General features: G+C 70.8%; 109 protein-coding genes and 1 tRNA gene (2 of these 110 only partly in view). 63 read left to right on the top strand and 47 right to left on the bottom strand.

The genetic code is table 11. From position 1 onward, the window contains the following. Positions 1-796 carry the beginning of a sensor domain-containing diguanylate cyclase gene (locus GON04_RS12270; RefSeq protein ID WP_181654015.1) on the bottom strand. 1,001 nt of this gene lie to the left of the window's left edge, so the window shows 796 of its 1,797 coding nt (coding positions 1-796); its start codon is at positions 794-796; the stop codon falls past the left edge of the window. A gap of 31 nt (positions 797-827) precedes the next feature. On the opposite strand from GON04_RS12270, the gene ychF reads away from it, so the two are divergent. Then, complete coding sequence (gene ychF, locus GON04_RS12265; protein WP_157398130.1) at positions 828-1,922, top strand: redox-regulated ATPase YchF; 1,095 nt, start codon at positions 828-830, stop codon at positions 1,920-1,922. Between the two features lie 39 nt (positions 1,923-1,961). Here ychF and GON04_RS12260 read toward each other — a convergent pair whose 3' ends face one another. Beyond that, positions 1,962-2,453, bottom strand: a complete 492-nt coding sequence (locus GON04_RS12260) for a YqaA family protein (RefSeq protein ID WP_157398129.1) — start codon at positions 2,451-2,453, stop codon at positions 1,962-1,964. Positions 2,454-2,583: 130 nt separating this feature from the next. On the opposite strand from GON04_RS12260, the gene dusB reads away from it, so the two are divergent. The 3 genes from dusB to purH all read left to right on the top strand — a co-directional run bounded on the left by dusB (position 2,584) and on the right by purH (position 5,529). Further along, positions 2,584-3,627 (top strand): tRNA dihydrouridine synthase DusB, encoded by a 1,044-nt coding sequence (dusB, locus tag GON04_RS12255; protein ID WP_157398128.1) that lies wholly within the window; start codon positions 2,584-2,586, stop codon positions 3,625-3,627. Continuing rightward, entirely contained in the window at positions 3,624-3,863 is a 240-nt protein-coding gene (locus GON04_RS12250; protein WP_157398127.1) for a Fis family transcriptional regulator, read from the top strand. Before dusB ends, GON04_RS12250 begins: the two co-directional genes overlap by 4 nt. 73 nt (positions 3,864-3,936) lie before the next feature. Further along, positions 3,937-5,529, top strand: coding sequence for a bifunctional phosphoribosylaminoimidazolecarboxamide formyltransferase/IMP cyclohydrolase (purH, locus tag GON04_RS12245; RefSeq protein WP_157398126.1), 1,593 nt, complete (start codon positions 3,937-3,939; stop codon positions 5,527-5,529). A gap of 62 nt (positions 5,530-5,591) precedes the next feature. Here the strand turns inward: purH and hemL are convergent, their stop codons facing one another. Then, on the bottom strand, positions 5,592-6,899 hold the full coding sequence (gene hemL / locus GON04_RS12240) for a glutamate-1-semialdehyde 2,1-aminomutase (RefSeq protein WP_157398125.1): 1,308 nt from the start codon (positions 6,897-6,899) through the stop codon (positions 5,592-5,594). After that, positions 6,883-7,815 carry a bifunctional hydroxymethylpyrimidine kinase/phosphomethylpyrimidine kinase gene (gene thiD / locus GON04_RS12235; protein WP_157398124.1) on the bottom strand — a complete coding sequence of 311 codons (933 nt, stop codon included), beginning with the start codon at positions 7,813-7,815 and terminating at the stop codon, positions 6,883-6,885. Before thiD ends, hemL begins: the two co-directional genes overlap by 17 nt. 113 nt (positions 7,816-7,928) lie before the next feature. On the opposite strand from thiD, the gene GON04_RS12230 reads away from it, so the two are divergent. The 6 genes from GON04_RS12230 (at position 7,929) to GON04_RS12205 (ending at position 17,927) form a co-directional block, all read left to right on the top strand. Then, entirely contained in the window at positions 7,929-8,081 is a 153-nt protein-coding gene (locus GON04_RS12230) for a rubredoxin (RefSeq protein WP_157398508.1), read from the top strand. A gap of 79 nt (positions 8,082-8,160) precedes the next feature. Continuing rightward, positions 8,161-8,571, top strand: a complete 411-nt coding sequence (locus GON04_RS12225) for a response regulator (protein WP_181654013.1) — start codon at positions 8,161-8,163, stop codon at positions 8,569-8,571. 2 nt (positions 8,572-8,573) lie between these two features. Beyond that, on the top strand, positions 8,574-8,939 hold the full coding sequence (locus tag GON04_RS12220) for a response regulator transcription factor (protein ID WP_157398123.1): 366 nt from the start codon (positions 8,574-8,576) through the stop codon (positions 8,937-8,939). A gap of 19 nt (positions 8,940-8,958) precedes the next feature. Continuing rightward, positions 8,959-9,489 (top strand): chemotaxis protein CheW, encoded by a 531-nt coding sequence (locus GON04_RS12215; RefSeq protein WP_157398122.1) that lies wholly within the window; start codon positions 8,959-8,961, stop codon positions 9,487-9,489. A gap of 25 nt (positions 9,490-9,514) precedes the next feature. After that, positions 9,515-11,782, top strand: coding sequence for a methyl-accepting chemotaxis protein (locus GON04_RS12210; RefSeq protein WP_157398121.1), 2,268 nt, complete (start codon positions 9,515-9,517; stop codon positions 11,780-11,782). Between the two features lie 31 nt (positions 11,783-11,813). Continuing rightward, the gene (locus GON04_RS12205) at positions 11,814-17,927 is read left to right on the top strand and encodes a hybrid sensor histidine kinase/response regulator (protein ID WP_157398120.1); all 6,114 of its coding nucleotides are present in this window, start codon (positions 11,814-11,816) and stop codon (positions 17,925-17,927) included. 19 nt (positions 17,928-17,946) lie between these two features. Here the strand turns inward: GON04_RS12205 and GON04_RS12200 are convergent, their stop codons facing one another. Further along, on the bottom strand, positions 17,947-19,443 hold the full coding sequence (locus GON04_RS12200) for a cryptochrome/photolyase family protein (RefSeq protein ID WP_157398119.1): 1,497 nt from the start codon (positions 19,441-19,443) through the stop codon (positions 17,947-17,949). A gap of 21 nt (positions 19,444-19,464) precedes the next feature. Between GON04_RS12200 and GON04_RS12195 the strand changes: the two genes are divergently transcribed. Genes GON04_RS12195 through GON04_RS12170 form a run of 6 tightly spaced genes read left to right on the top strand, consistent with a single transcriptional unit; the run spans position 19,465 to position 23,990 of the window. Next, positions 19,465-20,070: a YqgE/AlgH family protein gene (locus GON04_RS12195; protein ID WP_157398118.1), complete on the top strand. Its 606-nt coding sequence runs from the start codon at positions 19,465-19,467 to the stop codon at positions 20,068-20,070. Continuing rightward, positions 20,067-20,483, top strand: a complete 417-nt coding sequence (gene ruvX / locus GON04_RS12190) for a Holliday junction resolvase RuvX (protein ID WP_157398117.1) — start codon at positions 20,067-20,069, stop codon at positions 20,481-20,483. The genes GON04_RS12195 and ruvX overlap by 4 nt, the downstream gene beginning before the upstream one ends. Further along, the gene (pyrR, locus tag GON04_RS12185; protein ID WP_157398116.1) at positions 20,480-20,974 is read left to right on the top strand and encodes a bifunctional pyr operon transcriptional regulator/uracil phosphoribosyltransferase PyrR; all 495 of its coding nucleotides are present in this window, start codon (positions 20,480-20,482) and stop codon (positions 20,972-20,974) included. The genes ruvX and pyrR overlap by 4 nt, the downstream gene beginning before the upstream one ends. A gap of 3 nt (positions 20,975-20,977) precedes the next feature. Further along, the gene (locus GON04_RS12180) at positions 20,978-21,940 is read left to right on the top strand and encodes an aspartate carbamoyltransferase catalytic subunit (RefSeq protein WP_157398115.1); all 963 of its coding nucleotides are present in this window, start codon (positions 20,978-20,980) and stop codon (positions 21,938-21,940) included. 3 nt (positions 21,941-21,943) lie between these two features. Continuing rightward, a complete protein-coding gene (locus GON04_RS12175; RefSeq protein ID WP_157398114.1) occupies positions 21,944-23,251 on the top strand; it encodes a dihydroorotase in 1,308 nt (435 codons plus the stop codon). A gap of 4 nt (positions 23,252-23,255) precedes the next feature. After that, complete coding sequence (locus tag GON04_RS12170; protein WP_157398113.1) at positions 23,256-23,990, top strand: lysophospholipid acyltransferase family protein; 735 nt, start codon at positions 23,256-23,258, stop codon at positions 23,988-23,990. Here the strand turns inward: GON04_RS12170 and GON04_RS12165 are convergent. Next, the gene (locus GON04_RS12165) at positions 23,984-25,081 is read right to left on the bottom strand and encodes an ABC transporter ATP-binding protein (RefSeq protein WP_157398112.1); all 1,098 of its coding nucleotides are present in this window, start codon (positions 25,079-25,081) and stop codon (positions 23,984-23,986) included. The two genes, GON04_RS12170 and GON04_RS12165, sit on opposite strands and share 7 nt — an antisense overlap. 122 nt (positions 25,082-25,203) lie before the next feature. Here GON04_RS12165 and GON04_RS12160 point away from each other — a divergent pair, with 122 nt between their 5' ends. Beyond that, positions 25,204-26,805: an ABC transporter permease gene (locus GON04_RS12160; protein WP_157398111.1), complete on the top strand. Its 1,602-nt coding sequence runs from the start codon at positions 25,204-25,206 to the stop codon at positions 26,803-26,805. Positions 26,806-26,838: 33 nt separating this feature from the next. Here GON04_RS12160 and GON04_RS12155 read toward each other — a convergent pair whose 3' ends face one another. The 3 genes from GON04_RS12155 to GON04_RS12150 all read right to left on the bottom strand — a co-directional run bounded on the left by GON04_RS12155 (position 26,839) and on the right by GON04_RS12150 (position 28,907). Then, positions 26,839-27,072 (bottom strand): hypothetical protein, encoded by a 234-nt coding sequence (locus tag GON04_RS12155; RefSeq protein ID WP_157398110.1) that lies wholly within the window; start codon positions 27,070-27,072, stop codon positions 26,839-26,841. 322 nt (positions 27,073-27,394) lie between these two features. Then, complete coding sequence (locus tag GON04_RS26575) at positions 27,395-27,583, bottom strand: hypothetical protein (protein WP_181654012.1); 189 nt, start codon at positions 27,581-27,583, stop codon at positions 27,395-27,397. 163 nt (positions 27,584-27,746) lie between these two features. Further along, complete coding sequence (locus tag GON04_RS12150; RefSeq protein ID WP_157398109.1) at positions 27,747-28,907, bottom strand: ATP-grasp domain-containing protein; 1,161 nt, start codon at positions 28,905-28,907, stop codon at positions 27,747-27,749. A gap of 175 nt (positions 28,908-29,082) precedes the next feature. Here GON04_RS12150 and GON04_RS12145 point away from each other — a divergent pair, with 175 nt between their 5' ends. From GON04_RS12145 to GON04_RS12100, 10 genes are all read left to right on the top strand, one after another. Continuing rightward, a complete protein-coding gene (locus tag GON04_RS12145) occupies positions 29,083-31,752 on the top strand; it encodes a winged helix-turn-helix domain-containing protein (RefSeq protein WP_338050943.1) in 2,670 nt (889 codons plus the stop codon). Between the two features lie 148 nt (positions 31,753-31,900). Next, on the top strand, positions 31,901-32,749 hold the full coding sequence (locus tag GON04_RS12140; protein WP_181654048.1) for a TauD/TfdA family dioxygenase: 849 nt from the start codon (positions 31,901-31,903) through the stop codon (positions 32,747-32,749). A gap of 37 nt (positions 32,750-32,786) precedes the next feature. Further along, positions 32,787-33,845 carry a beta-keto acid cleavage family enzyme gene (locus tag GON04_RS12135; protein WP_157398106.1) on the top strand — a complete coding sequence of 353 codons (1,059 nt, stop codon included), beginning with the start codon at positions 32,787-32,789 and terminating at the stop codon, positions 33,843-33,845. 103 nt (positions 33,846-33,948) lie between these two features. Then, positions 33,949-34,530, top strand: a complete 582-nt coding sequence (locus tag GON04_RS12130; protein ID WP_157398105.1) for an RBBP9/YdeN family alpha/beta hydrolase — start codon at positions 33,949-33,951, stop codon at positions 34,528-34,530. A 26-nt stretch (positions 34,531-34,556) separates the two neighbouring features. Next, positions 34,557-35,528 carry a quinone oxidoreductase family protein gene (locus GON04_RS12125; RefSeq protein ID WP_157398104.1) on the top strand — a complete coding sequence of 324 codons (972 nt, stop codon included), beginning with the start codon at positions 34,557-34,559 and terminating at the stop codon, positions 35,526-35,528. Then, positions 35,525-36,838, top strand: a complete 1,314-nt coding sequence (locus GON04_RS12120; RefSeq protein WP_157398103.1) for an MFS transporter — start codon at positions 35,525-35,527, stop codon at positions 36,836-36,838. Before GON04_RS12125 ends, GON04_RS12120 begins: the two co-directional genes overlap by 4 nt. Before the next feature lie 16 nt (positions 36,839-36,854). Further along, complete coding sequence (locus tag GON04_RS12115; protein ID WP_157398102.1) at positions 36,855-38,483, top strand: 3-(methylthio)propionyl-CoA ligase; 1,629 nt, start codon at positions 36,855-36,857, stop codon at positions 38,481-38,483. 1 nt (position 38,484) lies between these two features. After that, positions 38,485-39,498, top strand: coding sequence for a YeiH family protein (locus GON04_RS12110; protein ID WP_157398101.1), 1,014 nt, complete (start codon positions 38,485-38,487; stop codon positions 39,496-39,498). A 26-nt stretch (positions 39,499-39,524) separates the two neighbouring features. Beyond that, on the top strand, positions 39,525-40,505 hold the full coding sequence (locus tag GON04_RS12105; RefSeq protein WP_157398100.1) for a Bug family tripartite tricarboxylate transporter substrate binding protein: 981 nt from the start codon (positions 39,525-39,527) through the stop codon (positions 40,503-40,505). Positions 40,506-40,623: 118 nt separating this feature from the next. After that, a complete protein-coding gene (locus GON04_RS12100) occupies positions 40,624-41,649 on the top strand; it encodes a uroporphyrinogen decarboxylase family protein (RefSeq protein WP_157398099.1) in 1,026 nt (341 codons plus the stop codon). Positions 41,650-41,665: 16 nt separating this feature from the next. On the opposite strand, the gene GON04_RS12095 is transcribed toward GON04_RS12100, so the two are convergent. Then, a complete protein-coding gene (locus GON04_RS12095; RefSeq protein ID WP_157398098.1) occupies positions 41,666-42,685 on the bottom strand; it encodes a LysR substrate-binding domain-containing protein in 1,020 nt (339 codons plus the stop codon). Positions 42,686-42,781: 96 nt separating this feature from the next. Between GON04_RS12095 and GON04_RS12090 the strand changes: the two genes are divergently transcribed. From GON04_RS12090 to GON04_RS12075, 4 genes are all read left to right on the top strand, one after another. After that, positions 42,782-44,110: a D-serine ammonia-lyase gene (locus GON04_RS12090; protein ID WP_157398097.1), complete on the top strand. Its 1,329-nt coding sequence runs from the start codon at positions 42,782-42,784 to the stop codon at positions 44,108-44,110. Between the two features lie 29 nt (positions 44,111-44,139). Next, positions 44,140-45,108, top strand: a complete 969-nt coding sequence (locus GON04_RS12085; RefSeq protein ID WP_157398096.1) for a Bug family tripartite tricarboxylate transporter substrate binding protein — start codon at positions 44,140-44,142, stop codon at positions 45,106-45,108. A gap of 2 nt (positions 45,109-45,110) precedes the next feature. Next, positions 45,111-46,052 (top strand): arginase family protein, encoded by a 942-nt coding sequence (locus GON04_RS12080; protein ID WP_157398095.1) that lies wholly within the window; start codon positions 45,111-45,113, stop codon positions 46,050-46,052. Positions 46,053-46,451: 399 nt separating this feature from the next. After that, positions 46,452-47,738, top strand: coding sequence for an NHL repeat-containing protein (locus GON04_RS12075; RefSeq protein WP_157398094.1), 1,287 nt, complete (start codon positions 46,452-46,454; stop codon positions 47,736-47,738). A 42-nt stretch (positions 47,739-47,780) separates the two neighbouring features. Here GON04_RS12075 and GON04_RS12070 read toward each other — a convergent pair whose 3' ends face one another. The 4 genes from GON04_RS12070 to GON04_RS12055 are packed head-to-tail and all read right to left on the bottom strand — an operon-like array spanning position 47,781 to position 51,751. Then, on the bottom strand, positions 47,781-48,626 hold the full coding sequence (locus GON04_RS12070; RefSeq protein ID WP_232532980.1) for an amidohydrolase family protein: 846 nt from the start codon (positions 48,624-48,626) through the stop codon (positions 47,781-47,783). 14 nt (positions 48,627-48,640) lie between these two features. Next, a complete protein-coding gene (locus tag GON04_RS12065) occupies positions 48,641-49,702 on the bottom strand; it encodes an isocitrate/isopropylmalate dehydrogenase family protein (protein ID WP_157398093.1) in 1,062 nt (353 codons plus the stop codon). A gap of 34 nt (positions 49,703-49,736) precedes the next feature. Beyond that, positions 49,737-50,720, bottom strand: coding sequence for a Bug family tripartite tricarboxylate transporter substrate binding protein (locus GON04_RS12060; RefSeq protein WP_157398092.1), 984 nt, complete (start codon positions 50,718-50,720; stop codon positions 49,737-49,739). Positions 50,721-50,767: 47 nt separating this feature from the next. Beyond that, on the bottom strand, positions 50,768-51,751 hold the full coding sequence (locus tag GON04_RS12055; RefSeq protein WP_157398091.1) for a tripartite tricarboxylate transporter substrate binding protein: 984 nt from the start codon (positions 51,749-51,751) through the stop codon (positions 50,768-50,770). 84 nt (positions 51,752-51,835) lie between these two features. On the opposite strand from GON04_RS12055, the gene GON04_RS12050 reads away from it, so the two are divergent. Together GON04_RS12050 and GON04_RS12045 are read left to right on the top strand one after the other, a co-directional pair. Continuing rightward, positions 51,836-52,756 (top strand): LysR family transcriptional regulator, encoded by a 921-nt coding sequence (locus GON04_RS12050; RefSeq protein WP_157398090.1) that lies wholly within the window; start codon positions 51,836-51,838, stop codon positions 52,754-52,756. A gap of 35 nt (positions 52,757-52,791) precedes the next feature. Continuing rightward, positions 52,792-53,640, top strand: a complete 849-nt coding sequence (locus tag GON04_RS12045; protein WP_157398089.1) for a GNAT family N-acetyltransferase — start codon at positions 52,792-52,794, stop codon at positions 53,638-53,640. 6 nt (positions 53,641-53,646) lie between these two features. Here the strand turns inward: GON04_RS12045 and GON04_RS12040 are convergent, their stop codons facing one another. Genes GON04_RS12040 through GON04_RS12025 form a run of 4 tightly spaced genes read right to left on the bottom strand, consistent with a single transcriptional unit; the run spans position 53,647 to position 56,191 of the window. Further along, the gene (locus GON04_RS12040; protein WP_157398088.1) at positions 53,647-54,129 is read right to left on the bottom strand and encodes an SgcJ/EcaC family oxidoreductase; all 483 of its coding nucleotides are present in this window, start codon (positions 54,127-54,129) and stop codon (positions 53,647-53,649) included. A 53-nt stretch (positions 54,130-54,182) separates the two neighbouring features. Next, complete coding sequence (locus tag GON04_RS12035; RefSeq protein WP_157398087.1) at positions 54,183-54,494, bottom strand: hypothetical protein; 312 nt, start codon at positions 54,492-54,494, stop codon at positions 54,183-54,185. Between the two features lie 4 nt (positions 54,495-54,498). Beyond that, positions 54,499-55,407 carry an SDR family oxidoreductase gene (locus tag GON04_RS12030; protein WP_157398086.1) on the bottom strand — a complete coding sequence of 303 codons (909 nt, stop codon included), beginning with the start codon at positions 55,405-55,407 and terminating at the stop codon, positions 54,499-54,501. Positions 55,408-55,450: 43 nt separating this feature from the next. After that, positions 55,451-56,191: an SDR family oxidoreductase gene (locus GON04_RS12025; RefSeq protein ID WP_157398085.1), complete on the bottom strand. Its 741-nt coding sequence runs from the start codon at positions 56,189-56,191 to the stop codon at positions 55,451-55,453. A 126-nt stretch (positions 56,192-56,317) separates the two neighbouring features. Between GON04_RS12025 and GON04_RS12020 the strand changes: the two genes are divergently transcribed. Further along, positions 56,318-57,226 carry a LysR family transcriptional regulator gene (locus tag GON04_RS12020; protein ID WP_157398084.1) on the top strand — a complete coding sequence of 303 codons (909 nt, stop codon included), beginning with the start codon at positions 56,318-56,320 and terminating at the stop codon, positions 57,224-57,226. A 31-nt stretch (positions 57,227-57,257) separates the two neighbouring features. Here the strand turns inward: GON04_RS12020 and GON04_RS12015 are convergent, their stop codons facing one another. The 4 genes from GON04_RS12015 to GON04_RS12000 are packed head-to-tail and all read right to left on the bottom strand — an operon-like array spanning position 57,258 to position 63,764. Beyond that, positions 57,258-59,684: an efflux RND transporter permease subunit gene (locus GON04_RS12015; protein ID WP_157398083.1), complete on the bottom strand. Its 2,427-nt coding sequence runs from the start codon at positions 59,682-59,684 to the stop codon at positions 57,258-57,260. Positions 59,685-59,709: 25 nt separating this feature from the next. Then, positions 59,710-60,681 (bottom strand): WD40/YVTN/BNR-like repeat-containing protein, encoded by a 972-nt coding sequence (locus GON04_RS12010; RefSeq protein WP_157398082.1) that lies wholly within the window; start codon positions 60,679-60,681, stop codon positions 59,710-59,712. Between the two features lie 25 nt (positions 60,682-60,706). Beyond that, positions 60,707-62,056, bottom strand: a complete 1,350-nt coding sequence (locus GON04_RS12005) for a DUF1329 domain-containing protein (RefSeq protein WP_157398081.1) — start codon at positions 62,054-62,056, stop codon at positions 60,707-60,709. Positions 62,057-62,069: 13 nt separating this feature from the next. Then, positions 62,070-63,764 carry a DUF1302 domain-containing protein gene (locus tag GON04_RS12000; protein WP_338050942.1) on the bottom strand — a complete coding sequence of 565 codons (1,695 nt, stop codon included), beginning with the start codon at positions 63,762-63,764 and terminating at the stop codon, positions 62,070-62,072. 500 nt (positions 63,765-64,264) lie between these two features. Between GON04_RS12000 and GON04_RS11995 the strand changes: the two genes are divergently transcribed. Both GON04_RS11995 and GON04_RS11990 read left to right on the top strand, forming a co-directional pair. Continuing rightward, a complete protein-coding gene (locus GON04_RS11995; RefSeq protein ID WP_181654011.1) occupies positions 64,265-64,648 on the top strand; it encodes a hypothetical protein in 384 nt (127 codons plus the stop codon). 12 nt (positions 64,649-64,660) lie between these two features. Next, positions 64,661-64,888 carry a YMGG-like glycine zipper-containing protein gene (locus GON04_RS11990; RefSeq protein WP_157398080.1) on the top strand — a complete coding sequence of 76 codons (228 nt, stop codon included), beginning with the start codon at positions 64,661-64,663 and terminating at the stop codon, positions 64,886-64,888. A 114-nt stretch (positions 64,889-65,002) separates the two neighbouring features. On the opposite strand, the gene GON04_RS11985 is transcribed toward GON04_RS11990, so the two are convergent. The 5 genes from GON04_RS11985 to GON04_RS11965 all read right to left on the bottom strand — a co-directional run bounded on the left by GON04_RS11985 (position 65,003) and on the right by GON04_RS11965 (position 69,778). Next, positions 65,003-65,962, bottom strand: coding sequence for a Bug family tripartite tricarboxylate transporter substrate binding protein (locus GON04_RS11985; protein ID WP_157398079.1), 960 nt, complete (start codon positions 65,960-65,962; stop codon positions 65,003-65,005). 97 nt (positions 65,963-66,059) lie between these two features. Then, positions 66,060-67,070, bottom strand: a complete 1,011-nt coding sequence (locus GON04_RS11980) for a 2Fe-2S iron-sulfur cluster-binding protein (protein ID WP_157398078.1) — start codon at positions 67,068-67,070, stop codon at positions 66,060-66,062. Next, positions 67,067-67,546, bottom strand: coding sequence for a GlcG/HbpS family heme-binding protein (locus GON04_RS11975; RefSeq protein WP_157398077.1), 480 nt, complete (start codon positions 67,544-67,546; stop codon positions 67,067-67,069). Before GON04_RS11975 ends, GON04_RS11980 begins: the two co-directional genes overlap by 4 nt. A gap of 31 nt (positions 67,547-67,577) precedes the next feature. Further along, positions 67,578-69,026 carry an aldehyde dehydrogenase family protein gene (locus GON04_RS11970; protein WP_157398076.1) on the bottom strand — a complete coding sequence of 483 codons (1,449 nt, stop codon included), beginning with the start codon at positions 69,024-69,026 and terminating at the stop codon, positions 67,578-67,580. Continuing rightward, positions 69,023-69,778 (bottom strand): iron-containing redox enzyme family protein, encoded by a 756-nt coding sequence (locus GON04_RS11965; RefSeq protein ID WP_157398075.1) that lies wholly within the window; start codon positions 69,776-69,778, stop codon positions 69,023-69,025. Before GON04_RS11965 ends, GON04_RS11970 begins: the two co-directional genes overlap by 4 nt. Before the next feature lie 168 nt (positions 69,779-69,946). Between GON04_RS11965 and GON04_RS11960 the strand changes: the two genes are divergently transcribed. From GON04_RS11960 to GON04_RS11945, 4 genes are read left to right on the top strand one after another with little or no spacing between them, the layout of a single operon-like run. Next, complete coding sequence (locus GON04_RS11960; RefSeq protein WP_157398074.1) at positions 69,947-70,249, top strand: 2Fe-2S iron-sulfur cluster-binding protein; 303 nt, start codon at positions 69,947-69,949, stop codon at positions 70,247-70,249. Positions 70,250-70,263: 14 nt separating this feature from the next. Further along, positions 70,264-70,872, top strand: coding sequence for a 2Fe-2S iron-sulfur cluster-binding protein (locus GON04_RS27255; RefSeq protein WP_370530045.1), 609 nt, complete (start codon positions 70,264-70,266; stop codon positions 70,870-70,872). Then, positions 70,869-71,633, top strand: a complete 765-nt coding sequence (locus tag GON04_RS11950) for a sulfite exporter TauE/SafE family protein (protein ID WP_338050940.1) — start codon at positions 70,869-70,871, stop codon at positions 71,631-71,633. The genes GON04_RS27255 and GON04_RS11950 overlap by 4 nt, the downstream gene beginning before the upstream one ends. Before the next feature lie 11 nt (positions 71,634-71,644). Further along, complete coding sequence (locus GON04_RS11945; protein WP_157398073.1) at positions 71,645-72,559, top strand: ornithine cyclodeaminase family protein; 915 nt, start codon at positions 71,645-71,647, stop codon at positions 72,557-72,559. A gap of 94 nt (positions 72,560-72,653) precedes the next feature. Here GON04_RS11945 and GON04_RS11940 read toward each other — a convergent pair whose 3' ends face one another. The 6 genes from GON04_RS11940 to GON04_RS11915 form a co-directional block, all read right to left on the bottom strand. Further along, entirely contained in the window at positions 72,654-73,358 is a 705-nt protein-coding gene (locus tag GON04_RS11940; protein ID WP_370530044.1) for a GntR family transcriptional regulator, read from the bottom strand. A 271-nt stretch (positions 73,359-73,629) separates the two neighbouring features. Next, positions 73,630-73,704: transfer RNA gene (locus tag GON04_RS11935), tRNA-Arg, on the bottom strand. 132 nt (positions 73,705-73,836) lie between these two features. After that, the gene (locus GON04_RS11930; protein WP_157398072.1) at positions 73,837-75,027 is read right to left on the bottom strand and encodes a vWA domain-containing protein; all 1,191 of its coding nucleotides are present in this window, start codon (positions 75,025-75,027) and stop codon (positions 73,837-73,839) included. A 15-nt stretch (positions 75,028-75,042) separates the two neighbouring features. Continuing rightward, positions 75,043-75,636 (bottom strand): GNAT family N-acetyltransferase, encoded by a 594-nt coding sequence (locus GON04_RS11925; RefSeq protein WP_157398071.1) that lies wholly within the window; start codon positions 75,634-75,636, stop codon positions 75,043-75,045. Positions 75,637-75,639: 3 nt separating this feature from the next. Then, positions 75,640-75,855 (bottom strand): hypothetical protein, encoded by a 216-nt coding sequence (locus tag GON04_RS11920; RefSeq protein ID WP_157398070.1) that lies wholly within the window; start codon positions 75,853-75,855, stop codon positions 75,640-75,642. A gap of 7 nt (positions 75,856-75,862) precedes the next feature. Next, positions 75,863-76,705, bottom strand: a complete 843-nt coding sequence (locus GON04_RS11915) for an AAA family ATPase (RefSeq protein ID WP_157398069.1) — start codon at positions 76,703-76,705, stop codon at positions 75,863-75,865. A gap of 89 nt (positions 76,706-76,794) precedes the next feature. On the opposite strand from GON04_RS11915, the gene GON04_RS11910 reads away from it, so the two are divergent. Further along, complete coding sequence (locus tag GON04_RS11910) at positions 76,795-77,532, top strand: c-type cytochrome (protein ID WP_157398068.1); 738 nt, start codon at positions 76,795-76,797, stop codon at positions 77,530-77,532. A gap of 62 nt (positions 77,533-77,594) precedes the next feature. On the opposite strand, the gene GON04_RS11905 is transcribed toward GON04_RS11910, so the two are convergent. After that, positions 77,595-78,029, bottom strand: coding sequence for a DUF1841 family protein (locus GON04_RS11905; RefSeq protein ID WP_157398067.1), 435 nt, complete (start codon positions 78,027-78,029; stop codon positions 77,595-77,597). Positions 78,030-78,060: 31 nt separating this feature from the next. Next, positions 78,061-79,812 carry an IlvD/Edd family dehydratase gene (locus tag GON04_RS11900; RefSeq protein WP_157398066.1) on the bottom strand — a complete coding sequence of 584 codons (1,752 nt, stop codon included), beginning with the start codon at positions 79,810-79,812 and terminating at the stop codon, positions 78,061-78,063. Positions 79,813-79,963: 151 nt separating this feature from the next. Between GON04_RS11900 and GON04_RS11895 the strand changes: the two genes are divergently transcribed. The 5 genes from GON04_RS11895 to GON04_RS11875 all read left to right on the top strand — a co-directional run bounded on the left by GON04_RS11895 (position 79,964) and on the right by GON04_RS11875 (position 85,122). Beyond that, positions 79,964-80,917, top strand: coding sequence for a TAXI family TRAP transporter solute-binding subunit (locus GON04_RS11895; protein WP_181654010.1), 954 nt, complete (start codon positions 79,964-79,966; stop codon positions 80,915-80,917). 7 nt (positions 80,918-80,924) lie between these two features. After that, positions 80,925-82,961 (top strand): TRAP transporter permease, encoded by a 2,037-nt coding sequence (locus GON04_RS11890; protein ID WP_157398065.1) that lies wholly within the window; start codon positions 80,925-80,927, stop codon positions 82,959-82,961. 16 nt (positions 82,962-82,977) lie between these two features. Continuing rightward, entirely contained in the window at positions 82,978-83,913 is a 936-nt protein-coding gene (locus GON04_RS11885) for a dihydrodipicolinate synthase family protein (RefSeq protein WP_181654009.1), read from the top strand. A 29-nt stretch (positions 83,914-83,942) separates the two neighbouring features. Then, positions 83,943-84,662, top strand: a complete 720-nt coding sequence (locus GON04_RS11880; RefSeq protein ID WP_198349260.1) for a ribonuclease activity regulator RraA — start codon at positions 83,943-83,945, stop codon at positions 84,660-84,662. Between the two features lie 70 nt (positions 84,663-84,732). Next, a complete protein-coding gene (locus tag GON04_RS11875) occupies positions 84,733-85,122 on the top strand; it encodes an OsmC family protein (RefSeq protein WP_157398064.1) in 390 nt (129 codons plus the stop codon). Here GON04_RS11875 and GON04_RS11870 read toward each other — a convergent pair. Then, positions 85,119-85,907, bottom strand: a complete 789-nt coding sequence (locus tag GON04_RS11870) for an IclR family transcriptional regulator domain-containing protein (protein ID WP_157398063.1) — start codon at positions 85,905-85,907, stop codon at positions 85,119-85,121. The two genes, GON04_RS11875 and GON04_RS11870, sit on opposite strands and share 4 nt — an antisense overlap. A 99-nt stretch (positions 85,908-86,006) precedes the next feature. On the opposite strand from GON04_RS11870, the gene GON04_RS11865 reads away from it, so the two are divergent. The 7 genes from GON04_RS11865 to GON04_RS11835 all read left to right on the top strand — a co-directional run bounded on the left by GON04_RS11865 (position 86,007) and on the right by GON04_RS11835 (position 92,636). Further along, entirely contained in the window at positions 86,007-86,708 is a 702-nt protein-coding gene (locus GON04_RS11865) for a 3-oxoacid CoA-transferase subunit A (RefSeq protein ID WP_157398062.1), read from the top strand. Between the two features lie 10 nt (positions 86,709-86,718). Beyond that, complete coding sequence (locus GON04_RS11860; RefSeq protein ID WP_157398061.1) at positions 86,719-87,363, top strand: 3-oxoacid CoA-transferase subunit B; 645 nt, start codon at positions 86,719-86,721, stop codon at positions 87,361-87,363. A 15-nt stretch (positions 87,364-87,378) separates the two neighbouring features. Then, a complete protein-coding gene (gene pcaF / locus GON04_RS11855; protein WP_157398060.1) occupies positions 87,379-88,584 on the top strand; it encodes a 3-oxoadipyl-CoA thiolase in 1,206 nt (401 codons plus the stop codon). A 149-nt stretch (positions 88,585-88,733) separates the two neighbouring features. Continuing rightward, a complete protein-coding gene (locus GON04_RS11850) occupies positions 88,734-89,657 on the top strand; it encodes an NAD(P)-dependent oxidoreductase (RefSeq protein WP_157398059.1) in 924 nt (307 codons plus the stop codon). A 95-nt stretch (positions 89,658-89,752) separates the two neighbouring features. Beyond that, positions 89,753-90,709 (top strand): tripartite tricarboxylate transporter substrate binding protein, encoded by a 957-nt coding sequence (locus GON04_RS11845; RefSeq protein WP_157398058.1) that lies wholly within the window; start codon positions 89,753-89,755, stop codon positions 90,707-90,709. Further along, positions 90,709-91,581: an NAD(P)-dependent oxidoreductase gene (locus GON04_RS11840; RefSeq protein ID WP_157398057.1), complete on the top strand. Its 873-nt coding sequence runs from the start codon at positions 90,709-90,711 to the stop codon at positions 91,579-91,581. The genes GON04_RS11845 and GON04_RS11840 overlap by 1 nt, the downstream gene beginning before the upstream one ends. After that, a complete protein-coding gene (locus GON04_RS11835; protein WP_157398056.1) occupies positions 91,578-92,636 on the top strand; it encodes a maleylacetate reductase in 1,059 nt (352 codons plus the stop codon). The genes GON04_RS11840 and GON04_RS11835 overlap by 4 nt, the downstream gene beginning before the upstream one ends. Positions 92,637-92,767: 131 nt before the next feature. On the opposite strand, the gene GON04_RS11830 is transcribed toward GON04_RS11835, so the two are convergent. From GON04_RS11830 to GON04_RS11810, 5 genes are read right to left on the bottom strand one after another with little or no spacing between them, the layout of a single operon-like run. Continuing rightward, on the bottom strand, positions 92,768-93,466 hold the full coding sequence (locus GON04_RS11830) for a substrate-binding domain-containing protein (RefSeq protein WP_181654008.1): 699 nt from the start codon (positions 93,464-93,466) through the stop codon (positions 92,768-92,770). Between the two features lie 28 nt (positions 93,467-93,494). Next, complete coding sequence (locus tag GON04_RS11825; RefSeq protein WP_157398055.1) at positions 93,495-95,630, bottom strand: xanthine dehydrogenase family protein molybdopterin-binding subunit; 2,136 nt, start codon at positions 95,628-95,630, stop codon at positions 93,495-93,497. Next, a complete protein-coding gene (locus GON04_RS27180) occupies positions 95,627-96,088 on the bottom strand; it encodes a 2Fe-2S iron-sulfur cluster-binding protein (protein WP_181654007.1) in 462 nt (153 codons plus the stop codon). The genes GON04_RS11825 and GON04_RS27180 overlap by 4 nt, the downstream gene beginning before the upstream one ends. Before the next feature lie 4 nt (positions 96,089-96,092). Continuing rightward, positions 96,093-97,061: a tripartite tricarboxylate transporter substrate binding protein gene (locus GON04_RS11815; RefSeq protein WP_157398054.1), complete on the bottom strand. Its 969-nt coding sequence runs from the start codon at positions 97,059-97,061 to the stop codon at positions 96,093-96,095. Positions 97,062-97,085: 24 nt separating this feature from the next. Then, the gene (locus tag GON04_RS11810) at positions 97,086-97,958 is read right to left on the bottom strand and encodes a fumarylacetoacetate hydrolase family protein (RefSeq protein ID WP_157398053.1); all 873 of its coding nucleotides are present in this window, start codon (positions 97,956-97,958) and stop codon (positions 97,086-97,088) included. Positions 97,959-98,122: 164 nt separating this feature from the next. Here GON04_RS11810 and GON04_RS11805 point away from each other — a divergent pair, with 164 nt between their 5' ends. The 3 genes from GON04_RS11805 (at position 98,123) to GON04_RS11795 (ending at position 100,374) form a co-directional block, all read left to right on the top strand. Beyond that, positions 98,123-98,794 carry a FadR/GntR family transcriptional regulator gene (locus GON04_RS11805; protein WP_157398052.1) on the top strand — a complete coding sequence of 224 codons (672 nt, stop codon included), beginning with the start codon at positions 98,123-98,125 and terminating at the stop codon, positions 98,792-98,794. Between the two features lie 133 nt (positions 98,795-98,927). Further along, positions 98,928-99,656 carry an alpha/beta fold hydrolase gene (locus tag GON04_RS11800; protein ID WP_157398051.1) on the top strand — a complete coding sequence of 243 codons (729 nt, stop codon included), beginning with the start codon at positions 98,928-98,930 and terminating at the stop codon, positions 99,654-99,656. Between the two features lie 106 nt (positions 99,657-99,762). Further along, complete coding sequence (locus GON04_RS11795) at positions 99,763-100,374, top strand: hypothetical protein (protein ID WP_338050939.1); 612 nt, start codon at positions 99,763-99,765, stop codon at positions 100,372-100,374. Positions 100,375-100,445: 71 nt separating this feature from the next. Here the strand turns inward: GON04_RS11795 and GON04_RS11790 are convergent, their stop codons facing one another. Beyond that, entirely contained in the window at positions 100,446-101,129 is a 684-nt protein-coding gene (locus GON04_RS11790) for a winged helix-turn-helix transcriptional regulator (RefSeq protein ID WP_157398050.1), read from the bottom strand. Positions 101,130-101,256: 127 nt separating this feature from the next. On the opposite strand from GON04_RS11790, the gene GON04_RS11785 reads away from it, so the two are divergent. Beyond that, entirely contained in the window at positions 101,257-102,138 is an 882-nt protein-coding gene (locus tag GON04_RS11785; protein ID WP_157398049.1) for a class I SAM-dependent methyltransferase, read from the top strand. 124 nt (positions 102,139-102,262) lie between these two features. On the opposite strand, the gene GON04_RS11780 is transcribed toward GON04_RS11785, so the two are convergent. Beyond that, entirely contained in the window at positions 102,263-103,318 is a 1,056-nt protein-coding gene (locus GON04_RS11780; RefSeq protein ID WP_157398048.1) for a hypothetical protein, read from the bottom strand. Positions 103,319-103,517: 199 nt separating this feature from the next. Next, positions 103,518-104,672, bottom strand: coding sequence for a methyltransferase (locus tag GON04_RS11775; RefSeq protein WP_157398047.1), 1,155 nt, complete (start codon positions 104,670-104,672; stop codon positions 103,518-103,520). A gap of 18 nt (positions 104,673-104,690) precedes the next feature. On the opposite strand from GON04_RS11775, the gene GON04_RS11770 reads away from it, so the two are divergent. Next, positions 104,691-104,978: a ketopantoate reductase C-terminal domain-containing protein gene (locus GON04_RS11770; RefSeq protein WP_338050938.1), complete on the top strand. Its 288-nt coding sequence runs from the start codon at positions 104,691-104,693 to the stop codon at positions 104,976-104,978. Here the strand turns inward: GON04_RS11770 and GON04_RS11765 are convergent. After that, positions 104,951-105,415: a YybH family protein gene (locus GON04_RS11765; RefSeq protein WP_157398046.1), complete on the bottom strand. Its 465-nt coding sequence runs from the start codon at positions 105,413-105,415 to the stop codon at positions 104,951-104,953. The genes GON04_RS11770 and GON04_RS11765 overlap by 28 nt on opposite strands. Before the next feature lie 122 nt (positions 105,416-105,537). On the opposite strand from GON04_RS11765, the gene GON04_RS11760 reads away from it, so the two are divergent. The 4 genes from GON04_RS11760 (at position 105,538) to GON04_RS11745 (ending at position 107,630) form a co-directional block, all read left to right on the top strand. Continuing rightward, a complete protein-coding gene (locus GON04_RS11760; RefSeq protein ID WP_157398045.1) occupies positions 105,538-106,602 on the top strand; it encodes a LysR family transcriptional regulator in 1,065 nt (354 codons plus the stop codon). Between the two features lie 189 nt (positions 106,603-106,791). Then, entirely contained in the window at positions 106,792-106,989 is a 198-nt protein-coding gene (locus tag GON04_RS11755) for a CsbD family protein (protein WP_157398044.1), read from the top strand. A gap of 69 nt (positions 106,990-107,058) precedes the next feature. Continuing rightward, entirely contained in the window at positions 107,059-107,292 is a 234-nt protein-coding gene (locus tag GON04_RS11750; protein ID WP_198349258.1) for a hypothetical protein, read from the top strand. Beyond that, positions 107,289-107,630 (top strand): hypothetical protein, encoded by a 342-nt coding sequence (locus GON04_RS11745; RefSeq protein ID WP_157398042.1) that lies wholly within the window; start codon positions 107,289-107,291, stop codon positions 107,628-107,630. The genes GON04_RS11750 and GON04_RS11745 overlap by 4 nt, the downstream gene beginning before the upstream one ends. Positions 107,631-107,684: 54 nt before the next feature. On the opposite strand, the gene GON04_RS11740 is transcribed toward GON04_RS11745, so the two are convergent. Beyond that, positions 107,685-108,167, bottom strand: coding sequence for a GreA/GreB family elongation factor (locus tag GON04_RS11740; RefSeq protein WP_157398041.1), 483 nt, complete (start codon positions 108,165-108,167; stop codon positions 107,685-107,687). 223 nt (positions 108,168-108,390) lie between these two features. On the opposite strand from GON04_RS11740, the gene GON04_RS11735 reads away from it, so the two are divergent. Further along, complete coding sequence (locus tag GON04_RS11735; RefSeq protein ID WP_157398040.1) at positions 108,391-108,774, top strand: nuclear transport factor 2 family protein; 384 nt, start codon at positions 108,391-108,393, stop codon at positions 108,772-108,774. A 63-nt stretch (positions 108,775-108,837) separates the two neighbouring features. On the opposite strand, the gene GON04_RS11730 is transcribed toward GON04_RS11735, so the two are convergent. Beyond that, positions 108,838-109,254, bottom strand: partial view of an aminotransferase-like domain-containing protein gene (locus tag GON04_RS11730; protein WP_157398494.1) — the final stretch only. Its footprint extends 999 nt past the window's final position; the window shows 417 of its 1,416 coding nt (coding positions 1,000-1,416); the start codon falls outside the window, past its right edge; the stop codon is at positions 108,838-108,840.

Genomic DNA, 109,254 nt, shown 5'->3' with positions numbered 1-109,254 from the left:
GCATGGAGAGGCAACCCGGCGCGGCGTCGGCCAGCAGGCCGGACCAGGGCCACAGGAGGTGGGCGGCGACGCCGGTGTACGCCATCAGGCTGAGCGTGCTCAGGGCCGCGTAGAGCGCGTACCAGCCGTACACCTTGTCGCTGAAGGCCCAGCTCTGGGCCAGGCAGGCGGCGATCAGCAGCAGCAGCGCGCCGTAGGCGGCGCCCAGCCCGAGGTATTCGAGTTGCAGCTGGTGGGTGTGGGCGCTGTCGCTGGCCAGCCGCAGCGGCACGGCGGTGGGGATGGCGCTGCGCAGCTGGAGATAGACCTCGCGCGCCTGGCCGGCCGGCAGCTCGAGCCGGAACGCCGGGTAGCGGCCGGCCTCGGGCCAGCGCTCGACGGCGAGGGTGTCGCCGGCGCTCAGGCCCTTCCAGCGGCCGCGCTCGTCGCGCTGCCAGGCGGTGGCCTGGTCGACCAGCGGGTTGGGCACGACCACCAGCCAGTGCAGCCGTTCGCCCTCGGCCCGCTGCAGGCGCAGGCGCAACCACAGCGCGGAACCGGGGCCGAGCGGGTAGATCGCGTCGGCCACCGTCGGGGCGAAGCGGTCGGGGCCCTGCGCCACTTCGTCGACCAGGGCCATGCCGGTGGGGTCGAGCCAGGCCTGCGCCAGGGCGTCGGCCCGCAGCAGGCCGAGGCCGTCACTGAGCAGGACGGGGGCATCGCGCGCCGGCGCGGCGGCCAGCGCGGCGGTGCAGAGCCAGGCGGCGAGCAGGACGAGGAGCGACCGCAGCGCCAGGGCGGCGCGGGGGCTTGGCATACACTGCGGCGCTTGTCTGTCTGGAACTGCCATGAGCTTGAAGTGCGGCATCGTGGGCCTGCCCAACGTGGGCAAGTCGACCCTGTTCAATGCCCTCACCAAGGCGGGAATCGCCGCCGAGAACTATCCCTTCTGCACCATCGAGCCGAACGTCGGCATCGTCGAACTGCCTGACCCGCGGCTCGCCCAGCTGGCCGGCATCGTCAAGCCGGAGCGCATCGTACCGGCCATCGTCGAGTTCGTCGACATTGCCGGGCTGGTGGCCGGCGCGAGCAAGGGCGAGGGGCTGGGCAACCAGTTCCTGGCCCACATCCGCGAGACCGACGCCATCGTCAACGTGGTGCGCTGTTTCGAGGACCCGAACGTCATCCACGTGTCGGGCAAGGTCGACCCGGTGTCCGACATCGAGGTGATCCAGACCGAGCTGTGCCTGGCCGACCTGGGCACGGTGGACAAGAGCCTGGCGCGCTACACCAAGGCCGCCAAGTCCGGCAACGACAAGGAGGCGGCCAAGCTGGTCGCGGTCCTGACCAAGGTGCAGGCCACGCTGAACGAGGGCAGGCCGGTGCGCACGCTGTCGTTCTCGGACGAGGAGCAGGCGCTGCTCAAGCCGCTGTTCCTGATCACGGCCAAGCCGGCCATGTTCGTGGCCAACGTCGACGAGGGCGGGTTCACCGACAACCCGCTGCTCGACCGGCTGCAGGCCTACGCCGATGCGCAGAAGGCGCCGGTGGTGGCCATCTGCGCCAAGATGGAAGCCGAGATGGCCGACATGAGCGACGAGGACAAGCAGATGTTCCTCGCCGAGATCGGCCAGGAGGAGCCGGGGCTCAACCGCCTGATCCGCGCCGCCTTCAAGCTGCTGGGGCTGCAGACCTACTTCACGGCCGGCGAGAAGGAAGTGCGCGCCTGGACCGTGCGCATCGGCGCCACCGCGCCGCAGGCCGCCGGTGTCATCCACACCGACTTCGAGCGCGGCTTCATCCGGGCCCAGACCATCGGCTTCGAGGACTACGTGCAGTACAAGGGCGAGCAGGGCGCCAAGGACGCCGGCCGCATGCGCAGCGAGGGCAAGGAGTACGTCGTCAAGGATGGCGACGTGATGAACTTCCTGTTCAACGTCTGACGCGGCGGCGCAGCGCGGCCACCGCAAGGGTGGCCGCCTTCAGCCGCCCAGTCCCGGCAGCCCGCCGGGGAAGACCCACATCAGCGCGCCGGTCATGGTGATGTAGCGGGCGAACTTGCCCACCAGCATGTAGGCGGTGCAGGGCCAGAACGGCATGCGCAGCCAGCCGGCCACCGCGCACAGCGGGTCGCCCACCACCGGCAGCCAGGCCAGCAGGCAGGCCTTGGGGCCCAGCCGCTCCAGCCACTCGATCGCCTTCAGGTGCGAACGCGAATGGCCCCACTTGTCCACCACCTGGTGGGCGCCGTAGCCGAGCCACCAGTCGAGCATGCCGCCCAGCGTGTTGCCCACCGTCGCCACCAGCACGGCGGGCCAGAACAGGTCGGGGTTGAGCTTGATCAGGCCGAACAGGGCCGGCTCCGATCCCATCGGCAGCAGCGTGGCCGAAATGAACGAGACGATGAAGAGCGTCGACAGCCCGAAGCGGGGAAGTGCCAGCAACGCCAGCATGGAGTCGAGCCACTCTTGCATGCGCGCGCATGTTACGGCAGTCAAGTGCCGAAAACCTGTAGGTGCGTACGCAGTCACCGCCCGGCGGCCGCGTCAGGCGGCGCGCATACAATCGTGCCTCATTTTTCAGCAGCGACGCCCGCCTTCCCCCATGCACATCGGCCCGTACGTCCTGGCGAACAACCTGTTCGCCGCGCCGATGGCAGGCGTCACCGACCGGCCGTTCCGCCAGTTGTGCCGCCAGCTGGGGGCCGGCTACGCGGTCAGTGAGATGGTGACGTCGCGGCGCGACCTGTGGAACTCGCTGAAGACCTCGCGCCGCGCCAACCACGAGGGTGAACCGGGGCCGGTGGCGGTGCAGATCGCCGGCACCGACGCGGCCATGATGGCCGAGGCCGCCGCCTACAACATCGACCGCGGCGCCCAGATCATCGACATCAACATGGGCTGCCCGGCCAAGAAGGTGTGCAACAAGTGGGCCGGCTCCGCGCTGATGCAGGACGAGCCGCTGGCGCTCGCCATCGCGCAGGCCGTGGTCGCCGCCTGCGAGCCGCGCGGCGTGCCGGTCACGCTCAAGATGCGCACCGGCTGGGACGCCCACAACCGCAATGCCGTGCGGCTGGCGCGGGCGTTCGAGGCCGCGGGCGTGCGCATGCTGACCGTGCACGGCCGCACGCGCGAGCAGGGCTACAAGGGCTGCGCCGAGTACGACACGGTGGCCGCCGTCAAGGACGCGGTGCGCATCCCGGTGGTCGCCAACGGCGACATCGATTCGCCGCGCAAGGCGCGCGCGGTACTGGCCGCCACCGGCTGCGACGCCGTCATGATCGGCCGGGCGGCACAGGGGCGGCCCTGGATCTTCCGCGAGGTCGCCCACCACCTGGCCACCGGCGAGGACCTGGCGCCGCCGCTGGTGGCCGAAGTCCGCCGCCTGCTGCTGGCGCACCTCGAGGACCACTACGCCCTGTACGGCGAATTCACCGGCGTGCGCAGCGCGCGCAAGCACATCGGCTGGTACGTGCGCGGCCTGCCCGGCGGCGAGGACTTCCGCAACCGCATGAACGCGCTCGAGGACCCCGCCGTGCAATGGCGCGCGGTGGGCGAGTTCTTCGACCGCCTGGCCGCCCTGCATGGCGACCGCCTGCCGGTGACCGCACCACACGACCAAGAAGCGACCGAAGAACAAGACGCATGAGCAAGAAGCAGATCGAGGAGTGCGTACGCAACAGCCTGGAAGGGTATTTCCGGGACCTGCGCGGGACCGAGCCGGACGGCATGTACGAGATGCTGGTCAAGGTGGTCGAGAAGCCGCTGCTAGAGGTGGTCATGGCCAGGGCCGACCAGAACCAGTCGCGCGCCGCCGAATGGCTGGGCCTGAACCGCAACACCCTGCGCAAGAAGCTCGTCGAGCACAAACTCCTGAAAGGTTGAGCCTGCGGTGGGGGCGTGACCTGAACCGCCACCCATCGCCGCCCGCCGCTCAACGCCAATGTCGAACCTCCCCATGAACGCACTCCTTTCCGTCTCGGACAAGACCGGACTCCTCGAGTTCGCCCGCGGCCTGCACGCGCTGGGCATCCGCCTGATCTCCACCGGCGGCACCGCCAGGCTGCTGGCCGACGCCGGCCTGCCGGTGACCGAGGTGGCCGAGGTCACCGGCTTTCCCGAAATGCTCGACGGCCGCGTCAAGACCCTGCATCCCAAGGTGCACGGCGGCCTGCTCGCGCGGCGTGACCTGCCCGAGCACCGGGCGGCGCTGCAGGCCCACGGCATCGACACCATCGACCTGCTGGTGGTCAACCTGTACCCGTTCGAAGCCACGGTCGCCAAGGCCGGCTGCACGCTCGAGGACGCGATCGAGAACATCGACATCGGCGGCCCGGCCATGGTCCGCAGCGCGGCCAAGAACTGGAAGGACGTGGGCGTGCTGACCGACGCCGCGCAGTACGAGGCCGTGCTGGCCGAGCTGCGCTCGTCCGGCCAGCTGTCGGATGCGACCCGCTTCGGCCTCGCGGTGGCGGCGTTCAACCGCATCAGCAACTACGACGCCGCCATCAGCGACTACCTGTCCAGCCTGCAGGGCGCGCCCGGCGCGGAGCCGGGGACGGCGACCCGCTCGCCCTTCCCCGGCCAGGCCAACGGCCGCTTCGTCAAGCTGCAGGAGCTGCGCTACGGCGAGAACCCGCACCAGCAGGCGGCGTTCTACCGCGACCTGTACCCGGCGCCCGGCTCGCTGGTCACCGCCGTGCAGCTGCAGGGCAAGGAGCTCTCGTACAACAACATCGCCGACGCCGATGCGGCCTGGGAATGCGTCAAGAGCTTCGACGCGCCGGCCTGCGTCATCGTCAAGCACGCCAATCCCTGCGGCGTGGCGCTCGGCGCGCAGCCGCTGGAGGCCTACGAGAAGGCGTTCAAGACCGACCCCACCTCCGCCTTCGGCGGCATCATCGCCTTCAACCGGCCGCTGGACGGCGCCGCGGCGCAGGCGGTGTCCAAGCAGTTCGTCGAGGTGCTGATGGCGCCCGGCTTCTCGCCCGAGGCGCTGGCGGTGTTCCAGGCCAAGGCCAACGTGCGCCTGCTGCAGATCGCGCTGCCGCCGGGCGGCCGCAGCGACTGGGACAACGGCCGCAACCTGATGGACGTCAAGCGGGTGGGCTCGGGGCTGCTGATGCAGACCGCCGACAACCGCGAGATGACGCTGGCCGAACTGAAGGTCGTGACGAAGAAGGCGCCGACGCCGGCGCAGCTGCAGGACCTGCTGTTCGCCTGGAAGGTCGCCAAGTACGTCAAGTCCAATGCCATCGTGTTCTGCAGGGACGGCATGACGATCGGGGTCGGCGCCGGCCAGATGAGCCGCATCGACTCGGCCCGCATCGCCAGCATCAAGGCCGGCAACGCCGGGCTGTCGATGGCCGGCACGGTGGTGGCGAGCGACGCCTTCTTCCCGTTCCGCGACGGGCTGGACGTGGTGATCGACGCCGGCGCGACCTGCGTCGCGCAGCCCGGCGGCAGCATGCGCGACGCCGAGGTGATCGGCGCGGCCGACGAACGCGGCATCGCGATGGTGTTCACCGGCGTGCGCCACTTCCGCCACTGAACGGAGCGCGCATAACGACAAAGGGCGCCGCGGCGCCCTTTTGTCCGGGTGCGCGAAGGCGGTCAGGCCAGGGTGGCGAACACCTCGCGGGCCGCGGCCACGGTGTCGGCGATGTCCTGCTCGCTGTGCGCGGCCGAGACGAAGCCGGCTTCGTACAGCGCCGGCGCGATGTAGACGCCGCGGTCCAGGAGGCCGTGGAAGAGGGCATTGAAGCGTGCGCCCTCGGTCTGCATCACCTGCCCGTAGTTGCGCGGCAGTTGCGGCAGCAGGAAGAAGCCGAACATGCCGCCCTCGCTGTCGGCGCAGAAGGGGATGCCCTCCGCCTTCGCCGCACCGGCCAGGCCGTCGACGAGCGAGCGGGTCCTGGCGGCCAGGGCTTCGTAGAACCCGGGCTTGGTGACCTCGCGCAACGTGGCCAGTCCGCAGGCGGTGGCGACCGGGTTGCCGGACAGCGTGCCGGCCTGGTAGACCGGCCCCAGGGGAGCCAGCTGCTCCATGATGGCGCGCGGGCCGCCGAAGGCCGCCAGCGGCATGCCGCCGCCGATGACCTTGCCCAGGACGGTGAGGTCGGGGCGGAAGCCCGGGATCTGCGCCGCGTAGTGCGCCTGCGCGCCACCGAGGCCGACCCGGAACCCGGTCATCACCTCGTCGAACGCGAGCAGCGCCCCGTGCTGCGTGCACAGCTCGCGGCAGCGCCGGATGAACGCGGTGTCGGCGCGCACGAAGTTCATGTTGCCGGCGATGGCCTCGATCATCAGGCAGGCGATGTCGGGGCCGTGCAGCGCGAAGGCTTCCTCGAGCTGCGGCAGGTTGTTGTATTCCAGCACCAGGGTGTGCTGCACGACTTCCGGCGGCACGCCGGCACTGGTGGGGTTGCCGAACGTGGCCAGGCCGGAGCCGGCCTTGACCAGCAGGGCGTCGGCGTGGCCGTGGTAGCAGCCCTCGAACTTCACCAGCTTGCTGCGGCCGGTGGCGCCGCGCGCCAGCCGGATGACGCTCATCGCCGCCTCGGTGCCGGAGCTGACCAGCCGCACCATCTCCAGCCCGGGCAGGACGGCGGCGATGGCTTCGGCCAGTTCGATCTCGCGTTCGGTGGGCGCGCCGAACGAGAAGCCTTCGCGCACGGCCCGCTGCACCGCCTCGACGACGGCCGGGTGGCCGTGGCCCAGGATCATCGGGCCCCAGGAGCCGATGTAGTCGATGTGGCGGCGGCCGTCGGCGTCCCAGAAATAGGCGCCCTCGGCGCGCTGCACGAAGCGTGGCGTGCCGCCGACGGCGCGGAAGGCGCGCACCGGCGAATTGACGCCGCCGGGGATGATGCGGCGCGCGCGGTCGAACAGTTGCTGGTTGCGGTCAGTGCTTGGTGTCATGCGCGGGCATGTCCAGGACTTGCAGGGCCTGGGCTTCTTCGTCGGTGAGGTCGCCCGGTTCGCCCTCGGGCTGGGCCCAGAACAGGCGGTCGGGCACCACGTTGCCCATGCCGGGCCGGAAGCCGGCGTCCAGGCACCGGTCCAGGTAGGCCAGGGCCTCGGTGGCGGCCGCGGCCAGGTCGCTGCCGCTGGCCACCAGCGCCGCCAGGGCCGCCGACAGGGTGTCGCCGGCGCCGGAGAACACCGCTTCGAAGCGCTCGAACTTCTCGCTGCCCAGCACCGACTGTGGCGTGGCAAGCACGTTGTCGATGAATTGGTCCGGCAACGGGATGCCCGTCACGAGCGTGTACGCGACCCCCACTTCGGAGGCCGCCTTGGCGATGTCGCGCGCGGTGGGGCTGCGGTCGCTGCTCCAGTCGGGCAGCAGCCAGCGCCACAGCGTGCTGTGGTTGCCCACCAGCACCGTGGTCTGCGGCAGCATCAGTTCGCGGAAGGCATCGAGGTACAGGTCGATCTGCGATTCGTCCCACCAGGCCAGGTTGGGCATGTAGGCGATGACGGGGACGTCGGCGTAGTCGGCGGCGATGCCGGCGACGACGCTCACCGCCTCGGGGCTGCCGAGGAAGCCCACCTTGAACACCTGCACCGGCGTGTCCTCGAGGATGGTGCGGGACTGCTCGGCGACGGCCTCCTCGTCGAACGGGAAGTGGTCGAGGATCTCGGCCGTGTCGCGGGCGTACGCGCCGGTGACCACCGGCAGTGCGTGCGCACCCACCGAGGCGATGGCAGTGACGTCCGCCGCGAGCCCGCCGGCACCGCTCGGGTCGCTGGCGTTGAACACCATCACGCACGCGGGACTGTCGTCGGCGCTGTCCTGCGTGACGTCAGCGGTGGTGATGGGGGAAGGGTTGGTCATTGGCCTGAATCATCCAGGCATCGGCACTGTGCAAAACCGCCGCAAGTGCCCTCGATACAATCGTTGCATTCTATTCGAAGGCCCTTTAAGCTGTGACTGAAGCGAAAACCTGGATGTGTCTGATCTGCGGCTGGATCTACGACGAAGCCGCCGGTGCCCCCGACCATGGCATCGCCCCCGGCACGCCGTGGGACCAGGTGCCAATGAACTGGACCTGCCCTGAATGCGGAGCCCGCAAGGAGGACTTCGAGATGGTGCAGATCTGAGGGAGAAGGGCCACTTCGTTTCGGGTCTTCCGGACGACGATGCAAGCCCCGGGTAGTTACAAATGAGGAGCAGCGTCAAGTGAGCACGAACGGGTTCAAGGTGCTGGTGATCGACGACAGCAACACGATCCGGCGGAGTGCGGAAATCTTCCTGAAGCAGGGCGGCCACGAGGTCATGCTGGCCGAGGATGGCTTCGACGCGCTGGCCAAGATCAACGACTACCAGCCCAATCTGATCTTCTGCGACATCCTGATGCCGCGCCTGGACGGTTACCAGACCTGCGCCATCATCAAGCGCAACGCCAGGTTCGCCGCCACCCCCGTGGTCATGCTGTCGTCCAAGGACGGCGTGTTCGACAAGGCGCGCGGCCGCATGGTCGGCTCGCAGGACTACCTTACCAAGCCTTTCACCAAGGACCAGCTGTTGCAGACGGTGCAGCAGTTCGGCGCCGCCGGCGCGGCCAACGCGGCGCCTTCAAATCAGGAGTGAGAATGCCGATCCAGAAAGTGCTCGTCGTGGACGATTCCAAGACCGAGCTGATGTTCATGACGGACCTGCTGCAAAAGAGCGGCTTCACCGTCAAGACCGCCGAGAACGCCGAGGATGCGTTCCGCCGCCTCGCGGAGGACAAGCCGCACCTGATCCTGATGGACGTGGTCATGCCCGGCCAGAACGGGTTCCAGCTCACGCGCGCCATCACCCGCGATCCGCTGTATGCCGACGTGCCCATCATCATGTGCACGAGCAAGAACCAGGAAACCGACCGCGTGTGGGGCATGCGCCAGGGCGCGCGCGACTACATCACCAAGCCGGTCGACGCCGACGAACTGATGGCGAAGATCAAGGCCCTGGGCTGACCCGGTCGCCGGCACGACCATGGCCAATCGCGAAGCCCTGCGCGAACTCCAGAGCCGGCTGGCAACCCGGATGCAGGCCGCGCGGGCCGAGGGGGTGCAGTCTTCCTGGCTGGCCGTCGAGGCCGCCGGCTCCCGTTACCTGTTTCCGCTCGCCCAGTCCGGCGAGATCTTCCCGTTCGCCCCGCCCCAGCAGGTCCCCTACACGCAGCCGTGGTTCCTGGGCGTCGCGAACCTGCGCGGCGGCCTGTACGGCATCGTCGACCTGGGCAGCTACGCCAGCGGCCGCGCGCCCGCGCCGCGCACCGAGATCGGCCGCGCCGAGGCGCGCCTGGTGGCGCTGAACGCCGGCCTCGAGGTCAACTGCGCGCTCCTCATCGATCGTCTCGCCGGCCTGCGCAACCCCGACGCCTTCGTGTCCGGGGAGGCGCCGTCGGCCGATGCACCCGCTTGGTTCGGCAGCGGCTACACCGACGCCAGCGGCGCCTTCTGGCAGGAGATCAACCTGCAGGCGCTGTCGCAACAACCCCAATTCCTGAGCATCAGCGCTTGAAGCGTTCCCGGAAGGCACTGCACCCATGTCCGTCGTCGACCACCTGAAGAAACTGTTCCCGCGCAAGTCCTCCGATGCCGAAACGACCGGGCAGCTGAGCCTGGCCGACGGCTCCGTCGACCCCATGGGCATGGCGCCCATGGAGCCCGGCACCACCGGCCGCGCGCCGCTGGAGGGCGAGGACAGCATCGATCCGGTCGAGGCCGTCGAGGGCGTCACGCCGGGCGAGCTGGTCTCGGTGCCGCTGCTCGGGCGTCGCACCATCGCCAGCCACCAGCGCATCTTGTTCGGTCTGCTGGCCTTCTCGCTGGCCGGCCTCGGCACGGTGGCCGTGGTGGCCGTGCGGCAGGCCGACAAGGTCGCCCAGCAGGTGAAGAACACCGGCGACTCGCTGATGCAGTCGCAGCGCCTGGCCAAGTCGGTGTCGCAGGCGCTGGTCGGCAGCCCGCAGGCCTTCCCCGACGTGCGCGACAGCTCGCAGGTGCTGGCCCGTTCGGTGCGCGGCCTGAAGGACGGCGACGAGTCGATGCGCCTCGACCCGGTCGTGGTGGAGTTCCAGGGCGACGTCGAGAAGATCCTGCCGCTCATGCAGCGCGCGGAGAAGAACGCCGCCACCGTGATGCAGCAGCAGAAGATCCTGACCCAGGTGGGCGCCGCGCTGCGCACCATCAACCGCCAGTCGTCCGACCTGCTCGAGATCGCCGAGACCGTGTCGTCGCTGAAACTGCAGCAGAACGCCTCGCCGGCCGAGATTTCCGCCTCCGGCCAGCTCGTGATGCTGACCCAGCGGATCGGCAAGTCGGCGAACGAATTCCTGACCGTCGAAGGCGTGAGCCCCGAGGCCGTGTTCCTGCTCGGCAAGGACCTGAACTCGTTCAAGGAAATCGCCCAGGGCCTGCTCGAGGGCAGCCCCGAGCTGCGGCTGGCCGGCTCCAAGGACCCGCAGACGCGCGAGCGCCTGACGGCCCTGCTGAAGGCTTACGAAGAGACCCGCAGCCAGGCCGGCGCCATCCTGGGCAACCTGCAGGGCCTGGTGTCCGCCCGCGAGGCGCAGGCATCCATCATTGCCGACAGCGAACCGATGCGCCGCTCGCTCGAGGAGCTGCAGGGCAAGCTGTCGTCCGAGACCGGCCTGAGCGCCCTGTCCTTCATCACCCTGGCCCTGGCCGCCGTCTTCGCCATCGCCTGTTCGATCGGCCTGGCCTACGTGCAGCTGCAGGACAGCCGCAAGCGCCAGGAAGTCGCCGAGCAGCAGCGGCTGGAAGCCGAGCGCCAGGAGCAGGAAGCCAAGCGCGTCAACGACGCCAACCAGGCCGCCATTCTTCGCCTCATGAACGAACTGCAGACGGTGGCCGAAGGCGACCTGACGCAGGAAGCCACCGTGACCGAGGACATCACCGGCGCCATCGCCGACTCGGTGAACTACACGGTGGAGGAACTGCGCCAGCTGGTGGGCAACGTGCAGAACACGGCCACCAAGGTGGCGCAGACGACGGCCCAGGTGGAAAGCACGTCCACCGAGCTGCTGGCCGCCTCCACCGAGCAGCTGCGCGAGATCCGCGAGACCGGCCAGTCGGTGCTCGACATGGCGTCGCGAATCAACGCCGTGTCCGGCCAGGCGCAGGAATCGGCCCAGGTGGCGCGCCAGTCGCTGCAGGCTGCCGAGTCGGGCCTGGCGGCGGTGCAGAACGCCATCGGCGGCATGAACTCCATCCGCGACCAGATCCAGGACACTTCCAAGCGCATCAAGCGGCTGGGCGAGTCCTCGCAGGAGATCGGCGAAATCACCGAACTGATCTCGGACATCACGGAACAGACCAACGTGCTGGCCCTGAACGCCGCCATCCAGGCCGCGTCGGCCGGTGAAGCGGGCCGCGGCTTCTCGGTCGTGGCCGAGGAAGTGCAGCGGCTGGCCGAGCGCTCGGCCGACGCCACGCGCCAGATCTCGGCGCTGGTGAAGGCCATTCAGACCGACACCCAGGACGCCGTGGCCGCCATGGAGCGCTCCACCCAGGGCGTGGTCGAGGGCGCCAAGCTGTCCGACAACGCCGGCACCGCGCTGACCGAGATCGACCAGGTGTCGCGCCGCCTCGCCGAGCTGATCGAGCAGATCTCGTCGACCGCCGCCAAGGAAGCCGAATCGGCCAACGTGGTGGCCGGCAACATCCAGCACATCTTCGCCGTGACCGAACAGACCGGCGAGGGCACGCGCTCCACCGCCCAGCAGGTGCGCGAACTCTCGCGCATGGCCGAAGAACTGCGCCAGTCGGTCTCGCGCTTCAAGATCGCCTGAGCGGCGAGCGGCCCAACGCCAGCCACAGCCCATGCAAGCCAACGACACCGATCTCGACCTGGCGACCAACGACCTCGGGCCGCTGGCCTGGGTGCTGGACGAACTGCGCAAGTCGCTCGATTCCGCAACCGCCGCCCTGCGCCGGTTCGTGCGGGATGCGGGGCTGGCGCGCGGCTCCGACATGGCCTCGGTCGATGCCGGCCAGCTGCGCATTGCGCGCCAGCAACTGCACCAGGCCGTCGGCGCCCTCGAGATGGTGGGCCTGGCCGCCCCGGCGCATGTGCTGCGCTCGATGGAAGCGGCGGCGCAGAAGTTCGTCGAGCGTCCCGAGCTGTGCAGCGAGGCGGCCGCCGCCAAGGTCGAGAAGGCCGGCTTCGCGCTGACCGAATACCTCGAGGGCCTGCTGCTCGGCAAGCCCACCTCCTCGGTCGCGCTGTTCCCGCAGTACCGCGACGTGCAGGAGCTGGCCGGCAGCGACCGCATCCACCCGGCCGACCTGTGGCCGTACGACTGGCGCTGGGTCGAGCCCGAGACCCCGGCCGTTCCCCAGACCCTGATCTACGACCCGGCCGTGCGCTCCCGCATGGACCAGGCCGTGCTGCGCATCGTCAAGTCGGCCGATGCCGCCGCGGCGCGCGACGTCGTCGACTGCAGCCTGGGCCTGGCCGCTGGCCAGGCTGCGCGCCAGCCGCGCATCTTCTGGAAGCTGTGCGCCGGCTACTTCGAGGCGGTGGCGGGCAACCTGCTGCCGGTCGACGTCTACGTCAAGCGGGCTGCCTCGCGCGTGCTGCTGCAGTACGCCACGCTGGCCAAGGGCGAGCAGGGCGTGTCCGATCGCCTGGCCCAGGACCTGCTCTTCTTCTGTTCGCAGGCGGTGCCGGCCAAGCCGGTCGACGCACCGTCGCTGGCCAGCGTGCGCGCGGCCTACGGGCTGGGGCGCTACAAGCCGGTCGACTACCAGACCCCGCAGTTCGGCCGCTTCGATCCGGTGCTGCTCACGCAGGCGCGTAAGCGCATCGCGGCCGCCAAGGACACCTGGTCCGCACTGTCCGGCGGCGACGGCACCAAGCTGCGCCCGGTCGCCGAGCAGTTCCACCTGATCAGCGAGTCGCTCACCAAGCTGCACCCCGCCAGTGCGCCGCTGGCGCAGGCGCTGAGCGCCACCGTCGACGGTGTGGTGCGTGCCGGCCAGCCCCCGCGCACCGAGGTCGCGATGGAAGTGGCCACCGCCGTGCTGTACCTGGAAGCCGCCTTCCAGGACCTGGACCCCAGCGACTCGCAGCTGGCCGTGCGCACCGCGCGCCTCGCCGAGCGCCTGGACCAGGTGCGCCACGGCGGGCAGGCGCAGGCGCTCGAGTCGTGGATGGAGGAGCTGTACCGTCGCGTCAGCGACCGCCAGACCATGGGCAGCGTGGTCAGCGAGCTGCGCGGCACGCTGGGCGAGCTCGAGAAGGTGCTCGACGCCTTCTTCCGCAACCCCAGCGAGAAGGCGCCGCTGCAGAACGCGCCCACCCACCTGCTGCAGATGCGCGGCGTGCTGTCGGTGCTCGGCCTCGACCAGGCCGCCCAGGCCGTGGTGCGCATGCGCGAGACCGTCGAGGCCATCCTGCTGGCCGAGCCGCAGGACGGGCAGGCCGGCACCGCCGCCTCGTCCGAGAAGCTGGGCAACAACCTGGGCGCGCTCGGTTTCCTGATCGACATGCTCAACTACCAGCCGACGCTGGCCAAGAAGCTGTTCGTCTACGACGACGCCCGAGGCGAGTTGCGTCCGCTGATGGGCCGCATGACCCCGGTGGCGTCGGCGGCCGATGCCGCGGGCGCGCTCGGCGAGGCCAGGGGCTCCGACGCCGGCGCGCCAGCCGCCACGCATGCCATTCCTGCCGTCGCCCCGGCCCCGGCCCCGGGCGTGATGGCCGCGGCGCAACCGGCCGCACCCGTGCAGGTGGCCCCGAGCGCGGTCGTGCCCCCATCGCAGCCCGCGGCGGCGCTGCCGGTTTCCGCGCCCGTGGTCATCGAGGAACCACCCGACGCCGAGCTGCTGGAGATCTTCCTCGAGGAAGCGCGCGAGGTGGTCGGCAACGGCCTGGCCGCGCTCGAGACGCTGGCTTCCAATCCCGCCGACGTGGCGGAGCTCACCACCTTGCGGCGGGCGTTCCACACGCTCAAGGGCAGTTCGCGCATGGTCGGCCTGAACGAGTTCGGCGAAGCCGGCTGGTCGATGGAGCAGGTGCTCAATACCTGGCTGGCCGACCAGAGACCGGCCAGCGACAAGCTGTGCACCCTGGCCACCGAGGCCCTGCGCGCCTTCGGGCGCTGGGTCGACGACATCGCCGCGCGCAACAACGCCGCCTGGAAGGCGGGCATGTTCCGCGTCGCGGCCGATGCGCTGCGCAACGACGACCGGCTGCTGCCGATCGGCCTGCCCGACGCAGCCGCCGCGCCGCAGCCCGAGCTGCCGAGTGCAGCCGCGGGGGCACCGGAAGTCGCACCGGTCCCCGCGCTGTCGCTGCCGGACTTCGCAGCCGACATTCCCGCCTTCGCCGCCGCGCCGGTGGCGCCCGCACTGCCGAGCGAGCCGCCGGCCCTGTCGCAGGCCGAGCCGGCGGCCGAGCTGCCGGCGTTCTCCCTCGACCTGCCCGAGGTGACGGTCCCCGCCATCGACTCCGCGGTGGCGCCGCTGGACGCTCCGGCGACCCAGCTCGACTTCATGCCCATCGACGAGGTGATCGAGGCGCCGGAGGTCTCCGAAGTCCCGCTCGAGGACTTCGACCTGAGCCTGTTCACGAGCCCGGCCCCGGCTGCCTCGCCGACTGTGTCCGCCCTTGCCGTGCCCGATGTCCCGGCCGTGCCCGATGCGTCGGCCGATGCGGCGGCCGACGAAGGGCTGGACTTCCATGCCACCCATGTCATCCGGGGCGAGCCCGTGGTGCCGGTGGAAATGCCGGTCGCCGAGCTGCCGGCTGCGCAGGACTTCGTCGTCGACCTCGACTTCGTCGCCGAGCCGCCGGTGGTGGCCGACCTGGCGGCGGCCCCGCCCGTGATCAGCGGCATCGATTTCGACAGCCTCGATGCCATCGCGCAACCGGCGCAGCCACAGCCGGCCACGCCGGCCGACGTGACCATCGAGGCCCCCGCAGCCATCCAGCTCCCCGCGGCCATCGAGTCCATCCCGGCGATCGAGGAGCACGCCGCGGCCGCGCCGCCGGTCGACGACCAGACCAAGGTCATCGGCGGCCTGCGCATCGGCATCCCGCTCTACAACGTCTACCTGAACGAGGCCGACGAATGGTCGCGACGCCTGGCCACCGAGATCGGTGAGTGGGCCATGGAGCTGGGCCGCCCGGTCCCCGATTCGGTGGTGGGCCTGGCCCATGCGCTGGCGGGCAGTTCGGCGACGGTCGGCTTCCAGGCGCTGTCCGAGGTTGCCCGCACGCTCGAGAGCTCGCTGCAGCACGCCCAGACCCTGGCCTACGGCACGCCTCAGCACGGCCAGGCCTTCGTGAACGCGGCGGAGGAAATCCGGCGCCTGCTGCACCAGTTCGCTGCCGGCTTCCTGAAGGACGCCGACCAGGCCGTGGTGCGGGCGCTGCACGCAGCCGACCAGCTGGTGCTGCCCAAGCGCCCCGAACTGCGCGATTCCGGTCCCGGCGACCTGGCCGCGACCGAGCTGGCCGCGCCGGTGCGCGGCGCTGCCGCCACCCAATTCGTCGCCTTCGATTCCCTGCCGGTACCGTCGGCCGCGCAGGCCGTCACCGCCGCCGGCGAGGTCGCCGAGGGCGAGGAGGACATCGACGCCGTCGATGCGCTCGACCCCGACCTGTTCTCGATCTTTGAGGAAGAAGCGGCCGAACTCATGCCGCTGCTGGGCGGCGCGCTGCGCCTGTGGGCGTCCAAGGGCGATGCCCAGGCGCGCGACGGCGTGCTGCGCGCCCTGCACACGCTCAAGGGCAGCGCCCGGCTGGCCGGTGCGCTGCGCATGGGCGAGCTGGCCCACCGCATGGAGTCGGCGGTCGAGGGGCTGCCGCCCGAGAGCCACGGCGCTGCGCTCGATCCGCTGCTGCAGCGCTTCGACACCCTGCAGGCCAACTTCGACCGCCTGCGCGCCGGCACCGAAGCCGCTGGCGCCAATCCCACGCTTGCCGCCCCGCTGGAGGCAGCGCCCACCAGCGCGGCGCCGCTGGCCGGACCGGCACCCGAGCCCTCCACGCCCGCCCCGGCCGTGCCGCGCAGCGCACTCCCGGTGCCGGTGGCCAGCCAGCTGGTGGTGCCGCGCGCGGCTTCCAACCAGGCGGTGCGGGTGCGCTCGCAACTGCTCGACCGGCTGATGAACCAGGCCGGCGAGGTCATGATCACCCGCTCGCGGCTGGAGAACGAGCTGCGCAACCTGCGCGGCTCGCTGAACGACCTGACTGGCAACCTCGACCGTCTGCGCAGCCAGCTGCGCGACATCGAGCTGCAGGCCGAGTCGCAGATGCAGTCGCGCCTGGCCCAGGCCAAGGAAGCGGCGGCCGGCTTCGATCCGCTCGAGTTCGACCGCTTCACCCGGGTGCAGGAACTGACCCGCATGATGGCCGAGTCGGTCAACGACGTCGCCACCGTGCAGCGCAACCTGCAGCGCACGGTGGAAGCCACCGAGGACGACCTGATCGCGCAGGCGCGCCAGACACGCGAGCTGCAGCGCGACCTGCTGCGCACGCGGATGGTCGAGTTCGAAAGCATCTCCGATCGCCTCTACCGCGTGGTGCGGCTGGCCTCCAAGGAGAGCGCCCGCCAGGTGAAGCTCGACATCACCGGCGGCAGCATCGAAATGGACCGGGGCGTGCTCGACCGCATGACCGGCGCCTTCGAGCACCTGCTGCGCAACTGCGTGGCGCACGGCATCGAGGAACCGGCGGTCCGCGCCGCCGCCGGCAAGGACCCCACCGGCACCATCCTGATCCACGTCCAGCAGGAGGGCAACGACGTCGCCGTGGAATTCCGCGACGACGGCGCCGGCCTGAACCTGGCGCGCATCCGCGACAAGGCGCTGCAGCAGGGCCTGATCACGGCCGACCAGCCGCTGACCGACGCCGACGCCGCCAACCTGATCTTCATGCCGGGCTTCTCGACCGCGGCGCAGGTCACCGAACTGGCCGGCCGGGGCATTGGCATGGACGTGGTGCGCTCGGAGATCAACGCACTCGGCGGCCGCATCGAGACCAGCACCCAGGCCGGTCGCGGCACCAGCTTCAAGCTGGTGCTGCCGCTCACCACCGCGGTGACCCAGGTCGTGATGATTCGCAGCGGCACGCTGGCCCTGGGCGTGCCGGCCAACCTGGTCGAGACCGTGCGCCGGGCCCCGGCGCGCGAGGTCGAGATCGCCTACAACAGCGGCAGCTACGGGTTCGACGGCGAGCAGCTGCCGTTCTTCTGGTCGGGCGCGCTGCTGCAGTCGTCGCCGCGCAGCACCGAACCGCAGGGCAAGACGCTGCCCGTCATCGTGTTCCGCAGCGCCGCCCAGCGCGTCGCCCTGCACGTCGACGAAGTGCTGGGCAACCAGGAAGTGGTGGTCAAGAACCTCGGCCCGCAGCTGGCCCGCCTGCCCGGCCTGGCCGGCATGACGGTGCTGGCCTCGGGCGCGGTGGTCCTGATCTACAACCCGGTGGCGCTGGCCGCCGTGTACGGCGAGCAGGCCCGCCTGCTCAGCGCCGACCGGGCCCAGCCCGAGCAGCTGGCCAGCAGCGCCGGCGTGCCGGCCGCGGAGGCGCCGGCGGTGGCCCCGCAGATCCCGCTGGTGCTGGTGGTCGACGACTCCATCACCGTGCGCCGGGTCACACAGCGGCTGCTGCAGCGCGAGGGCTACCGCGTCGCGCTGGCGGCCGACGGCCTGCAGGCGCTGGAGCGGCTGGCCGAGGAACGTCCGGCGGTGGTGCTGTCCGACATCGAGATGCCGCGCATGGACGGCTTCGACCTGGCGCGCAACATCCGCGCCGACGCCCGCTGGGCCGCGTTGCCGATCGTCATGATCACCTCGCGCATCGCCGAGAAGCACCGCGAGCACGCGCGCGAACTGGGCGTCAACCACTACCTGGGCAAGCCGTACGCCGAAGAGGAACTGCTGAGCCTCGTCAGGCACTACAGCGTGCCGGCCAAGGCGCCCGCCTGATCCCGCCCCTGGCCGGCGCTCAGGCGAGCGCCGGGCCGGCCTGCTTCACCACCGCATAGCGCTGCAGCGTGCGCGCACGGGCCGCGTCGTGGTCGACGACGGGCCGCGGGTAGTCGCGTCCGAGCACGACGCCGGCGGTCTCCAGGTCCGCCGGCGTGGCCGTCCACGGCTGGTGCAGTGCCGCCGCCGGCAGCTGGCGCAGGGCCGGCAACCAGCGCCGGATGAAGGCGCCGTCGGGGTCGAACCGGCGGCTCTGCGTCACCGGGTGGAAGATGCGGAACCAGGGCTGGGCGTCGCAACCGGACGAGCTGGCCCATTGCCAGCCGCCGTTGTTGGCCGCCAGGTCGTAGTCGAGCAGCTGGCGCGCGAAGTAGCGTTCACCCCAGCGCCAGTCCACGCCCAGGTCCTTGCTCAGGAAGCTGGCAGTCACCATGCGCAGCCGGTTGTGCATCCAGCCGGTCTGGTTCAGCTGCTGCATCGCAGCGTCCACCAGCGGGTAGCCGGTGCGGCCCTCGCACCAGGCGGCAAACAGGGCCTGCGCGGGCCGGCCCCGTTCCCAGGCGATGGCGTCGTAGGCGGGCCGGAAGCTGCGGCCTGTGCCGTCGGCGGCCACCACGTGCGGGAAGTTGGCCAGGACCTGGACGAAGAAGTCGCGCCAGATCAGCTCGGACAACCAGGTGGCCGCGCCTGCGTCGCCCGTGGCCGCCCGCGCATGGGCCAGCCGCGCCAGGGCCCGCACCGACAGGGTCCCGAAGCGCAGCTGGACGCTCAGCCCGCTGGTCCCGTCCAGGGCCGGGTAGTCGCGCGTGGCCTGGTAGCGGTCGATGCGCCGATCGAACGCCTGCAGCTGCCGGGCCGCGCCCTGCGCCCCGACCGGGACGGCCAGCGACGCCAGGTCGGTCGGCTCAAATCCCAGCTCGGCCAGCGTGGGCACGGCGCGCGCCCAGGCCGCCGGTCGCGCCGCCAGGGCACCGGCGTGCTGCTCCACCGGATGGCCGCGCAGGTCGTCCGCATCGACCTTGGCCAGCCAGGCGTTCTTGTACGGCGTGAACACCGAGTAGGGCCGTCCGGCCTGGGTCAGCAGTTCCTGGCGGTCGAAGACCACCTGGTCCTTGCTGTCGTGGCAGGCGATGCCGGCATCGACCAGCGCCGCGCGTACCTGGGCATCGCGCGCGATCGCCGCCGGCTCGTAGTCGCGGTTGAAGAACACGGCCTGGGCCCCGAGCGCGCTGGCCAGCCGCGGGATCTCCCGGGTGGCTGTGCCGTGCACGGTGACGAGGCCGGCGGCCGGCTGGCCGGCCAGCGACCGCAAGGTCTTGTCCAGCTCGACCAGGCAGCCGCGGATGAACTCGACACGCCGGTCCTGCCGCGGCAGGCCGGCCAGGATGTCGGTGTCGAAGACGAAGGCGCAGTGCACCTGGTGGCAGCTGCGCAACGCGTGGGACAGGGCCGCATGGTCCTGGGCACGCAGGTCCCGGCGTAACCACACCAGGCCCACTGGATAGGGCTTTTCCATGCGCTCCGGTAAAATTCGATCATGCCCGCCGATGCCTCACCCATCAACCTGACGCATCACTTCCTGATCGCGATGCCGGGCCTGGAAGACGAATCCTTCGCCCGCAGCGTCATCTACCTGTGCGAGCACAGCGCCCGCGGCGCCCTCGGCCTGGTGATCAACAAGCCGAGCGACATCAAGCTCAAGAGCCTGTTCGAGAAGGTCGACCTGCCCCTGGAACGCGATGACCTCGCGGGCACGCCGGTGTTCCACGGCGGCCCGGTCCAGACCGAACGCGGCTTCGTGCTGCACGAGGCGGTGGTCGCCTCCGGCGCCGAGGCGGGTGCCGACGAATCGGTGTATGCCTCCACCATGACCATCCCCGGCGGCCTGGAGATGACCACCTCCAAGGACGTCCTGGAGGCCCTCTCCACCGGCGCCGGCCCGCGCAAGGTGCTGGTGTCGCTGGGTTACTCCGCCTGGGGCGAGGGCCAACTCGAATCGGAGCTGGCCGAGAACAGCTGGCTCACCGTCGGCGCCGACCCGGCCGTCATCTTCGACACGCCGGTCGAACAGCGCTACGACAAGGCGCTGGCCCTGCTGGGCCTGCAGGCCTGGATGCTGTCGCCCGACGCCGGTCACGCATGAGCGGCGAGCGCTCCGACATTCCCCGCCACCACACCAGCTTTCTCGCTTTCGATTTCGGGGCCAAGCGCACCGGGGTCGCCAGCGGCAACCGGTTGCTGCGCAGCGCGACGCCGCAGCCCACCATCCGTGCCGAGGCCAGCGAGGCGCGGCTGCAGGCCGCCGAGGAACGCGTGCGCCAGTGGCAGCCCGACGCGCTGGTGGTGGGCGTGCCGTTCCATCCCGACGGCGCCAGCCATGACAATACCGCCCGGGCACGCCGCTTCGGCCGCCAGCTCGGCGCGCGCGTCAAGCTGCCGGTGTACGAGGTCGACGAGCGTTACAGCACCACCGAGGCGCTGGCCGAGGGGGCGCGCGACGCCGACGCGGCTGCCGCCTGCATCATCCTGGAACAGTTCTTGAGGAGTCTTGAATGAGCGACTTGCGGCTGGACGCCGAGGCGCTGTACCGCGAGCTGCTGCGCGGCGTGCCGGCCTTGCGCGGCAGCGACGGCCGGCTGGTGGGCATCACCTCGGGTGGCGCCTGGCTCGCCCAGCGCCTGCAGAAGGACCTGGGCCTGGACGGCGACGCCGGCGTCATCTCCTCGGCCATGCACCGCGACGACTTCGCGCAGCGCGGCCTGGCCGCCTCGAGCGCGCAGACGGTGCTGCCGTTCGACGTCGACGGCGCCCACATCGTGCTGCTCGACGACGTGCTCTACACCGGCCGCACCATCCGCGCCGTGCTCAACGAGCTGTTCGACTTCGGCCGCCCGGCCAGCGTCAAGCTGGCGGTGCTGGTCGACCGGGGCGGGCGCGAACTGCCGGTGCAGGCCGAGTTCGCCGCCGCCCGGGTCGCCCTGCCCGACACGCAGTCGCTGCAGCTCGCGCGCGATGACGACGGCCGCTTCAGCTTCCAGGTGAACTGACCCATGCTCTCCAGGCGCAATCCCCAGTTGAACAAGAACGGCGAGCTGATCCACCTGTTGTCGGTGGAAGGCCTGCCGCGCGACATCGTCACCCACATCCTCGACACCGCCAGCCGCTTCGTCGGCGTGAGCGACCGCGAGGTCAAGAAGGTCCCTCTGCTGCGCGGCAAGAGCGTGTTCAACCTGTTCTTCGAGAACAGCACCCGCACCCGCACCACCTTCGAGATCGCGGCCACGCGCCTGTCGGCCGACGTCATCAACCTCGACATCGCGCGCTCCTCGGCCAGCAAGGGCGAGTCGCTGCTGGACACCATCGCCAACCTGTCGGCGATGGCCGCCGACCTGTTCGTCGTGCGCCACAGCGAGTCGGGCGCGCCCTACCTGATCGCCCAGCACGTCGCGCCGCACGTGCACGTGATCAACGCCGGCGACGGCCGCCATGCGCACCCCACGCAGGGGCTGCTCGACATGTACACGATCCGCCACTACAAGAAGGACTTCGCCAACCTCACAGTGGCGATCGTCGGCGACGTGCTGCATTCGCGGGTGGCGCGCTCGGACATCCACGCCCTCACCACGCTCGGCTGCGCCGAGGTGCGCGTGGTCGGCCCCAAGACCCTGGTGCCGGCCGACCTGGCGCAGATGGGCGTGCGGGTGTGCCACACGCTGGAGGAGGGCATCCGCGGCTGCGACGTGGTCATCATGCTGCGGCTGCAGAACGAGCGCATGAGCGGTGCGCTGCTGCCGTCCTCGCAGGAGTTCTTCAAGAGTTTCGGGCTGACGCCGGACAAGCTGCAGCTGGCCAAGCCGGACGCCATCGTGATGCACCCCGGTCCCATCAACCGCGGCGTGGAGATCGATTCCGCCGTGGTCGACGGCAAGCAGAGCGTCATCCTGCCGCAGGTCACCTTCGGCATCGCGGTGCGCATGGCGGTGATGAGCATCGTCGCCGGCAACGAGGCATAGGGCATGAAGATCCTGATCAAGAACGGCCGCGTCATCGATCCGGCATCGGGCCGCGACGCCATCGCCGACGTCGCGCTGGCCGCCGGCCGCATCGTGTCGATCGGCGGCACGCCGGCCGGCTTCAACCCGGCGCGCACGCTCGACGCCGCCGGCTGCGTGGTCGCGCCCGGCCTGGTCGACCTGGCGGCGCGCCTGCGCGAGCCGGGCCACGAGCACGAGGGCATGCTGGAGTCCGAGATGCGCGCGGCCATCGCCGGCGGCGTCACCAGCCTGGTGTGCCCGCCCGACACCGACCCGGTGCTCGACGAGCCCGGCCTGGTCGAGATGCTGAAGATGCGCGCCGAGAAGCTGCACCAGGCCCGCGTGTTCCCGCTCGGCGCCCTCACGCGCGGCCTCGCCGGCGAGGTGCTGACCGAGATGGCCGAACTCACCGAGGCCGGCTGCATCGGCTTCTCGCAGGCCGAGGTGAGCCTGGCCAACACGCAGGTGCTGATGCGCGCCATGCAGTACGCCGCCACCTACGGCTACACGGTCTGGCTGCGGCCGCAGGAACTGCACCTGGGCAAGGGCGTGGCGGCCAGCGGCCCGCTCGCCACCCGGCTGGGCCTGGCCGGCGTGCCGGTGATCGCCGAGACCATCGCGCTGCACACCATCCTGGAGCTGGCCGGCTCCACCGGCGCGCGCGTGCACCTGTGCCGCCTGAGCAGCGCGGCCGGCATCGAACTGGTGCGGCGCGCCAAGGACCAGGGGCTGCCGGTCAGCTGCGACGTCAGCATCAACTCGCTGCACCTGACCGACACCGACATCGGCTACTTCGACAGCCGCATGCGGCTGGTGCCGCCGCTGCGCCAGCAGCGCGACCGCGATGCGCTGCGCGAGGGCCTGGCCGACGGCACGGTCGATGCCCTGGTGTCCGACCACACCCCGGTCGACGAGGACGCCAAGACGCTGCCGTTCGCCGAGGCCGAACCCGGCGCCAGCGGGCTGGAGCTGCTGCTGTCGCTGGCGCTCAAGTGGGGCCAGGAGAGCGGCTGCGGCCTGCCGCGCGCGCTCGCCGTGGTCACCAGCGAGCCGGCGCGCGTGCTCGGCTCCGCGCTCGGCACCCTGCAGGCCAGCTGCGGCCAGCTGGCCGAGGGCGGGGTGGCCGACCTGTGCGTGTTCGACCCCCAGGCCTACTGGACGGTCGAGCCCGGCGCGCTGCGCAGCCAGGGCCAGCACACGCCGTTCTCCGGCTACGAGCTGCCCGGCCGGGTGCGCTGGACGGTCGTCGGCGGCCAGGTCGTCTGGGACGACGGTCCCGGCCCCGCCTGAGCGGATGCGGCCGTTGCGGGCCATCTGGCGGCTGCTGCGGGCCCTGCTGCACGCGCTGGCCGGCTGGTTCACCATCGTCGCGGTGTTCCCGCGCCTGGACCCGCAGGCCCGCAGCGAGCGGGTGCAGGCCTGGGCGCGCCGCATGCTGCAGGTGCTGGGCATCGGGCTGCAGGTGCACGGCCAGCCGCCGCTGCACGGGCCGCTGCTGCTGGTGGCCAACCACATCTCCTGGCTCGACATCCTGGTGATGCACGCGGCCCGGCATTGCCGCTTCGTGTCCAAGTCGGAAGTGCGCCACTGGCCGCTGATCGGCACCCTGGCCACCGGTGGCGGCACCCTGTACATCGAGCGCGCCTCGCGGCGCGACGCGATGCGGGTGGTGCACCAGATGGCCGCCAGCCTGCAGTCGGGCGACATCGTGGCGGTGTTCCCGGAGGGCACCACCAGCGACGGCATCGACCTGCTGCCGTTCCACGCCAACCTGATCCAGGCGGCGGTCGCGGTCGGCGCGCCGGTGCAGCCGGTCGGCCTGCAGTTCATCGACGACCGCAGCGGCCAGCGCAGCCTGACGCCGGCCTACATCGGCGACGACACGCTGGTGGGATCGCTCTGGCGCACCCTGGGCGGCCCGTCCTTCACGGCCGTCGTCCGCTACGGCAGCACCCAGCACGCGGCCGGCCGCGACCGGCGCACGTGGGCGGCCGACCTGCGCCGGGCGGTGCAGGAACTGCGTCAGTAGGGCGCCATCGGCGGCGCCGACGCGCCGGCGCCGCGCGCGAAGGTGACCACGTGGTCCACCTCCGGCCGGATGCCGATCCACTCGCCGACCTTGTGGTCGTGGTGGCTGGGCACGTGGGCCAGCACCGTCTCGCCGGTGGCCAGCCGCAGCGTGTAGAGGAACTCCGAGCCGCGGAAGGCCTTGCGCACGATCTGCGCCTTCACCGGCGCGGCGTCGTCGTGGACGATGTCGTCGGCGCGCAGCAGCACCTCGCAGTGGCCGCCCTCGAAGGCCGCGGGCAGCGGGCAGTTGGAAACGTCGGCCAGCGCGCCCAGCGGCGTGTCCACCACCACCTGGCCGTCCTGCTCGCGCAGCTGGGCGGGCGTGAACACGCCGTGGCCGATGAAATCGGCGACGAAGCGCGTGGCCGGCCGGTGGTAGAGCGTGTACGCGTCGTCCCACTGGTGCAGCCGGCCCTGGTGCATGACGCCGATGGTGTCGCCGATCGCGAACGCCTCGAGCTGGTCGTGGGTGACGAACAGCGCCGTCGCCTGGGCCGCCTTGAGGATGCCGCGCACCTCGTGGGCGAGGCGCTCGCGCAGGTCGACGTCCAGGCTGGAGAACGGCTCGTCCAGCAGCAGCAGCCGCGGCCGCGGCGCCAGCGCGCGCGCCAGGGCGATGCGTTGCTGCTGGCCACCCGACAGTTCGTGCGGCATCCGCGCCTCCGTTCCCGGCAGGCCGACCAGCGCCAGCACCTCGGCCACGCGGTCCGCCCGCTCGTGGCGCGCCAGCTTGCCCAGCCCGAAGGCGACGTTGCGGCCCACGTCCAGGTGCGGGAACAGGGCGTAGTCCTGGAACACCATGCCGATGCGGCGCGACTCCGGCGCCAGGTGGATGTCGGCGCTCTCGACCACCTCGCCGGACAGGCGGACCTGGCCCGCGCTGGCCCGCTCGAGGCCGGCGATCGCGCGCAGCAGCGTGGTCTTGCCGCAGCCCGAAGGCCCGATCAGCACGCCGATCGCGCCGGCCGGCAGGCCGAACGAGACGCCGTCCACCGCCGCCCGCGGCTGTCCGCGGTACCTGACCCCCAGGGCATCGACGTCCACATGCATGCACCCATTCTAGATGCGTACAATTCTCATTTGCGTTGGATGCCCGATCCGGCGCGGTCTTTCCGGGCCACTGGCGGCCCGACCTCGGTTCCACGCTTGGCCACTTCCCCTTGCACCCCGTGATGCGCCGGCTCCAGGACGCCCTGCTGCTGGCCCTCGCCGTGGTCATCGTGCTGCCGGTGGCGGCCGTGCTGGCTTCCTGGCTGCAATGGGACGCCCGCAGCGCCGGGATCCTGCGCGAGATGGCCGCGACGGTGCTGCCGGCCTATGCCCTCACCAGCCTGGGCCTGTGCCTGGCGGTGGCGGCCGGGGTGGCGCTGGTGGGCACGGCCTGCGCGGCCGCCGTGACGCTGTTCGACTTCCCGGGCCGCCGCCTCTTCGAGTGGGCGCTGCTGCTGCCGCTGGCGGTGCCGGCCTACGTCGTCGCCTACGCCTACACCGACTTCCTGCAGTTCAGCGGACCGCTGCAGTCGTGGCTGCGCGCCGCGCTCGGCGCCGAGGGCCGCATGTTCCCCGAGGTGCGCAACGCCGGCGGCGCCGCCGTGGTGTTCGTCGCCACCCTCTATCCCTACGTCTACCTGCTGGCGCGGGCCGCGCTGGGCGACCGCGCCGTGCACCTGATGGAGGCCGCGCGGCTGCTCGGCGCGCCGCTGCGCGAGCGCCTGCTGCGCGTGGCCATCCCGCTGGCGCGGCCGGCGGTGGCGGCTGGCGTGGCGCTGGCGCTGATGGAGACGCTGGCCGACTTCGGCGTGGCCAGCTACTTCGGCATCCAGACCTTCAGCGCCGGCATCTACAAGGCCTGGCTGGCGATGGACGACCGCATCGCGGCGGCGCAGCTGGCGACGCTGCTGCTGGCCGTGGTGACCGGGCTGCTGCTGCTGGAGCACCGGGCCCAGCAGCGGCTGCGGTTCTCGGTCGCCCGGCAGGGGCCGGCCGGTTCGGCCGAGGCCCAGCTCATCGTGCTCGCGGGAGGCCGGGCCGCCGCGGCCGTCGCGGTGTGCGCGCTGCCGATCCTGCTCGGATTCGTGTTGCCGGTGCTGTTCATGCTGCGGCCGCTGCTGGCCGACTGGGCCGTCCTGCCCTGGCGCCGCTTCCTCGACTGGACCCTCCACAGCGTGCGCCTGGGCGCGATCAGCGCCGTGCTCGGGGTGGTGATCGCGCTGCTGCTGGCGGCGGCCCTGCGGCGCGGCGCCGACCTGCTGACGCGGGTGGTGGTGCGGCTGGCGGGGCTGGGCTACGCGGTGCCGGGCGCGGTGATCGTCGTCGGCCTGCTGCTGCCGGTCGGCTGGGTGCAGCAGGCGGCGCCGCAATCGACCACCGTGTTCTGGGTCACCGGGACCGTGCTCGGGGTCGTGTGGGCCTACCTGGTGCGCTTCATGGCGGTGGCGCTGCAGGCGGTGCAGAGCGGCTACGCGCGCATCCCGGCCAGCCTGGACGACTCGGCGCGCATGCTGGGCGCCGGCCGCCTGCGGCTGCTGTCCGGCGTGCACTGGCCGCTGCTGCGGCGCTCGGTGGCCGCCGCCGGCCTTCTGGTGTTTGTCGACGTCATGAAGGAGCTGCCGGCGACGCTGCTGCTGCGCCCCTTCAACACCGACACGCTGGCGGTCGTCGCGTACAACTTCGCGCGCGACGAACGCCTGGGCGAGGCGGCCCTGCCGTCGCTCGCCTTGGTGCTGGTGGGGTTGCTGCCGGTGATCCTCCTGAGCCGCACGCTGCGGCGCTGACGCGCGCCGCAGCGTGCGGGCCGGCCCGGCGCTTCAGGCCTCGTCGCCGAACTCCGGGCGCTGCCCGCTCTGCTTGCGGAACACCACCTCGCCGGTGGCAACGTGGACGACGCGGATTTCCTGGCCGTCCGGCCGCGTGGTGCTCTTGGCTGCCACGGCGACCGCCAGCGCGCGGTCGCGGACGAAGTACTGCTGGGAACCGGAGCCGGGCAGCCAGCGGCTCGCGATCGGGTGGCTGCTTTCGATGCGGTAAGTCGAATGGGGCACTGAGTCGCCTCTCTTGCGTATTGCTTGCTTATCGTGGACGCACCACGCAGGTTCGACCGGTTGCGGAGGACGGCGGGCGGCTCCTGCTGCCCCCGTGCGCTTGGTCTCTGCGTCGAGCGTGAGGACAGCCTAGCGGAGTGGTCGCGAGTGTCTGTAGGACGCCGCCGCATGGGCCACAACGCAGCGGTAAAGGCGCGAACACGGGCGTCGCGCACGACTGGCGCGCTGGCGCGCGCGCAAGAAAATCCCCCCTGCGCGGACGGTGTTCAGCGCGCGTGTTCAGCGCGTGGATTGACGCGCCGGATTCAGCGACGCGCGGGGATCAGCGGGGAGTGGGCGCCGCCGGCTCGCCCTGGGTCACGACGACGTCCTTGCTGGCGACGAAGCGCCGCTCGCAGTGTCGGCAACTCCAGTGACGCAGTCGCGGCAACAGCAGCCGCATCCACGCGGGGCGACGTTCGCGGACGAATTCCGGGGTGGCGCAATCACACGGCTTGAAACGCAAAACCATGGGCGCGGTTTGTAACACCGCCGGCCTGATCGCACCCTGACCGAATTGACAGGGTGGACGCGGCACATGGCCATTGCATGACAGGCCGCTGTCCGCTCCGCTGCCTGCGTTCTTGAAGGAACCAGACGGCGCTGCCGATGCAACGCCACGACATCGGGGACGATTAGGAGATGGCCTCCCGCGCCTGCTCGGAGCCGACACGGCCTGCACTGCGCCGCAGCGGCGCCGCCAGCCGCCGCAGCACGCGCCGTGCGAGCGCCGGCAGGGTGGCGCCGAACAGCACCAGTGCATAGGGGTCGAGCACGCTGCTGCGCAGCAGCCGTCCGCGCTCGCCGCGGTCGGCGAGCAGTGCGCGCCACTCGGCCGGCCGCAGCAGCGGATGCCGGGTGCTGGTGCTGCCGGTGCCGAGAAAGCGTGTCGGCGCCGGCGGGCCGGGGCGCGCGGCCTCCAGCCCTTCGCGCAGGAAGTTCAGGCCGCAGGCCGCGGGTGCCAGCAGCGAGGCCCAGTAGCGCGGGTTCGATTCGATCAGGAAGATGCGCCCCGTGCCCTGCTCGATGCGCGCATCGATGTTCATCGGGCCGCTGTAGTGCGTCGCCGCGCACAGCCGGCCGGCCAGCGCCTCCAGGGCGGCATGGCGGCCGAACTGCATCTGGTGGCCGCGCACCCGGTGCACGGTGGCCGCGCGCAGCCGGCCATCGACCGCGAACAGGTCGACGTCGACGTCGCAGCCCGGCACGTAGCGCTGCACGACGACGGCGCCGGCCGGATAGCCGCCGTCGTCCAGCACCCCGCGCTGCAACTCCTCGGCATGGCGCACCACCACCACGCCCAGCGATCCCGAGCCGCGCACGGGCTTGACGACGAAGGGCACGCCGAGCGCGTCGGCCAGGGCGTCGAACACCAACTGCTCCTTGCCCGCGAACGCCAGCGCCTCGGGCACGGCCAGATCCTGCTCTTCGCAGAAGCGCTGGAAGCGGCTCTTGTCGTCCAGCAGCTCGATCAGCTCCGGGTCGGCATGCGGGATGGTCGGCAGCGGCACCCGCGAGCGCACGCGGTGCAGCAGGCTGGTGGCCTGGCAGTCGCACGGGACCAGCACGGCCTGGGGGAACTCGCACGCCAGCTCGAGCAGCCGGTCGGTCACGGCGCGCTGGTCCTGCAGGTCGACCAGCACGTGCCGGCTGCACGAGGTCGACCAGCGCAGGCGGCGCGTGGCCCGGTCGCCGACCACGATGCGCCGCCGGATCCCGCCGGCGCGCGCGGCCTGCAGCGCAGGCAGGAGCAGGCGGCGCTGGTGCCCGATGAGGATGACGGTGCTGGCGTCCATGGCGTTCATGCTGAGGCAGCCAGCCGGGCCGTCGAGGACTGACTAGTCCGAACAGGGGAGGGTGGCCCGACCGGCGGCAGCGCCACCGTGGCCACGGCCGCGCTGGGCAGGCGACGTGCGGATGGGCCGATGGTCCAGCCCGGCGTACCATGCACGCCAGTCTCGCCGTCCCGCCGTGTCCACCGTCCATCCCGCCGTCACCAGCGACCTGCTGCTGAAGGTCACGCCGCCGCGTGTCCCGCGCGACGCCCTCGTGCGCGAGGCGGTGGCGGGCGCGACGGTGCCGCCCGCGCACGCCGTCGTGCTGGTGCAGGCGGCGGCCGGCTTCGGCAAGACGCTGCTGCTGGCGCAGTGGCGGCGCGACCACCTGGCGCAGGGCGCGGCCGTCGCCTGGCTGCTGGCGCAGCCGCAGGACGAACCGGCGCGCCTGGTCCAGGCGCTGGCCCTGGCGGTGCGGGTCGGCGCCGGCCGCCCCACCTTCGGCCACGCGCTGCTGCAGGGCGACGGCGCGATGGGGCTGGAGGGTGTGACCGGCTGGCTGGCCGAGGTGGCGCAGAGCGCGCTCCAGCTGGTGCTGATCGTCGACGAGGCCGACCGGCTGTCGGCTGCCTCGCGCGAGGCGCTGGCCTACCTGCTGCGCAACGCGCCGCCCAACCTGCGCTGCATCGTCGCGGCCCGCACCGACTGCCACCTCGGCCTCGACGACCTGGTGGCCTATGGCGACTGTCTCCAGGTCGGGACGGCGCAGCTGCGCTTTTCGCTCGACGAGGCCATCCATCTGGCGCGCAACCGCTTCGGCGAGGCGATCGACCGCGACGCCGTCGCCCGGTTGCACGAACTGGCCGACGGCTGGCCGCTGGGCGTGCAGCTGGCGCTCTCGGTCAGTGCCAGCACCGGTGCGCGCGAGCTGCCGCGGCTGGCGCTGCAGGGCGCGGCGTTGCGCACCCAGCTGCTCGACTTCCTGCTGGGCAACCTGGCGCCGGCCGACCTGGACTTCCTCACCCGCATCTCGGTGGCCGAGCCCCTGCATCCCGCCCTGTGCGCCGCGCTGCTGCCCGGCAGCGACGCGGCGCAGCGGCTGCAGCGCTTGGTGCGCGATACCCCGGTGTTCGTCGCCGCCGAGCACTCCGAGTGGCTGCGGCTGCATGCGCTGGCCTGCGAGGCCCTGCGCGAGCGGCTGGCCGCCTTGCCCGAGGACGAACAGCAGGCCCTGCACGCGCGCGCAGCCGACTGGATGGCCGAGCACGGCCTGCTGGACGCGGCGGCCGGCCATGCACTGGCCGCCGGCCAGCAGCAGAAGGCCTATGCGCTGGCCGAGCGCAGCCTGTACGAGATGCTCATGACGCGCGGCCGCCAGGGCGCCGTGCTGGAGTGGCTGGACCGATTGCCGGCCCAGGAGCTGGATCGGCGGCCGCGGCTGCTGCTGGCCGCCGCCTGGTCGCTCGCCCTCAGCGAGCGCCACGACGAGGCGCAGCGGCTGGTCACGCGCATCCTCGCCCAGCCGAGCGTGGACGATTCGCTGCGCTGCGAGTGCGCGCTGATCCTGGGCGGCGCTGCCGTGTTCGCCGACGACCCGGATCGCTTCGCCGAGCTGCACGATCCCTGGGCCGCGGCACCGCCGTTGCACGATCCGCTGCTGCTGCAGGTGCACGCCAACCGCACCGCCTTCCGGGCCCTGCTGGATGGCGAACCGGCGCTGGCCCGGCTGCGCCAGCAGCAGGCACCGCTGGCCCCCGGGGACCGGCCCGCCTACCTGTCGCGTTGGGGCGACTTCATCATCGGCCTGACCTATCTCTGGGAAGGCCAGGTGCTGCTGGCCGAGCAGCTCCTGCGGCCGAGCCTGGCGGCGGCGGAAGCCGACCTGGGGCGGCGCAGCAGCTTCGCCTCCATGTTCGCCTCGCTGCTCGCGGCCGCCGTCTGGGAACGCGACCAGCCGGAGGAAGCGGCGGCGCTGCTGGCCAACCGGCTCGACGTGCTGGAGCGCAGTTCCCTGCCCGAGAGTGCGCTGCTGGGCTACCGCACCATGGCGCGCATCGCCATCGCGGCCGACAGCGAGAGCCGCGCGCTCGACCTGCTGGGCGCCATGGACGCGGTGGGCATTGCCCGCAAGCTGCCGCGCCTGCGCGTGGCCAGCCTGGCCGACCAGGTGCGGCTGCATGCGCGGCGCTTCCGCACCGAGACCTGCCGCGACCTGTGCCGGCAGATGGACGAGCTGCTGGCGCAGCCCGACATGCCCACCGGCCAGCTGTGGCAGCGCAGTGTCCAGCCGCTGCGCCTGCTGGCGCGCGGCTACGCCGCCATCGCGGCGCAGGACTGGCGCGCGGCCGTCCAATGCCTGGCCGAGGTGGAAGCCGTGGCGCTCAAGACGCGCCAGGGCCGGGTCCGCATCGAGGCCCTGGCGCTGCGCGCCTGGGCGCTGGACCGCTGCGGCGAGAAGGCCCAGCCGCTGCTGCAGGAGACGCTGGGGCTGGCCCGGGCCAGCGGGCTGCAGCGCGTGTTCGCCGATGCCCATCCGGGGCTGGCCAAGTGGCTGAGCGATTCGGCCGCCGCCGTGGCGGCGCGGCCGGTCGCCGCCACCTCAGAGACCGCGCCGGTCGCACCGGCAACCCGGGCGCAGCCACGCGCCCTGCCCAGCATGGCACTGACGCCCAAGGAGCGTGAGGTGCTGGAGTTGCTGGCACGCAGCCTGTCCAACAAGGAGATCGGGCTGGCCATGCAGGTGGGCGAAGAGACCATCAAGTGGCACATGAAGAACCTGTTCGCCAAGCTCGACGCGGGCACGCGAAAACAGGTGGTCTCGCGGGCCCGCATCCTGGGTCTGCTGGCCGACGCCCCCACCGTCTGAGGGGGCTGCCCCCCTCTGCGATGGGGGGCGCCCGGGACCTCCCGGTCCTTAGTCTTCATGCATCCAAGGAGATGCCATGCTCACCACGTCCGAGACCACCCGCCCCGCCGCTCCTGCGGTGCTTCCCACGGGCACACTGTCGCGCTCCATCCGCGTCGAACCGCTGACCTGCGCCATCGGCGCCGAGCTCAGCAACATCAACCTGGGCGTCGCCTCGCGCGACCCGGCGCTGGTGGCCGAGATCCGGGCCCTCCTGCTCAAGCACAAGGTCCTGTTCTTCCGCGACCAGGACATCACCCGCGCCGAGCATGTCGCCTTCGCCCGCCACTTCGGCGAGCTGGAGGACCACCCGGTGGCCGGCAGCGATCCGGAGAACCCCGGCCTGGTGCGCATCTACAAGTCGCCCGACCAGCCCAACGACCGCTACGAGAACGCCTGGCACACCGATGCCACATGGCGCGACAAGCCGCCGTTCGGCTGCGTGCTGCGCTGCGTCGAGTGCCCGCCGGTGGGCGGCGACACGATGTGGGCCAACATGGTGCTGGCCTACGAGAAGCTGCCCGAGACCGTGAAGCAGCAGATCGAGGGCCTGCGCGCCCGCCACAGCATCGAGGCCAGCTTCGGCGCCGCCATGCCGGCCGACAAGCGCCTGGCGCTGCACGCCCAGTTCCCGGATGCCGAGCACCCGGTGGTGCGCACGCACCCCGAGACCGGCGAGAAGATCCTGTTCGTGAATGCGTTCACCACGCACTTCACCAACTTCCACACCACCGCCAACGTGCGCGTCGGCCAGGACTACTCGCACGGCGGCAGCGACCTGCTGCGCTACCTGGTGAGCCAGGCCTTCATCCCCGAGTACCAGGTGCGCTTCCGCTGGAAGCCCAACTCCATGGCCATGTGGGACAACCGGTCCACGCAGCACTACGCCGTCATGGACTACCCGCCCTGCCACCGCAAGATGGAACGCGCCGGAATCATCGGCGACGCCACCTTCTGATCCGCTTCTATCTCGTCACACATCGCAAGGACACGCCATGAACTTCCTCGACGGCTCGCTCTTCCCCGAGAACCAGGACAAGCTGGTCATCACCGCCGCGCCCTACGGCCCCGAATGGATTCCTTCCGACTTCCCGGAGGACATCCCGGTGTCGATGGAGGCCCAGATCCAGAAGGCGGTGGACTGCTACAACGCCGGCGCCACCGTGCTGCACCTGCACGTGCGCGAGCTGGACGGCAAGGGCTCCAAGCGCCTGTCCAAGTTCAACGAGCTGATCGCCGGCGTGCGCAAGGCGGTCCCCGACATGATCATCCAGGTCGGCGGGTCGATCTCCTTCGCACCCGAGTCCGACGGCGCCGCCGCCAAGTGGCTGTCGGACGACACGCGCCACATGCTGGCCGAGCTGGAGCCGCAGCCGGACCAGGTGACGGTCACGGTGAACACCTCGCAGATGAACGTCGTCGAGCAGATGGACGTCGAGGACATCGCCGGCACCTCGCTGGCCGAGCCCGATGGCTTCCGCGCCTACTCGAACATGGTCGTGCCCTCGACGCCGAGCTTCTTCGAGGAGCACATCCGCCGCCTCAACAAGGCGAAGATCCAGAGCGCCTTCCAGTTCTACAACATCAACAGCTTCGAGACCGTCGAGCGCCTGATCCGCCGCGGCATCTACAAGGGCCCGCTGGTGTGCAACTGGGTCGCCATCGGCGGCGGCATGGACCAGCCGACGGTCTACAGCCTGGCGAACTTCCTGCGTGCCATCCCCGACGGCACCATGCTGACGGTGGAGAGCAGCATGCGCAACGTGCTGCCGATCAACATGATGGGCCTGGCCATGGGCCTGCACGTGCGCTGCGGCATCGAGGACAACCTCTGGAACCAGTCGCGCACCGAGAAGATGTCCACCGTCAAGCAGATCGAGCAGCTGGTGCGCATCTCGCGCGAGTTCGGCCGCGAGGTCGCGACCGGCAAGGAAGCGCGCCAGATCTGCAAGATCGGCGTCTTCTACGACACCGTCGAAGAGACCCTGGCCGCCAACGGCTTCGCGCCCAACGCCAAGGGCCGCCAGCAGGGCTTCCTGCGCAAGGCCGCCTGACGACGCGCGCCGAACCGACCACCCGTCCTAACACCTTCCTCGCCATGGCCGGCGCCAGCGCGCCGGTCATGGCGCTGGCGGACCGGAACGGGAACGTCCTGCAATGAACACAACCATCCAACCCACGGTGCTCCTGGTGCCAGGCCTGCGCGACCATGTCGAGCAGCACTGGCAGACGCTGCTCGCGGCCGACCTGCCGCGGGCGGTCACCATCGCGCCCATGGGGCGCGCCAACCTGGACTGCCGCGCGCGCGTCGAGGCGATCGAGCAGGCCGCCAACAGCATCCGCGGGCCGCTGGTGATCGTGGCGCACAGCGCCGGCTGCCTGATGGTCGTGCACTGGGCGCAGCGCACGCGCCGTGCCGTGGCCGGCGCCCTGCTGGCCGCGCCGCCGGACTTCGAGCGCCCGATGCCCGAGGGCTATCCCGCCATCGAGGAGCTGGCCGCCAACGGCTGGCTGCCGGTGCCGCGCACGCGGCTGCCGTTCCGCAGCATCGTCGGCGCCAGCCGCAACGACCCGCTCGCCTCGTACGCCTGCGCCAGCGCGCTGGCGCAGGACTGGGGCAGCGAGCTGGTCGACCTCGGCGAGGTCGGCCACCTGAACCCATCGTCCGGTTTCGGCCCCTGGCCGCCGGCCCACGACTACATCGAGCAGCTCGCGGCAGCGGCCCCGATGCGCGCCTGACGCTGCCGCACAAGGAGACAGACACCATGGCAAAAGCCATCCGCATCCACCAGATCGGTGGGCCCGAAGTCCTGCGCCTCGAGGACGCCGAGGTCGGCGAGCCCGGCCCCGGGCAGGCCCGCGTGCGCCACAGCCACATCGCGGTCAACTTCATCGACATCTACTTCCGCACCGGCCAGTACCCGCTGCCGCTGCCCAGCGGCCTGGGCTCGGACGCCGTCGGCGTGGTCGAGGCGGTCGGACCCGGCGTCACCGAAGTGAAGCCGGGCGACCGCGTGGGCTACCTGCTCGGTCCGCAGGGCGCGTATGCCGATGTGCGCGTGATGCCGGCTGCCGTGCTGATCCCGCTGCCCGACGCGGTCAGCGACGCCACCGCCTCGACGCTGATGATGAAGGGCATGACGGCGCAGTACCTGTTCCGCCAGGTCTTCCCGCTCAAGGGCGGCGAGACCATCCTGTACCACGCCGCCGCCGGCGGCGTCGGCCTGATCGCCTGCCAGTGGGCCAGGGCGCTGGGCGTGCGCATGATCGGCACCGTCAGCAGCGACGAGAAGGCCGCAGTCGCGCGGGCCAACGGCTGCGCCGAGGTGATCGTCACCACGCGCGAGGACATCGCCAAGCGGGTGCGCGAACTCACCGACGGCAAGGGCGTGCCGGTGGTCTACGACTCGGTCGGCAAGGACACGCTGGCCGCCTCGCTCGACAGCCTGCAGCCGCGCGGCACGCTGGTGAGCAACGGCACCAGCTCCGGCCCGGTGGTGATCGACACCATGCAGCTGGCCGTCAAGGGATCGCTGTACGTCACGCGGCCGGCCATGGTGCACTACGCGACCCCGCGCCCGCACATGCTGGCGATGGCCAAGGAACTGTTCGACCTGGTCGCCGCGGGCAAGATCCGCAGCGAGCCCAGCCGCACCTATCCGCTGGCCGACGCCGCCGAGGCGCACCGCGCCATCGAATCGCGCCGCACCACCGGCGCCACGGTGCTGCTGCCATGAGCGTCGACCTGACTGCCGACACGGCCCGCCCGGTGGCCGCGGACAGCTACCTGTTCACCCGGGGAGCGGCCTGGTTCGCCTACGCGATGACGATGGGCCTGATGGTGGTCGACTACATCGACCGCCAGGTGATCGTCTCGCTGTTCCCGCACCTGAAGCAGGCCTGGGGCCTGACCGACACCCAGCTGGGCGCGCTGGTCTCGGTGGTCTCGATCACCGTCGCGGTCGGCGCGCTGCCGATCGCGCTGATCGCCGACCGCGGCAGCCGCGTGCGCAGCATCGTCACCATGGCCACGGTGTGGAGCGTGGCGACGATCTCGTGCATGTTCACGCGCGGCTACGGCCAGCTGCTGGCGGCGCGCGCCGCCGTCGGGCTGGGCGAGGCCGGCTACGGCTCGGTCGGGGCGGCGCTGATCTCCAGCCACTTCCCCGCCCGCATGCGCGGCGCGCTGCTGGCCGGCTTTTTCGCCGCAGCCTCGTTCGGTTCGGTCCTGGGCGTCATGCTCGGCGGCCTGATCGCCGCCCGCTGGGGCTGGCAGGCCGCCTTCGGCGTGGTCGGCATCCCGGGGCTGGTGCTGGCGCTGGCCTACATCAAGGTGCGCGACTACCGCACCGTGGCCCTCACGGCCTCCCTGGACCGCGCCACCTCCAGCCCGGGCGGCGTGCTGCGCCACGTCGCCGGCGCCCTCGGCCGCTCGCCCACGCTCCTGTTCGTGTGCCTGGGTGCCGCGGCCCAGCTGGTGGTGGTGTCGTCCGTCTGGTCCTGGCTGCCCAGCTTCCTGAACCGCGTGCACGGCGTCGCACCCGACCAGGCCGGCGTGCGCGCCGCCCTCGTGGTGCTGTGCGGTGCGATCGGCTCGATCGCCTGGGGCGCCCTGGTCGACCGCGCCGGCCTGCGCCGTCCGCGCAACAAGCTGGTGGCGCTGGCCGCGCTGTGCCTGCTGTCGCTGGCGGTGCTGGCGCTGGCCTTCGGGCTGCCGCTGGTCGGCTGGGCGCTGACGCCGTCGATGCAGTTCGGCCTGATCGCCGCCGGCGGCTTCGTCATGACCTGCTCGGTCGGCCCGGTCTCGGCCGTGGTCATCGACGTCATCCACCCCGGCGTGCGCGCCACCGGCTCGTCCGTGCTGGCGCTGTTCCAGAACCTGTTCGGTCTGGCGGTCGGACCGCTGATCGCCGGCGCGCTATCGGACGTCTGGGGCCTGCCCCTGGCGCTCGCGGCCATGCCGCTGTTCTCCATCCTCGCCGCGGCCGCGTTCCTGCGTGCCGGCCGCACCTATGAAGCCGACGCGGCCCGTGCCGCCCGCCCCTGATCTCCCGGAGTCCACCATGAACGCTTCCATGATGCAGCAGCCGCTGCTGATCTCGTCCCTCCTGACCCACGCCGAACGCCACCACGGCGACCAGGAAGTGGTGTCGCGCCGCGTCGAAGGCGACATCCACCGCTGCACCTACCGCGAACTGGCGCAGCGCTCGCGCCGCATGGCCAACGCCCTGGCCAGCCTGGGCGTGCGCTTCGGCAACCGCGTGGCCACGCTGGCCTGGAACGGCTACCGCCACATGGAGCTGTACTACGCCGTCTCCGGCTCGGGCGCCGTGCTGCACACGCTGAATCCGCGCCTGCACCCCGACCAGGTGGTGTGGATCGCCGACCACGCCGAGGACCAGGTGCTGTTCTTCGACCTGAGCTTCCTGCCGCTGGTGGAAGCCGTCGCCGGCCGGGTCTCGACCATCAAGACCTTCGTGCTGATGACCGACCGCAGCCGGATGCCGGCCAGCACCACCATCCCGGGCCTGCTGTGCTACGAGGACCTGGTGGAGTCGGGCGCCGACCGCTTCGACTGGCCCGAGTTCGACGAGAACACGGCCAGCTCGCTGTGCTACACCTCCGGCACCACGGGCAACCCCAAGGGCGCGCTCTACAGCCACCGCTCCACGGTCCTGCACACGCTCGCCAGCGCGCTGCCCGACGCGCTGTGCTGGTCGGCACGCGACGTCATCCTGCCGGTGGTGCCGATGTTCCACGTCAACGCCTGGGGCCTGCCGTACGCGGCCTGCATGGTCGGCGCCAAGCTGGTGTTCCCGGGCCCGTTCCTGGACGGCAAGAGCCTGCACGACCTGTTCGAGGCCGAGGGCGTGACGGTGTCGGCCGGCGTGCCGACCGTCTGGCAGGGCCTGCTGGCCCACGTCGAGGCCAACAACCTGAAGTTCCGCACCATGCGCCGCACCATCATCGGCGGCTCGGCCTGCCCGCCGGCCATGATGCGCGCCTTCCAGGAGCGCTACGACGTGCAGGTGCTGCACGCCTGGGGCATGACCGAGCTGAGCCCGCTGGGCACGGCCTGCGTGCTCAAGAAGCACCAGCTGGAGCTGCCGGTCGAGGAGCGCCTGGTGCTGCAGGCCAAGCAGGGCCGCGCCGTGTACGGCGTCGACATGAAGATCGTCGACGACGAGGGCCGCGACCTGCCGCACGACGGCAAGGCCTCCGGCGAGCTGCTGGTGCGCGGTCCCTGGGTGATCCGCTCGTACTTCAAGGGCGAGGGCGGCGACCCGCTGGTCAACGGCTGGTTCCCCACCGGCGACGTGGCCACCATCGACGGCGACGGCTTCATGCAGATCACCGACCGCAGCAAGGACGTGATCAAGTCCGGCGGCGAGTGGATCGGCTCGATCGACCTGGAGAACATCGCGATGGCCCACCCGGCCGTGGCCATGGCCGCCTGCATCGCCGCCCACCACCCGAAGTGGGACGAGCGTCCGCTGCTGGTGGTCGTGAAGAAGCCCGGCAGCGAGCTCACGCGGCACGAGATGCTGCAGTTCTTCGACGGCAAGATCGCCAAGTGGTGGACGCCGGACGACGTGGTCTTCGTCGAGTCGATCCCGCTGGGCGCGACCGGCAAGATGCAGAAGAACAAGCTGCGCGACCAGTTCCGCGAGCACACCCTGCCGACGGCCTGAGATGCAGCTCGTCGCCCGCGTCTCCTCGGCCCCGGACCGCCTGCGCGTCCTGGCGCCCGGCCTGCTGGCCTGCGGCGTCGTGGGCGCCGCCTCCGCCTTCCTGTCGGAGCATTACGGCGCGCCCGTGATGCTGTTCGCCCTGCTGCTGGGCATGGCGATGAACTTCCTGTCCGGCGACGGCCCCTGCCGTCCCGGCATCGAGTTCTGCGCCCGCCAGGTGCTGCGCATCGGCATCGCGCTGCTCGGCCTGCGCATCACCATCGCCCAGGTGGTGGCGCTGGGCTGGGGCCCGGTGGTGCTGGTGATCGCCTGCGTGGTGCTGACCATCGTCGTGTCCATGCTGGCCGCGCGCCTGCTGGGCTTCAACACGCTGTTCGGCCTGCTCTCCGGCGGCGCCACGGCGATCTGCGGCGCCTCCGCCGCGCTCGCCCTGTCGGCGGCGCTGCCTTCGCATCCGCAGAAGGACAAGGCGACGCTGTTCACCGTCATCGTGGTGTCGGCGCTGTCGACCGTCGCCATGGTGCTGTACCCGATGCTGACCCAGGCGCTGGGCTACGACCCCGCCCTGGCCGGCCAGTTCCTGGGCGCCACCATCCACGACGTGGCGCAGGTCGTCGGGGCCGGCTACAGCATCTCGACCGAAGCCGGTGACGTGGCGACGCTGGTCAAGCTGATGCGCGTGGCGATGCTGCTGCCGGTGATCCTGTTCGCCTCGCTGCTGACGCGGCGCAGCGGGCAGGACCAGGGCGGCGAGCGTCCGCCCCTGCTGCCCTGGTTCGCCGTGGCCTTCGCCCTGCTCGTGATGCTCAACAGCACGGGCTGGGTGCCGAAGGTCGTGCAGTCCGCCGGCAACGACGTGTCGCGCTGGTTCCTGGTGGCGGCGATCGCCGGCATCGGGATGAAGACCCACCTGAAGGAGCTCGCCACCGTCGGGCTCAAGCCGGTGGTGCTGATGGTCGGCGAGACCCTGTTCCTCGCCGTGCTGGCCCTGGCGCTGCTGCGCTGGCTGGCGTGAAGAAAACAACCACGAAGGAGATTGTCATGAGCGCTTTCCCGATCTCGCGCCGCCAGCTGCTGGTGGCCGCCAGCGGCGCCGTCGCCGCCCCTCTCGCGTTCGCGCAGACCTGGCCCACGCGTCCCGTGCGGCTGGTGGTCGCCGGCCCCGCCGGCGGCAGCGCCGACCTGGTGGCACGGCTGGTGTCCGAGCCCCTGTCCAAGGAGCTGGGCCAGCCCGTCATCGTCGACAACCGCCCCGGTGCCGCCGGCGCCATCGCGGTCGGCGAGCTGCTGCAGGCCCAGCGCGACGGCCACACGCTGCTGGTGGGCGTGAACTCGCTGGTCAGCGAGATCCCGCACATCGTCAAGCTGCGCTGGGACATGTTCAAGGAAGTCCGCCCGCTGGCCGAACTGGCGCGCGGCGGCCTGGTGCTGGTGGGCCACCCGTCGGCTCCGGGCAAGGACCTGAAGGAGCTGGTCGCCTATGCCAAGGCCAACCCCGGCAAGCTGAACTACGCCTCCTACAGCCCGGGCACGTTGTCGCACGTGCTCGGCCTGCAGCTGAACCAGGCCGCCGGCATCCAGCTGGTGCACGTGGGCTACAAGGGGTCGACGCCGGCCCTGGCCGACGTGATGGGCAACCACGTGCCGCTGATGTTCGACGGCCTGGCGACCTCGCTGCCGCTGCTCAAGGGCGGCAAGATCAAGGCCTATGCGGTGAGCTCGCCGCAGCGCGCGCCGCAGCTGCCGGACGTGCCGACCTTCCGCGAGGCGGGCTACCCGCAGCTCGACGCGCTGGGCTGGATGGGCCTGTGGTCCACGCCCGACGCGCCGGCGGCGGCGCAGCAGCGGGTGCGCGAGGCCACGCTCAAGGTGCTGTCGGACGCCGGCGTGCGCACGCGCATGCTGGACACCGGCTTCGAGGCCGGCTCGCCGCGCACGACCGAGGAGATGGCCAAGGTCCTGAAGACCGACTACGACCGCGTGGGCGGCGTGCTGCAGTCGATCAACTTCAAGCCGGAGTGAGCGGGCGCGGGGCGGCGCCCCGCACCGGCCTGCCGGGGCATCCGGGATTCCACCGGCGGCCGGCGCCGCCGGGGTCGATACATTGGGTGTCCCGCATCCGCCCGGAAGGACCCCGCCCATGCTGTTTCCCACCACCATCGTCGGCAGCTTCCCGCAGCCCGACTGGCTGATCGACCGCGCCAAGCTGGCCGGCCGCTTCCCGCCGCGCGTGCGCGCCAAGGAGCTGTGGCGGCTGCAGGAGCCCTGGCTGGCGCAGGCCCAGGACGACGCCACACTGCTGGCGATCCGCGCCCAGGAAGAGGCCGGGCTGGACATCGTGTCGGACGGCGAGATCCGGCGCGAGAGCTACTCGAACCGCTTCGCCACCGCGCTGGACGGTGTCGACCTCGACAACCCCGGCACCGGCCTGGACCGCTCCGGCCATCCGAACCCGGTGCCGCGCATCGTCGGGAAGATCCGCCGCCGCCATGCGGTCGAGGTGGAGGACCTGAAGTTCCTCAAGCGCCACACGACGCGCCGCACCAAGATCACGGTGCCCGGCCCGTTCACCATGCTGCAGCAGGCGCAGAACGACTTCTACAAGACCGAGGAAGAGGCGGCGATGGACTACGCCGACGCGGTCAACGCCGAGATCAAGGACCTGTTCGCTGCCGGCGCCGACGTGGTGCAGATCGACGAACCCTACATGCAGGCGCGGCCCGAGAAGGCCCGCCAGTACGGCCTGGCGGCGCTCAATCGCGCGCTGGAGGGCGTGCAGGGCACGACCGCCGTGCACATCTGCTTCGGCTACGCCGCCGTGATCCACGTGCGACCGAGCGGCTACTCGTTCCTGCCCGAGCTGGCCGGCTGCCGCTGCAAGCAGATCTCGATCGAGACGGCGCAGTCCAACCTGGACACCAGCGTGCTGGAGCAGCTGGCGGGCAAGCAGGTGATGGTGGGCTGCCTCGACCTGTCGGACATGAACGTCGAGACGCCCGAGGTGGTGGCCGGCCGCATCCGCAAGGCGCTGCGCCACATCGCGCCCGAGCAGGTGATCCTGGCGCCCGACTGCGGCATGAAGTACCTGCCGCGCGAGGTGGCCCAGGGCAAGCTGGCGGCCATGGTGGCCGCCGCGCAGCAGCTGCGGCGCGAGCACGGCGGCTGAAGCGCGGTAGCGGCGCTCAGGGCCGCGACGCGCTGCGCCGCACGGCCCTGGACGAGGCCGCCGGGGCACGCCGGGCCGCTCCATCGGCGGGGACGGCGGCAGCCGCGCCCCAGCGCGCCTGCCGCTCGCGCACGAAATCCTCGGCCCTGGCCCGCAGCCAGGCCTCGACCCGCACGACCGGGCCCGACGGCTCCTGCGCCGCGACGAAGAAGTACGACGCCTCGGACTGCACCGGCCGCCCGAACAGTTCCACCAGGCGGCCGCTGCGCAGGTCGTCCAGCACCAGCGCCGTGCGGCCGAGCGCCACGCCCTGGCCGGCCGCGGCGGCCTCCAGGGACAGCAGCGACAGGTTGAACCGCGGGCCGCTGTCCAGGCGGTCCAGGGTGACCCCCGTGGCGGCCAGCCAGCCGTTCCATTCCGTGAACTCGCCCGCGCCGTCCCAAGGGCTGGCGTCGTGCAGCAGCCACTCGGGCCGCAGGTCGGCGGGTGAGCGCAGCTGCGGGTGCGCCGCCAGGAAGGCGGGGCTGGCCACCGGCACCAGCCATTCGTCGAGCAGCTTGCGGGCGTACAGGCCGTCGTAGGCGCCCAGGTCGAAGCGCAGCGCGGCGTCCAGTTCGTCGCGCGCCATGCGGGGCTGGTCGATGGCGTGGAACTCGCCGCGCACCGCGAGGTGGACACCCGGGTGCAGGCGGAAGAAGTCGCTCAGCCGCGGCGTCAGCCATTTCATCGCGAACGAGGGCGAGCAGCTCAGGGCCACCGGCCGCCCGTCCGGGCGGCGCAGCTGCGCGAGGGCGGACTCGACGCCGTGGAACGCCTCGTGGACGGCCTGCTGCAGCCGCAGGCCGTCCGGGCTCAGGTCCATCGCCCGGCCGCCGCGCACGAGCAGGGTGCGGTCCAGCGCGCGCTCCAGCTGCTTGACCTGCTGGCTCACCGCGCCCTGCGAGATGCACAGCTCGGCGGCGGCGCGGGAAATGCTGCGGTGGCGGCCCGCCGCCTCGAAGCAGCGCAGCCAGGCGAGCATCGATGCGGTCAGCATGAATGTTCACTGAAACTAATGGAAGGATCACTATAAACCGTTTGTCTGCAGTGAAGTGGCCACCCAGAATCAGCGCAAGCCTTCACTGAGACTTCGATGCCAGCTCCTTCTTCCCCACCCCGGGACGCCGCCGGCGCCCTGGCCCTGCTGCGGCGTGCGCAGCCCCAGCTGTGGACGTCGCCCGTGCGGTCGGCGCAGGCGGAAGCGGCGGCCGGGGTGGACCCGGACCTCACCGGCGCCGCCGCCGCGCGCTTCGAGCGCTTCCGTCCGCTGGTCGCCAGCCTGTTTCCGGAACTGGCGGCGCAGGGCGGCCGCATCCGCTCCGCGCTGCGCCAGGCACCGCGCCTGCAGGAGGCCCTGGGCATCGAGCAGGGGCAGGTCTGGATCAAGTGCGACCACGCGCTGCCCGTGGCCGGCTCGATCAAGGCGCGCGGCGGCTTCCACGAAGTGTTCGAGCTGGCCGAGCGCATCGCCGCCGGCGCCGGCACGCCGGTGCACGAAGACGCGAGCGCGCTGGCGACGCCGGCCCTGCGGGCGCTGTTCGGCGAGCACGAGATCGCCGTCGGCTCCACCGGCAACCTCGGCATGGCCATCGGGGTGATGGCCGCCGCCCTCGGCTTCCGCGCCGTGGTGCACATGTCCGCCGATGCCAAGGCCTGGAAGAAGGCGCGGCTGCGGGCACGCGGCGTCACCGTGGTCGAACATGCGGGCGACTACGCCGATGCCGTGGCGGCCGGGCGTCGGCATGCCGCCGGCCAGCCGCACCGCCACTTCATCGACGACGAGAACTCCGCCTCGCTGTTCGCCGGCTACAGCACGGCCGGCGCGGAACTGCAGGAGCAGCTCGCCCAGGCCGGCGTGGCGGTCGACGCGCGCCATCCCCTGTTCGTCTACCTGCCCTGCGGCGTGGGCGGTGCGCCCGCCGGCATCACGCACGGGCTGGCCGGCCGCTTCGGCCCCTTCGTGCATTGCGTCTTCGCCGAGCCGGTCCAGAGTCCCTGCGTGCTGCTGGCGCTGCTGACCGGCATGGACCCACCGGTCTACGACTACGGCCTGAGCAACCGGACCGAAGCCGACGGGCTCGCCGTGCCGCGCGCCTCCCGCTTCGCGGTCGAGGCGGTGCGCCACCTGGTGGCGGGCGTGTGCTCGGTGCGCGACGAGGACCTGCTGCGCGACCTGTTCCTGCTCGAGACGGCGGAGGGCATCCGCGTGGAGCCCTCGGCCGCCGCCGGCATCGGGGCGCTGCGCGCGCTCTGCCGCACCGACCAGGCCCGGGCCTACCTGCAGCACCACGGCCTGGCGGACCACCTGCACCGGGCGACCCACGTCGTCTGGACCACGGGCGGGCTGCTGCTGCCCGAGCCCGAGTACCTGGCCTTCCACCACCGCGGCGCCGAACTGGCCACGGTGGCCGACCCGACCTGACAGCAAACCGATTCGAAGGAGATCTTGAAATGATGCGAAGGACCTTGTTGCGCGCCGTGGCGGCGCTGACGCTCCCGCTGCTCGGCGCCGTGGCCCAGGCGCAGTGGGCGCCCGCCAAGCCGATCACGCTGGTCGTCCCCTATCCGGCCGGCGGCAGTTCCGACGTGCTGGCGCGCGTGCTCGGCAAGAGCATGGGCGACGTCCTGAAGACGCCCGTGGTGGTGGACAACCGCCCCGGTGCCGGGACCTACATCGGGACCAGCTTCGTGCAGCACGCGCCCGCCGACGGCACCACGCTGTACGTGGTCGACGTGCCCTTCGCGGTGCTGCCCTGGGTGCTGTCCAGCGCCCGCTACGACCCGGTCAAGGACTTCACGCCGGTGGGCCTGGTGGGCACGGCGGCCCAGGTCTTCTGGGGCCGCGCCGGCCAGGGCCAGACGCTGCCGGGGCTCATCGCCCGCGCCAAGGCGCAGCCGGGGAAGGTCGCGCTCGGCACCGCCGGGCCGGGCACCAGCGTGCACCTCCTCGTGGAGATGCTGCAGCAGCACACCGGCACCACCACGGTGGTCAGCCACTACCGCGGCTCCGCGCCCATGTTCGTCGACATCGCCAACGGCACCGTCGAGGGCGGCTTCTCCACCTACGCCTCCGCCAAGCCCCTGCTGGACGCGGGCAAGATCGCTCCGCTCGCGGTCACCTCGGCCCAGCGGCAGGCCGCCATGCCCACCGTGCCGACGGTGACCGAGCTGGGCCTGGCCCCGCTGGCGCTGGAACACTGGTGGGGCGTGGTCGGCCCGGCCGGGCTGCCGCGCCCGGTGGTCGAGAAGCTGAACGCCGCGCTGCAGACCGCCCTGGCCGATCCGGCCAACCGCGCCAAGCTGGTCGCCCTGGGCGTCGATCCGGCGGGCGGCGCCCCGGAACAGTTCGGCCAGCTCGTCGCCTCCGAGGTGAAGGTCTGGTCCAAGGTGGCCCGCGATGCCAACGTGAAGATGGAGTGACCATGGCCGACCATCCCTACTCCCCCGGCGAGGGCCTGCTGGGCCCGCAGACCTTCATGGGCCTGCCGTTCGCGCCCGATGCCCAGGGCGCCCGCGCCTTCGTCTGCGGCGTCCCGTTCGACTGCGGCACGCACCCGACCCGCGTCGGCGCCCGCCAGGGCCCGGCCCACGTGCGGCGCCATTCGACCACCGTGCGCCCGTTCCATCCCGAGCGCGGCGACACCGACTGGCGCCAGGCGCTGGGCGCGGTGGACGTCGGCGACATCGCCGTCGTGCCGTCGCAGATCGAGGTGTCGTTCGCGGCGATCGAGCGCGTCATGACGCGGCTGCAGGAGGCGCCGGGCGCGGTGCCGTTCACCATCGGCGGCGACGGCAGCGTGAGCCTGCCGCTGATGCGTGCCGCCGCTGCGCGCCATCCCGGCCTGGTGGCGCTGCACTTCGACGCCCACACCGACTGCATGGCGCCACCGGCCCCTGGCCTGCACAACACCGGAACCCAGTTCTGGTACGCGGCGACCGAAGGCCGCATCGACCCGGCCCGGTCGTGGCACATCGGCATGCGCGGCACCCTGGCCGTTGCGGGGTCCTTCACCACGCCCCAGGAACTGGGCTTCCGGATGCTGCCGCTGGCGCAGCTGCTCGAACGCGGCCTGCGCGCGGCGATGGCCGAAGTCCGGGCCAGCGTCGGCGATGCACCGGTCTACCTGTGCTGGGACATGGACGTCATCGACCCGGCCTTCGCCCCCGGCGTCGCGGCGCCCAGCTGGGGTGGGCTGAGCGCGCGCGAGGCGCTGGAGCTGCTGCAGTTGCTGCAGGGCCTGAACATCGTGCACGTCGACATCAACACGGTCAGCCCGCCGCACGATCCGACCGGCGCGGCCGGCTCGCTGGCGGCGCAGCTGCTGTACGAGGCGATGGGCCTGCTGCACGCGCGGCGCAGCTGACGCGGCGGGACTGGGTCCGCCCCGGGCTCTGGCGCCCCGGAAGGCCGACAAGGCCGCCCGGGTCGTGCACCGGCCCGTGGGGCAGATGCCCCGCTCGGCCAGTGAAATCCCCCGGTAGCTCCCGGCGTCGTCCCCCGTGTGGACACCACGCAGCGGCGGTGCGCGTCGCTCCCGGCACGATGGGCTGGCCGCCCGCAACTGGCACGCGATATGCCAAGCACCGGCGGCGATGCACTCCCTGCGACTCTTCGGCCGTCCGGGCACCGGCCGCACCGCCACGCATCGGCCTCGCCGGGCCGAAGCCGATTCCGGAGGTACCCCATGGATATTGCAAGTGCCCTTCACGGGGGAGCCGGGCGGGCCCTGCGGTCCGCGCGGCAAGCAGGTTCCGCGCTTCTCGTGGCGGCGTTGCTGGGCGGCGCCGCCCATGCCCAGACGCTCCGGTCGCAGACGACCTGGGGCGGCCAGGGCTCGGACACCGCCCAGGGCGTGGCGGTTGCCGGTGACGGCAGCTCCTACATGGTCGGCCTGTCCGACAGCTTCACGTTCGACGTCTTCGGCACTCCGCGTCCGGCCATCTCGCTGGTGAAGTTCTCGGCCAGCGGCGCCGTCGTCTGGCAGAGGCTGTGGGAGGGCGAGACGCAGCCGGGCGGACTGCGCGGGCCCTCGGTGGCGCTCACCGCCGACCAGGGCTCCGTGTACGTCTCCGGCATCACGAACACCAACGGCGGCGACGCGGTGCTGCTGAAGTTCGATGCGGCCACCGGCGGCCTGCTGTGGCAGCGCACCTGGGGCGGGCCCGGGCGGGAGGAGAGCGAAGCCGTGGCCACCGACACGCAAGGGAATGCCTACATCACGGGCACCCAGGACAACTTCGACTCCAACGGCGTGAACATGTTCGTCGTGAAGTTCAGCGCGGCCGGCGCCGTCACGTGGCAGAAGGCGACCAACGGTGCGACCGGGTCGGCGGTGGCGGTCGCGCCCGACGGGCAGGTCTATGCCGCCGGCAGCAGGGCACGCGCCGGCGGGCTGGCCGAGTTCGACCTGCTGGCCCTCAAGCTCACCAGCGCCGGGGCCCTGGTCTGGGACCGGACCTATTCCGCCGGGCAGGTGGTGGACGCGCGCGGCGGCATGACAGTGGGCAGCGATGGCGGCCCGATCCTTGCGGGCGCGATCCAGGCCGGCAAGCGGGTGGTCGGCATCTCCGCGCTGGTGGTGCGGCTCGGCGCCGACGGGGCCCTGCTGTTCGACAGCCAGTGGGGCGGCAAGAACGGTACCTCGGCCGGCGGCGTCGGGCTGGCGCCCGATGGCTCCATCCATGTCGCGGGGCAGGGCAGTCTCACCGATGGCGCCAATGACGCGTTCGTGGTCCACGTGAGCACCGACGGCCGGGGCCTGGACGCCACCACCTGGGGCGGTTCGGGCTTCGACAGCGGGCATGGGGTCGGTGTCGCAGCGGACGGGACGGTCGTGCTGGCCGCCAGCACCACCACGGGGCCGCCGTATGCGCTGCTCGATGCCTCGCGCAAGGTGTCCGCCGTGCGCGGCACCGTGGCCGCGGCCGGTGCCCTCCTGGTCGACGCGACCGGCAGTGCGGCCGCCTCCGCCGCGGCCGTGATCATCCCGGATGGACGCACGGCCTACGCCGGCAATTTCGAGCAGGCGCTGGTGCGGTTCATCCGCTGAGCGTCACGGGCCCGCACGGTGGTGTGCCGGGCCGGGCCCGCGTCAGAAGCCGTAGAGGGCCGCCGGATTGCGCGCCAGCACCTGCTCGCGCACGGACTCGCCCGGCAGCCAGCGCTGCAGCGAGGCGGCCAGCGCCGCCGGCGGGATCTCCCGGTAGCGGCTGATCTCGTGCGCGGCCTTGCCGGGCTCGCGGTCGGTGTGCGGCCAGTCGCTGCCCCACAGCACGCGCTGCGGCGCCGCCGCCAGGAAGGCGCCGGCCCAGGCCGCCACGGCGGCGTCGTCGCCGGCCGTGATGCGGTAGGGGGCCGACAGCTTCACCCAGGCATTGCCCGAGCGCAGCAGCTGCAGGAGCGCCTGCGCCACCGGATCGCCGACCGGCGTTGCGGCCGGCAGCATGGCGAAGTGGTCCAGGACCACCGGCACCGGGAGCCGCGCCAGAAACGGTGCCAGCGCCGCGATGGTCGCCGGCGCCGCATACACCTGCAGGTGCCAGCCCAGCGGACCGATGCGGTCGGCCCAGCGCAGCAGGCTGTCCTGCAGGGCGTCCGGCGCCCGGATGCCGGCGCTCTCGACATTGACGCGCAGCCCGCGCACGCCGCGCGCGTGCAGGTCCGCCAGCTCGGTGGCCGTGCACTGCGCGTCGACCACCGCGATGCCGCGACCGCGTCCCTGCAGCCGCTCCAGGCTGTCCAGCAGGCAGCGGTTGTCGGTGCCGTAGAAGCTGGGCTGGACGAGGACGACGCGCTCCAGCCCATTGCGCTCCAGGTGCTCCAGCAGCGCCGCGTGCGGCGCCGGCCCGGGCGTGTAGTGGCGCTCGGCCACCATCGGGTAGGCGACGCGGTCGCCGACCACATGGGTGTGGCAGTCGCACGCCCCGGACGGCAGCATGGGCCGGCCTCCGGTCACGCGGCGAGCAGGCGCTGCACGAAGGCGCGGCCGGTCGCGGCCGTCCCCAGCTTGCCGCCCACGTCGCGCGTCGCCTCGCCGGCGGCGATGGCGGCCACCACGGCATCGTCGATCGCCCGCGCCGCGGCCGTGAAGGCCGGCAGCCCCTTGCGCTGGCCGTGCCAGCCCAGCAGCTGCGCGGCCGACAGCACCAGCGAGAACGGGTTGGCCACGTCCTGGCCGGCGATGTCGGGCGCCGAGCCATGCTGGGCCTGGCCCATGGCGTGGTCGTCGCCGGCGTTGAGCGAGCCGCCCAGTCCCAGGCTGCCCGAGAGTTCGGCCGTGAGGTCCGACAGGATGTCGCCGAACATGTTGGTGGTGACGATCACGTCGAAGCGCTGCGGCGCGCGCACCACGTGGGCCATCATGGCGTCGACGATGAAGTCGTCGACCCGCACCTCGGGGAACTCGCGCCCGACCGCATGGCACATCTCGATGAACATGCCGTCGCCGATCTTGAGCACGTTGGCCTTGTGGACGATGGTCACGTGCTTGTCGCGCGTCATGGCCAGCCGGAAGGCGGCGCGGGCGATGCGCTCGCAGCACAGGCGGGTGATGCGGCGCAGCGAGACCACCACGTCGGGCGTGATCAGCATCTCGCTGCCGCCCGAGGCGATGTTGCGGTCGGCGTAGAAGCCCTCGGTGTTCTCGCGCACCACCACCAGGTCGAAGTCGCCCAGCCGGTTGGCCAGGCCCGGGTAGGTGCGCGCCGGGCGGATGTTGGCGTACAGGTCCAGCTCCTTGCGGAAGAACTTGGACGGGTTGATCTCGCCGCGCGCCTCGTCCTTGAAGTCGTAGGTGGCGGTGGGGCCGAGCATCAGGCCGTCGGCGGCCCTGACCTTCGCGAGCAGCGCGGGCGTGACGGTGGCGCCGTGGCGGCGCAGGCTGTCGTGGCCGGTGATGTCGTGGTCCAGCTCGAGGCCGAGCGCGAAGCGCTTCGATGCCGCCTGCAGGACATCGACGGTCACGGCCATGGTTTCGGGGCCGATGCCGTCGCCGGGAAGTACAACGATTTTCATGGAAGGGTCTGGGGGAGGTCGGGAGGGGAGGCGGTTACTCGATGTGGGCGCTGGTCAGCTTCACCAGCTGGGCGTACTTGTCGGCCTCGGCACGCACGAAGGCGTCGACGCGGGCCGCCGGCATCGGGTCGACCGAACTGCCCTCGGCCTCGAAGCGCGCCCGCAGGTCGGGCTCGGCCAGCACCTTGGTGATCTCCGCGTTCAGGCGGTTGACGATGGCGTCGGGGGTCTCGCGCGGCGCGAAGTAGCCGCCCCACAGGCTGAAGTCGAAGCCGGGCACCGCCACCTCGGCGACGGTCGGCACGTTGGGCAGCGCCGCCAGCCGGCGCGGCGACGACACGGCCAGCGCCTTGACCTTGCCGCCCTTGATGTGGCTGACGATGGCCGACGCGCTGGAGAAGAAGAACTGCACCTGGCCGCCGATCAGGTCGGTGATCGCCTGGCCGGCGCCCTTGTAGGGCACGTGGACCATCTCGGTTTTGGTGCCGATGGCCAGCGCGGCCGCCGCCAGGTGACCCGGCGTCGCCGTCCCGGACGAGGCGTAGGAGATGCTGCCCGGCTTGCTGCGCGCGAGCTTGAGCAGCTCCTCCAGCGAGTTGTACGGCGCGCTGGCGGGCGCGGCCATCACCAGCGGCGCGTTGCCGACCATGGCGATGGCCCGGAAGTCGGCCAGGCTGTCGTAGCCCGGCGTCTTCATGGCCGAGCGGTTCACCGCCATCTCGCCGGTCTGGCCCAGCATCAGCGTGTAGCCGTCGGGCCGCGCCTTGGCCACCAGGCGCGCGCCGAGCGCGCCGCTGGCACCGGGCTTGTTGTCCACGATCATGGGCTGGCCCAGCACGCGCGCCAGCCGGTCGCCGACCAGGCGCGCGAACACGTCGCCCTGGCCGCCGGGCGCGTAGGGCACCACCACCGTGATGGGCCTGCTGGGGTAATCGTTCTGGGCGAACGCGCGGGCCAGGGGGCCGGCGGCCGCGAGGGTGGCGCCGGCCTGCAGGAAGCGGCGGCGGGAGGGGGTCATGAGATGCATCGTCGGGACAGGAAAAAAGGAATCGGTGGCGGCCGCGCTCAGCGCAGCTGCATGGCGGGGTTGCTGGCGACGCTACGCCACAGGGCCAGCTCCTTGGCCAGCGCCTGGCCGAACGCCGCCGGCGTCAGGCGCAGCGGATCGGCACCTTCGTGGACCAGCCGCCCCTTGACGGGGTCGGCCGCCGCGGCGTCGTTGACGGCGCGGTTGAGCGTCTCGACCACGGCCGGCGGCGTGCCGGCCGGTGCCAGGATGCCCCACCAGGTGCTGACGTCGAAGCCGGGCACGCCCGCCTCGGCCATCGTCGGCACGTCCGGGAACAGCGCCGAGCGGCGCGCGCTGGTCACGGCCAGCACCGGCAGCTTGCTGTCGCGCACGTGCGGCAGGATGGTCGGCACGGTGGCGAAGAACAGGTCGATGCGGCCGGCCAGCAGTTCGACCGTGGCCGGGCCGCTGCCCTTGAACGGCACGTGCGTCAGGGCCAGCCCGCTCTTCTGGCGGAACATCTCGCCGGCCAGGTGGTTGATGCTGCCCTCGCCGGCCGAGCAGTAGTTCAGGCCGTCCGGGCGGGCCTTGCCCGCCGCGACGAGCTGGGCCAGGGTGGTGGCGCCCAGCTGGCGCGAGGCGACCACCAGCAGCGGGCCGCGGCCGATCATGGCCACCGGGGCGAAGTCCTTCACCGGGTCGTAGGGCAGCTTGGGGCTGACGGCCGCGTTGGTGGCGAAGGTCGAGGTGGCGAACAGCAGCACGTGGCCGTCGGCCTTGGCCTTGGCGACCACGTCGGCGCCCAGCGCGCCGCCGGCACCGCCGCGGTTGTCGACCACGACCGGCTGGCCGAGCCGCTCCGACAGGGTCTTGGCCAGGTCGCGCGCGATGCTGTCGGTGCCGCCGCCGGGGGCGAACGGCACCACCAGCGTGAGCGGACGGTTCGGGAACGCCGGCTGTGCCGACGCGAGGGGGGCGATGGCGCCCAGGGCGGCCGTGGCCGCCAGCGCGGCCAGCAGGCGGCGCACGGTGAACTGCATGGTGGTGTCTCCTGGGCGCCGATGATCCAGGCTGGCGTTGCCCCTGTAAATTGCAAAGATTCTGGCAATTGATACGGCATACGCATGAATTTCGATCTGGACGACCTGTGCGCCTTCGTCGCCGTCGCCGACCGGGGCAGCTTCCGGGCCGCGGCCACGGCCCTGCACCTGTCGCAGCCGGCCCTGTCGCGCCGGGTCGAGAAGCTGGAGGGCGCGCTCGGCTTCCGGCTGTTCGAGCGCACCACCCGCAAGGTCGAGCTCAACGCCCTGGGTCGCAGCTTCATGCCCAAGGCGCGCCACGTGCTGCACGAACTCGAGAGCGCGCTGCTGGGCATGACGGACCTGTCGGACCGCCTGCGCGGCCAGGTGACGGTGGCCTGCGTGCCGTCGGCGGTCGGCAGCTTCGTGGCCAACGCGCTGACCGTGTTTCACCGGCAATACCCGGGCATCCAGGTGCGGCTGGTCGACGACAGCGCCACCGAGATCCTGCTGGCGGTGGCGCGGGCCGAGGCCGACTTCGGCATCAGCTACCTGGGCACGCAGGAGCCCGACCTCGAGTTCCAGCCGCTGGTGCAGGAGGACTTCGTGCTGGCCTGCCTGCCCACCCATCCGCTGGCGCGCCAGCCGTCGGTGCGCTGGGCCGACCTCGCGCAGCACGAATGCGTGATGCTGGCGCCGGGCAGCGGCAACCGGATGCTGATCGACCAGGCGCTGGCGTCGCTGCCGGCGCGCCCGGCCTGGAGCTGCGAGGTGCGCCACGTGCCGGCCCTGGTCAGCCTGGTCGAGGCCGGCATCGGCGTCGGCCCGGTGCCGCGCTTCGCGATCGCGCAGGGCAGCCAGGGCCGGCTGGCCAGCGTGCCGCTGGTGGAGCCGACGGTCGTGCGCACCATGGGCACCATCAAGCGCCGCGGGCGGCCGCTGCCGGCGGCGGCGCAGGCCTTCCATGCGTTGCTGCTGGGGCAGGCCCGTCCGGCCGGGCCGGAGCCGGCAGCCGCTGCGCGGTGATGGCGCGGCGCGCGCCCCCGTCCTAGCATCGCGCCATGGCTGCCGGCTACGTCACCCGGACGATGCGCCCCGACGAGGTTGCGCTGGCGATCGAGTGGGCGGCGCAGGAGGGCTGGAACCCGGGCCTGCACGATGCGCAGACCTTCCTCGCGGCCGACCCGCAGGGGTTCTTCGTCGGCACGCTGGATGGCGAGCCGGTGGCGTCGGTCTCGGTGGTGCGCTACGAGCCGGGCTTCGCCTTCCTCGGCCTGTACATCGTGCGGCCCGGGTGGCGCGGGCGCGGCCTGGGCTGGGCGCTGTGGCAGCACGGGATGGCGTCCGCGGCCGGGCGGCTGGTCGGGCTGGACGGCGTGGTCGCGCAGCAGGCCAACTACCGCCGCTCGGGTTTCGAGCTGGCCTGGCGCAACGTGCGCTACGAGGGCCGCGGCGGCGGCGCCGCGCCGGCCGACGCACGGCTGGTCGACCTGGCCGGGGTGCCGTTCGAGGCCGTCCGTGCCTGCGACGCCGCCTGCTTCCCGGCCGAGCGTTCGGCCTTCCTGCGGGCCTGGCTGGCCCAGCCCGATGCGGCGGCGCGCGGCTGGATCGAGGACGGCCGGCTGCAAGGCTACGGCGTCGTGCGCCGCTGCCGCAGCGGCTGGAAGATCGGCCCCCTGGTCGCCGGAAGCGAAGCCGTCGCCGAGGCGCTGTTCCTGGCGCTGTGCGCCCCGGCCGGCGCGGCCGAACCGGTCTACCTCGATGTGCCCGAACCCCACGCGGCCGCGGTGGCACTGGCGCGCCGTCACGGGATGCAGGTGGTGTTCGAGACCGCCCGCATGTACACGGGCCGTGCGCCCGCCGTCCCCCTGGACAGCCTGTACGGCGTCACCACGTTCGAGCTGGGCTGAGGCGGCTCACTTCTCCGGCATGGCCGACGAGTGGTGGCTGGTGATCAGCCACTGGCTGCCGTCCCACTTGTAGGTGTAGGTGTAGCGCGCCTTCACCACTGCGCCGGTGCGGGCGAAGGTGAAGGTGTACAGGCCGGCATCCACGGCGGTGTTGCAGCCGATCTCGATGCTGCGCGAGTCGATGCGGCCGGACGGCCGGTCCTCCAGGAAGTGGACGAAGTAGTCCTGCTTCTGCGCCGGGTTCAGGCGCGGCGTGTTGGACACGGTGGGCAGCAGCACCGACTTCTCGGCGTAGTTCGCCACCACCCGGCGCGGGTCGCCGGTCTGCAGCGACTGGTTCCAGCGGTCGAACAGGGCCGCCACCTCGGCTTCGCTGCTGGGTTTGCAGGTCTCGGTGCGGGCCGACGACGCGGACCCCGGCAGGTTCGCGGCGCAGCCCGCGAGCAGGGCTCCCGCGGCCAACAGCGCGGATACGGCAGTTGTCTTCATGGCGGCTCCTTGTTGTGGGGGCCACGGACTGTACGGGCGGGGTGTCAGTAGGGTCACACCGAGACGTAACCGGATGATCGCCGGATGCCAACGCATCCGCTGGCGAGGGCCGTCCGCAGGGCCAGCCCGAGGGCGGTCGGCAGGCCGACGATGAGCAGGCCGATGGGCAGCTCGTCCAGCAGCGGGTAGCCGGCCCGGGTCACGCCCACCCACCCGTTGAACACCGCGGCGCCGCACCACAGCGCCAGCCAGGCGAGGAAGGCCGCCCGCGCCGCGCCCGGCAACGCCGGCTCGAACAGGCGGCCCAGGATGGCGCTGCCGGCCAGCAGGCACAGGCCTGCCAGCAGGAACCAGGCGGTGCGCATCGCGTCAGCCGCGCGCGGACGTCGCCACCGCCAGCAGGTCGGACAGGCCGACCCGCCGCAGCATCTCGGCGCGCAGCCGGTCCAGCACGCCGAAGCCCACGTCCGCGCCGTCCTGCGCCGGGTCGATGTGGACCCGGAACGGGCGCCGGCCGTGCGGCCGGTCGACCACGTCGACGATGGCCTGCGCCACCAGGGACGCATCGGCGTCGGCCGGCACGATGGCGTCGAAGGCCTGCTGCACCTGCGCGCCGAAGCCCGCATAGGGGCCCGCCTCGTAGGCGGCCACGACGGCCTGGTCGCCCGGGGCGGCCGCATGGGCGAAGTGGTTGGTGCCCGAGGTGAAGGCGCCCGGCACCACGATGGAGGTCTCGATGCCCCAGCGCGAGAGCTCGCGCGCGTACTGCACCGCGATGGCATCCATCGCCGCCTTGGCGCCGAAGTAGGGGGCCAGGTAGGGCGGCGTGCCGCCGGCCGAGCTGGAGCTGGAGACCCACACCAGCAGGCCCTCGCGGCGCGCCCGCATGTGCGGCAGCACGGCGCGGTTCACGCGCTGCGTGCCCACCACGTTGACGTCGTACAGCTGCAGGTACTGCTCGGGCGTGAAGGCTTCGGCCGGGCCGAACACCATGTGGCCGGCGTTGTGCAGCACGGCGTCGATGCGGCCGGCCTCGGCGGCGATGCGCGCCACCGCGCGGTCGACCGATTCCTGCGACTGCACGTCGAGGTCGACCACGCGCAGGTCGACGCCGGCCTCGCTGGCGTGCTGCAGCAGCGACTGCGCGTGGGCGGCGTTGCGCCGGGCGACGTCGCGCATGGAGGCGTACACGGTGTGGCCGGCCTGCGCCAGCGCCTGGGCGGTCAGGCGTCCGAAGCCGCTGGAAGCGCCGGTGACGAGGATGACTTTCTGGCTCATGGGAATCTCCTGGTGGGGTCGAAGGCGGAGGCGGGACGGGTGCTCAGACGATGCCGCCGTTGGCGCGCAGCACCTGGCCGTTCACCCAGGCGCCGTCGGGGCCGGCGAGGAAGGACACGACGTTGGCGATGTCGCCCGGCTGGCCCAGGCGCTCCAGCGGCGCCAGGCGGCTGAGCTGGTCGATCACCGCCTGCGGCTTGCCGTCCAGGAACAGCGCGGTGGCCGTGGGGCCGGGCGCGACCGCATTGACGGTGACGTTGCGGCCGCGCAGTTCCTTGGCCAGCACGTGCGTCATCGCCTCGATGCCGGCCTTGGTCGCCGCGTACACGCCGTAGGTGGGCTGGTACAGGCCGACGACGCTGGACGACAGGTTGACGATGCGGCCGCCCGGGCGCAGCCGACGGGCGGCCTCGCGCATGGTGTGGATGCTGCCCTTGAGGTTGATGGCCAGCTGGCTGTCGACCAGCGCGTCGTCGGAGTCGGCCAGGGTGGCCAGCCGCATGATGCCGGCGTTGTTCACCAGCACGTCCACGCCGCCGAGCGCCGCTTCCGCGGCGTCGAACAGGCGCCGCACGGCCTGCGGGTCGCTCACGTCGGCGCGGGCGCTCAGCGCCTTGCCGCCGGCCTGCTCGATCCGGCCCGCCAGGGCATCCGCTTCGGCGGCGTTGCCGGCGTAGTTGATGACGACCGCGAAGCCGTCCGCCGCGAGGCGGGTGGCGATGGCGGCACCGATGCCGCGCGACGCCCCGGTCACCACGGCCACTTTCTGCTCGACCTTGCTCATCTCTGATCTCCTGGTTGATGTCGCCAAACCGCTTGGCGATGGCGAAACTTTGCCTGTTGGTCGCCAAAAGATAATCACGCCAAGATCGACATCACTGTTCAATCGCAACGAACAATCGGAGGTGCCATGGACCGTCTCGAGGCCATGCGGGTGTTCAGCCGGGTGGTGGAGCGGCGCAGCTTCACGCTGGCGTCGCAGGACACGGGCGTGCCGCGTTCCACCGTCACCACGGTGGTCCGCGAGCTGGAGACGCGGCTGGGGACCCGGCTGCTGCAACGCACCACGCGCACGGTGCGGCCGACGCTGGACGGCGAGGCCTACTACCGGCGCTGCCTCGCCATCCTGGACGACGTGGAGGATGCGGAAGGGGCGTTCAAGGGCGCCGAGCCGCGCGGGCTGCTGCGCATCGAGGTTCAGGGCACGCTGGCGCGCCACTTCCTGCTGCCCGGCCTGCCGGACTTCCTGGCGCGCTATCCGGGCATCGCGCTGTCGATGAGCGAGAGCGACCGCTGGATCGATCCGGTGCAGGAGGGGGTGGACTGCGTGCTGCGCTGGGGCCAGCTGCCCGACAGCGAGCTGGTGGCACGGCGTGTCGCCGTGCTGCAGCGACTGACCTGCGCGACACCCGGCTACCTGGAGCGCCACGGCACGCCGGGCACCCTCGCCGATCTCGCCGGCCACCGCATCGTGGGGCTGCGCTCGCTCACCTCGGGGGCGCTGGCGCCGCTGGAATTCAGCGTCGGCGGCACGGTGCAGACCGTGCCCCTGCCGGCCACGCTATCGGTGACCGGGCCCGAGAGCTACCTGCGCGGGCTGCAGCTGGGACTGGGCATCGCGCAGCTGCCGCGCTTCCATGTCGAGGCCGACCTGGCGAGCGGCCGCCTCGTCGCCCTGCTCGAGGACTGCCCGCCGCCGCCCGGGCCGGTGTCGCTGGTATACGCCCGCAGCCGCCACCTCTCGCCCCGGGTGCGCGCCTTCATCGACTGGGCGGCGCACGAGTTCGCCCGCCGGACGCCGGCTGCCGCGCCGGACTGAGCGCGGCGGCCGCCGGCGGGCGCGGCCTGGCTCAGGCGGGCACCGCCATCGCCGGGGTCGGTTGCGCGGCCGGCGTTGCACCGGGCAGCAGCCACCGCGACAGCGCCGGGATCAGCACCACCGCACCGACCATGTTCCACAGGAACATGAAGGCCAGCAGGATGCCCATGTCGGCCTGGAACTTGATGGGCGAGAGGGCCCAGGTCGCCACGCCGACCGCCAGCGTCACGCCGACCAGCACCACCACGCGGCCGGTGAACTCCAGCGCGCTGCGGTAGGCCGCGGCCAGCGGCACGCCCAGGCGCTGCTGGGCCAGCTGCACCGACAGCAGGTAGAGCGCGTAGTCGATGCCGATGCCCACGCCGAGCGCGATCACCGGCAGCGTGGCCACCTTGACGCCGATGCCCAGGGCCACCATCAGGGCCTCGCACAGCACCGAGGTGATCACCAGCGGGACGACGGCGACCACCACCGCGCGCCAGCTGCGGAAGGTGATGAAGCTCAGCACGATGACGGCGGCATACACCAGCAGCAGCATCTGGACCCAGGCGCGCCGCACCACGATGTTGGTCGCGGTCTCGATGCCGGCGCTGCCGGCGGCCAGCAGGAACTGGCGGTCCTTGCCGCTGTGGCCCTGGGCGAACCTGGCGGCGACTTCCGCCACCCGGTCCAGCGTCTCGGCCCGGTGGTCCGACAGGTAGGCGATGACCGGCATCACCGAGCAGTCGTTGTTGAACAGGTCGGGGTTGTTCACGCTGGCCTGCTGCGCGCCGTAGTTCAGCACGTCCTGGTTGCGCGCGATGGTCAGCCACTTGGGACTGCCCTCGTTGCTGCCGGCGGTGATCTGCCGCACGGCGTTGGCCAGCGACATCGTCGTCTGCACGCCCGGCACCTGCTGCAGTTCCCAGGCCAGCCGGTCGGCATCGATCAGGGTCTGGTACTGCAGGCAGCCTTCCTTGGCCGTCTTGACGATCACCGCGAAGGTGTCGCTCGACAGGCTGTAGTGGGCCGTGGTGTACGCGTTGTCGCGGTTGTAGCGCGAGTCCGCGCGCAGCTCGGGTGCGCCGGCGTCCAGGTCGCCGATCTTCAGGTGCGTGCTGACCGCGTAGCCGCCGACGGTCAGCAGCGCCGCCACGCCCAGCGCGACGAGCGACCAGCGCGTCTCGACGAAGCGCTCGAGCCCCGCGAACACCCGGCCGACGGCGCCGCCGCCGTCGGTCTGCACCGTGCGGGCGGCCGCCGCCGGGCTCACGCCCAGGTACGACAGCAGCACCGGCAGCAGGATGAGGTTGGTGACGATGAGCACCGCCACGCCCAGGCTGGCGGCCAGCGCCAGCTCGCGGATCACCGGGATGTCGATCACCATCAGCACGCCGAAGCCCACGGCATCGGCCAGCAGCGCCGTCAGGCCGGCCAGGAACAGGCGGCGGAAGGTCAGGCGCGCGGCCACCAGCTTGTCGGCGCCGCGCCCGATGTCCTGCATGATGCCGTTCATCTTCTGCGCGCCATGGCTCACGCCGATGGCGAACACCAGGAACGGCACCAGGATGGAATACGGGTCGAGCTCGAAGCCGAGCGCGGCCACCAGCCCCAGCTGCCAGGCCACCGCCACCAGCGAGCAGGCGATCACCAGCCCGGTGCTGCGCAGGCAGCGGGTGTAGGCGTAGATGATCAGGGCGGCGATCACCGCCGCCAGCACGAAGTACAGCGACACCTGCACCAGGCCGGCGATCAGGTCGCCCACCAGCTTGGCGAAGCCGGTCACGTGCAGGCGCACCGGCGCCTGCTCGCCCATGGCCTCGTAGCGGGCGCGGATGGACTCGATGCTGTTGGACAGCGCGCGGTAGTCCAGGCGCTGGCCGCCGCTGGGATCGCGGTCCAGCAGCGGCAGCACGATCATGCTGGAGCGGAAGTCCGTGCCCACCAGGCTGCCCACCAGGTTGGCGCGCGCGATGTTGGCGCGCAGCTGCTCGGTGCTGGCCGGCTTGCCGTCGTAGTTGTCCGGCATCACCGGGCCGCCGCGGAAGCCCTCCTCGGTCACCTCGGTCCAGCGCACGCCGGGAGCCCACAGCGACTTCACCCAGGCCCGGTCGACGCCGGGGGTGAGGAACAGCTCGTCGTGGACCTTCTTGAGCGCCTCCAGGTAGCGCGGGTCGTCCACCGTCCCCTTGGGGTTCTCCACCACGATGCGCAGCGAGTTGCCCAGCCCGCGCAGCTCGCCGCGGTTCTGCAGGTAGTTCTGGATGTAGGGATGACCGCTGGGGATCATCTTGTCGAAGCTCGCGTTCAGCCCCAGGCGGGCGGCGGCGACCGCCCCCAGCAGCAGGGTCAGCACGAGGCAGACGAGCAGGACCGCCCGGCGGTTGTGGAAGACCAGCCGCTCCAGCCGGGAGCCGGAGGCGGAATCGAAGGCGTACGAGGGAACGGAGGCGTCCCCGCTCAGGGCGGCGGCATGCATGGCGATCTCGGAAAAGGTGGGGGGATCAGGGCAGCGGCTGCACTTGCAGGCCGCGCGGTCCGGCCACGAGCACGCGGCCGGGCGCGACGCCCAGCACCGCGGCTGCCGGAACGGGCCGGTCGAGCTTGACCGGCGAGAAGCTCGCGCCCTGGTCGGCGCTGGTGAGCAGGTGGCCGGCCTGGCTGGCCAGCACGATGCGGCCGCCGGCGTCCACCGCGGCGGCGGTCAGGCCGACCTGCAGGCCGGTGGGGACGGCCTGCCAGTTGGCGCCCCCGTCGGTGCTGCGCAGCAGGTTGCCGCGCAGGCCGTGCACCAGCAGCGTCTTGCCGCTGCCGGCCACGCCGAACAGCGTGCCCTGGTAGGGCAGCGGCACGGCGGCGAAGCGGCCGCCGGCGCGGTCCAGCTTCATCAGCAGCCCCTGTTCGCCGGCGATCCACAGGTCGCTGCCGATGCCGCGCACGGCGTACAGGTGCATCTTCTTGGGGTTGTCGCTGTCACGCTGCAGCGACTTCCAGTTGGCGCCGCCGTCGGTGGTGGCCAGCAGCGTCCCGAAGGCGCCGACGGCCCAGCCGGTGCTCTCGTCGCCGAACCACACGTCCAGCAGCGGGACGTCGGCCTCGTCCGGGCGGCCGTCACGCTGGCGCTGCCAGCTCTTGCCGCCGTCGGTGCTGTGCAGGATCACGCCGTCGTGGCCCACGGCCCAGCCCTTGTCCGGGCTCGGGAAGTGGACCGCGACCAGGTCGGAACTCACAGGCACCTTGGCCTGCTGCCAGTCCTGGCCGGCGTTGTCGCTCCACAGGATGTGGCCCCGCTGGCCGACCGCGACGACGCGGTTGCCGGCCTGGGCCAGGCCGGTGACCAGCCCGCGGGACGCCAGCGGGCTTTGCATCGCCGGCGTGTCGAGCACGTCGGCCCAGCCTTCCACGGCCCCGGTGGCGGCCATGCCCGCCAGCGCGGTGCCGGCGGCCAGGGCCATCAGGAAATGGCGCGCATTCATCGCGGCGCTCCGGGCTGGCGGTGCGTCAGCGGATGCCGGCGCCGGCCAGGGCGTCGGCAGTCCACTCACGCTCGGGCAGGGCCTTGGTCTGGCGCATGCCGCCGGTCTCGGCGATGAAGCCGGTCAGCGAGTACACGCGTCCCACCAGGTCGTAGTGGCCGAACATGTCGGTGTAGGGCGCGGGCAGGTCGTAGGTGGGCGCCATGTAGGCGAAGCCGGCGCGCCACAGCTGGCCGCGCGCGTCGTACTCGTCGCTCGCCAGGGCGGACCAGGAATCCTCGTCCAGGTAGAAGGTGCGCTTGCTGTACACGTGGCGCTTGCCTTCCTTCAGCGTCGCTTCCACGACCCACACGCGGTGCAGTTCCCAGCGCACCATGTCCGGGTTCAGGAAGTTCGGCTTGAGCAGGTCGTCCTGCTTGGCGCCGTACACCGCCTTGTAGGCGTTGTAGGGGACCAGCATCTCCTTCTTGCCGACCAGCTTGAAGTCGTAGCGCTCCATCGAGCCGTTGAAGATGAAGGTGTCGTCGAAGGTGGTGGCGCCGGCGGTGCCGGGGTTGGGCGTGTCGTGCGACAGGTCGGGCGCGACCTTCACCCGGCGCTGGCCGGGCAGGTAGCTCCAGGCACGGCGGTCCTTGGTGCCCAGGTCCAGCGGATCCTGCAGCAGCAGCGCCTCGCCGGCACGGCGGGCCGGGCCGGTGTAGGTGAGCTTCAGCTTCCAGTAGGTGTCGGTTTCGGTCTTGCTGGCGTCCCAGAACGGGTACTCCTGCACGCTCATGCCCTCGGTGGCCAGGGCCACGCGGCCGTTGGCATCGACGTTGAGGTTGCGGTATTTGGCCTCGTAGGCCGGCCCGTTGAAGCGCACCAGGTGGTTCCACATCGCCTCGTTGCCGGTCTTGGGGATCGGGAACGGGAAGCCGGCGTGGGCGCCCTCCATCGAGCGGCCCTCGTTGACGGTCTTGGCACGGGTGGCGTTCTTCAGCGTGTTGTCGGTGACGTACTTGGGGAAGGCCACCGAGCGGTGCGTCGGGTACACGTCGACGCGGAAGTCGGGGTACTTCTGCAGCAGCGCCTTGGTGCCTTCGGTCAGGCTGCCGGCGTACTGGCCCATGTTCTTGGCGTCGACCGAGAAGCGCGGCTTGTCGCCGGCGAACGGGTCGGGGCGGATGCCGTCGCCGGCCTTGAAGCCCGCCGGGGCCGTGGTGTTGCCGCCGGTGTAGGCGGGGATGGTGCCGTCCTTGTTGGCGGCCTTCTCGCCGCCGACCGCGGTCAGCGTGCTGGTGAGGGCCTTGGCTTCGTCGGCGCTGACGGCCGCGTGCGCGGCGATGGTGCCGGCGGCAGCGAGCAGCGCTGCCAGGGTGCGCAGGGGGAATCGCATGGTGTCTGTCTCCTTAGAAGGTGGTGCGGAACGTGAGGCTGACGAAGCCGCGGTCACGCAGGAAGGTGTTGAGGCCGTTGGTGGCGGTCACGGCCGTCCCGTTGTCCTTGTAGCGACCGACGAAGTCGATGTACTTCAGGTCGAAGCGGTACTTCTGCTGCACGTCGGCACTGAGGCCGACGGAGTAGTTGCCCAGCGACTCGTTGCCGCCGAAGGTCACGGCGGAGTTGCCGTGCAGGCCCACCGAATACGTGATGGGCGCGGAGAGGTCCACGCCGGCGAACACCTGGTACCAGGTGGGCGTGAACGCGACACTGGTGCCAAGGTAGTCCTTCGTGGCGCAGCCGTCCCACTTGTCCCTGCCGTTGCAGGGGGCGAAGCCCTCGGCAAAGAACAGGTTGGCGCCGCTGCGCACCTTGGACCACTGCGACCACTGCAGTTCGGCGGCCCAGACGGCGGCATCGAACAGCGCCGTCTTGGGCACCACGCCGGTGGCGTTCATCAGGGCGTGCCAGGTGTCGCCGCGGGCACCGTTGGTGTCGCCGGCGGCCGGCCGGCCGGGCGCGACGCCCAGCGTGGTCGAGAACAGCGGCGTGTTGCGGCGGGTCGAGACTTCCGCGCCGAAGCTGATGCCGGCGATGTTCTTGGCGAAGCTCGCGCCGAACAGGTCGATGCCGTCGGCGTAGACCAGGTTGTACTGGCTGCCGTTCGGAACCGTGCTCGGGCTGGTGATCAGCACCTGGGGCAGCTTGTCGGCGAAACGGCGGTAGTAGAAGCCGACCGTGCCGCCGTCGAGCGCCTTCGGGCTCCAGCGCGCCGACAGGCCGAACTCGCCGCGCTGCGGCGGCTCGAAGGCCGGGCCGCGGTTGGCGAAGCCGGCCGCGGCCGACAGGAACTGGCGGTCGGGGCCGTTGAAGACGCCGTCCACCGGACCGAGGTAGGTGCCGCCCTCGGGGTAGCGGGCCGACTCCCACTGCAGCAGGTACTGGCCGGCCACCGACAGCTCGTCGGTCAGCTGGGCCTGGGCCGAGAGCTGGTTCAGCGGGCGGAACAGTTCCTTGGCCTCGGTCCCGGGGGTGGCGAAGCCCTTCTGCAGGTCAAGCGAGTTCTGCGAGTAGGAGACCGAGTGCAGGTGGCCGCCGAGGAACAGCGACTCGCCCCAGTACAGCGTGTGGCGGCCGGCCTTGGCCTGCACCGGCACGTTGCCGGCGTCGAAGCCGGTGAACGCGAAGGCGTCCAGGATCTCGCCCGAGGGACCGCCGTAGAAGCGCTTGGTCAGCGGGCTGTACTGGTTGTTGACGTAGCTGGGGATGGCGGCGAAGGTGGGGTTGCTGCGGCTGGTGCTGCCGTAGGCACCGTCGTACCAGCCCGCGCCGCTGATGCGGAAGCCGTGGCGCTTCTTGTAGACCACGTCCAGCTCGGACAGCAGGTCGATGCGCTTGGACACGGCGTCGCCGCGGTCGAAGCTGAAGGTGCCCTCGTCGGAGAGCGGCGAGTTGCCGATCTTGGGGTCGCGGTTCTCGACGCGCGTGGCGTAGTTCAGGCGCACTGAGTTGTCCCAGCGCACGGAGACGTCGGGGTTGCCCGTGTCGATCTCCATGGCGAGCGCGTTGCCGCAGCAGGCCAGCAGGGCGCCGGCGGCGATGGCGGTGAACGGGAAGGCGCGGTCTGTTCCTTGCATCGGCAGCCGCGGGGTGGATAGCGTCACTGGGTCTCCTCGGGTTTGGGGGGCGAGGCAGACGAGGACACGCGCAAGAAGGCTCGCGTGCTTCGTCTGCACGGCATGATTCTTGTGAGTGAGGGGCGATGCATCCCCCCCCTTGGTGTGGGGGGCGGCGGCGGGTCTAGGGTTTCCCCTGAGAAGACCTGCCTCGGCCGTGACTGCTGGTGTGGCGAATGCCCCGCCGGCAGTGCCTTTTCCACGGATGGGCACGATGGCGCAGGAAACCGGTCGGGAATCCAGTCGCCATGCCCAAGCGACGAACGGCTGGTCGGCCGTGTGGGGTCACCGGCAGGGAATGAACACTGGGTGAAACGGGAGCCAACGCGCCGCCTCACCGCCCAACGCTTCCCCCTGCGGTCACCGTCGAACGCGGTGGCGCCCGGGCGTCAGGTCACCCGGCCCTGGTCCCCGCGGGCATGGGACCTAGGTCCAATCGCCAGCGCCGGACCGTACGGATCAACTTGCGGCGAACCAAGGAGATCGCCATGGCAATGAGACTCCAGGCGCGCGCATCGGTGGCTGCTGCTTGTGTGGTCCTGGCCGCCGCCGGCGGCATGGCCCGCGCGGACGAACTGCCGCTCGTCACGGGCAAGCAATGGACCGAATCGTCGGAACAGGTCAAGAAGGCCTACCTCATTGGCATTGCCAACATCGTCCAGGTCGAGCGTGCCTACCACGCGGGCAACGCTCCCACCGATGCCCAGAGCGTCCTGCCGCGCCTGCAGAAGGGGCTGCAGGACCACACACTCGACACCGTTCGCGAGGGGCTCGATCGCTGGTACGCATCGCACCGGGACCAGCTCCAGCGACCGGTCATCGAGACGCTCTGGTTCGAGATGGCACTGCCCGGTTTGCAGAAGGCCAGATGACGGAGGCGCACCATGAAGCGAGTCGCATGGATGGGCGTTGTCGCCCTGGTTGCCGGGCTGATCGGATGCACGTCGATGACGTCGCAGCAGCAGAGTACGGCGTCGGGCGCGGCAATCGGCGCCGCAGCGGGGGCCGGGATTGCCGCCATTGCCGGGGGCAGCGGCTGGACGGGTGCGGCCATCGGCGCCGTGGCCGGTGGCGTGGCCGGCAACATGAGGGCCAACCGGCCGCCCCAGTGATGCCGGGCCGCGGGGGCGGCCGCCGCCAGCGCGGGCAGCCAGCCGGCGTGAACCCCGGAGCGGAAACGGCGACGGCCCCGCGCGGGGGCCGTCGTTTGCAGCGCGCGGGGGCGCTCAGTTGGTGATCTTGGCCGACGTGATCACGCCGTTCCAGCGCTTGCGGGTGTCGCGCAGCCAGTTGGCCGAGGCTTCCTGGCCCATGTCGGTGACCGCGTAGTCGTTGATGCGGTTGAACTCCGCCACTTCCGGCGACTTCATGGCGGCGGCGAGTTCACGCGTCAGCAGCTGCTGGATCTCCCTGGGCGTGTTGGCCGGCACGGCCATCACGTAGGCGAAGGTGGCATTGAACTGCGGCAGGCCCAGTTCGGCCACCGTGGGCACGTCGGGCGCCAGCGGCGAGCGCTGGGTGCCGGAGACCGCCAGCGGCTTGACCTTGCCCGCCTTGGCCTGCGGCCAGATGCCGCTGGTGACGGCGAACACGCTGTCGACCTGGCCGCTCATCACGTCCACCACCGAGGCGCCGGTGCCCTTGTACGGCACATGCACCATCTCCAGGCCGGCGGCGCCCAGGAACGCCGCCATGGTCAGGTGGCTGGGCGAACCGTTGCCACCGGAGGCGTAGGACATCTTGCTGGCCTTGGCGAGCTTCATGAACTCGGGCAGGTTGTTGGCCTTCACGTTGGGGCCCACGGCCAGCATCTGGCTGTAGGTGACCGGCACGCCGATCACGGCGAGGTCCTTGCTGACGTCGAAGGGCATCTTCTCGTACAGCGAGGGATTGACCGTGAAGGTCGAATCCAGCGCGAACAGCACCGTGTAGCCGTCGGCCGGTGCCTTGGCCACGACGTCGGTGCCGAGGTTGCCGCCGGCGCCCGGCTTGTTCTCGACCACCATCGGCTGCTTGAGCTTCAGCGACATCTGGTTGACCACCGCGCGGGCGAAGGCGTCCAGCGGGCCGGGCACGGTGGTGACCACCACCTTGATCGGCCTGTCGGGATATTGCTGCGCGAACGCCGGGGCGGCGGCCATCGTGGCCATTGCCGTCATCGCCAGCGCGCCAGCGAGCCTGTTCATCAGTTTCACGACCTGTTCCTTTTTCCATGATGGGCCTCGACGGGCCCGATTGCAAACTCTGCGGACGCCGTGCGTCCCTCGAAAACCGTGCGCGCGGTCATGCCAGCGCTTCCTCGTGCTGGAAGCTGAACCCGTCCGCGTAGATGTGTGCCGCGCTCGCGCCGCGCGCCAGGAAGCGCCGCTTGGCGTCGGCGATCATGGCGGGCGAGCCGCACAGGTAGACCGCGTGTTCCGACAGGTCCGACAGGTCCGGCAGGTCCTGCTCCACGGCGTCCTGCACATGGCCGCGCCGTCCCGTCCAGCCCGCATCGGCGCGCGAGAGCACTGGCACGAAGTTGAACTCGTACAGCCGCTCGCCCCAGCCGCGGATCTCGTCGGCAAGATAGAGGTCGGCCTCGGTGCGCATGCCCCAGTAGAGGGACACGGGCGGACAGTCGGCGTCGTCCATCAGCGCTTCCAGCATGCTCTTGAGCGGCGCCAGCCCGGTGCCGGTGGCCACCATCAGCAGCGGCCGGTAGTCCTGCGCGTGGTAGCGGAAGCCGCCCAGCGGGATCTCCACGTCCAGCCGGTCGCCGGCGCGCAGGCTGCGCAGCGCGCCGTCGGTGAAACGGCCGCCCGGCACCTGCCGCACGTGGAAGTCCACCCGGTTGCCCTGCGGCCGCGAGGCCATCGAGAAACTGCGGTGGCCGCCCTCGGGAAGCAGCACGTTCATGTACTGGCCGGGCAGGTACTCCAGCGGCTCGCTCTCGAGCTCCAGCTGCAGGTTGAGCACGTCCGGCGTGAACTGCCGCAGGACGCGCACCACGCCGCTGCGCCGCTGCGCCTGCGGCAGCGCGGCCGTCGGCACGCTGATGGCGAGGTCGCCGCAGGCGCGCGCCTGGCAGGCCAGGGCGAAGCCGGCCTGCGCCTCCTCCTCGGAGAGCGCCAGCGGCATCTCGTCGTAGCTGACGCTGCCCTCGGCCAGCCGGATGCGGCAGGCGCCGCAGCCGCCCAGCGTGCATTCGTGCGGCAGCTGCACGCCCTGGCGGGTGGCCGCTTCCAGCAGGGTCTCGTCGCGGCCGGCCTCGAAGGCGCAGCCGGTCTCGAGCACGAACACGCGGTGCTTCATTTCTTGATGTCGGCCTGGACCGTGACGTCGTAGCCCTGCACCTGCAGCAGGTCGGCCAGCGCCTGCAGGCCGGCCACGCCGCAGTGCGTGTCCTGCTCGCCGTTGCCACCCGACAGGCCGATGCCGCCCACCACCTCGCCGTTGACGACGATGGGGTAGCCACCGACGAAGGCGGCGAAGCGGCCCTCGAAGCTCAGCTGGATGCCGAAGGCCTCGTTCCCGGGCAGGGCCGGGCCGTCGGGCGCGCGGGTGAACAGGTGGGTGGAGCGCTTGTGGCCGCTGGCGGTGAAGGCCTTGTTCCAGGCGATCTGCGGGCCGGTGATGCGGGCGCCGTCCATGCGCTCGAGCACCAGGGGGTAGCCCCCCTCGTCGACGACGCACACGGTCTCCTTGACGCCGATCTGCTCGGCCTTCTGCAGCGCCGCTCGCGCCATGTGCCTGGCTTCTGCCAGTTCCAGTCGGATGGCCTTTTTCATGGTCCTTGGTTCTCTCTGTCTCGGTTGCGCTTCAGACGGCGCGGTACACGGTCTTGGTCTGGGTGAAGAATTCCAGGCCCACCCGGCCGGACTCGCGGAAGCCCGAGCCGGTGGAGGCCTTGTAGCCGCCGAAGGGCGCGTTGGTCAGGTTGCCGGTGGTGGTGCGGTTGACCTTCACGGTGCCGGACTGGATGTCGCGGCAGAACTCGTGCACGTAGCGCGGGTTGCGGGTGGCGATCGCGGCCGACAGGCCGTAGGGCGTGTCGTTGGCGATGGCGATGGCCTGCTGGTAGCTGTCCACCGTGATCACCGCCAGCACCGGCCCGAAGATCTCTTCCTGGGCGATGCGCGCTTGCGGCGAGACGTCGGTGAACACCGCCGGCTCGACGAACCAGCCGTGCTCGTGCGCCGGGCCGGTGAGGGCGCGGCCGCCGCACAGCAGCTTGCCTTCGGTCTTGCCGATCTCGATGTACGACAGCACCGTCTCGAACTGCTTGGCGGTGGCGAGCGGGCCGAGGTCGATGCCGGGCTCCAGGCCGTTGCCGATCTTGAGCGCCTGCACCCGCGCGAGCAGCTTGGCCAGGAAGGCCTCGCGCACCGGCTGCATGACGAGCACGCGGCTGGTGCCGGTGCAGGCCTGGCCGGTGAGCGACAGCCCGCCCTTGACCGCGAGGTCGGCCGCCGCGTCGAGGTCGGCGTCTTCCATCACGATCAGCGGGTTCTTGCCGCCCAGCTCCATCTGCGTGCGGGTGGTCATGGCCACGCTGCGGTGGATCTGCTCGCCGGCCGCGGTGGATCCGGTGAACGTGACCGCCTTGACCTCCGGCGCGCCGGTCAGCGCCGCACCGATCTCGCTGGCGCGGCCGGTGACGAAGTTCAAGACGCCGGGCGGCAGGCCGCCGGCGACCAGCGCCTCGGCCAGGCGCAGGCCTGTCAGCGGTGCGTCGGAGGAGGGCTTGAACACCACCGTGTTGCCGGTGATGAGCGCCGGTGCGATCTTGCGCGCGGGGATGGAGGCCGGGAAGTTCCAGGGCGCGATCACGGCGACCACGCCGAGCGGCTCGCGCTGGGTGTAGACCACCATGTCGGGGTCGTCGCAGGGGAAGGTCTCGCCGCTGTAGGTCTGGCCTTCCACCGCGTAGAAGCGCAGGGTCTGCGCGGTGCGCGCGATCTCGTCCTGCGCCAGCGCCAGCGGCTTGCCCATCTCCTGCGTCAGTTCGCAGGCGAACTGGGCGGCGTTCTGCTCCAGGTACGCGGCCGCCTTGTTCAGGACCTGGGCGCGCTTGCCGGGCGCCATCGCACGCCAGGCCGGAAAGGCCTTGGCGGCGGCCGCCACCGCGGCGCGCGCATCCTCGGCGCCGCCGGCGGCGAAGCGGCCCACCAGCTCGCGGCGGTCGGCCGGGTTGCGGCTCTCGAAGGTCTGGCCTGAGGCGGCGGCGACCCACTCGCCGCCGACCAGGTTGCGGTAGGTCTCGCTCATGCCAGCACCGGCTCGGGCTTCCTGTCGGCCGCCATCAGGTCGGCCAGCGGCAGGTCCTGCGCGACGTAGTCGTTGTACAGGGCGGTGGTGTACAGCAGGCGCATCTGGGCGCCGATCTCGCAGATCTTCAGACAGCGCTGCTGCAGTTCCACGGTGGTGGCGTGCTGCAGCACGATCTGGTAGCCGCGCTCGCCGTGGATCTCGTCGGAGACGATGTGCAGGTCGAAGAACTCGACTTCCTCGTCGCTGAACTTGTACTTGTCGCGCAGCGTCGGGGTCTGCTTGCGGTAGATCGACGGCACCTGGGACTCCAGGCCCACCACCAGGCCGGCCACGGCCACCACCGGGTCCTCGCGCATGGCGACGGCGTAGCACCAGCTTTGCAGGCCGCGGGTGGTGGCGGACATGTTGTCCGGGCTGACCACGCGCTCGCGGGTGGTGCCGCAGGCCTCGGCGAAGCGGATCAGGAGGTCGGTGTGGCGGTCGCCGCCGATCTCTTCCTCGTACATGTTGGACAGCAGGAAGTCCTTGGCCTCGGTCATGGTGTCCGGCGTGCGGGCGTAGATGTAGCCCAGGTAGTCGGCGAACGGCCCGACGTAGTGGTAGTGGTTCTCGGCCCAGCGGGCGAGGTGGGCGCGGCTGAGCTTGCCGGTGGCCCACGCGATGCTGAAGGGCGACTTGTTGGCGCTCTTGCCTTGGATGGCTTGTTCGAGGGCGGTCCGGAACTGGTCGCGGTCCATGAGTGCGGGCATTGCGTTCATCTCCAAAGGAAGGCCCGGGAATCGGGCAGGTGGGATACTGTATTCTATGAGTGCCGACGGAAAACTAGTACTAACCCCTAGGCAATCACTCGGAATGGGGTGTGCGAGCGCGATCTCAAACGGTATACTGTAGCCCAAGACAGATTCACGAGCGCAACCATGCCCATAGTCACCTTCCACAAGAACGGCACCACGGTGCGCGACGAGGTCAAGCCCAACACCAACCTGGTGGTGCGGGCCGGCATCAAGCAGTTCCCCTATCCCGAGCTCAGCTTCCAGTGCGGCATGGGCAAGTGCGCCACCTGCGCCTGCAAGGTGCTGGCCGGCGGCGAGCACCTGCCGCCGCCCAACTGGAAGGAAAAGAAGCAGCTGGGCGAGCGGCTGGAGCAGGGGTTCCGCCTGGTCTGCCAGCTCTGGCTCGAGCACGACATCGAGTTGCTGCAGGAACCGGCAGCCGCCTGAAGGAGTCCAGATCCATGTTCGTCATCCTCACCAGCAAGCCCGGCCAGTACCGCAGCGAACCCGGCGCCGGCATGCAGCCGCGCGAGCGCTACGACTACCTGCTCTGTGGCCGCCTGCGCGCGCGCTTCGTGGTCGCGGAACTGCAGGGCGCCTCGCGCGTGCGCATCGTCGACGAGGCCGACGCATCGTCGGTCAACGAGGTGCCCAGCAAGTTCCTGCCCACCTTCGAACGCATCGAGCAGGCGCGCAGCGAGCTCGAGAACCTGGTGCGCTTCGGCGACCTCGACGCCCGCCTGGTACGCGAGGAGGTGCCGGCGGCCCCCGTGGCGCCGGCCGCGCCGGCCAAGGTGCGCATCACCTTCCTCAACAACAACGAGCGCCAGGTCAGCGCGCCGGCCAACAGCAGCCTGCTGCGGATCTCGCTGCGCGAGCAGGGCGGCATTCCCTTCAAGTGCGGCGGCGGCGTCTGCGGCACCTGCAAGTGCCGCATCGTGCTGGGCCGCGAGAACACCGACGCCGTCAAGCCCAAGGAGCGCAAGCACCTGGACGAGGCGCAGCTGGCGCAGGGCTATCGCCTGGCCTGCCAGACCTTCGTGCACGGCGACATCGCGGTGGCGTGGTGACCGCCGCGGTCTGGCTGCAGGGTCACTGGCCGGCCGGCCTGGGCGCCGGCCGCTATGCCGCCATGGGCGCCATGGTGTTCGGCGGCGCCTGCCTGCAGGGGATCGGCGGGCTGGGCTTCGCGATGTTCTGCGCGCCCCTGGCGCTGCTGCTGTTCCCCGAGCTGGTGCCCGGGCCGCTGCTGGCGCTGGGCTGCCCGCTGGCGCTGCTGGCCATGGTGCGCGAATTCCGCGCCATCGAGTGGTCCACCGCCGGCTATGCCCTGGCCGGACGCGCCGGCGGTGCGCTGCTCGCCACGGCGGTGTTGCAGCTGGCTTCGCCGGCCACCTTGTCGGTGCTGTTCGCGCTGCTGATCCTCACCGGCGTGGGCCTGAGCCTGCGCGGATGGCGCGTCCGGGCGACGCCGGTGGCCAGCGGCACCGCGGGATTCGCCTCCGGCCTCATGGGCACCATCACCTCGGCCGGCGCGCCGCCGCTGGCCATCGCGATGCAGAACCTGCCGCCCGCGCCGCTGCGCGCGACGCTGGGCTGCATCTTCTTCCTCGGCTCCGCGATCTCGCTGGCGGCGCTGCAGGCCGCCGGCCGCGTGAGCGGCGGCGAGCTCCTGGTGGGCCTGCTGCTCATCCCCTGGATGCTGGCAGGATTCGCCGTCTCCGGGCCGCTCTCGACGCGCATCTCCGCGCGCGGCCTGCGCAGCGGGCTGCTGACGCTCGCGTCCCTGAGTGCTCTGGCCGTGCTGGCGCAGGCCTTCTTCCACGTCTAGTTCCCGAACCCATGCTCCACATCACCGACGCCATGATCGACACCGCCGTGACCCCGGCGGACGCGCAGCAAGTGCTGCTGGCGGCCTTTCGCAGCTTCGCCGAGGGCCGCGCCGCCATGCAGGAGCGCATCCGTACCGAGGCCGGCGGCGTCAAGATCTCCACCATGGGGGCCGTGCTGCCCGACCAGGGCCATGCGGGCGCCAAGGTCTACAGCACCATCGCCGGTCAGTTCAACTTCGTGATCCAGTTGTTCTCGACGCGCGACGGCCGCCCGCTGGCCACGCTGGAGGCCAATGCGATCACGCGGCTGCGCACCGCGGCCGGATCGGTGATCGCCGCGCGCCACCTGGCGCGGCCGCAGGTGCGCCGGCTCGCCATTTTCGGCGCCGGCGTCCAGGGGCGCGCCCACGCCCTGCAGTTCGCGCAGGCGCACGACCTGCAGGAGATCCGCGTGGTCGACCCCTTCGCTCCCGCCGACACGGCGGCGCAGCTGCAGGCGCAGTGCGGCGTGCCGGTGCGCATGACCGACGCGGCCGGCGCGCTGGCCGATGCGGACGTGGTGGTGACCGCCTCGCGCGCCACCGAGCCGCTGTTCGCCGGCGCGCAGCTGCCGGCCGGTTGCTTCGTGGCCGCCATCGGCTCCAGCCTGCCGCACACGCGCGAACTGGACGATGCCGCGCTCGAGCGCGCCAGCTGCATCGTGGTGGACTGGGGGCCGCAGACGCTGCGCGAATCCGGTGACCTGCAGCGCGCCCGGCCGGACGTGCTGGCCGGCAAGGTGGCGGAGTTCGCCGACCTGGTGAGCGGCCGCCACCCGGGGCGCCGCGGGCCGGACGACATCACGGTCTACAAGGCCGTGGGCGTGGGCCTGCAGGACATCGCCCTGGCCGGTCTGGCGTACGAGCGCGTCGTCGCCGGGCGTTAGCCTGCCGCGGCCTGCCGGCCGCAGCCCCCCAGTTCCAGATCAGTATCCTGGGGCGCGATCCCCAGGCCTCGGACGCCTGCGGCCGTGAGAGGCCTCAGGCGGTCGGCTGCATCTGCGCCGCGCTGTACACGTGACGCGTGGCAAGCAGCGCGGCCAGCTCGGTATCGCCGGCGATGACGGCGCGCAGGATGGCGGCGTGATCTTCCCAGTTCTGCTTGCCCTGGTTCCGGTTGAGCGGCGCGAACAGCAGCGCCGTGCGATCGCGCAGCGACCGCATGATGTCGCGCAGGATCGAGTTGGACGCGATGTTGGCCAGCGCGTCGTGGAAGCGCTCGTTGAGACGGATCAGCACCACGGGGTCGCCGCCGTCGGCGAGCCGCACGCCCTCCGACAGGATGGCCTGCAACTCGGCGATCTTGGCCGGGTCGTGGCGGCGCGCCGCCAGCTTGGCATTGAGGCCTTCCAGCGTCGCCCGCACCTCGACCAGCTCGCGCACCTGTTCCGCGTTGAACTGCGTGACGGTGGCGCCGCGGCGCGGCTCGATGGTGACGATGCCCTCCGCAGCCAGCTGGCGCAGGGCCTCGCGCACCGGCATCCGCGACACGCCGAGCTCGTCGGACAAGCGGCCCTCCACCAGGCGATCGCCGGCGGCCACCGTGCCGGACAGGATGCGCTCGCGCAGCTTGTCGACCACCAGCCGCGTGAGGGGCGAGTGGCTCTCGCCCAACCGGCGCTCCGGCAACCCCAGGGGGTTGGCTTCCATCGCGGCGTTCAGGGCTTGCGGGACTTCGTCGTTCATCGGGGCACTCACTTGCTGCCGGGCTCACTTCCCGTGCTGATGCTGGATATTGTATTCCGCACGACGACGGCCACGTGGGATTCGAGCCCTTCCGCCACCATGGTTGGGCGTGCATGCGACACCGGCGCCAAGGGCAGAGGAATCCGGCGGTTGTATACAACCGGACGGACCAGCCGGTCGAGCACGCGGCAGCCGGACGGGTTCCATGCGTGCGGGTGGCGAACGGGCTGCTGCTTGGTTGGTTGCTGGGGGGACCCGCTGCGGAGGAGGCTGGCGCCCCCGACAGGAATCGAACCTGTATCTAGCGCTTAGGAGGCGCTCGTTCTATCCATTGAACTACGGCGGCTGCGAGTGGGCGCCATTGTATGGCGCCCACTCGCAGCCGCCGTTCCGGCCGGACTGCCTGCACCTCCCGTCCGGCCTCCCTCCTCCGGGCGGGGCGAGGGGAAGAGCGCCGCGGGGCGATCGATGCCGAGCCCTACTTCGACAGCAGCCGCATGGCCTCCTCGAGGCCCTTGATGGTGAGCGGGTACATGCGGCCGTTCATCAGCTGCTGCATGACGCTGATGCTCTGGCGGTACTGCCAGACGCCGTGCGGCTCGGGGTTGATCCAGGCGAACTTGGGGAAGGCGTTGGTCAGGCGCTGGATCCATTCGGCGCCGGCTTCCTCGTTGTTGTATTCGACGCTGCCGCCCGGCTGCAGGATCTCGTAGGGGCTCATCGTCGCGTCGCCGACGAACACCAGCTTGTAGTCCTTGTTGTACTTGCGGATGATGTCCCAGGTCGGGAACTTCTCGCTGAAGCGCCGGCGGTTGTTCTTCCACATGAAGTCGTAGACGCAGTTGTGGAAGTAATAGAACTCCAGGTGCTTGAACTCCGCCTTGGCGGCCGAGAACATCTCCTCGACGCGGCCGATGTGCTCGTCCATCGTGCCGCCCACGTCCATCAGCAGCAGCACCTTCACGTTGTTGTGCCGCTCGGGCACCATCTTGATGTCGAGGTAGCCGGCGTTGGCCGCGGTCGACCGGATGGTGTCGTCCAGATCCAGCTCCTCCTCGGCGCCCTGGCGCGCGAACTTGCGCAGCCGCCGCAGCGCGACCTTGATGTTGCGCGTGCCCAGTTCCTGGCTGTCGTCGTAGTCCTTGTAGGCGCGCTGGTCCCACACCTTCACGGCGCTGCGGTTGCGGCCCTTGTCCTGGCCGATGCGGATGCCCTGCGGGTTGTAGCCGTAGGCGCCGAAGGGCGAGGTGCCGCCGGTGCCGATCATCTTGCTGCCGCCCTCGTGCCGGTCCTTCTGCTCCTCGAAGCGCTTCTTCAGCGTCTCCATCAGCTCGTCCCAGCCCATCTTCTCGATCTTCGCCTTCTCCTCCGGCGACAGCTCGAGCTCCAGGTTCTTGCGCAGCCACTCCAGCGGGATGTCCTTGCTGAAGTCGGCCAGCATCTCCACGCCCTTGAAGTAGGCCGCGAAGGCGCGGTCGAACTTGTCGTAGTGCTTCTCGTCCTTGACCAGGGCCGTGCGCGCCAGGTAGTAGAAGTCGTCCAGGCTCCAGGCGCCCTCGCTGGTGGGGCCGACCACGCCGGCCTGCACCGCCTCCAGCAGCACCAGGTACTCCTTGACCGAGACCGGCAGCTTGGCGCTGCGCAGCGTGTAGAAGAAGTCGATCAGCATGTCGGACCTCCGGGGTCAGTCGCGCGGCCGGGCCAGCAGGTCCTGCAGGTGCGCCTTCACCTCCGGCCATTCGCCGGCCGCCAGGCTGTACATCACCGTGTCGCGCACGGTGCCGTCGCGCCGCAGCGCGTGGTGCCGCAGCACGCCGTCGCGGCGGGCGCCGAGCCGCTCGATGGCCCGCTGGCTGCGGAAGTTGAAGTTGTCGGTGCGCCAGCCCACCAGCCTTGCGCCCAGCGACTCGAAGGCATGCGTGAGCAGCAGCAGCTTGCAGGTGGTGTTGACGGCGGTGCGCTGGGCCCGCCGGGCGTACCAGGTGTAGCCGATCTCCAGCCGCTCCACGGCCGGCACGATGTCGTGGTAGCGCGTGGTGCCCAGCACGGTGCCGTCGGCATCGAGCACCGCGAACGGCAGCATGTGGCCGTCGGCCTGGCCGCGCAGCGCGGCCTCGACATAGGCGGCGGTCTCGCCCGGTGCCGGCACGCTGGTGACGCGCACGGTCCACAGCTGGCCGTCGGCGGCGGCGGCCTCCAGGCCGGCCACGTGCCCGTGCGCCAGCGGCACCAGCCGCACCGGGCCGGTCGCAAGGGTGGTGGGTTCGGGCTTGCGCATGGGTCAGCCCTGCCGGCGGCGGCCGGCGCGCCAGCGCCGCGCCAGGTGCAGGCCGGCGCCACCGCCGATGCCCACCAGCGCGATGCCGGCCACGGTGCCGGCGGCATAGCCGGGCGCCAGCGGATCGAGGCCGAGCAGGTGGGCGAGGGCATAGCCCAGCCCGGCACCGGCGACGAACCCGATGGCGTCGGACAGGCCTTCGAGCAGCAGCGGGTTCATGGCGGCGTCAGCGGTTGTTGCGCTGCATGAACACCAGCTTCTCGAACAGGGTGACGTCCTGCTCGTTCTTCAGCAGCGCGCCCACCAGCGGCGGCACCGCCACCTTGTCGTCCTTGCTTTGCAGGGCGTCCAGCGGGATGTCCTCGGCCACCAGCAGCTTGAGCCAGTCGAGCAGCTCGGAGGTGCTGGGCTTCTTCTTCAGCCCGGGCAGGTTGCGCACGTCGTAGAAGGTCTTCATCGCCGCCGTGAGCAGCTCCTTCTTCAGGTCCGGGAAGTGCACGCCCACGATCTGCCGCATGGTGTCGGCGTCCGGGAACTTGATGTAGTGGAAGAAGCAGCGGCGCAGGAAGGCGTCGGGCAGCTCCTTCTCGTTGTTGGAGGTGATGAACACCAGCGGCCGGTGCTTCGCCTTGACCAGCTCGCGCGTCTCGTAGACGTAGAACTCCATCCGGTCCAGCTCGCGCAGCAGGTCGTTGGGGAATTCGATGTCGGCCTTGTCGATCTCGTCGATCAGCAGCGCCACCGGCTGGTCGGCCGTGAAGGCCTGCCACAGCACGCCCTTGACGATGTAGTTGTGGATGTCCTTGACCTTCTCGTCACCGAGCTGCGAATCGCGCAGGCGCGACACCGCGTCGTATTCGTACAGGCCCTGCTGCGCCTTGGTGGTCGACTTGATGTGCCACTGCAGCAGCGGCAGGTCCAGCGACTGCGCCACTTCCTCGGCCAGCATCGTCTTGCCGGTGCCGGGCTCCCCTTTCACCAGCAGCGGGCGCTTGAGCGTGATGGCCGCGTTGACCGCCAGCATCAGGTCCTGGGTGGCGACGTAGTTCTGGGAGCCTTGGAATTTCATGACGGGAGGGGTGGGGTGCCGGGCCGCTGAGGTGCCAGCCCTATAATCATCGGTTGATCCGGAAAACGCTCGTCGATTGTGCGCGCAAAATGAACAAGTTGCTGTCCACGCTTTTCGCCCTCGCTGTCGCTTCTGCGACGGGTTTCGCGCACGCGCAAGCCGCCCCGGCCGCGCCCGCATCGGCGGCCCAGCCTGCCGCGGCAGCCGCCAAGCCCGCTGCACCCACGAGCCCCGCGTCCCTGCAGGCCAAGGTCGCGATGTGCCTGGGCTGCCACAACATCGTGGGCTACCAGGCCAGCTTCCCCGAGGTGCACAAGGTGCCCAAGCTTGGCGGCCAGTCGGCCGGTTATATCGAGGCGGCGCTCAACGCGTACAAGGGCGGTGAGCGCAAGCACCCGACCATGCGCGGCATCGCCGATGCCCTGAGCGACCAGGACATCAAGGACATCGCCGTCCACTATTCCAAGCAGGGCCAGGGCGAAGGCCAGGCGGCCGCCGCCGACAAGCCCAGCCGCGAACCCAGCCCGCAGGTCGCCGCCCTGCTGCAGAAGGCCGCCTGCGCCTCCTGCCACGGCGCCAACCTGTCCAAGCCGATCGCGCCCAACTACCCCAAGATCGCCGGCCAGCACAGCGACTACCTGTTCGTCGCGCTCAAGGCCTACAAGACCGACAACAACGCCGCCGTCGGCCGCAGCAACGGCGTCATGGGCGCCATCGCCAAGCAGTTCAGCAACGCCGAACTGAAGGCCCTGGCCCAGTACGTCGGCTCGCTCGAAGGCGACCTGAAGACGGTGCCGGAAAGCCGGTTCCACGGCGCCAGCCACTGAGCCGCCGCGCTCCAGAAAAAAGGCCCGCTGATGCGGGCCTTTTTCTTTGTGGCGGGAGCAGGTCAGGACCTGGTGGCGCGGCGCTGCACGCAGTCGATGTAGGCCTGGCCGTCGGGCGGGCGGCCGCTGCGCTGGCTGTCCCACAGCATCTGGCCCAGGCACTCCATGGCCTCGTGGTGGGCGTCGTGCAACGAGCTGCGCCGGGCCGCCAGCAGCTCCACCGCCTGCCGGATGCCGCGCGGCTGGTCGATCGAGCACTGCTCGCTGATCGACAGGTGCATCGCCAGGTGCAGGAAGGGATTGTTGCGGCCGTCGCTGCCGTCGTACGCGCGCGCCACCGCGGCGTCGGCGTCGGCCAGGTCGGGGTCGTATTCGGGATGCTCGGCCAGCCACTGGCTGGCCAGCGTTTCGAGGGCGTCCAGCGGCTGGCCGGCCCGGGTCTTGGCGTGCACGCCGCAGAAGAAGCGGCGGACGTCGTCCTGCGAGGGATTGAACATGGCGGCCAGCGTAGCACCGCCGGCCCGGCCCTCAGCGCGGCGGGGGGACCTTGCCGCGCGATTGCGGCGCGACGAGGAAGTCGAAGTCGGCACCGCGGTCGGCCTGCAGCACCGAGTCGAGGAACAGCTTGCGGTAGCCGCGCTCGGCGGTCGGCGGCGTGACCGGCGCGGCGGCCCGGCGCGCCGCCAGTTCCGCCTCGTCGACCAGCAGCGACAGCTCGCGCCGCGCCAGGCTGACGCGGATGCGGTCGCCGCTGCGCACCCAGGCCAGCGGCCCGCCGACGGCCGCCTCCGGCGTGACGTGCAGCACGATGGAGCCGAATGCGGTGCCGCTCATGCGGCCGTCGCTGATGCGCAGCATGTCCTTGACGCCCTGGCGCGCCAGCTTGGACGGGATCGGCAGGTAGCCGGCCTCGGGCATGCCCGGGTGGCCCTTGGGCCCGATGCGCTTGAGCACCAGCACGTCGTCGGCGGCGACGTCCAGCGCCGGATCGTCGATGCGGGCGGCCAGGTCGGCGGCGTCCTCGAACACCACGGCTCGGCCCTCGTGCTCCATCAGGCGCGGGTCGGCGGCCGACTGCTTGACGATGGCGCCGCCCGGCGCCAGGTTGCCCCACAGCACCGCCACGCTGCCCTGCGGATGGATCGGGTCGGCCAGCGGCCGCACCACGGTCTGCGCGAAGCCGGGGCCCTGCGCCTCCAGTTCCTCGCCCAGCGTGCGGCCGGTGACGGTGAGCGCGTCCAGGTGCAGCAGGGGCTTGAGCGCCCGCAGCAGCGTGGCCATGCCGCCGGCGGCGTGGAAGTCCTCCATGTAGTGGTCGCCGCTCGGCTTGAGGTCCAGCAGCACCGGCGTCTCGCGGCCCAGGCGGTCCAACCCGTTCAGGTCGAGTTCGTAGCCCAGGCGGCCGGCGATCGCGGCCATGTGGACGATGGCGTTGGTCGAGCCGCCGATGGCCAGCAGCACCCGCAGCGCGTTCTCGAACGCCTGCGGGGTGAGGATGCGGTCGATGGTCAGTTGCTGGCGGGCGACCTGCACCGCGATGCGGCCGGTCTCCTCGGCCACCCGCATGCGGTCGGCGGTGACGGCCGGCGGCGAGGCGCCGCCGGGCACCGTGAGGCCCAGCGCCTCGGCGATGCAGGCCATGGTGCTGGCCGTGCCCATCACCGAGCAGGTGCCGACGCTGGCCACCAGCTGGTCGTTCACGTCGGCGATCTCGGCCTGGTCGATCTCCTGGGCGCGGAACCGGGCCCAGTAGCGGCGGCAGTCGGTGCAGGCACCCACCCGCTGGCCGCGGTGCGAGCCGGTCAGCATGGAGCCGGTGATCAGCTGCACCGCCGGCAGCCCGGCCGAGGCGGCCCCCATCAGCTGGGCCGGCACGGTCTTGTCGCAGCCGCCGACCAGCACCACCGCATCCATCGGCTGCGCGCGCACCAGTTCCTCGGTGTCGATCGCCATCAGGTTGCGCAGGTACATGCTGGTCGGCGCGGCGAAGCTCTCGTGCAGCGACACGGTCGGGAACTCCATCGGCAGCCCGCCGGCCAGCTGGATGCCGCGCTTGAGCGCCTCCAGCAGCTGCGGCATGTTGCCGTGGCAGGGGTTGTAGGCGCTGCCGGTGGCGGTGATGCCGATCACCGGCCGGTCGAGCGTGGCGTCGGTGTAGCCGGCGCCCTTGATGAAGGCCTTGCGCAGGAACAGCGAGAAGCCCTCGTCGCCGTAGCTGGTCAGGCCCTTGCGCATGCCGGTGGGCGGGCTGGGCGGTGGGGTCGTTGATCGATCGCTCATCAGGCGGCACTCGTGGTCGGGCCCCGATCATGCCCCCGCGGCAAGGGCCCGGGGTGCTGGTTAATCAGGAGGCGCCGCCGGCGGACGGGGCAGAGAATGGCCCGGCACCCCGACGCAGGGTGCGCCGACGAACGAACCGGAGACAACGAAAGTGAACATTTTCAGATCGGCCGTCCTGGCCCTGTGCGCCGCCTTCAGCGTCGCCGCCTTCGCGCAGAACATCTCCATCGCCACCGGCGGCACCGGCGGCGTCTACTACCCGATGGGGGGAGGGATGGCGGCGGTGCTGTCCAAGTACGTGCCCGGCATGCAGGCCACCGCGGAAGTCACCGGCGGCTCGGTCGACAACCTCAAGCTCATCGGCAGCGGCAAGCCCTATGTCGGCTTCTCCATGACCGACGCCGCGCAGGACGCCTTCAAGGGCGAGGACAAGTTCAAGGGCCAGAAGGTGCCGCTGCGCACGCTCATGGTCCTGTACCCGAACCGCATGCACGTGGTCAGCGTCGAGGGCAAGGGCGTCGCGAAGTTCGCTGACCTCAAGGGCAAGCGCGTGTCCACCGGCTCGCCCGGCAGCGCCACCGAGGTCATGGCGTTCCGCCTGATCGAGGCGGCCGGCCTGGACAAGGACAAGGACATGAAGCGCGAGCGCCTGGGCGCCGCCGAATCGGTCAACGCGCTCAAGGACGGCAAGATCGACGCCTTCTTCTGGGTCGGCGGCCTGCCCACCGCCGCGGTGTCCGACCTGGCCAACTCGCCGGGCAACAAGATCCGGATGATCGACCACGCCGACCTGGTGGCCAAGATGAACAAGAAGTACGGCAACCTCTACGTCGAGGACGCCATCCCCAAGGACACCTACAAGGGCATGGAGGCCGACAACAAGCAGGCCACGGTGCAGAACATCCTGGTGGTCAACGAGAACATGGACGACAAGACGGCCTACAACATCGTCAAGGCCATCTTCGACAAGAAGCCCGAGATCGTGGCCGTCCACAAGGAGGCCGAGAACTTCAAGCTGGAGAACCAGAGGAAGGAAGCCAGCCCCGTGCCCTGGCATCCGGGCGCGGTGAAGTACTTCGCCGAAAAGGGCGTCAAGCTCAACTGACCCCGGCATGACCGGCGGCAACCCCCAGACGGCCGCCCGCGCCCAGCTCGGCGCGGACGTCGACGCGGCCGCGCTCGAGAAGGCCGGCGAATACATCGAGCAGGAGGAGGGGGCAGCCAACCGCCTGGGCGGCTGGCTGGCGGCCTTCGTCACCGCCGCGGCGGTGGCGATGTCGGCCTTCCACCTGTACACGGCCTACGCCATCGTCCCGACCCAGACCCTGCGCCCGGTGCACGTGGCCATGGTGCTGGCGCTGTGCTTCCTGATGTTCCCGGTCGCGCCGCGCTGGCGCCACCGGGTGATGTGGTGGGACTGGGTGGCGGCGCTGCTGGCCATCGCCGTCGCCGTCTACCTGGTGCAGGGCGGCGACGACCTGACCGACCGCAACACCTCGCCGCTGGCCTGGGACATCGCCTTCGGCATCGCGCTGCTGGTGCTGGTGCTCGAGGCCATGCGCCGCACCTCGGGCTGGATCATGCCGGCCATCTGCGTCGGCTTCCTGGCCTACGCCCTGGCCGGCCCGCTGCTGCCCGCGCCCTGGACCCACAAGGGCTACGACATCGGCCGGCTGGTCGGCGTGATGTACATGACGCTGGAGGGCATCTTCGGCAGCGCGGTCGACGTGTCGTCCTCGCTCATCATCCTGTTCACCATCTTCGGCGCCTTCCTGCAGCACTCGGGCGCCGGCAAGTTCTACCTCGACTTCTCGTTCTCGGCGATGGGCGGGCGCCCCACCGGCGCCGGCCGCACCGTGGTGCTGGCCTCCTTCCTGCTGGGCGGGCCCTCGGGCTCGGGTGTGGCCACCACCGTCACGCTGGGCTCGGTGGCCTATCCCATGCTGGCGCGGGTCGGCTACGAGAAGAACGCGGCCGGCGGCCTGCTGGCGGCCGGCGGCCTGGGCGCCATCATCTCGCCGCCGGTGCTGGGCGCCGCCGCCTTCCTCATCGCCGAGTTCCTGAAGATCTCCTACCTCGACGTGCTGCTGATGGCGGTGATCCCCACCGTCCTGTTCTATTTCGCGCTGTTCCTGATGGTCGAGATCGACGCGCGCAAGTTCGGCATGCAGCAGGCGGTGTTCGACAAGGTCGATTCGGTGTGGCTGCTCACGCGCCGCTACTGGTTCCACTTCCTGTCGCTGGTCTCCATCGTCTTCTTCATGCTGTGGGGCTACTCGCCGGTGCTGTCGGTGTTCTGGGCCACGGTGGTCTCGTTCGCCACCAGCCTGCTGCGGCGCGACACGGCGCTGCTGCCGTACGACCTGTTCAGCGGCCCCGGTTTCTGGCGCAGGCTGGCCGGCTCACCGTTCGTCAAGGCGATGGAGGGCGGCTCGATCGGCGTGCTCAACGTGGCGGCCACCTGCGCCGGCGCCGGCATCATCGTCGGCGTGGTCACGCTCACCGGGCTGGGGCTGAAGTTCAGCTCCATCGTGATCGCCTACGCCGGCGGCTCGCTGCTGCTCACCGCCATCTTCACGGCGCTGGTGGTGTGGGTGATCGGGCTGGCGGTGCCGGTCACCGCCTCCTACATCATCTGCGCGGTGATCGCGGCGCCGGCCCTCACCAAGCTCGGTGTGCCCGAGTTCGCGGCCCACATGTTCATCTTCTACTACGCGGTGCTGTCCGAGGTGTCGCCGCCGACCGCGCTGTCGCCGTTCGCGGCCGCCGCCATCACCGGTGGCGACCCGTACAAGACCACGCTGCAGTGCTGGAAGTACACCGTGCCGGCCTTCCTGGTGCCGTTCGTGTTCGTGCTCGACCCGAGCGGCCAGGGCCTGCTGCTCATGGGGTCGACCAAGGCGCTGGCCACTGCCAACTGGTGGTCGATCGCCGAGGTCACCATCACCTGCGCGCTGGGCATCGCGGCGCTGGCGGCCGGCTTCCAGGGCTGGGCGCTGCGCCGCACCACGCGGCTGGAACGCGGGCTGCTGCTGGTGGCCGGCTTCCTGTTGGCCTACCCGGGCTGGATCGCCGACCTGGCCGGCATCGCGCTGGTGGTGGCGGCGCTGGCGCTGCAGCTGCTAAAACCACGGCTGCAACCGGCCTGAGGGCCAAGGACTATCCGTGAAGCTGCTCGATTCCACCGCCAAGGGCGTCTACCTCATCACCGTCACCCCGTTCACCGACACCGGCGCGCTGGACCTGCCCAGCACCGATCGCATGGTCGACTTCTGCCTGGACAAGGGCGTCACCGGCCTGACCATCCTGGGCATCATGGGCGAGGCCTCCAAGCTCAGCGCCGAGGAGTCCCTGCAGTACACGCAGCGGGTGCTGGCGCGGGTCGACGGCCGGGTGCCGGTCATCGTCGGCGTGTCCTCGCCCGGCTTCGCCTCCATGGGCGAACTCACCCGCTCGGTGATGGATGCCGGCGCCTCCGGCGTCATGGTCGCGCCGCCGTCGACGGTGCGCACCGACGACCAGATCGCCGCCTACTTCGACATGGTCAACGAGACGCTGGGGCCCCAGGTGCCCTGGTGCCTGCAGGACCACCCGGTGTCCACCGGGGTGCAGATGTCCACCGGCGTCATCCTGCGCATCCTGAAGAACTCGCCCATCTGCGTGATGCTCAAGCACGAGGACTGGCCGGGCCTGGCCAAGCTGTCGGCCATCCGCGCCGCCAGCGACAAGGGCGAGCTGCGCCGGGTGTCCATCCTCACCGGCAACGGCGGCGGCCTGTTCCTGCCCGAGGAACTGACGCGCGGCGCCGACGGCGCCATGACCGGCTTCGCCTGGCCCGAGATGATGGTCGACGTGGTGGCTGCGCACGCGCGTGGCGACGTCGAGCGCGCGCACGACCTGTTCGACGCCTACCTGCCGCTGGCCCGCTACGAGCAGCAGGCCGGCATCGGCCTGGCGGTGCGCAAGCACCTGCTGCAGCAGCGCGGCGTCATCGCCTCGGCCTTCGTGCGCAAGCCCGGCCCCAAGCTGTCGCCACAGGACCTCGCCGACCTCGACCGCCTCGTGCGCCGCCAGGACGCCCGCCTGCGCGCGCTCGGCTGACCCTCCGTCCCCGCCTTCGCCCCCATCCCATGACCCCCGACACGCCCTCCCTGGACCTCGACCCGCAGGCGGTCGCCACCTTGTCGCAGGTGACCACCGCGACCCTCACCACCGTGCTGCTCAAGAAGGGCCTGCGCAACCTCTGGCTGCGCGGCGCGCGTCCGATCCGCACCGGCCAGCCGCGGCTGGTCGGCCGCGCCTTCACGCTGCGCTTCGTGCCGGCACGCGAGGACCTGGCGACGCCCGAATCGTGGTCGTCGCCCATCTCCACCCGCGCCGCCATCGAGGCGATGCCGGCCGGCTGCATCGCGGTGGTCGACTCCATGGGGGTGCAGGACGCCGGCATCTTCGGCGACATCCTGTGCGCGCGCATGGCCAGGCGCGACGTGACGGCCCTGGTCACAGACGGCGTGGTGCGCGACGTGCACGGCGTGCTGGGCACCGGCCTGCCGGTCTGGTGCAGCGGCGCCGCGGCCCCGCCCTCGGTGGCCGGCCTGACCTTCGTCGACTGGCTGCGGCCGATCGGCTGCGGCGGCGTGGCGGTGTTCCCGGGCGACGTGGTGGTGTGCGACGACGACGGCGTGGTCCTGATCCCGGCGGCGCTGCTCGACCACGTGCTGGCCGAGGCGCCCGAACAGGAGCGCCTGGAAGGCTGGATCATGGACGAGGTGAACGGCGGCGCCTCGCTGCCCGGCCTGTACCCGCCCAACGCCGAGAACAAGGCCCGCTACGCGGCGTCGAAGAAGTAGCAGCCGAGGGTCCGCCGCTGCAGCGATGGCGCCGCAGAATGGCGCCACCCCCCCACTCCCGGAGCGCCCCATGACCGATCCCGTCCTCGCGCACAGCCTGCAAGGCTCCACCGCCGTCGAGCTGGGCGCCGGCACCGCGCGCTGGCGGGCCGACCTGGATCCGGATGTCGGCGGTGCGGGCGACGATCCGACGCCGCACCAGCTGCTCGACTCGGCGCTGGCGGCCTGCACGGTCCTGACGATGCAGCTGTATGCCCGGCGCAAGCAGTACCCGCTGGCTACTGCCGAGGTGCGCATCGAACGCGACGAGGGTCCCGAGGTCTACCGCATGCGCCGGCTGGTGACGGTCGAGGGCGCGCTCGACGACCGCCAGCGCGCCGACCTGCTGCGGGTGGCCAACGCCTGCCCGATCCACAAGGCGCTGGGCAAGCGCTTCGAGATCGAGACCACGCTGGCCTAGGCCAGCAGGCGCTTGGAGATGTCGGCCGCGGCCGCCAGCAGGGCCGGCAGCATCAGCTCCTGCATCTGGCGCGGCGGGGTGCGGTTGGCCTGGCCGCTGATGTTGAGCGCCGCCACGGTCTCGCCGGCCCGGTTGACGATGGGCGCCGCCAGCGACACCAGCCCTTCCTCCAGCTCCTGGTTCACCAGGCACCAGCCCTGGCGCCGGGCTTGGCGCACCTTGGCCAGCACGGCCTCGGGATCGGTCAGCGTGTGGCGGGTGTGCGCGGCCGGCGGCGCGGCGCGCAGCAGCGCCTCGACCTCGGTGTCCGGCAGGCCGGCCAGCAGCACCCGGCCCATCGAGGTGCAGGCCGCCGGCAGCCGCGAGCCCACGCCCAGGCCGATGCTCATGATCTTGCGGGTGGGCACGCGCAGCACGTAGACGATGTCGGTGCCGTCGAGCACGGCGGCCGAACACGACTCCTTCACCTGGTCGACCAGCCGCTCCATCACCGGCTCGGCCAGGTTCCAGATCGGCATCGACGACAGGTAGGCGAACCCGAGGTCCAGGATGCGCGGCGTCAGCGCGTAGTGCCGGCCGTCGCTGCGCACGTAGCCCAGGGCCTGCAGCGTCAGCAGGATGCGGCGCGCGCCGGCGCGCGTGAGGCCACTGCGCGCCGCCACGTCGGTGAGCGTCTGGCGTGGCGCGGCGGCGCTGAACGAGCGGATGACGTCCAGCCCGCGCGCGAACGACTGCACGTAGCCGTCGCCGGGGCGCGGGCCAGCGGACAGGGCGGCGTTTGCCATCGGGGAGCGATCCTCTTAGAATTCGATTGACGAACATATGTTCGCAATACGAACACTATTCGACCACACCGGCGCGGTTCGCGCAAGGAGAACGACGACATGATCGACAAGGTGGCGGACACCGTCGCGCAGGCGCTGCAGGGCGTGCGCGACGGCTCCACGGTGATGATCGGGGGCTTCGGCACCGCCGGCATCCCGAACGAACTGATCGACGGGCTGATCGCGCAGGGCGCACGCGACCTCACGGTGGTGAACAACAACGCCGGCAACGGCGACAGCGGGCTGGCCGCGCTGCTGAAGGCGGGGCGGGTGCGCAAGATCATCTGCAGCTTCCCGCGCCAGGCCGACAGCCACGTGTTCGACGAGCTGTACCGCAGCGGCCGGATCGAGCTGGAGCTGGTGCCGCAGGGCAACCTGGCCGAGCGCATCCGCGCCGCCGGCGCCGGCATCGGCGGCTTCTTCTCGCCCACCAGCTACGGCACCGAGCTGGCCAAGGGCAAGGAGACACGCGAGATCGACGGCCGCATGTACGTGCTGGAAGCGCCGATCCATGGCGACCTGGCGCTCATCAAGGCCGAGCGCGGCGACCGCTGGGGCAACCTGGTGTACCGCAAGGCGGCGCGCAACTTCGGTCCGGTGATGGCGATGGCCGCCAGGGCCACCGTCGCCACCGTGCACGAGATCGTGCCGCTGGGCGCGCTCGACCCCGAGGCCATCGTCACCCCCGGGATCTTCGTGTCCCGCCTGGTCCGCATCGACCGCACCGCCACCCAGGCCGGCGGCTTCAAGCAGGCCGCCTGACCCCACCACCATGCCCTACACCAAGCGAACCAAGGACCAGCTGGCCCAGCGCGTGGCGCGCGACATGCACGACGGCGCCTACGTCAACCTCGGCATCGGCATGCCGACCCTGGTGGCCAACCACCTGCCGCCCGGCATCGAGATCATCCTGCAGAGCGAGAACGGCATCCTCGGCATGGGGCCGGCGCCGGCCGAAGGCCAGGAGGACTACGACCTCATCAACGCCGGCAAGCAGCCGGTGACGCTGCTGGCCGGCGGCGCCTACTTCCACCATGCCGACAGCTTCGCCATGATGCGCGGCGGCCACCTCGACATCTGCGTGCTGGGCGCCTTCCAGGTCTCGGCCACCGGCGACCTGGCCAACTGGAGCACCGGCGAGCCCGGCGCCATCCCGGCCGTCGGCGGCGCGATGGACCTGGCGATCGGCGCCAAGCAGACCTGGGTGATGATGGACCTGCTCACCAAGAAGGGCGAGAGCAAGCTGGTGGAGCGCTGCGCCTACCCGCTCACCGGCATCGGCTGCGTCAAGCGCGTCTACACCGACCTCGCCACCCTCGATTGCACGCCGCACGGCCTGCGCCTTGTCGACACCGTCGACGGCCTGTCGCACGCGGAACTGGAACGACTCGTCGGCCTGCCGATCCTGGCGGCCTGATCACCGGAGACCTTCATGACCCAGCAAGCCTTCATCTGCGACGCCATCCGCACCCCCTTCGGCCGCTACGCCGGGGCGCTGTCCTCCATCCGCACCGACGACCTCGGCGCCATTCCGCTGCGCGCGCTGATGCAGCGCAACCCCAGGGTCGACTGGCAGGCCGTCACCGACGTGCTGTACGGCTGCGCCAACCAGGCCGGCGAGGACAACCGCAACGTCGCCCACATGGCCTCGCTGCTGGCCGGCCTGCCGATCGACGTGCCGGGCGCCACCATCAACCGCCTGTGCGGCTCGGGCCTGGACGCCGTCGGCAGCGCGGCCCGCGCGATCCGCTCCGGCGAGGCCATGCTCATGATCGCCGGCGGCGTCGAGAGCATGAGCCGGGCGCCGTTCGTGATGCCCAAGGCCGAGAGCGCGTTCTCGCGCGGCAATGCCGTCTACGACACCACCATCGGCTGGCGCTTCGTCAACAAGCTGATGAAGGAACAGTACGGGGTCGACTCCATGCCCGAGACGGCCGAGAACGTCGCCACCGACCACCGGATCGAGCGCGAGGCCCAGGACCGCATGGCGCTGGCCTCGCAGCTCAAGGCGGTGGCGGCGCAGAAGGCTGGCTACTTCGACGCCGAGATCGTGCCGGTGACCATCCCGCAGAAGAAGGGCGAGGCCATCGTGGTGGCGAAGGACGAGCACCCGCGCGAGACCTCGCTGGAGGCGCTGGCCAAGCTCAAGGGCGTGGTGCGGCCCGACGGCAGCGTGACCGCCGGCAATGCCAGCGGCGTCAACGACGGCGCCTGCGCGCTGCTGCTGGCCGACGAGGCCACGGCCGCGAAGAACGGCCTGACCCCGCGCGCCCGCGTCGTGGGCATGGCCACCGCCGGCGTGCCGCCGCGCACCATGGGCATGGGCCCGGCGCCGGCCACGCGCAAGGTGCTGGCGCTCACTGGCCTGACCCTCGGGCAGATCGACGTCATCGAGCTCAACGAGGCGTTCGCGGCCCAGGGCCTGGCGGTGCTGCGCGATCTCGGCCTGCGCGACGACGATCCCCGGGTCAACCCGAACGGTGGCGCCATCGCCCTGGGCCACCCGCTCGGCGCCTCGGGCGCGCGCCTGGCCACCACGGCGGTGAACCAGCTGCACCGCGCGGGCGGACGCTATGCGCTGTGCACCATGTGCATCGGCGTCGGCCAGGGCATCGCCGTCATCCTCGAACGGGTCTGATCCCGTCCCGGCGGCCGCTCAATTGCGGCTGCCGGAAAACTGAATTCCGGCGCTCCCGCTTGCCATGGCCGGGTCCGGATTCGACACTTGCGCGCCATGCAGCCGGCATTGCGCGCCGGCATCGAATCACTCTCTTCAGGACCCCGGAAATGACGAACAGCATCGGATGGATCGGCCTCGGCCGCATGGGCGAGGCCATGGTCAAGCGCCTGCTCAAGGCCGGCCACGGCGCCAGCGTCTGGAACCGCACCGCCTCCAAGGCCGCGCCGCTGGCCGAGTACGGCGCCACCATCGTCGAACGCAAGCTCGACCTCGCCGCCTGCGAGGTGGTGTTCACCATGGTCTCGACCACCGACGACCTCAAGGAGGTGCTGTTCGGCGAGGGCGGCCTGGTCACCGGCGCCCGGCGCCCGCAGGTCGTGGTCGACAGCTCGTCGATCTCGCAGGAGGGCTCGGCGCAGATCCGCGAGAAGCTCGAAGCCCTGGGCGTGGCCTACCTGTGCGCGCCGGTGTCGGGCAACGCCAAGGTGGCCAAGGCCGGCAAGCTGCTGATCGTCGCCTCCGGCCCCAAGGCGCTGTACGAGAAGGTGCGCCCCTACCTGCAGGCCATGGGCCGCAAGGAGATGTGGGTGGGCGAGGGCGAGCTGGCCCGCATCTGGAAGATCGCCCACAACACCATGTTCGGCGTCGTCATCCAGAACCTGTGCGAGATCACGGTGCTGGCCGAGAAGGCCGGCATCCCGCGCCACGTGTTCCTGGAAAGCATCAATGACTCGGTGCTGGGGTCGATGTACACCCGCTACAAGACCCCGATGCTGACCAACCTCACCTTCGACCAGGTCACCTTCACGCCCCAGCTGCTGCTCAAGGACATGGACCTGGGCATGGGCGCGGCCAAGGCGCACGGCGTGGCCATGCCCGCGGCCGCCGCCACCCGCGAGTCGGTGGCCCGCCTGGTCGGCCGCGGCCACGACCACATCGACTTCGCCGTCCTGCTGGTCGAGACGGCCAAGGATGCCGGGCTCGAGCTGCAGCCCGAGAACGTGAAGATGGGCGACGGGCTGGAGAGCTGAGGCAGTGGCCCGGGATGACGGGTCAGGCCCGCCATGACAAGGTGCTCGCGCTAGCTGGCCCGATTGCCAACTGAACAACCAAAGGAGACAAGCCCATGAAACGACTCGCCACCCTGTTCGCCGCCACGCTGCTGGCCGGCGCCGCCTTCGGCCAGGCCTATCCGACCAAGCCGATCAAGTTCGTCGTGCCGTTCACGGCCGGCAGCGGCACCGACATCATGGCCCGCACCATCGGCGACGCCATGAGCAAGAGCATGGGCCAGCCCATCGTCGTCGACAACAAGCCGGGCGCCGGCGGGACCATCGGCGCCGGCCAGGTCGCCAAGAGCGACCCGGACGGCTACACCATCCTCATCCATTCCTCGGGCCACGCGCTCAACCCGGCCATCTACCCGCAGCTGCCGTACGACACGGTCAAGGACCTGACCGGTGTCACGCCGCTGGCCGCGCTGCCCAACGTCATGGTGGTCTCGCCGCAGAAGGGCTGGAAGAGCGTGGCCGACGTGGTCGCGGCCGCCAAGGCCAAACCGGGCCAGTTGAACTACGCCTCGGCCGGCGTCGGCAGCGCAACCCATCTCAACGGCGAGAAGTTCAAGCTGCAGGCTGGCATCGATGCCGTGCACGTGCCGTTCAAGGGCACGCCCGAGGCGCTGAGCGACGTCATCGGCGGACGCAACGACTGGTTCTTCGCCCCGCTGTCGTCGGCCCTGCCGCTGATCAAGGACGGCAAGCTGCAGGCCCTGGCCGTCAGCACCGGCAAGCGCTCGGCCGCGCTGCCCGACGTGCCCACCACCGTCGAGGCCGGCGTGCCCGACTCCGACTACACCTTCTGGGTCGGCATGATCGTGCCGGCCGCCACGCCGGCGCCGGTGATCCGGAAGCTGCACGAGGAGGTGCTCAAGGCGCTGGCCAACCCCGAGGTGAAGGAGCGGCTGACCAAGCTGGGCGCCGAGCCCATGCCGATGCTGCCGGACCAGTTCAACGCCTACATCCGCACCGAGATGGAATCGGCGGCCAAGATCGCCAAGGCCGCGTCGCTGAAGGCGCAGTGATGCAGGTGCACGTGGTGGGCGCCGGCAAGATGGGCCTGCCGATGGCGGTCCACCTGCGCGTCGGCGGGCACGCGGTCACGGTCGACGACCTGCAGCCCGAGCGCCTGGCACTTGCGCGCGAGGCCGGCCTGCCGGTGCGGCAGGGGCCGGACGCCCTGGCCGCCGCCGACGTGGTGCTGTCGTCGCTGCCGCACGATGGCGCGCTGCTGGCCGTGGCGGCCCAGGTGGCCAGCCATGCGTCGCGCGGCACCGTCTACATCGACACCAGCACGGTCTCGCAGGAGGCCTCGGCGCAGGCCGCGCGCCTGCTGCAGCCGGCCGGCGTGCAGTACCTGCGCACCACGGTCTCGGGCAACAACAAGATGGCCGAAGCGGCCCAACTCACCGTGATGGCCTCGGGCCCGCGCGCCACCCACCAGGCCATGCTGCCGCTGCTGCAGCTGCTCGGCCCGCAGCAGTTCTGGCTGGGGGAGGGCGAGCAGGCCCGGCTGATGAAGCTGGTGGTCAACCTCATGATCGCGCAGACCAGCGCCATGCTGGCCGAGGCGCTGGCTCTGGGGCGCAAGGGCGGCCTGCGCTGGGACGACCTGTGGGCCGTGATCGGCGCCAGTGCCGTCGGCTCGCCCATCGTCAAGGCCAAGGGCGTGCAGCTGGTGCAGCGCGACTTCACGCCCACCTTCACCGTCGAGCAGATGCTCAAGGACCTGAACCTCATCGTCGACGCGGCCGCCGCCAGCCACGTGCCGGTGCCACAGACCGCCGCCACGCTGCAGCTGATGCACGCCGCCATCGCGCAGGGCGACGGCAGCGCCGACTACGCGGCCATCATCAAGGCGGTCGAGCGCGCCGCCGGCCTGGGAGATCCGCCATGAAGGCCTTCGTCTACAACGGCCAGCCCGGCCGCGTGGTGTTCGGCGCCGGTGCGCTGGCCCAGCTCGGGCACGAGATCGAGGCGCTGGGCGCCCGGCGTGCACTGGTGCTGTCGACGCCCGAGCAGCGCGCCTCGGCCGAACGCGTGGCCGACCTGCTGGGGCCACGCGCCGCCGGCGTGTTCGACCGCGCCGTGATGCACGTGCCGATCGAGACGGCACGCGAGGCGCGCGACGTGGCGCGCCAGCTGGGCGCCGATTGCGCGGTCGCCATCGGCGGCGGCTCCACCACCGGCCTGGGCAAGGCCATCGCGCTCGACTCCGGCCTGCCCATCCTGGCCATCCCGACCACCTACGCCGGCAGCGAGATGACGCCGATCTACGGCATCACCGAGGCCGGCCTGAAGAAGACCGGCAAGGACGCCAAGGTGCTGCCGCGCACGGTCATCTACGACCCCGAGCTCACGCTGACGCTGCCGGTGGGCCTGAGCGTCACCAGCGGCATCAACGCCATCGCGCACGCCGCCGAGGGCCTGTACGCGGTCGACGGCAATCCCATCATGGACCTCATGGCCGAGGAGGGCATCGCCGCCCTCGGCCGCGCCCTGCCGGCCATCCGCGCCGATGCCGGCGACATCGAGGCACGCGGCCAGGCCCTGTACGGCGCCTGGCTGTGCGGCGTGGTGCTGGGCAACGTCGGCATGGCGCTGCACCACAAGCTGTGCCACACGCTGGGCGGCAGCTTCAACCTGCCGCACGCCGAGACCCACACCATCGTGCTGCCGCACGCCCTGGCCTACAACGCCGCCGCCGCGCCGCAGGCGATGGCGCGCGTGGTGCGCGCCCTGGGCGGCACCAGCGCGGCGCAGGCGGTGTTCGACCTGGCGCAGGCCAACGGGGCACCGGTGGCGCTGCGCGACATCGGCCTGCAGGCCGCCGACGTCGACAAGGCCTGCGAGATCGCGCTGCAGAACCAGTACCCGAACCCGCGTTCGCTGGAGCGCGGCGCCATCCGGCAGCTGCTGCAGGACGCCTTCGAGGGCAAGCGGCCGGATTGAGGCGCTGCACCGGGCCGTCCATCCAGGCACGCCGCAACCTCGTCCCGACACCACTCCCGGAGCCGGCGGTGTCCGGCCTCGACCGGCAACCTGCACTGTCGTTCGAGAGGGTGCTCCGTTGCAACAGGGTCCTAGAAGGCGAATCCGCCCTGCCGCCGGATCTCCGCCGACGCCGGCCCCGCCACCAGCTGGGCCAGCCTTGCCGACAGCTCCGGCTCGCGCGCGCCGGAGCAGACGCCCAAGGTGTAGTCGGTCGCCAGTTCGAACTCCTTCGGCAAGGACCCCACCAGCTCGACGCCCTGCGTGTAGTTGATCTCGGTTTCCTGCGTGCAACCGATGACCGCGGGCTCGCTCGAGTTCGCCATGGCCGCCATCGCGGTCGCCCCGTTGGGGAACGGCCGGAAGGCATCTTTCAGTTCCTGGTCCAGCCCCAGCGCCTTCAGCACGTTCATGAAGTGGATGCCTGCCGTCGCCTGGCCCGGATCCGGGTAGTAGATCTCGCGTGCGGCGCGGAACGCCGCGGCCAGTTGCCCGTGATCGCCAATGGCCGGATGCGCGGCGCCCGCGCGCACGGCCACCCCGGTACGGACCAGGCCCAGCGACCGATCGCTCCCCGCCGCCACATGCCCGGACGCCACCAGCTGCGCCACCAGCTGCTTCGTCAGGATCACCAGGTCGCAGGGGCTGCCGGCCAGCAACTGGTCGCGCATCTGGCCCACCGCACTGAAGGTGGCCTGGATCGTGGCGCCGGTCTCGCGCTCGAACTGCGCCTGCACGCCCTTCACCACCGCCGCCGCGGCACCGCCGCTCAAGACATTCACTACGCTCACTGGTCTTCCTTCTTGCTTGCTTGATTCGTCACGCGCCTTGCTGCTGTGCCTCGCGCATCAGGTTGTCGGCAGTGAAGGGCATCACGCGCATGCGGATGCCCAGCGCATCGTGGATCGCATTCGCGATCGCCGCGGCAGTGGGACCGACGCTGCATTCGCCCGCTCCCAGCGACGGGCTGTCGGGCCGGTCGACCAGCGCCACATCCACCGTCGGCACGTCGGTGAAGCGATGGATCGGGTACGTTGCCCAGTCCCGCGAGCGCACGCCCTCGGGTCCCAGGTCCGCCTGTTCGCGCAGCGTCCAGCTCGCAGCCTGGATGGCGCCGCCCTCGACCTGGTTGCGCGCGCCGTCCGGGTGGACGACGAGGCCCAGGTCGGCGGCGATCCACAGCCTGCGCACGCGGGCCTGCTGCAGCACCTCGACCTCGGCGACCACCGCGCAGTACGCGCCCGTGTTCTTGTAGCGGGCGAAGCCCAGGCCGCGGCCGACGCCGGGCTCGCGCGGGCCGGCTTCAGGCCAGCGGGCCATGCGCGCGGCCTCCAGCAACACCGCGCGGGCGCGTTCGTCGTGGTCCAGGTGCTCCAGCCGGTAGGCGAGCGGGTCGCGGGCCAGCGCGTGCGCGATCTCGTCCATCATCGATTCGGCCGCCAGCACGTTGACGTGTGCGCCGAGCGCGCGCATGGCCGAGACGCGCAGCGGCATCGCCAACACGCGGTGGTTGTGCACGTCCAGCCGCGGCACGGCATAGGGCGGCACGGCGTTGCGGTCGGAGCCGCCGCCGGTGGCCGGCGGCTGGTTCACCGCCATGGGCACGGGCGCAGGCTCCGCGAGCTGCCAGGCCCCCAGCAGCGCCGGTGTGGCGCCGCGGCCCGGTCGCGTGCCGTGGCCCTGGCTCCAGACGTCCTGCCTCCAGGCCACGAGGCGGCCCTCGGCGTCCACGCTGGCTTCGACGCGCACCGCCATCGCCGGGGCCAGCGGCGCGTTCGCCATCTCCTGCTGCCGCGTCCACTGCAGGCGGACCGGACGCCCGCCCGCATGCCGCGCGAGCCATGCTGCATCGAAGGCGACGTCGTCCGCGCCGTTGTGGCCGTAGCAGCCGGCGCCTTCCGCATGCGAGACGGTGACTGCGTCCGCGGGCAGGCCGAAGGCGAGCGCGAGGTCACGGCGCAGGTTGAAGATGCCTTGCGTGTGGCTCCAGACCTGCAGCGCGCCGCCGGTCCACTGCGCCAGTGCGCAGCACAGCCCGATGGAGGCGTGCTGCAGCCAGCCGCGTCCGTACTCGGCGCGGAAGGTGCGCGCGGCGGCCGGCGCCGCGTCCTGCCGCTGCTGGATCACCACGCTATCCAGGGGCTGCGACCGCAGCCAGCCCGCGATGTCGTGCGGCTGCGGCACATCGGTCTCGCCTTGCCACAGGCCGGCCAGCTCCACGCGCTCGGCTACCTGGGCCAACGCGTGCTCTCCCTCGGCCAGCACGCCCACCAGCAGGCCGTCGCGCACCACCTGCGACACGCCCTCGACCGCTTCGAGGCGCGGCAGCAGGCGGCGCCAGGCATCCTCATGGACCTGCGCCTGCAACGTGCGCGGGCGGAAGATCGCGCCGTGCACCATGCCTGCGGGCGCGAGATCCTGGATGTACTGGAACTGGCCGAACACCTTCTCGGCCACATCGCTGCGTCCCGGCGCACCGGTCGTGGAGGCTCGTCCGCCGCGAGGTGCGAGGTGCGAGGTGTCCACCGCAGCATCCAGCAAGGCTGCATCGGCCAGTTCGCCGTAGCCCGCGCACTCGCCATGCGCGCGGAAGACGCCCCCGGCCAGCGTCACCACCGCGGGCGGCACGCCCAGGCGCTGCGCGAAGCGCGCGCGGCAGGCCTCGCGCAGATGCGCGGCGGCGAAACGCAGCGCCGCACCCGAATGCTGCACCGACAGGCTGCCGGAGGTCACCCCTTCGTCGGGGCTGTGCCGCGTCGAAGGCGGCACCATGTCGACCCACAGGGGCGCGACCTGCAGTTCCTCCGCGACGATCAGCCGCAGCGCGTGGGAGATGCCCTGCCCGATGTCGACCTTGCCCGACATCGCGCGGATCACCCCATCGGGCGCGAGCGTGAGCCACTGGTCCAGGCGCGGATGGGCACGCAGCCCCTCCGGGATCGCGGCCGGCTTCATGTGCGGGCCGCCTTGCGCACCGCGCGCACGATGCGGTTGTGAACGCCGCAGCGGCACAGGTTGCCGTCCAGCGCCTGCCGGATCTCCTGTTCGCTGGGATCGGGGTTGCGCCGCAGCAGCGCTGCGCTGCACATCAGCATTCCGGTGGTGCAGTAGCCGCATTGCAGCGCCTGCTCCTCGACGAATGCAGCCTGGAGCGGGTGCGGATCGGCCCGGCTGCCCAGGCCTTCCAGCGTGGTGATGTCGTGCCCCGCCGCGGCCTCCATCGAGGTGTCGCAGGCGTGCCTGGCTTCGCCGTCCACCAGCACCGTGCAGGCGCCGCATTGTCCCAGGCCGCAACCCAGGCGCGTCGCCTTCAGGCCGCAGGTGTCGCGCAGGATCTCCAGCAGCGACTGCGCGGGCTCGGCCCGCACGGTGGTCGCCTGGCCGTTGAGCGTGAACGCAAACTCGGCGGGCACGACGTCACTCCGGCTTGATGTTCGACGCCTTCACGATCGCGCCCCACTTCGCGATGTCCTTGTTGAGGTAGGCGGTGAACTCCGCCGGGCTCATGGACATGGGCGCCGCGCCCTGCTTGGCCCAGGCGGCCTTCACGTCGGGCTGCGCCACGATCTTGCGCACTTCCGCATTGAGCTTGTCGACGATGGCCTGCGGCGTCCCCTTGGGGGCCATCAGGCCGAGCCAGATGGTGGCCTCGTAGCCCGGCACGATCTCGGCCACGGTGGGCAGGTCGCCGGTGCGCGCGAGGCCCGTGGTGGCGAGCGCGCGCACCTTGCCTTCCTTGGCCACGGGCGCCATGGTGGTCACGGCGTCGAACATCATGTCCACCTGGCCGCCCATCACGTCGGTGCGGGCGCTGGAGCTGCCCTTGTAGGGCACATGCACGATGTCCACGCCGGCCAGGTGCTTGAACAGCTCGCCGGCCATGTGGTAGGGCGTGCCGTTGCCGGAAGACGCGTAATTCATCTTGCCCGGCTTGGACTTGGCCAGCGCGATCAGTTCCGGCAGCGTCCTGGCTGCCACCGAGGGGTGGACCACCAGGATCAGGTCGGACGAGTTGATGGGCGCGATACCGACGAGGTCCGTCATCAGCCTGAACGGCTTGGTCGGGATCAGCGTCTCGTTGACCGTGTGCGTGTTGGACATCAGCAGCAGCGTGTAGCCGTCGGCCGGGGACTTGGCCACGGCGTCGGTGCCGATCACCGAGCCCGCACCCGGCTTGTCGTCGACGACGAAGGGCTGCTTGAGCGCGTCGCCCAGGCGCTGGGCGATGAAGCGCGCATAGTTGTCGGCCGGGCCGCCGGCGGCGAACGGCACGATGACCTTCACCGGGCGGTTGGGATAGTCGCTCTGGGCGAACGCGCCGGCGGCGGCGGCCATGGCGCCGGCTGCGGCCAGCAGGCGGAGGATGGGGCGGCGGGTGATGGTCATCGTCGTTTCCTTGTTGTCCGTGGCTCAGGCGAACTTGTTCTCGATGGAACCGATGCCGTCGATCTCGATGCGGACCACGTCGCCGGCGCCGAGGTAGCGCGGGGGCTTGAAGCCCATGCCCACGCCGGCGGCAGTGCCGGTGGCGATCAGGTCACCCGGCAGCAGCGTGATGCCGCGCGAGACGGTCTCGATCAGCGTCGGGATGTCGAAGATCATGTTCTCGGTGGGCGCGTCCTGGCGCAGCTCGTCGTTGACCCAGCAGCGCACCCGGGACTTGCGGCCGTCCATCTCGTCGGCCGTCACGATCCACGGGCCCATGGGGCAGAAGGTGTCGAAGGATTTGCCCATGTCCCATTGCTGGTGGCGCATCTGCACGTCGCGGGCCGTCACGTCGTTGCAGATCGTGTAGCCGAAGATGTGCTGCATCGCGTCGGCCCTGGCGATGTTCTTGCCACCGCGGCCGATGACGACGACCAGTTCGGCCTCGTAGTCGATCTGCGTGGACACCGCGGCGCCCGGCATCGCAACGGTGTCGTAGGGGCCGGTCACGGTCTCCGGCACCTTGGTGAAGACGATCGGCCATTCCTGCACGTTGGCAGCGTTGTCCTTGAACACGGACGCGGCCAGCTCCTTGGCATGGGCGTGGTAGTTGCGGCCCACGCACCAGACGTTGCGGCGCGGCAGCGGGATGGGCGCTTCCAGTTTCACGGAGGCGAGGGCCAGGCTGGCGGCTTCCAGCGCGGGCAGCGGCTGGCCACGGGCGGCCGCTTCGACCAGAGGCTGGGCGCCGCACTGGGCGGCCTCGGAGGACAACTGGAAAGGAGTGACCTGTCGGCCATCGGCCGACACCCGGCCCACTTGCCGGCGGCCGCCGGCGACAAAGGTAGCGATGCGCATTCGAGTCTCCAAAGCGTGGCGTCAATTGGTTCAACAGCGAACCAATAACGACCAAATAGGGTCGCGAATGGTAGGCAAACGGCAGCGATAGTCAAGCGGATCACTGTGAGATTGCCGGCAGGTCGAATTGGTATGATTTGGTTCAGAACACGGAGGGACAGTCGTTGAACACCGCATCGGGCCTGCGCGAGTACATCCTGGACAGCCTGCGCGCGCACCGCTGGCAGACCGGCGACCGCCTGCCGACCGAGCGGGCGCTGTGCGAGCAGTTCGGCATCAGCCGCACCAGCGTGCGTCGCGTGCTGGGGGAACTGAAGGACCTCGGCGTCATCAGCCAGACCGTGGGCAGCGGCACGTATGTGACGCAGCAGGCGGGCGCGGTGGTGAACGGCATGGCGGCAGTCGACCCCGTGCGCCAGACCAGTCCGGCCGAACTGATGGAGGCGCGGCTGTCGCTGGAGCCCGCGATCCTGGAGATGGTGATCGGCAATGCCACCACGGCGGACTTCGAGCAAATGGATGCCTGCTGCGACCGGGCGGAGGCCGCGACCACGCTCGAGGATTTCGAGCACTGGGACGGCATGCTGCACGAGGCGATCGCCGCCGCCGCCCACAACAGCTTCGTGTCCAACGTGTTCCAGCTGATGAACCAGGTGCGCAACCAGGGCGAGTGGGGCGTGCTGAAGAAGCGCAGCGTGACGCCCGAGCGCCGGTTGCAGTACCAGGCCGAGCATCGCGAACTGGTGCAGGCCCTCAAGCGTCGCGACGTGCACGAGGCGCGCGCCGTGGCCACGGAACACCTTCTGCGCGTGCAGCGCAACCTGCTGCGGCCCTGAGGCCTGGGGCGGCTGCCCCGCTTCCGCTCCCTGCGGATCGGGCACACAGTGCTACACCCCCCGCGTCCGGGACGGGCTAAATTGGCCCGCACCGGCCTCGCGTCGTGCGGGACCGGCCCGAAGAGGAGCCCCCATGGCTGACACCTACGTCCTGGTGCACGGCGCCTGGCACAGCGGCGAACTCCTGGAGCCCACCGCCAAGCACCTGCGGTCCCGTGGCCACACCGTCCACTGCCCGACCCTGGCCGGCAACCGGCCGGGCGACGACCGCGCCGCCATCGGCTTGCCCGATGCCGCACGTTCGCTGCTCGATTTTCTCGACGCCGAGAACCTCGAGAACGTGCGCCTGATGGGCCACAGCTACGCCGGCATGGTGATCAGCCAGGTGGCGGACTGGGCCCCGCAGCGCATCCGCCGGCTCATCTACGTCAACGCCTTCGTGCCATTGAACGGCCAGTGCCTCAACGACATGGTGCCGCCGCACTACAAGGCGATGTTCGACAGCCTCGCCGCCGCGAACGGGAACGCCCTGATGCTGCCGTTCCCGATCTGGCGCGAAGTCTTCATCAACGATGCCGACCTCGCGCTGGCCGAGAGCACCTACGCCAGGCTCAATCCGCATCCGTACCGCACATTCACCGAGCCAGTGACACTGCGCACGGAGCTGGCGGCGTTGCAGATCGGCAAGTCCTACGTCAACTTCCAGCAGGACGTCTCACTGCCGCATTCCATGCCCTGGCATCCGCGCCTGTCCGAGCGCCTGGGCCTGTTCCGGTTGTCCGAAGCGCCTGGCAGCCATGAGGCGCTGTTCACCCATGCCGAGCTGCTTGCCAAGAAGATCGAGGAAGCCGGGCGCGACTGATGGGCTCCAGGCGAGGCCCATCGGGCCTCGCCTGGAGCCTTTCTCCTCGCCGCCGACGGCCGCTCCTGGCCGGGAGCAGCCATTTGCCCCTGTGTAGGATCGTGCAGTGGATTTCCTTCTCACCTTTGCCATGGCCCTGGCCGTCTTCTGGATCGCCAAGGCCAGGCTGCAGAGGCAGCGCATCACCGTCCTTGCCCGATTCCTGTCTGGTCACAGCATCGAAAAGAACATCGAGACCCTGACCGAGGGCTACCTGCGCGCCTTGGGCGAGGCCGATCCTGGCCGGCGCGATCAGGTCTGGGCCCTGCTGCGGACAACCGAGCAAGCGTTGTGCGAGCAGATGCGCCAGCTCGCGCATGACTTCGCGACTGCCGATCCTGCGGCCACCCGCGTCAGCAAGCTGCCGATCTGGCTTCCCTTGGCGTCTGCCTTTGCCGGTTCTTTCGACATGCGCGAAGCACTCCGTGTCCACGCACGGGGCATTTGTCGTGCCGTCGACGAGGAAGTCGCCAAGTCAGCCAAGGATCGCGCATTCGCGATCACCGCCGAGATGCTCCTGATGCAACATACCTGCCACTGGTTCTGCAGGTCGAAGTCCGTGGCCTCGGCCCGCATGCTTGCGCGCCACCGCACTTCCTACGAGCAACTGGTGGGTGCCGTCCTGCCGCAGACCCGTTCGGAATATCTGGGTCTGGTGTCACTCGCCAGGGGCGCCTAGAACACATCCTGCCGTTCCCTCAGTCACCGGCAGCGGGATCATCAATCCGGCGGTGAATGTGCGCGGCCCGATCAGCCCCGCGCCATGCGCGTCGGCGCAAACAGGCTGCGTCCGAGCCAGCGCCAGAGTTGCCGCCCCTGGTGGCCCGCGCCCTGGACCGTGAGAGCGCCCTCGAGAATCGCCTGCTGCGGGTGGCTGTCGCCCGTCCAGACTTCGGTGAGCGCGCGGACCGTCGCGTCCACGATGACCGTCACATCGTGGCCTGGATCGTCGCGGCACAGGTCGGCGGTGAGGTCCTGCACCACCAGCCACCAGCGCCGCTCGGCTGCCGGCGCGTCGCGGAAACGGAAATGCACGACCGTCCGCTGCTGCGCAGGGAACTCCTCCAGCCTGGCGAAGCGGCGGATGTCCCACATCAGGAAACCGGCATCGAGCTGCTCGCGCCGCAGCCGGCTGCCGATCCAGCGCGCGCCCCAGTGGCCGATGCCCACCACGATGGGCCGCAGTTCCTCGCCCGCGGTCGTGAGGTGGTACTCCCAGGCCTTGTCGACGCGTCGCCGCTCCAGCACGCCGATCGCCTCGAGCTTGCGCAGCCGCTGGGTCAGCAGCGTGGCCGACATCTTCGGCACGCCGCGGTGGATGTCGTTGAAACGGCGGCTGCCGCACAGCAGTTCGCGCACCACCAGCGGCGTCCACAGCTCGCCGAGCACTTCCGAGCCCCGGGCGACCGTGCAGAACTGCATGTAGTCGATCATGGCCCCAGTCTAGGCCCCGGGGGAGCGCCGCGGGCGCTCCAGATTCTGGACTTGTGGGCACGGTGCGCCCCGCCTACCTTGCACCCACGGCGCACGTCGCGCCGCATGCCGTCAAGGAGTGACCCCCATGGCTGAAGTCCTGAGCCCTTCCGCACCCGCCGTCTTCGATGCCGACAAGTTCAGGCAGACCACCCGCGCCCAGTGGGAGGCGGCCGCCGACGCCTGGGACCGCTGGTCGCCGCTGCTGAGCCAGTGGCTGGGCCCGGCCACCGACGCCATGCTGGACCTCGCCGGGGTGGCGCCCGGCTCGCGCGTGCTCGACATCGCGGCCGGCGCGGGCGAGCAGACGCTGGCGGCGGCGCGCCGGGTCGGTGCGAACGGGTCCGTGCTCGCCACCGATCTCTCGCCCGCCATCCTGCAACATGCGCGCTCGGCCGCGCACAGGGCCGGACTGGCCAATGTGGAGACGCGCGAACTGGATGGTGAGCGCCACGACCTGTTGCCGGTGGCCTCGTTCGACGCCGCCATCTCGCGCGTCGGACTGATCTACTTCCCCGACCAGCAGCGCGCACTGGCCGGCATCCGCCATGCGCTGCGGCCCGGCGGTCGCTTCGCCGCCGTTGTCTATTCCACGCCGGAGCGCAATCCCTTCTTCTCCCTGCCGGTGGGCATCATCCGGCGCCGTGCGCAACTGCCGCCACCGCTGCCCGGCCAGCCCGGCCCCTTCTCGCTGGGCGGCGAGGGCGTGCTCGCCAGGACGCTGGAGGCAGCGGGCTTCCGGGAGGTCGAAGTGCGCCGCGTCGACTCGCCCGTGCGCCTGCCGACGGCAGCCGAGTGCGTACGCTTCGAGCGCGAGTCGTTCGGTGCCTTGCACCAGATGATGGCAAGCATGGGCGACGCGGACCGGGCCGACACCTGGCGGGAGATCGAGGACACGCTGGGCCGCTTCGAAACCGCGCAGGGTTTCGTCGGCCCCTGCGAGATGCTCGTCGGCGCAGGCGTGCGCTAGCGTGCAGTCCGCGGCGGCCAGGCGATGCGACCAGGACGTGCTGAAAGCGAGAAGCCCCCACCGGGGGGGCTTCTCACCTGCTTTCAGGTGCCGCCACGCGCGCGCAGCAGCGGCAAGGAAAACCTCAGTTCAGTGCCTGCAAGTCGGCTTTGGTGATCGTGCGCGTGGAATCGATCGTGCCGTCGCCGTTCGAGTCCACCCGCAGCGAGAAGGCATCGGTCGAGGTCACGGTGAGCAGCAGCGAGGAGCTGGAGCCGCTGACCCGGATCGAACCGGCCGTCACCAGCCCAGCCGATGTCACCTTGACCGGCGTCTCCGTCGTGAGCGTGTAGCGGACCGGCGTCGACGCCAGCTGACCGTTGTTGGACTCGACATTGGCCGACACGCTCAGCGCGGAATCGACGGACGTATGGGTGACCTGCAGCCGGTAGTCGCCCAGCGTGATGCGGCGCGCCCCGACCGTGCTGGACAGCGATGCCGACGTCGCCGTGAGGGTGCCCGAGGTCGCCGTGGTGTCCGTGAGCGCGAGGGTCAGATCGCCGTCGAACACCTCCGTCTGGCCGGAAGCGCCGACGGAGAAGCTGCTGCTCACGATGCGCAACGTGACGCTCTTGGGGTAGACGGGCGAGTTCGGGTCGTAGCTTCCGCTCGTGACCGCGATGGACATCCTGCCGTTCAACACCGTTGGGGTCCCGTCGACCGACTCGCTGCAGTTGCTTGCAGTGATGCGCAGCGAGTCGCCGGCCACCATGGAGGCGGCACCGGAGGTGGTGGCATCCACGGAGATCGTTCCGCCACCCGTGCAGGCCTGCGAGACGACCGCGCCGGCGGCGAGCGTGCTGCTCGCCTGCGGCCTGGCCAGCAGCGCCAGGCTGGCACTGGCCAGCAACTGCGGACGGCTGCCCCCGCCGCCCTCGATCTGCACGCCGGTGACGAACTGGCCCCCGGCGGTCGCCGCGTCGGTGCTCGTGACCGTCTCCAGCGCCTCGGCCGCCACCGCCGGCGCGTTGGCTGCCGTGATCACCAGCGCCGCGGCCGATGGCGCAGCGGGGGCGCCGCCGCCCCCACCTCCGCCGCCGCCCCCGCAGGCCAGCACGGCCAGCGCGGGCAGGCACATGAGGCCGGCACGCATGAGGCGCGACCACGACCGCTCGCCGCTGAATGCGAGTCTGTTTTCCATCTGTTCTCCTCGGATCGGTTGTTCACTCCACTGTCGAGCTTAGCCGACCAGTAGGGCAGCCCAGTGGGTGTTGCGGCCTCGAATCCGACGGGCTGGCATGAGAGAACGGGAAGTCCTTCGCGGGCTGGTCGCTGCTCGTCGGTTCGCCATGCAGCTTGTTGCCTCACGCCGCCAGGGCGACGGCCGACCGCGTCGGCGCTCAGGCCGCGCCAAGGCGCCAGAGAGAGGTGACTTCGCGACCGCGGGCTGCCGACAGCGGATCGCTCGCGTCGCTGGCCTTCGGGTGGCGCGGTCGGACATCCAGGCGCTCGCGAACGACGAGCCCACCAGCGTTGAAGAGCGCGTGCAGTTCGTCGCGCGAGCGCAGGCCCAGGTGCTCCGCCAGGTCGGACAGCACCAGCCAGCCCTCGCCCCCTGGCGCGAGCCGCTCGCGAAGTCCGCCGAGGAACCCGCGCAGCATGCGGCTCCCAGGATCGTAGACCGCCTGCTCCAGCATCGAGCTGGGCTTGCCGGGCAGCCATGGCGGGTTGCACACGATGAGCGGAGCCACTCCAGCAGGGAACAGGTCGGCTTCGACGATCTCGACCTGCCGCTGCAGGTCCAGTCGCTGGATGTTGTCGCGGGCGCAGGCCAGGGCACGCGGATTCAGGTCGGTTCCGACAATGCGCGCGATCCCGCGGCGCGCGAGCACGGCTGCGATCACGCCGGTGCCCGTGCCGATGTCCCAGGCCAGCGAGGCCCCAACCGGCAGAGGTGCTGCGCCGATCAGGTCGAGGTACTCCCCTCGTACCGGCGAGAACACGCCGTAGTGCGCGTGAATTCGGTTGGCCGGCGGCGGCCCGAGTGCTGGCACCTCCACGCCCTTCTTGCGCCATTCATGTGCGCCCACCAGCCCGAAGCATTCACGCATCGCCACGGCGCACGGCTGGCCGTCCGGCGGTCCCCAGGCCTCGCCGATCGCCGTGCGCAGATCGGGCGCCCGGCGCAGGTGAACGGCGTAGTTGCCGTCGACCTCGATCAGCACCATGCCAAGCACCCGCGCACGGCGCGCCTGCGCCTGCCGGTGCCGATGGAAGGCTTCGGCAGGCGACGCCGGCGCGGCGACGGCCTTGCGCGGTGGGCGGTCGAGCCTGCGGCCGAGAGCCTGCAGGAGCTGTCGCGCGTTCTGGAAGTCTCCGCGCCACAGCAGCGCTGTCCCTTCGCAGGCGAGACGGTATGCGACGTCGGCGGGCATCTGGTCGTCGGCAAGCTGCACGCGCGCGGGCGCTGACCAGCCTGCCTCCGATCGCCACCGGAGCTGACGCTCCTGGCCATCTTCCTGCCACTGGAGGATCGACTCGTCGGAAGCGGTCATCGATCGTGGGCGCAGGGCGTGGAAGTCAGGGGCACGACAGATTCTGCCAGTGTCGGCGCGGTGTCCCGGGGCGCAGCGGAGGAAGCTCTCCGGGTGGCACGAGGCCTGGGCATCTCCCTGGCGGTCACCGATGCGACGGCGCATGTGCGGGCGTTCGGCGAACGGGGCCGCGATGCCAGGCCCTCGGTCCTTCTCGATCACGAGCGCGGCCGGACGATGAGATGGAAGTGCTCCGTTCGCACTCTTTTCTGTCGGGCCGTAGGGAGGGCACCAGTTTTCTATGGCAGCCTGGTCGCTTGGTGGTGAACCATCAACCAACGCCCCTCGCGCAGTTCGAAGACGTTGGTGGTGCTCGCTTGGAACTCGACACTTTTGCCGTCAGGACGCGAGCCACGCACCACCTCCGTGCCCACCACTACTGCCACATTGCCCATCGCGCGCACGATGGGTTGCGCCATGCTCACGGAAAGTTCGGGAAAGTTCGCAAGTGCGGCTTCCCAGCTCTTGCGTACAGCCTCCCAGCCAACGACAGCTGGACGCCCATTGGGGTGCACAGCGATGACGTGGGCATCCTGCAGCCAGGCACTCTCTACTGCTCGCAGATCACGCTGCGACAGCGCTTGCTCAAACGCGCTATTGGCCTGCAACACAGCCATATGCGGCGCGTCTTGCGCCGCACAGATGCCACAGAAGCCGCAGGCAACGGTCACGCTGACGACCCGGATGAGCTGTGCGACATTCATGATGTCTCCTTGGAGGCGATGCGATTCAGGTATGGGGGCGGACGCGGGATGGATCGCTGGAATCTCCGCGTCTGCGTCGGTATCCTAGGCGGACCCACCACGATGGGAAGCGAGCAATACGCATGGATCCCATGCATGTCACTCATGCCCCAGACGCCCTGCGTGGCATTCCGATGGAGTGCCTCCGCAGTTTCGAGGCGGCGGCGCGGACGCTGAACTTCACCAGGGCCGCAGCGGAACTTCACCTGACGCAGTCGGCGGTCAGCCGTGCCATCCGAACCCTGGAGGAAAGGCTTGGAACTGCGCTGTTCGAGCGACACCCTCTCTCGGTGATCCTCACTCCCGCGGGGCGAACCCTGGCCGTCGACGTATCCCGCGCCCTGGACGTACTGCGTGAATCCGTTCGACGTGCGCAGTCACAGCGCGGCAGGGCGGAACTCGTGGTGCGGGTTCCTCGTGGCCTTGCTGTTGGCTGGCTGTTCAGCCGCGTGGCGGCGTTCGCGATGCGCAACCCGGAGATCGACGTCCGGCTTGCGCTGGCACAGCGTGTCGGAACTGATGCCGATCGGGCGATGAGCGACAGCGTTTACGCCGCAGGTTCGGATTTTGCGATTCGGCTCCTGCACCGCGACCAGGCGGAGGACCGTCTCCCTCGGTTCCTCGATGAATACATCCTTCCGTGCTGCGCACCCGGGCTGATTCCATCTTGTGCAGGAAAGGGCCTCATGTCGGTCCAGGACGTCCTGCACGCTCCAATCCTTGAGTACGACGATGGATTGACGCCGCTAGAGGGCAACTGGTCGAACTGGTGTCAGATGGTCGGCGTGCAGGCGCCGAGCGAGTCGGAAGCTTGGCTGCGTGTCTCAGATTGGCAGGCGGTATTTGAGCTTGCGGCCCGTGGCAAGGGGGTATGCCTCGGGCGAACACCCATGGTGACCGACCATCTCCGCTCAGGCGCCTTGGTCGCGCCTACACGAGGTGTCTTGCTCGCACCGCATGCCTACTACCTCCTAACGCAGCCTGCGCAGGACCGTCGGGTGATGACCTTCGCTAGTTGGCTTACGGAGGAAGTGGCAAGCCAGCGAAAGTTCGATGAGGCGCTCCTCGCTGGCCGGCATGTCATCGATCCATTGCACAACGGCTCGAGCTCCCGACAGACCCGGCCTGGTCGACGTCGCCTCCCTTGAATAAGGCTTCTTCGGGAGATCAACACGAACATGGAGGTCCGTTCCTGGCCGGGAGCAGCCTTGCGCCGAGCAGCGAACAGCAGTGGGGGTCTGGGTCTACTCGCAGGGCTGCGGCTCTTAGGAAGCGCTGCCGTGAGGGCATTGGCGGGCGGCGTATGCTTGCCATCGCTTTGGCTTCAAGGAAGTGCTATGCACGACCATCTCTGGCGAGACAACTGGATCGAGTTCAAGGCACGCCTCATGGCGCAATGGGAACACCTCACCCACCACGAGCTTGATGCCGCAGCGGATAGGCGCGAGCACGTTCTGAGGCACATCGAGCTTCGCGAGGGAGTGGATCGGCCGGAAGCGGAACGACGCTTGCGGGAGTTCGAAACGAAGCGCTGAAAGCGCATGGCATGCAACGTCAATCGCACTGTTCGCAGAAAGTGCGGGTTGAGCACTGACCATTGCGAGATGCCGGCCACCGGCAGCCCACGTGACGCCTACGTCCGCAGCAGCCAGTGCATCCTCTTGTTCCGGGGCAGCATCCGGAAACAGGCCGCGCACAGTGCAGGCGCTAATGGCGTGCGGCCAATGCGCGGGCCGGGACCGCAGCTTGGCTGCCTGCAATTCGAAGTGATGGCTGCAATCGACCCGAAGCAGCCGTCCCCCGATCAGCCGCCTCTGCACGGCAAAATCCTGGAATGAGCGATCCTGATCTTGAGAGCCGCGCCAGAGCGTTGGTCGACGACAAACTGATTCGCGCCTACTGGGAAGCAGTCGAACACTACAAGACGCGGGACTTGGTCCTGATCTATGCGGTGGGAGACACCCGGCATCCAGTCCGGGCGTTCGTGCGAGAAGAGCTTCTCTCCTCCACCCTTCCCTCAGACATCAAGGCCAAAGTGGCGAATCCCGCGAGCGTCGCAACTAGCCGACCAGCCAGCAGCGACGCGACCTTCTGGTTGCTCGCAATCTTCTCCGATGAAGAGGCGGCATGTCTCGCGGTCAACGCGAAACTCCTGGCGCCCGGCGGGCGCGCGTGAGGGCAGATAACTCTTGAGGGTGGCCGCTCCCGACCCACAGGAGTCGTTCACGGCTTAATGAACCCGCAGCACCTCAAACTGCTGTCGGATTGGAGCGACCTGTATCGACACCTCGTCACCCTCGCATTTGCCCAGAATCGCTCTGCCCAAAGGGGCTTCGCTGCTGAGGACCTGAACGAACTGAGTGCCGCTGACCAACTTCATGCTGCCCCCATCCGGGCCGAGAAAGAGGTGTTGCTGCTTGTCGTCGGAATCGACCAGGCAGACCAGCGCGCCGATCTGTATGCCTTTTCTGACGTCGTAAGGACGCGGGCGAAATTGGCGCCAATTGGCCAGCGCTTTGCGGATGGCTTCCGCGCGCCGAACATGGCCGGTGGCCAGGTATGCGGCTTCGAGTCCCAATGTGTCGTACTTGTTTTCGGCGATGTTTTCTTTGTGGGTCGCCGTTTCATGGGCCGCCCGCACTGCCTGTTCGGCTTGCAGCAAGTCTTCGGCGAGCCGTTTCAGCACCTGCTGTTGCAGCAAGAATTTATCCATGACGAAAGATAGGCATCTCAGACAACCGGAGGGCAGGCTTGATTATCGAGGGCTCCACCGGCCTTCGACCAGATTGCGCTGTCGGCAGTGCGCCGTCAATCTTTCAGACGGCCAGAACGCTCCGACAAGGAAGCCTTTCATACGTTGCAATTTGCGGGAATGACCGCTTGTGGCCGGGCACGGACATGCAGCGCAGAATCAGTCCCGTCCCAGGAGCTGGCGCATGAACCCTTCGATCGACGACCTCCAGGCTTTCGCCGATGCATGGAACCGGCATGACATCGAAGCGCTGATGGGCTTCATGGCCGAGGACTGCGTGTTCGAGGCTTCCGCTGGTTCGGACGTCTGCGGGACCCGCTACGCCGGCAGGGATGCCGTCCGGGCCGGCTTCTCCGAGGTGTGGAAGACCTTTCCTGACGCACAGTGGCGCGCTCCATGCCACTTCGTGTGCGGAGACCGTGGCGTGTCGGAGTGGACATTCACGGGGACACGCACGGACGGAACGCGGGTCGAGGTGAACGGGTGCGACCTGTTCACCTTTCGGGAGGGGAAGATCGCGACCAAGAATTCCTACCGCAAGACCCGACTGCCGGTCCCTGTCGCATAGCGCACATCGGCTTCTGACCCGACGCAGACATGGTCGCTGGGCGCCTTGCAGTCAAGCCCCCCTTCAACGGGAAATCAGAGCCCGGGCAATCTTGCCCAGTGTCTGGATCGCGCCCTCAACCCGTTCGTTGTCGGGATGCCCGTAGTTGATGCGCAGGTGGTGGGAAAAGCGCCTGTCGGCGGAGAACAGGTGGCCGGGCGCGACGCTGATGTCCTGCGACAGTGCGAGCCGGTGTAATTCCAGCGCATCGGCCAACTCGGGCAGTTCCACCCAGACGAAGTAGCCCCCCTCGGGATGGGTCACGCGGGTTCCCGTGGGAAAGTGCCTGGCGATCGATCGCGCCACGTTGCCTCGTTGCGTGACCAGCGTGTGCCGCAGCTGGCGGAGGTGCCGGTCGTATCCACTGCGTCCCAGGTAGTCCGCCAAGCCCTCCTGCACAGGCACCGACGTGGCCAGCGATGTCATCAGCTTGCGCTTCGC

Origin of the sequence: Ramlibacter pinisoli (assembly GCF_009758015.1) — a bacterium.
Lineage (GTDB): Bacteria > Pseudomonadota > Gammaproteobacteria > Burkholderiales > Burkholderiaceae_C > Ramlibacter > Ramlibacter pinisoli.
This window is presented reverse-complemented; position numbering and strand designations above follow the sequence as displayed.

Excerpts from the sequence above, each read along its gene's own strand:
- ychF (WP_157398130.1), top strand. The coding sequence starts at position 828 with ATGAGCTTGAAGTGCGGCATCGTGGGCCTGCCCAACGTGGGCAAGTCG.
- GON04_RS12260 (WP_157398129.1), bottom strand. The coding sequence starts at position 2,453 with ATGCAAGAGTGGCTCGACTCCATGCTGGCGTTGCTGGCACTTCCCCGC.
- dusB (WP_157398128.1), top strand. The coding sequence starts at position 2,584 with ATGCACATCGGCCCGTACGTCCTGGCGAACAACCTGTTCGCCGCGCCG.
- GON04_RS12250 (WP_157398127.1), top strand. The coding sequence starts at position 3,624 with ATGAGCAAGAAGCAGATCGAGGAGTGCGTACGCAACAGCCTGGAAGGG.
- purH (WP_157398126.1), top strand. The coding sequence starts at position 3,937 with ATGAACGCACTCCTTTCCGTCTCGGACAAGACCGGACTCCTCGAGTTC.
- hemL (WP_157398125.1), bottom strand. The coding sequence starts at position 6,899 with ATGACACCAAGCACTGACCGCAACCAGCAACTGTTCGACCGCGCGCGC.
- thiD (WP_157398124.1), bottom strand. The coding sequence starts at position 7,815 with ATGACCAACCCTTCCCCCATCACCACCGCTGACGTCACGCAGGACAGC.
- GON04_RS12230 (WP_157398508.1), top strand. The coding sequence starts at position 7,929 with ATGTGTCTGATCTGCGGCTGGATCTACGACGAAGCCGCCGGTGCCCCC.
- GON04_RS12220 (WP_157398123.1), top strand. The coding sequence starts at position 8,574 with ATGCCGATCCAGAAAGTGCTCGTCGTGGACGATTCCAAGACCGAGCTG.
- GON04_RS12215 (WP_157398122.1), top strand. The coding sequence starts at position 8,959 with ATGGCCAATCGCGAAGCCCTGCGCGAACTCCAGAGCCGGCTGGCAACC.
- GON04_RS12210 (WP_157398121.1), top strand. The coding sequence starts at position 9,515 with ATGTCCGTCGTCGACCACCTGAAGAAACTGTTCCCGCGCAAGTCCTCC.
- GON04_RS12205 (WP_157398120.1), top strand. The coding sequence starts at position 11,814 with ATGCAAGCCAACGACACCGATCTCGACCTGGCGACCAACGACCTCGGG.
- GON04_RS12200 (WP_157398119.1), bottom strand. The coding sequence starts at position 19,443 with ATGGAAAAGCCCTATCCAGTGGGCCTGGTGTGGTTACGCCGGGACCTG.
- GON04_RS12195 (WP_157398118.1), top strand. The coding sequence starts at position 19,465 with ATGCCCGCCGATGCCTCACCCATCAACCTGACGCATCACTTCCTGATC.
- ruvX (WP_157398117.1), top strand. The coding sequence starts at position 20,067 with ATGAGCGGCGAGCGCTCCGACATTCCCCGCCACCACACCAGCTTTCTC.
- pyrR (WP_157398116.1), top strand. The coding sequence starts at position 20,480 with ATGAGCGACTTGCGGCTGGACGCCGAGGCGCTGTACCGCGAGCTGCTG.
- GON04_RS12180 (WP_157398115.1), top strand. The coding sequence starts at position 20,978 with ATGCTCTCCAGGCGCAATCCCCAGTTGAACAAGAACGGCGAGCTGATC.
- GON04_RS12175 (WP_157398114.1), top strand. The coding sequence starts at position 21,944 with ATGAAGATCCTGATCAAGAACGGCCGCGTCATCGATCCGGCATCGGGC.
- GON04_RS12170 (WP_157398113.1), top strand. The coding sequence starts at position 23,256 with ATGCGGCCGTTGCGGGCCATCTGGCGGCTGCTGCGGGCCCTGCTGCAC.
- GON04_RS12165 (WP_157398112.1), bottom strand. The coding sequence starts at position 25,081 with ATGCATGTGGACGTCGATGCCCTGGGGGTCAGGTACCGCGGACAGCCG.
- GON04_RS12160 (WP_157398111.1), top strand. The coding sequence starts at position 25,204 with ATGCGCCGGCTCCAGGACGCCCTGCTGCTGGCCCTCGCCGTGGTCATC.
- GON04_RS26575 (WP_181654012.1), bottom strand. The coding sequence starts at position 27,583 with ATGGTTTTGCGTTTCAAGCCGTGTGATTGCGCCACCCCGGAATTCGTC.
- GON04_RS12150 (WP_157398109.1), bottom strand. The coding sequence starts at position 28,907 with ATGGACGCCAGCACCGTCATCCTCATCGGGCACCAGCGCCGCCTGCTC.
- GON04_RS12135 (WP_157398106.1), top strand. The coding sequence starts at position 32,787 with ATGAACTTCCTCGACGGCTCGCTCTTCCCCGAGAACCAGGACAAGCTG.
- GON04_RS12130 (WP_157398105.1), top strand. The coding sequence starts at position 33,949 with ATGAACACAACCATCCAACCCACGGTGCTCCTGGTGCCAGGCCTGCGC.
- GON04_RS12125 (WP_157398104.1), top strand. The coding sequence starts at position 34,557 with ATGGCAAAAGCCATCCGCATCCACCAGATCGGTGGGCCCGAAGTCCTG.
- GON04_RS12120 (WP_157398103.1), top strand. The coding sequence starts at position 35,525 with ATGAGCGTCGACCTGACTGCCGACACGGCCCGCCCGGTGGCCGCGGAC.
- GON04_RS12115 (WP_157398102.1), top strand. The coding sequence starts at position 36,855 with ATGAACGCTTCCATGATGCAGCAGCCGCTGCTGATCTCGTCCCTCCTG.
- GON04_RS12110 (WP_157398101.1), top strand. The coding sequence starts at position 38,485 with ATGCAGCTCGTCGCCCGCGTCTCCTCGGCCCCGGACCGCCTGCGCGTC.
- GON04_RS12105 (WP_157398100.1), top strand. The coding sequence starts at position 39,525 with ATGAGCGCTTTCCCGATCTCGCGCCGCCAGCTGCTGGTGGCCGCCAGC.
- GON04_RS12100 (WP_157398099.1), top strand. The coding sequence starts at position 40,624 with ATGCTGTTTCCCACCACCATCGTCGGCAGCTTCCCGCAGCCCGACTGG.
- GON04_RS12095 (WP_157398098.1), bottom strand. The coding sequence starts at position 42,685 with ATGCTGACCGCATCGATGCTCGCCTGGCTGCGCTGCTTCGAGGCGGCG.
- GON04_RS12090 (WP_157398097.1), top strand. The coding sequence starts at position 42,782 with ATGCCAGCTCCTTCTTCCCCACCCCGGGACGCCGCCGGCGCCCTGGCC.
- GON04_RS12085 (WP_157398096.1), top strand. The coding sequence starts at position 44,140 with ATGATGCGAAGGACCTTGTTGCGCGCCGTGGCGGCGCTGACGCTCCCG.
- GON04_RS12080 (WP_157398095.1), top strand. The coding sequence starts at position 45,111 with ATGGCCGACCATCCCTACTCCCCCGGCGAGGGCCTGCTGGGCCCGCAG.
- GON04_RS12070 (WP_232532980.1), bottom strand. The coding sequence starts at position 48,626 with ATGCTGCCGTCCGGGGCGTGCGACTGCCACACCCATGTGGTCGGCGAC.
- GON04_RS12065 (WP_157398093.1), bottom strand. The coding sequence starts at position 49,702 with ATGAAAATCGTTGTACTTCCCGGCGACGGCATCGGCCCCGAAACCATG.
- GON04_RS12060 (WP_157398092.1), bottom strand. The coding sequence starts at position 50,720 with ATGACCCCCTCCCGCCGCCGCTTCCTGCAGGCCGGCGCCACCCTCGCG.
- GON04_RS12055 (WP_157398091.1), bottom strand. The coding sequence starts at position 51,751 with ATGCAGTTCACCGTGCGCCGCCTGCTGGCCGCGCTGGCGGCCACGGCC.
- GON04_RS12050 (WP_157398090.1), top strand. The coding sequence starts at position 51,836 with ATGAATTTCGATCTGGACGACCTGTGCGCCTTCGTCGCCGTCGCCGAC.
- GON04_RS12045 (WP_157398089.1), top strand. The coding sequence starts at position 52,792 with ATGGCTGCCGGCTACGTCACCCGGACGATGCGCCCCGACGAGGTTGCG.
- GON04_RS12040 (WP_157398088.1), bottom strand. The coding sequence starts at position 54,129 with ATGAAGACAACTGCCGTATCCGCGCTGTTGGCCGCGGGAGCCCTGCTC.
- GON04_RS12035 (WP_157398087.1), bottom strand. The coding sequence starts at position 54,494 with ATGCGCACCGCCTGGTTCCTGCTGGCAGGCCTGTGCCTGCTGGCCGGC.
- GON04_RS12030 (WP_157398086.1), bottom strand. The coding sequence starts at position 55,407 with ATGAGCCAGAAAGTCATCCTCGTCACCGGCGCTTCCAGCGGCTTCGGA.
- GON04_RS12025 (WP_157398085.1), bottom strand. The coding sequence starts at position 56,191 with ATGAGCAAGGTCGAGCAGAAAGTGGCCGTGGTGACCGGGGCGTCGCGC.
- GON04_RS12020 (WP_157398084.1), top strand. The coding sequence starts at position 56,318 with ATGGACCGTCTCGAGGCCATGCGGGTGTTCAGCCGGGTGGTGGAGCGG.
- GON04_RS12015 (WP_157398083.1), bottom strand. The coding sequence starts at position 59,684 with ATGCATGCCGCCGCCCTGAGCGGGGACGCCTCCGTTCCCTCGTACGCC.
- GON04_RS12010 (WP_157398082.1), bottom strand. The coding sequence starts at position 60,681 with ATGAATGCGCGCCATTTCCTGATGGCCCTGGCCGCCGGCACCGCGCTG.
- GON04_RS12005 (WP_157398081.1), bottom strand. The coding sequence starts at position 62,056 with ATGCGATTCCCCCTGCGCACCCTGGCAGCGCTGCTCGCTGCCGCCGGC.
- GON04_RS11995 (WP_181654011.1), top strand. The coding sequence starts at position 64,265 with ATGGCAATGAGACTCCAGGCGCGCGCATCGGTGGCTGCTGCTTGTGTG.
- GON04_RS11990 (WP_157398080.1), top strand. The coding sequence starts at position 64,661 with ATGAAGCGAGTCGCATGGATGGGCGTTGTCGCCCTGGTTGCCGGGCTG.
- GON04_RS11985 (WP_157398079.1), bottom strand. The coding sequence starts at position 65,962 with ATGAACAGGCTCGCTGGCGCGCTGGCGATGACGGCAATGGCCACGATG.
- GON04_RS11980 (WP_157398078.1), bottom strand. The coding sequence starts at position 67,070 with ATGAAGCACCGCGTGTTCGTGCTCGAGACCGGCTGCGCCTTCGAGGCC.
- GON04_RS11975 (WP_157398077.1), bottom strand. The coding sequence starts at position 67,546 with ATGAAAAAGGCCATCCGACTGGAACTGGCAGAAGCCAGGCACATGGCG.
- GON04_RS11970 (WP_157398076.1), bottom strand. The coding sequence starts at position 69,026 with ATGAGCGAGACCTACCGCAACCTGGTCGGCGGCGAGTGGGTCGCCGCC.
- GON04_RS11965 (WP_157398075.1), bottom strand. The coding sequence starts at position 69,778 with ATGCCCGCACTCATGGACCGCGACCAGTTCCGGACCGCCCTCGAACAA.
- GON04_RS11960 (WP_157398074.1), top strand. The coding sequence starts at position 69,947 with ATGCCCATAGTCACCTTCCACAAGAACGGCACCACGGTGCGCGACGAG.
- GON04_RS27255 (WP_370530045.1), top strand. The coding sequence starts at position 70,264 with ATGTTCGTCATCCTCACCAGCAAGCCCGGCCAGTACCGCAGCGAACCC.
- GON04_RS11945 (WP_157398073.1), top strand. The coding sequence starts at position 71,645 with ATGCTCCACATCACCGACGCCATGATCGACACCGCCGTGACCCCGGCG.
- GON04_RS11940 (WP_370530044.1), bottom strand. The coding sequence starts at position 73,358 with ATGAACGACGAAGTCCCGCAAGCCCTGAACGCCGCGATGGAAGCCAAC.
- GON04_RS11930 (WP_157398072.1), bottom strand. The coding sequence starts at position 75,027 with ATGCTGATCGACTTCTTCTACACGCTGCGCAGCGCCAAGCTGCCGGTC.
- GON04_RS11925 (WP_157398071.1), bottom strand. The coding sequence starts at position 75,636 with ATGCGCAAGCCCGAACCCACCACCCTTGCGACCGGCCCGGTGCGGCTG.
- GON04_RS11920 (WP_157398070.1), bottom strand. The coding sequence starts at position 75,855 with ATGAACCCGCTGCTGCTCGAAGGCCTGTCCGACGCCATCGGGTTCGTC.
- GON04_RS11915 (WP_157398069.1), bottom strand. The coding sequence starts at position 76,705 with ATGAAATTCCAAGGCTCCCAGAACTACGTCGCCACCCAGGACCTGATG.
- GON04_RS11910 (WP_157398068.1), top strand. The coding sequence starts at position 76,795 with ATGAACAAGTTGCTGTCCACGCTTTTCGCCCTCGCTGTCGCTTCTGCG.
- GON04_RS11905 (WP_157398067.1), bottom strand. The coding sequence starts at position 78,029 with ATGTTCAATCCCTCGCAGGACGACGTCCGCCGCTTCTTCTGCGGCGTG.
- GON04_RS11900 (WP_157398066.1), bottom strand. The coding sequence starts at position 79,812 with ATGAGCGATCGATCAACGACCCCACCGCCCAGCCCGCCCACCGGCATG.
- GON04_RS11890 (WP_157398065.1), top strand. The coding sequence starts at position 80,925 with ATGACCGGCGGCAACCCCCAGACGGCCGCCCGCGCCCAGCTCGGCGCG.
- GON04_RS11880 (WP_198349260.1), top strand. The coding sequence starts at position 83,943 with ATGACCCCCGACACGCCCTCCCTGGACCTCGACCCGCAGGCGGTCGCC.
- GON04_RS11875 (WP_157398064.1), top strand. The coding sequence starts at position 84,733 with ATGACCGATCCCGTCCTCGCGCACAGCCTGCAAGGCTCCACCGCCGTC.
- GON04_RS11870 (WP_157398063.1), bottom strand. The coding sequence starts at position 85,907 with ATGGCAAACGCCGCCCTGTCCGCTGGCCCGCGCCCCGGCGACGGCTAC.
- GON04_RS11865 (WP_157398062.1), top strand. The coding sequence starts at position 86,007 with ATGATCGACAAGGTGGCGGACACCGTCGCGCAGGCGCTGCAGGGCGTG.
- GON04_RS11860 (WP_157398061.1), top strand. The coding sequence starts at position 86,719 with ATGCCCTACACCAAGCGAACCAAGGACCAGCTGGCCCAGCGCGTGGCG.
- pcaF (WP_157398060.1), top strand. The coding sequence starts at position 87,379 with ATGACCCAGCAAGCCTTCATCTGCGACGCCATCCGCACCCCCTTCGGC.
- GON04_RS11850 (WP_157398059.1), top strand. The coding sequence starts at position 88,734 with ATGACGAACAGCATCGGATGGATCGGCCTCGGCCGCATGGGCGAGGCC.
- GON04_RS11845 (WP_157398058.1), top strand. The coding sequence starts at position 89,753 with ATGAAACGACTCGCCACCCTGTTCGCCGCCACGCTGCTGGCCGGCGCC.
- GON04_RS11840 (WP_157398057.1), top strand. The coding sequence starts at position 90,709 with ATGCAGGTGCACGTGGTGGGCGCCGGCAAGATGGGCCTGCCGATGGCG.
- GON04_RS11835 (WP_157398056.1), top strand. The coding sequence starts at position 91,578 with ATGAAGGCCTTCGTCTACAACGGCCAGCCCGGCCGCGTGGTGTTCGGC.
- GON04_RS11825 (WP_157398055.1), bottom strand. The coding sequence starts at position 95,630 with ATGAAGCCGGCCGCGATCCCGGAGGGGCTGCGTGCCCATCCGCGCCTG.
- GON04_RS11815 (WP_157398054.1), bottom strand. The coding sequence starts at position 97,061 with ATGACCATCACCCGCCGCCCCATCCTCCGCCTGCTGGCCGCAGCCGGC.
- GON04_RS11810 (WP_157398053.1), bottom strand. The coding sequence starts at position 97,958 with ATGCGCATCGCTACCTTTGTCGCCGGCGGCCGCCGGCAAGTGGGCCGG.
- GON04_RS11800 (WP_157398051.1), top strand. The coding sequence starts at position 98,928 with ATGGCTGACACCTACGTCCTGGTGCACGGCGCCTGGCACAGCGGCGAA.
- GON04_RS11790 (WP_157398050.1), bottom strand. The coding sequence starts at position 101,129 with ATGATCGACTACATGCAGTTCTGCACGGTCGCCCGGGGCTCGGAAGTG.
- GON04_RS11785 (WP_157398049.1), top strand. The coding sequence starts at position 101,257 with ATGGCTGAAGTCCTGAGCCCTTCCGCACCCGCCGTCTTCGATGCCGAC.
- GON04_RS11780 (WP_157398048.1), bottom strand. The coding sequence starts at position 103,318 with ATGGAAAACAGACTCGCATTCAGCGGCGAGCGGTCGTGGTCGCGCCTC.
- GON04_RS11775 (WP_157398047.1), bottom strand. The coding sequence starts at position 104,672 with ATGACCGCTTCCGACGAGTCGATCCTCCAGTGGCAGGAAGATGGCCAG.
- GON04_RS11765 (WP_157398046.1), bottom strand. The coding sequence starts at position 105,415 with ATGAATGTCGCACAGCTCATCCGGGTCGTCAGCGTGACCGTTGCCTGC.
- GON04_RS11760 (WP_157398045.1), top strand. The coding sequence starts at position 105,538 with ATGGATCCCATGCATGTCACTCATGCCCCAGACGCCCTGCGTGGCATT.
- GON04_RS11755 (WP_157398044.1), top strand. The coding sequence starts at position 106,792 with ATGCACGACCATCTCTGGCGAGACAACTGGATCGAGTTCAAGGCACGC.
- GON04_RS11750 (WP_198349258.1), top strand. The coding sequence starts at position 107,059 with ATGCCGGCCACCGGCAGCCCACGTGACGCCTACGTCCGCAGCAGCCAG.
- GON04_RS11745 (WP_157398042.1), top strand. The coding sequence starts at position 107,289 with ATGAGCGATCCTGATCTTGAGAGCCGCGCCAGAGCGTTGGTCGACGAC.
- GON04_RS11740 (WP_157398041.1), bottom strand. The coding sequence starts at position 108,167 with ATGGATAAATTCTTGCTGCAACAGCAGGTGCTGAAACGGCTCGCCGAA.
- GON04_RS11735 (WP_157398040.1), top strand. The coding sequence starts at position 108,391 with ATGAACCCTTCGATCGACGACCTCCAGGCTTTCGCCGATGCATGGAAC.